This is a genomic window from Variovorax flavidus (assembly GCF_030317145.1).
In the GTDB taxonomy this organism is placed as follows: Bacteria; Pseudomonadota; Gammaproteobacteria; order Burkholderiales; family Burkholderiaceae_C; genus Variovorax; species Variovorax flavidus.
Genome location: NZ_JASZYE010000005.1, coordinates 167,625 through 278,262, shown reverse-complemented (window position 1 = coordinate 278,262; position 110,638 = coordinate 167,625). Strand labels below are relative to the sequence as shown.

115 protein-coding genes and 1 tRNA gene (2 of these 116 only partly in view) are annotated in these 110,638 nt (G+C 66.9%); 68 read left to right on the top strand and 48 right to left on the bottom strand.

Annotated features, from left to right (window positions below; translation table 11 throughout):
* A protein-coding gene (locus tag QTH90_RS23100) for an RNA polymerase sigma factor (protein ID WP_286666903.1) crosses the window boundary here: on the top strand, positions 1–103 show its 3' portion. It extends 1,694 nt beyond the left edge of the window; only the last 103 of its 1,797 coding nucleotides appear in the window; the start codon falls outside the window, past its left edge; the stop codon is at positions 101–103.
* Between the two features lie 21 nt (positions 104–124).
* Here the strand turns inward: QTH90_RS23100 and QTH90_RS23095 are convergent, their stop codons facing one another.
* The 4 genes from QTH90_RS23095 to QTH90_RS23080 are packed head-to-tail and all read right to left on the bottom strand — an operon-like array spanning position 125 to position 4,624.
* A complete protein-coding gene (locus tag QTH90_RS23095; RefSeq protein ID WP_286666902.1) occupies positions 125–904 on the bottom strand; it encodes an enoyl-CoA hydratase in 780 nt (259 codons plus the stop codon).
* Positions 905–945: 41 nt separating this feature from the next.
* Positions 946–2,739 (bottom strand): M61 family metallopeptidase, encoded by a 1,794-nt coding sequence (locus QTH90_RS23090; protein WP_286666901.1) that lies wholly within the window; start codon positions 2,737–2,739, stop codon positions 946–948.
* On the bottom strand, positions 2,739–3,461 hold the full coding sequence (locus QTH90_RS23085; protein WP_286666900.1) for a DsbC family protein: 723 nt from the start codon (positions 3,459–3,461) through the stop codon (positions 2,739–2,741). The genes QTH90_RS23090 and QTH90_RS23085 overlap by 1 nt, the downstream gene beginning before the upstream one ends.
* Before the next feature lie 17 nt (positions 3,462–3,478).
* On the bottom strand, positions 3,479–4,624 hold the full coding sequence (locus QTH90_RS23080; RefSeq protein WP_286666899.1) for an FAD-dependent monooxygenase: 1,146 nt from the start codon (positions 4,622–4,624) through the stop codon (positions 3,479–3,481).
* Positions 4,625–4,697: 73 nt separating this feature from the next.
* Between QTH90_RS23080 and QTH90_RS23075 the strand changes: the two genes are divergently transcribed.
* From QTH90_RS23075 to QTH90_RS23065, 3 genes are all read left to right on the top strand, one after another.
* Complete coding sequence (locus QTH90_RS23075; protein ID WP_286666898.1) at positions 4,698–5,579, top strand: MOSC domain-containing protein; 882 nt, start codon at positions 4,698–4,700, stop codon at positions 5,577–5,579.
* 81 nt (positions 5,580–5,660) lie between these two features.
* On the top strand, positions 5,661–6,752 hold the full coding sequence (gene ychF / locus QTH90_RS23070) for a redox-regulated ATPase YchF (protein WP_286666897.1): 1,092 nt from the start codon (positions 5,661–5,663) through the stop codon (positions 6,750–6,752).
* Between the two features lie 22 nt (positions 6,753–6,774).
* Positions 6,775–7,449, top strand: coding sequence for a glutathione S-transferase (locus tag QTH90_RS23065; protein ID WP_286666896.1), 675 nt, complete (start codon positions 6,775–6,777; stop codon positions 7,447–7,449).
* Positions 7,450–7,455: 6 nt separating this feature from the next.
* Here QTH90_RS23065 and QTH90_RS23060 read toward each other — a convergent pair whose 3' ends face one another.
* Positions 7,456–7,929 (bottom strand): YqaA family protein, encoded by a 474-nt coding sequence (locus QTH90_RS23060; RefSeq protein WP_286666895.1) that lies wholly within the window; start codon positions 7,927–7,929, stop codon positions 7,456–7,458.
* Positions 7,930–8,110: 181 nt separating this feature from the next.
* On the opposite strand from QTH90_RS23060, the gene dusB reads away from it, so the two are divergent.
* The 3 genes from dusB to purH are packed head-to-tail and all read left to right on the top strand — an operon-like array spanning position 8,111 to position 11,015.
* Positions 8,111–9,169: a tRNA dihydrouridine synthase DusB gene (dusB, locus tag QTH90_RS23055; RefSeq protein WP_286666894.1), complete on the top strand. Its 1,059-nt coding sequence runs from the start codon at positions 8,111–8,113 to the stop codon at positions 9,167–9,169.
* Positions 9,170–9,200: 31 nt separating this feature from the next.
* Positions 9,201–9,437 carry a Fis family transcriptional regulator gene (locus QTH90_RS23050; protein ID WP_028249493.1) on the top strand — a complete coding sequence of 79 codons (237 nt, stop codon included), beginning with the start codon at positions 9,201–9,203 and terminating at the stop codon, positions 9,435–9,437.
* Between the two features lie 6 nt (positions 9,438–9,443).
* Entirely contained in the window at positions 9,444–11,015 is a 1,572-nt protein-coding gene (purH, locus tag QTH90_RS23045; protein WP_286666893.1) for a bifunctional phosphoribosylaminoimidazolecarboxamide formyltransferase/IMP cyclohydrolase, read from the top strand.
* 114 nt (positions 11,016–11,129) lie between these two features.
* On the opposite strand, the gene QTH90_RS23040 is transcribed toward purH, so the two are convergent.
* The 3 genes from QTH90_RS23040 to thiD form a co-directional block, all read right to left on the bottom strand.
* On the bottom strand, positions 11,130–11,600 hold the full coding sequence (locus QTH90_RS23040; protein ID WP_286666892.1) for a hypothetical protein: 471 nt from the start codon (positions 11,598–11,600) through the stop codon (positions 11,130–11,132).
* A 5-nt stretch (positions 11,601–11,605) separates the two neighbouring features.
* Positions 11,606–12,895 carry a glutamate-1-semialdehyde 2,1-aminomutase gene (gene hemL, locus QTH90_RS23035; RefSeq protein WP_286666891.1) on the bottom strand — a complete coding sequence of 430 codons (1,290 nt, stop codon included), beginning with the start codon at positions 12,893–12,895 and terminating at the stop codon, positions 11,606–11,608.
* A gap of 122 nt (positions 12,896–13,017) precedes the next feature.
* Positions 13,018–13,980, bottom strand: coding sequence for a bifunctional hydroxymethylpyrimidine kinase/phosphomethylpyrimidine kinase (gene thiD, locus QTH90_RS23030; RefSeq protein ID WP_286666890.1), 963 nt, complete (start codon positions 13,978–13,980; stop codon positions 13,018–13,020).
* A gap of 110 nt (positions 13,981–14,090) precedes the next feature.
* Here thiD and QTH90_RS23025 point away from each other — a divergent pair, with 110 nt between their 5' ends.
* The 6 genes from QTH90_RS23025 to QTH90_RS23000 all read left to right on the top strand — a co-directional run bounded on the left by QTH90_RS23025 (position 14,091) and on the right by QTH90_RS23000 (position 24,145).
* Positions 14,091–14,261, top strand: a complete 171-nt coding sequence (locus QTH90_RS23025) for a rubredoxin (protein WP_081781356.1) — start codon at positions 14,091–14,093, stop codon at positions 14,259–14,261.
* A gap of 80 nt (positions 14,262–14,341) precedes the next feature.
* Positions 14,342–14,737, top strand: a complete 396-nt coding sequence (locus QTH90_RS23020; RefSeq protein ID WP_286567888.1) for a response regulator — start codon at positions 14,342–14,344, stop codon at positions 14,735–14,737.
* Positions 14,738–15,103, top strand: a complete 366-nt coding sequence (locus QTH90_RS23015; protein ID WP_286567887.1) for a response regulator transcription factor — start codon at positions 14,738–14,740, stop codon at positions 15,101–15,103.
* Positions 15,104–15,122: 19 nt separating this feature from the next.
* Positions 15,123–15,656: a chemotaxis protein CheW gene (locus QTH90_RS23010; protein WP_286666889.1), complete on the top strand. Its 534-nt coding sequence runs from the start codon at positions 15,123–15,125 to the stop codon at positions 15,654–15,656.
* Positions 15,657–15,696: 40 nt separating this feature from the next.
* Positions 15,697–18,030 carry a methyl-accepting chemotaxis protein gene (locus tag QTH90_RS23005; protein ID WP_286666888.1) on the top strand — a complete coding sequence of 778 codons (2,334 nt, stop codon included), beginning with the start codon at positions 15,697–15,699 and terminating at the stop codon, positions 18,028–18,030.
* A gap of 16 nt (positions 18,031–18,046) precedes the next feature.
* Positions 18,047–24,145 carry a hybrid sensor histidine kinase/response regulator gene (locus tag QTH90_RS23000; protein WP_286666887.1) on the top strand — a complete coding sequence of 2,033 codons (6,099 nt, stop codon included), beginning with the start codon at positions 18,047–18,049 and terminating at the stop codon, positions 24,143–24,145.
* A gap of 124 nt (positions 24,146–24,269) precedes the next feature.
* On the opposite strand, the gene QTH90_RS22995 is transcribed toward QTH90_RS23000, so the two are convergent.
* Complete coding sequence (locus tag QTH90_RS22995; RefSeq protein ID WP_286666886.1) at positions 24,270–25,754, bottom strand: cryptochrome/photolyase family protein; 1,485 nt, start codon at positions 25,752–25,754, stop codon at positions 24,270–24,272.
* Between QTH90_RS22995 and QTH90_RS22990 the strand changes: the two genes are divergently transcribed.
* From QTH90_RS22990 to QTH90_RS22965, 6 genes are read left to right on the top strand one after another with little or no spacing between them, the layout of a single operon-like run.
* A complete protein-coding gene (locus QTH90_RS22990; RefSeq protein ID WP_286666885.1) occupies positions 25,753–26,352 on the top strand; it encodes a YqgE/AlgH family protein in 600 nt (199 codons plus the stop codon). The two genes, QTH90_RS22995 and QTH90_RS22990, sit on opposite strands and share 2 nt — an antisense overlap.
* Complete coding sequence (gene ruvX / locus QTH90_RS22985; RefSeq protein ID WP_286666884.1) at positions 26,349–26,783, top strand: Holliday junction resolvase RuvX; 435 nt, start codon at positions 26,349–26,351, stop codon at positions 26,781–26,783. The genes QTH90_RS22990 and ruvX overlap by 4 nt, the downstream gene beginning before the upstream one ends.
* Positions 26,780–27,277: a bifunctional pyr operon transcriptional regulator/uracil phosphoribosyltransferase PyrR gene (gene pyrR, locus QTH90_RS22980; RefSeq protein WP_286666883.1), complete on the top strand. Its 498-nt coding sequence runs from the start codon at positions 26,780–26,782 to the stop codon at positions 27,275–27,277. Before ruvX ends, pyrR begins: the two co-directional genes overlap by 4 nt.
* Positions 27,277–28,239 (top strand): aspartate carbamoyltransferase catalytic subunit, encoded by a 963-nt coding sequence (locus tag QTH90_RS22975; RefSeq protein WP_286567879.1) that lies wholly within the window; start codon positions 27,277–27,279, stop codon positions 28,237–28,239. The genes pyrR and QTH90_RS22975 overlap by 1 nt, the downstream gene beginning before the upstream one ends.
* A complete protein-coding gene (locus tag QTH90_RS22970; protein WP_286666882.1) occupies positions 28,236–29,510 on the top strand; it encodes a dihydroorotase in 1,275 nt (424 codons plus the stop codon). Before QTH90_RS22975 ends, QTH90_RS22970 begins: the two co-directional genes overlap by 4 nt.
* Positions 29,511–29,541: 31 nt before the next feature.
* Positions 29,542–30,285, top strand: coding sequence for a lysophospholipid acyltransferase family protein (locus QTH90_RS22965; RefSeq protein ID WP_286666881.1), 744 nt, complete (start codon positions 29,542–29,544; stop codon positions 30,283–30,285).
* 78 nt (positions 30,286–30,363) lie between these two features.
* Here the strand turns inward: QTH90_RS22965 and QTH90_RS22960 are convergent, their stop codons facing one another.
* From QTH90_RS22960 to QTH90_RS22945, 4 genes are all read right to left on the bottom strand, one after another.
* A complete protein-coding gene (locus QTH90_RS22960; protein ID WP_353506627.1) occupies positions 30,364–31,611 on the bottom strand; it encodes an adenylyltransferase/cytidyltransferase family protein in 1,248 nt (415 codons plus the stop codon).
* Between the two features lie 71 nt (positions 31,612–31,682).
* The gene (locus tag QTH90_RS22955; RefSeq protein ID WP_286666880.1) at positions 31,683–32,219 is read right to left on the bottom strand and encodes an Rrf2 family transcriptional regulator; all 537 of its coding nucleotides are present in this window, start codon (positions 32,217–32,219) and stop codon (positions 31,683–31,685) included.
* 109 nt (positions 32,220–32,328) lie between these two features.
* Positions 32,329–32,679 (bottom strand): hypothetical protein, encoded by a 351-nt coding sequence (locus tag QTH90_RS22950; protein ID WP_286666879.1) that lies wholly within the window; start codon positions 32,677–32,679, stop codon positions 32,329–32,331.
* 79 nt (positions 32,680–32,758) lie between these two features.
* Complete coding sequence (locus QTH90_RS22945; protein ID WP_286666878.1) at positions 32,759–33,775, bottom strand: Bug family tripartite tricarboxylate transporter substrate binding protein; 1,017 nt, start codon at positions 33,773–33,775, stop codon at positions 32,759–32,761.
* A gap of 205 nt (positions 33,776–33,980) precedes the next feature.
* Between QTH90_RS22945 and QTH90_RS22940 the strand changes: the two genes are divergently transcribed.
* From QTH90_RS22940 to QTH90_RS22910, 7 genes are all read left to right on the top strand, one after another.
* Positions 33,981–34,739, top strand: a complete 759-nt coding sequence (locus QTH90_RS22940) for a LuxR C-terminal-related transcriptional regulator (protein WP_286666877.1) — start codon at positions 33,981–33,983, stop codon at positions 34,737–34,739.
* 262 nt (positions 34,740–35,001) lie between these two features.
* Positions 35,002–36,729: a M6 family metalloprotease domain-containing protein gene (locus QTH90_RS22935; protein ID WP_286666876.1), complete on the top strand. Its 1,728-nt coding sequence runs from the start codon at positions 35,002–35,004 to the stop codon at positions 36,727–36,729.
* Positions 36,730–36,779: 50 nt separating this feature from the next.
* The gene (locus tag QTH90_RS22930; protein ID WP_286666875.1) at positions 36,780–37,013 is read left to right on the top strand and encodes a hypothetical protein; all 234 of its coding nucleotides are present in this window, start codon (positions 36,780–36,782) and stop codon (positions 37,011–37,013) included.
* Positions 37,014–37,030: 17 nt separating this feature from the next.
* A complete protein-coding gene (locus tag QTH90_RS22925; RefSeq protein WP_286666874.1) occupies positions 37,031–37,480 on the top strand; it encodes a hypothetical protein in 450 nt (149 codons plus the stop codon).
* Positions 37,481–37,588: 108 nt separating this feature from the next.
* A complete protein-coding gene (locus QTH90_RS22920; RefSeq protein ID WP_286666872.1) occupies positions 37,589–38,125 on the top strand; it encodes a hypothetical protein in 537 nt (178 codons plus the stop codon).
* 268 nt (positions 38,126–38,393) lie between these two features.
* On the top strand, positions 38,394–38,666 hold the full coding sequence (locus QTH90_RS22915) for a BrnT family toxin (RefSeq protein ID WP_286666871.1): 273 nt from the start codon (positions 38,394–38,396) through the stop codon (positions 38,664–38,666).
* The gene (locus QTH90_RS22910) at positions 38,626–38,928 is read left to right on the top strand and encodes a BrnA antitoxin family protein (protein WP_286666870.1); all 303 of its coding nucleotides are present in this window, start codon (positions 38,626–38,628) and stop codon (positions 38,926–38,928) included. Before QTH90_RS22915 ends, QTH90_RS22910 begins: the two co-directional genes overlap by 41 nt.
* 35 nt (positions 38,929–38,963) lie before the next feature.
* Here QTH90_RS22910 and QTH90_RS22905 read toward each other — a convergent pair whose 3' ends face one another.
* From QTH90_RS22905 to QTH90_RS22865, 9 genes are all read right to left on the bottom strand, one after another.
* Positions 38,964–39,194: a hypothetical protein gene (locus QTH90_RS22905; protein ID WP_286666869.1), complete on the bottom strand. Its 231-nt coding sequence runs from the start codon at positions 39,192–39,194 to the stop codon at positions 38,964–38,966.
* A gap of 144 nt (positions 39,195–39,338) precedes the next feature.
* Positions 39,339–39,413, bottom strand: a tRNA-Arg gene (locus QTH90_RS22900).
* Between the two features lie 24 nt (positions 39,414–39,437).
* Positions 39,438–43,511 carry a translocation/assembly module TamB domain-containing protein gene (locus tag QTH90_RS22895; RefSeq protein ID WP_286666868.1) on the bottom strand — a complete coding sequence of 1,358 codons (4,074 nt, stop codon included), beginning with the start codon at positions 43,509–43,511 and terminating at the stop codon, positions 39,438–39,440.
* Positions 43,512–43,515: 4 nt separating this feature from the next.
* Positions 43,516–45,408, bottom strand: coding sequence for an autotransporter assembly complex protein TamA (locus tag QTH90_RS22890; RefSeq protein WP_286666867.1), 1,893 nt, complete (start codon positions 45,406–45,408; stop codon positions 43,516–43,518).
* Between the two features lie 58 nt (positions 45,409–45,466).
* Positions 45,467–46,384 (bottom strand): 2OG-Fe(II) oxygenase, encoded by a 918-nt coding sequence (locus tag QTH90_RS22885; RefSeq protein ID WP_286666866.1) that lies wholly within the window; start codon positions 46,382–46,384, stop codon positions 45,467–45,469.
* A gap of 161 nt (positions 46,385–46,545) precedes the next feature.
* On the bottom strand, positions 46,546–47,733 hold the full coding sequence (locus QTH90_RS22880) for a vWA domain-containing protein (protein WP_286666865.1): 1,188 nt from the start codon (positions 47,731–47,733) through the stop codon (positions 46,546–46,548).
* 6 nt (positions 47,734–47,739) lie between these two features.
* A complete protein-coding gene (locus QTH90_RS22875) occupies positions 47,740–48,354 on the bottom strand; it encodes a GNAT family N-acetyltransferase (protein ID WP_286666864.1) in 615 nt (204 codons plus the stop codon).
* A gap of 2 nt (positions 48,355–48,356) precedes the next feature.
* Entirely contained in the window at positions 48,357–48,602 is a 246-nt protein-coding gene (locus QTH90_RS22870; RefSeq protein WP_286567867.1) for a hypothetical protein, read from the bottom strand.
* Entirely contained in the window at positions 48,599–49,441 is an 843-nt protein-coding gene (locus QTH90_RS22865; RefSeq protein WP_286666863.1) for an AAA family ATPase, read from the bottom strand. Before QTH90_RS22865 ends, QTH90_RS22870 begins: the two co-directional genes overlap by 4 nt.
* Positions 49,442–49,591: 150 nt before the next feature.
* Between QTH90_RS22865 and QTH90_RS22860 the strand changes: the two genes are divergently transcribed.
* The gene (locus QTH90_RS22860) at positions 49,592–50,275 is read left to right on the top strand and encodes a c-type cytochrome (RefSeq protein ID WP_286666862.1); all 684 of its coding nucleotides are present in this window, start codon (positions 49,592–49,594) and stop codon (positions 50,273–50,275) included.
* A 92-nt stretch (positions 50,276–50,367) separates the two neighbouring features.
* On the opposite strand, the gene pcaG is transcribed toward QTH90_RS22860, so the two are convergent.
* A complete protein-coding gene (gene pcaG / locus QTH90_RS22855; RefSeq protein ID WP_286667011.1) occupies positions 50,368–50,976 on the bottom strand; it encodes a protocatechuate 3,4-dioxygenase subunit alpha in 609 nt (202 codons plus the stop codon).
* A gap of 11 nt (positions 50,977–50,987) precedes the next feature.
* Entirely contained in the window at positions 50,988–51,719 is a 732-nt protein-coding gene (pcaH, locus tag QTH90_RS22850) for a protocatechuate 3,4-dioxygenase subunit beta (protein WP_286666861.1), read from the bottom strand.
* A 102-nt stretch (positions 51,720–51,821) separates the two neighbouring features.
* Here pcaH and QTH90_RS22845 point away from each other — a divergent pair, with 102 nt between their 5' ends.
* Positions 51,822–52,781 carry a LysR substrate-binding domain-containing protein gene (locus tag QTH90_RS22845; RefSeq protein WP_286666860.1) on the top strand — a complete coding sequence of 320 codons (960 nt, stop codon included), beginning with the start codon at positions 51,822–51,824 and terminating at the stop codon, positions 52,779–52,781.
* Here the strand turns inward: QTH90_RS22845 and QTH90_RS22840 are convergent.
* Positions 52,757–53,191: a DUF1841 family protein gene (locus QTH90_RS22840; protein ID WP_286615192.1), complete on the bottom strand. Its 435-nt coding sequence runs from the start codon at positions 53,189–53,191 to the stop codon at positions 52,757–52,759. The two genes, QTH90_RS22845 and QTH90_RS22840, sit on opposite strands and share 25 nt — an antisense overlap.
* Before the next feature lie 61 nt (positions 53,192–53,252).
* On the opposite strand from QTH90_RS22840, the gene QTH90_RS22835 reads away from it, so the two are divergent.
* Both QTH90_RS22835 and QTH90_RS22830 read left to right on the top strand, forming a co-directional pair.
* Positions 53,253–54,203, top strand: a complete 951-nt coding sequence (locus QTH90_RS22835; protein ID WP_286666859.1) for a LysR family transcriptional regulator — start codon at positions 53,253–53,255, stop codon at positions 54,201–54,203.
* Positions 54,204–54,282: 79 nt separating this feature from the next.
* Positions 54,283–55,308 carry a DUF1254 domain-containing protein gene (locus QTH90_RS22830; RefSeq protein WP_286666858.1) on the top strand — a complete coding sequence of 342 codons (1,026 nt, stop codon included), beginning with the start codon at positions 54,283–54,285 and terminating at the stop codon, positions 55,306–55,308.
* A gap of 3 nt (positions 55,309–55,311) precedes the next feature.
* Here QTH90_RS22830 and QTH90_RS22825 read toward each other — a convergent pair whose 3' ends face one another.
* Genes QTH90_RS22825 through QTH90_RS22810 form a run of 4 tightly spaced genes read right to left on the bottom strand, consistent with a single transcriptional unit; the run spans position 55,312 to position 58,839 of the window.
* Positions 55,312–55,914 (bottom strand): glutathione S-transferase family protein, encoded by a 603-nt coding sequence (locus QTH90_RS22825; protein WP_286666857.1) that lies wholly within the window; start codon positions 55,912–55,914, stop codon positions 55,312–55,314.
* Positions 55,915–55,919: 5 nt separating this feature from the next.
* The gene (locus tag QTH90_RS22820; RefSeq protein WP_353506626.1) at positions 55,920–56,705 is read right to left on the bottom strand and encodes an SDR family oxidoreductase; all 786 of its coding nucleotides are present in this window, start codon (positions 56,703–56,705) and stop codon (positions 55,920–55,922) included.
* A 39-nt stretch (positions 56,706–56,744) separates the two neighbouring features.
* The gene (locus QTH90_RS22815; protein ID WP_286666856.1) at positions 56,745–58,160 is read right to left on the bottom strand and encodes an FAD-binding oxidoreductase; all 1,416 of its coding nucleotides are present in this window, start codon (positions 58,158–58,160) and stop codon (positions 56,745–56,747) included.
* A gap of 19 nt (positions 58,161–58,179) precedes the next feature.
* Positions 58,180–58,839: an aspartate/glutamate racemase family protein gene (locus QTH90_RS22810; protein WP_286666855.1), complete on the bottom strand. Its 660-nt coding sequence runs from the start codon at positions 58,837–58,839 to the stop codon at positions 58,180–58,182.
* Between the two features lie 121 nt (positions 58,840–58,960).
* Here QTH90_RS22810 and QTH90_RS22805 point away from each other — a divergent pair, with 121 nt between their 5' ends.
* The 20 genes from QTH90_RS22805 (at position 58,961) to QTH90_RS22710 (ending at position 77,601) form a co-directional block, all read left to right on the top strand.
* Positions 58,961–59,878: a LysR family transcriptional regulator gene (locus tag QTH90_RS22805; protein ID WP_286666854.1), complete on the top strand. Its 918-nt coding sequence runs from the start codon at positions 58,961–58,963 to the stop codon at positions 59,876–59,878.
* A gap of 175 nt (positions 59,879–60,053) precedes the next feature.
* Positions 60,054–60,833 (top strand): SDR family oxidoreductase, encoded by a 780-nt coding sequence (locus QTH90_RS22800; RefSeq protein ID WP_286666853.1) that lies wholly within the window; start codon positions 60,054–60,056, stop codon positions 60,831–60,833.
* A 2-nt stretch (positions 60,834–60,835) separates the two neighbouring features.
* Positions 60,836–62,311, top strand: coding sequence for a dihydropyrimidinase (gene hydA / locus QTH90_RS22795; RefSeq protein ID WP_286666852.1), 1,476 nt, complete (start codon positions 60,836–60,838; stop codon positions 62,309–62,311).
* A gap of 75 nt (positions 62,312–62,386) precedes the next feature.
* Complete coding sequence (locus tag QTH90_RS22790) at positions 62,387–63,241, top strand: transporter substrate-binding domain-containing protein (RefSeq protein WP_286666851.1); 855 nt, start codon at positions 62,387–62,389, stop codon at positions 63,239–63,241.
* On the top strand, positions 63,238–63,984 hold the full coding sequence (locus QTH90_RS22785; protein ID WP_286666850.1) for an amino acid ABC transporter ATP-binding protein: 747 nt from the start codon (positions 63,238–63,240) through the stop codon (positions 63,982–63,984). The genes QTH90_RS22790 and QTH90_RS22785 overlap by 4 nt, the downstream gene beginning before the upstream one ends.
* On the top strand, positions 63,981–64,661 hold the full coding sequence (locus QTH90_RS22780) for an amino acid ABC transporter permease (RefSeq protein ID WP_286666849.1): 681 nt from the start codon (positions 63,981–63,983) through the stop codon (positions 64,659–64,661). The genes QTH90_RS22785 and QTH90_RS22780 overlap by 4 nt, the downstream gene beginning before the upstream one ends.
* Before the next feature lie 4 nt (positions 64,662–64,665).
* Positions 64,666–65,346 (top strand): amino acid ABC transporter permease, encoded by a 681-nt coding sequence (locus QTH90_RS22775; protein ID WP_286666848.1) that lies wholly within the window; start codon positions 64,666–64,668, stop codon positions 65,344–65,346.
* A gap of 58 nt (positions 65,347–65,404) precedes the next feature.
* The gene (locus QTH90_RS22770) at positions 65,405–66,340 is read left to right on the top strand and encodes a dihydrodipicolinate synthase family protein (protein WP_286666847.1); all 936 of its coding nucleotides are present in this window, start codon (positions 65,405–65,407) and stop codon (positions 66,338–66,340) included.
* A 166-nt stretch (positions 66,341–66,506) separates the two neighbouring features.
* Positions 66,507–67,016, top strand: a complete 510-nt coding sequence (locus tag QTH90_RS22765; protein WP_286666846.1) for a cupin domain-containing protein — start codon at positions 66,507–66,509, stop codon at positions 67,014–67,016.
* Between the two features lie 18 nt (positions 67,017–67,034).
* Positions 67,035–68,042 carry a hydroxyquinol 1,2-dioxygenase gene (locus tag QTH90_RS22760; protein ID WP_286666845.1) on the top strand — a complete coding sequence of 336 codons (1,008 nt, stop codon included), beginning with the start codon at positions 67,035–67,037 and terminating at the stop codon, positions 68,040–68,042.
* Positions 68,043–68,188: 146 nt separating this feature from the next.
* Positions 68,189–68,653, top strand: coding sequence for a nuclear transport factor 2 family protein (locus QTH90_RS22755; protein WP_286666844.1), 465 nt, complete (start codon positions 68,189–68,191; stop codon positions 68,651–68,653).
* Between the two features lie 56 nt (positions 68,654–68,709).
* A complete protein-coding gene (locus QTH90_RS22750; RefSeq protein WP_286667009.1) occupies positions 68,710–70,173 on the top strand; it encodes an aldehyde dehydrogenase family protein in 1,464 nt (487 codons plus the stop codon).
* Between the two features lie 5 nt (positions 70,174–70,178).
* Positions 70,179–71,246: a maleylacetate reductase gene (locus QTH90_RS22745; RefSeq protein WP_286666843.1), complete on the top strand. Its 1,068-nt coding sequence runs from the start codon at positions 70,179–70,181 to the stop codon at positions 71,244–71,246.
* 55 nt (positions 71,247–71,301) lie between these two features.
* Entirely contained in the window at positions 71,302–72,561 is a 1,260-nt protein-coding gene (locus QTH90_RS22740) for an ABC transporter substrate-binding protein (protein WP_286666842.1), read from the top strand.
* A 5-nt stretch (positions 72,562–72,566) separates the two neighbouring features.
* Positions 72,567–73,286, top strand: coding sequence for an ABC transporter ATP-binding protein (locus QTH90_RS22735; protein ID WP_286666841.1), 720 nt, complete (start codon positions 72,567–72,569; stop codon positions 73,284–73,286).
* Positions 73,283–73,984: an ABC transporter ATP-binding protein gene (locus QTH90_RS22730; protein WP_286666840.1), complete on the top strand. Its 702-nt coding sequence runs from the start codon at positions 73,283–73,285 to the stop codon at positions 73,982–73,984. Before QTH90_RS22735 ends, QTH90_RS22730 begins: the two co-directional genes overlap by 4 nt.
* Positions 73,985–74,007: 23 nt before the next feature.
* Positions 74,008–74,868 carry a branched-chain amino acid ABC transporter permease gene (locus QTH90_RS22725; protein WP_286666839.1) on the top strand — a complete coding sequence of 287 codons (861 nt, stop codon included), beginning with the start codon at positions 74,008–74,010 and terminating at the stop codon, positions 74,866–74,868.
* 4 nt (positions 74,869–74,872) lie between these two features.
* Positions 74,873–75,949: a branched-chain amino acid ABC transporter permease gene (locus QTH90_RS22720; protein ID WP_286666838.1), complete on the top strand. Its 1,077-nt coding sequence runs from the start codon at positions 74,873–74,875 to the stop codon at positions 75,947–75,949.
* Positions 75,933–76,802 carry an intradiol ring-cleavage dioxygenase gene (locus tag QTH90_RS22715; RefSeq protein WP_286666837.1) on the top strand — a complete coding sequence of 290 codons (870 nt, stop codon included), beginning with the start codon at positions 75,933–75,935 and terminating at the stop codon, positions 76,800–76,802. Before QTH90_RS22720 ends, QTH90_RS22715 begins: the two co-directional genes overlap by 17 nt.
* 31 nt (positions 76,803–76,833) lie before the next feature.
* On the top strand, positions 76,834–77,601 hold the full coding sequence (locus QTH90_RS22710) for a class I SAM-dependent methyltransferase (protein WP_286666836.1): 768 nt from the start codon (positions 76,834–76,836) through the stop codon (positions 77,599–77,601).
* Positions 77,602–77,606: 5 nt separating this feature from the next.
* On the opposite strand, the gene QTH90_RS22705 is transcribed toward QTH90_RS22710, so the two are convergent.
* The 10 genes from QTH90_RS22705 to QTH90_RS22660 form a co-directional block, all read right to left on the bottom strand.
* On the bottom strand, positions 77,607–77,897 hold the full coding sequence (locus QTH90_RS22705; protein ID WP_286666835.1) for a GYD domain-containing protein: 291 nt from the start codon (positions 77,895–77,897) through the stop codon (positions 77,607–77,609).
* Between the two features lie 60 nt (positions 77,898–77,957).
* Entirely contained in the window at positions 77,958–78,896 is a 939-nt protein-coding gene (gene rbsK, locus QTH90_RS22700) for a ribokinase (RefSeq protein ID WP_286666834.1), read from the bottom strand.
* Positions 78,897–78,913: 17 nt separating this feature from the next.
* Entirely contained in the window at positions 78,914–79,363 is a 450-nt protein-coding gene (rpiB, locus tag QTH90_RS22695) for a ribose 5-phosphate isomerase B (protein WP_286567847.1), read from the bottom strand.
* A 26-nt stretch (positions 79,364–79,389) separates the two neighbouring features.
* Complete coding sequence (locus QTH90_RS22690) at positions 79,390–80,181, bottom strand: transporter substrate-binding domain-containing protein (protein ID WP_286666833.1); 792 nt, start codon at positions 80,179–80,181, stop codon at positions 79,390–79,392.
* Between the two features lie 37 nt (positions 80,182–80,218).
* Complete coding sequence (locus QTH90_RS22685) at positions 80,219–80,980, bottom strand: amino acid ABC transporter ATP-binding protein (RefSeq protein ID WP_286666832.1); 762 nt, start codon at positions 80,978–80,980, stop codon at positions 80,219–80,221.
* On the bottom strand, positions 80,955–81,656 hold the full coding sequence (locus QTH90_RS22680) for an amino acid ABC transporter permease (RefSeq protein WP_286666830.1): 702 nt from the start codon (positions 81,654–81,656) through the stop codon (positions 80,955–80,957). The genes QTH90_RS22685 and QTH90_RS22680 overlap by 26 nt, the downstream gene beginning before the upstream one ends.
* The gene (locus tag QTH90_RS22675; protein WP_286666829.1) at positions 81,656–82,336 is read right to left on the bottom strand and encodes an amino acid ABC transporter permease; all 681 of its coding nucleotides are present in this window, start codon (positions 82,334–82,336) and stop codon (positions 81,656–81,658) included. Before QTH90_RS22675 ends, QTH90_RS22680 begins: the two co-directional genes overlap by 1 nt.
* A complete protein-coding gene (locus tag QTH90_RS22670; protein ID WP_286666828.1) occupies positions 82,333–83,088 on the bottom strand; it encodes a FadR/GntR family transcriptional regulator in 756 nt (251 codons plus the stop codon). Before QTH90_RS22670 ends, QTH90_RS22675 begins: the two co-directional genes overlap by 4 nt.
* A gap of 98 nt (positions 83,089–83,186) precedes the next feature.
* A complete protein-coding gene (gene dhaK / locus QTH90_RS22665) occupies positions 83,187–84,173 on the bottom strand; it encodes a dihydroxyacetone kinase subunit DhaK (protein ID WP_286666827.1) in 987 nt (328 codons plus the stop codon).
* Positions 84,174–84,234: 61 nt separating this feature from the next.
* Positions 84,235–85,266, bottom strand: coding sequence for a LacI family DNA-binding transcriptional regulator (locus QTH90_RS22660; protein ID WP_286666826.1), 1,032 nt, complete (start codon positions 85,264–85,266; stop codon positions 84,235–84,237).
* Positions 85,267–85,544: 278 nt separating this feature from the next.
* Between QTH90_RS22660 and QTH90_RS22655 the strand changes: the two genes are divergently transcribed.
* The 10 genes from QTH90_RS22655 (at position 85,545) to QTH90_RS22610 (ending at position 94,342) form a co-directional block, all read left to right on the top strand.
* Positions 85,545–86,882, top strand: coding sequence for an ABC transporter substrate-binding protein (locus QTH90_RS22655; protein ID WP_286666825.1), 1,338 nt, complete (start codon positions 85,545–85,547; stop codon positions 86,880–86,882).
* A gap of 16 nt (positions 86,883–86,898) precedes the next feature.
* Positions 86,899–87,858, top strand: a complete 960-nt coding sequence (locus QTH90_RS22650; RefSeq protein WP_286666824.1) for a carbohydrate ABC transporter permease — start codon at positions 86,899–86,901, stop codon at positions 87,856–87,858.
* Entirely contained in the window at positions 87,855–88,802 is a 948-nt protein-coding gene (locus QTH90_RS22645; RefSeq protein WP_286666823.1) for a carbohydrate ABC transporter permease, read from the top strand. The genes QTH90_RS22650 and QTH90_RS22645 overlap by 4 nt, the downstream gene beginning before the upstream one ends.
* Positions 88,799–88,978 (top strand): hypothetical protein, encoded by a 180-nt coding sequence (locus tag QTH90_RS22640; RefSeq protein WP_286666822.1) that lies wholly within the window; start codon positions 88,799–88,801, stop codon positions 88,976–88,978. Before QTH90_RS22645 ends, QTH90_RS22640 begins: the two co-directional genes overlap by 4 nt.
* A gap of 9 nt (positions 88,979–88,987) precedes the next feature.
* Positions 88,988–90,100 (top strand): ABC transporter ATP-binding protein, encoded by a 1,113-nt coding sequence (locus tag QTH90_RS22635; RefSeq protein ID WP_286666821.1) that lies wholly within the window; start codon positions 88,988–88,990, stop codon positions 90,098–90,100.
* The gene (locus QTH90_RS22630) at positions 90,087–91,100 is read left to right on the top strand and encodes an ABC transporter ATP-binding protein (RefSeq protein WP_286666820.1); all 1,014 of its coding nucleotides are present in this window, start codon (positions 90,087–90,089) and stop codon (positions 91,098–91,100) included. The genes QTH90_RS22635 and QTH90_RS22630 overlap by 14 nt, the downstream gene beginning before the upstream one ends.
* Positions 91,097–91,729, top strand: coding sequence for a dihydroxyacetone kinase subunit DhaL (gene dhaL / locus QTH90_RS22625; protein ID WP_286666819.1), 633 nt, complete (start codon positions 91,097–91,099; stop codon positions 91,727–91,729). The genes QTH90_RS22630 and dhaL overlap by 4 nt, the downstream gene beginning before the upstream one ends.
* Positions 91,726–92,709 (top strand): dihydroxyacetone kinase subunit DhaK, encoded by a 984-nt coding sequence (gene dhaK / locus QTH90_RS22620; protein WP_286666818.1) that lies wholly within the window; start codon positions 91,726–91,728, stop codon positions 92,707–92,709. The genes dhaL and dhaK (QTH90_RS22620) overlap by 4 nt, the downstream gene beginning before the upstream one ends.
* Before the next feature lie 68 nt (positions 92,710–92,777).
* Positions 92,778–93,239: a DUF6790 family protein gene (locus QTH90_RS22615; RefSeq protein WP_286666817.1), complete on the top strand. Its 462-nt coding sequence runs from the start codon at positions 92,778–92,780 to the stop codon at positions 93,237–93,239.
* An 89-nt stretch (positions 93,240–93,328) separates the two neighbouring features.
* Complete coding sequence (locus QTH90_RS22610; RefSeq protein ID WP_286666816.1) at positions 93,329–94,342, top strand: Bug family tripartite tricarboxylate transporter substrate binding protein; 1,014 nt, start codon at positions 93,329–93,331, stop codon at positions 94,340–94,342.
* A gap of 109 nt (positions 94,343–94,451) precedes the next feature.
* On the opposite strand, the gene QTH90_RS22605 is transcribed toward QTH90_RS22610, so the two are convergent.
* Positions 94,452–95,237 (bottom strand): IclR family transcriptional regulator domain-containing protein, encoded by a 786-nt coding sequence (locus tag QTH90_RS22605; RefSeq protein WP_286666815.1) that lies wholly within the window; start codon positions 95,235–95,237, stop codon positions 94,452–94,454.
* A 136-nt stretch (positions 95,238–95,373) separates the two neighbouring features.
* On the opposite strand from QTH90_RS22605, the gene QTH90_RS22600 reads away from it, so the two are divergent.
* The 4 genes from QTH90_RS22600 to QTH90_RS22585 all read left to right on the top strand — a co-directional run bounded on the left by QTH90_RS22600 (position 95,374) and on the right by QTH90_RS22585 (position 99,092).
* Complete coding sequence (locus QTH90_RS22600) at positions 95,374–96,075, top strand: 3-oxoacid CoA-transferase subunit A (RefSeq protein ID WP_286666814.1); 702 nt, start codon at positions 95,374–95,376, stop codon at positions 96,073–96,075.
* Complete coding sequence (locus tag QTH90_RS22595) at positions 96,072–96,722, top strand: 3-oxoacid CoA-transferase subunit B (RefSeq protein ID WP_286666813.1); 651 nt, start codon at positions 96,072–96,074, stop codon at positions 96,720–96,722. Before QTH90_RS22600 ends, QTH90_RS22595 begins: the two co-directional genes overlap by 4 nt.
* 22 nt (positions 96,723–96,744) lie before the next feature.
* Positions 96,745–97,950, top strand: a complete 1,206-nt coding sequence (gene pcaF / locus QTH90_RS22590) for a 3-oxoadipyl-CoA thiolase (RefSeq protein WP_286666812.1) — start codon at positions 96,745–96,747, stop codon at positions 97,948–97,950.
* 143 nt (positions 97,951–98,093) lie between these two features.
* A complete protein-coding gene (locus QTH90_RS22585) occupies positions 98,094–99,092 on the top strand; it encodes a Bug family tripartite tricarboxylate transporter substrate binding protein (RefSeq protein ID WP_286666811.1) in 999 nt (332 codons plus the stop codon).
* Here QTH90_RS22585 and lhpI read toward each other — a convergent pair.
* On the bottom strand, positions 99,089–100,015 hold the full coding sequence (lhpI, locus tag QTH90_RS22580; RefSeq protein WP_286666810.1) for a bifunctional Delta(1)-pyrroline-2-carboxylate/Delta(1)-piperideine-2-carboxylate reductase: 927 nt from the start codon (positions 100,013–100,015) through the stop codon (positions 99,089–99,091). The two genes, QTH90_RS22585 and lhpI, sit on opposite strands and share 4 nt — an antisense overlap.
* A 43-nt stretch (positions 100,016–100,058) precedes the next feature.
* Between lhpI and QTH90_RS22575 the strand changes: the two genes are divergently transcribed.
* The 3 genes from QTH90_RS22575 (at position 100,059) to QTH90_RS22565 (ending at position 101,497) form a co-directional block, all read left to right on the top strand.
* Positions 100,059–100,817, top strand: coding sequence for a sulfite exporter TauE/SafE family protein (locus QTH90_RS22575; protein ID WP_286666809.1), 759 nt, complete (start codon positions 100,059–100,061; stop codon positions 100,815–100,817).
* A gap of 65 nt (positions 100,818–100,882) precedes the next feature.
* Positions 100,883–101,101 (top strand): hypothetical protein, encoded by a 219-nt coding sequence (locus QTH90_RS22570; protein ID WP_286666808.1) that lies wholly within the window; start codon positions 100,883–100,885, stop codon positions 101,099–101,101.
* An 18-nt stretch (positions 101,102–101,119) separates the two neighbouring features.
* Positions 101,120–101,497, top strand: a complete 378-nt coding sequence (locus QTH90_RS22565) for a hypothetical protein (RefSeq protein WP_286666807.1) — start codon at positions 101,120–101,122, stop codon at positions 101,495–101,497.
* Positions 101,498–101,517: 20 nt separating this feature from the next.
* Here the strand turns inward: QTH90_RS22565 and QTH90_RS22560 are convergent, their stop codons facing one another.
* From QTH90_RS22560 to QTH90_RS22535, 6 genes are read right to left on the bottom strand one after another with little or no spacing between them, the layout of a single operon-like run.
* A complete protein-coding gene (locus QTH90_RS22560) occupies positions 101,518–102,000 on the bottom strand; it encodes a MarR family winged helix-turn-helix transcriptional regulator (RefSeq protein ID WP_286666806.1) in 483 nt (160 codons plus the stop codon).
* Positions 102,001–102,039: 39 nt separating this feature from the next.
* Complete coding sequence (locus QTH90_RS22555) at positions 102,040–103,764, bottom strand: acyl-CoA dehydrogenase family protein (RefSeq protein ID WP_286666805.1); 1,725 nt, start codon at positions 103,762–103,764, stop codon at positions 102,040–102,042.
* A 12-nt stretch (positions 103,765–103,776) separates the two neighbouring features.
* Positions 103,777–104,766: a Bug family tripartite tricarboxylate transporter substrate binding protein gene (locus QTH90_RS22550; protein ID WP_286666804.1), complete on the bottom strand. Its 990-nt coding sequence runs from the start codon at positions 104,764–104,766 to the stop codon at positions 103,777–103,779.
* A 40-nt stretch (positions 104,767–104,806) separates the two neighbouring features.
* Positions 104,807–105,571, bottom strand: coding sequence for an SDR family NAD(P)-dependent oxidoreductase (locus QTH90_RS22545; protein ID WP_286666803.1), 765 nt, complete (start codon positions 105,569–105,571; stop codon positions 104,807–104,809).
* Positions 105,572–105,593: 22 nt separating this feature from the next.
* A complete protein-coding gene (locus tag QTH90_RS22540; protein WP_286666802.1) occupies positions 105,594–107,504 on the bottom strand; it encodes a feruloyl-CoA synthase in 1,911 nt (636 codons plus the stop codon).
* A 25-nt stretch (positions 107,505–107,529) separates the two neighbouring features.
* A complete protein-coding gene (locus QTH90_RS22535; RefSeq protein WP_286666801.1) occupies positions 107,530–108,303 on the bottom strand; it encodes a crotonase/enoyl-CoA hydratase family protein in 774 nt (257 codons plus the stop codon).
* Positions 108,304–108,420: 117 nt separating this feature from the next.
* Here QTH90_RS22535 and QTH90_RS22530 point away from each other — a divergent pair, with 117 nt between their 5' ends.
* On the top strand, positions 108,421–109,287 hold the full coding sequence (locus tag QTH90_RS22530) for an amidohydrolase family protein (RefSeq protein ID WP_286666800.1): 867 nt from the start codon (positions 108,421–108,423) through the stop codon (positions 109,285–109,287).
* Between the two features lie 18 nt (positions 109,288–109,305).
* On the opposite strand, the gene kefC is transcribed toward QTH90_RS22530, so the two are convergent.
* Positions 109,306–110,638, bottom strand: the 3' portion of a protein-coding gene (gene kefC / locus QTH90_RS22525) for a glutathione-regulated potassium-efflux system protein KefC (RefSeq protein ID WP_286666799.1). It continues 512 nt past the right edge of the window; only the last 1,333 of its 1,845 coding nucleotides appear in the window; its start codon lies off the right edge, out of view; its stop codon occupies positions 109,306–109,308.

Here is a 110,638-nt window from a genome sequence, read left to right as displayed (position 1 = left end):
CGCGCCGGCGCTCGCGGCACTGCGCGACGCGCTGCGGGACGCGGTACAGGAGCCGCCGGCGATCCCCGTCCCCGCGGTTGTCCCGCCGGCACGAAATCCCTAGCTGGCGCCCCCGGGCGCTGCGTCACTGGTGCTTGAAGTCGGCGGCGCGCTTGTTCAGGAAGGCGTCCATGCCTTCCTTCTGGTCCGCGGTTGCAAAGAGCGCGTGGAACAGCCGGCGCTCGAACATCACGCCGTCCGACAGGCCGCTCTCGAAGGCGCGATTGACGGACTCCTTGGCCGCCATCACCGCGATCTGCGAGAAGTTCGCGATTACGAGCGCCGCGCCCAGCGCCTCGTCGGCCAGCTTCTCGTAAGGAACGATGCGGCTCACCAGACCGGCGCGTTCGGCTTCGGCCGCGTCCATCATGCGACCGGTCAGGACCATGTCCATCGCCTTGGACTTGCCCACCGCGCGCGGCAGGCGCTGAGTGCCGCCGGCACCGGGGATCACGCCGATCTTGATCTCGGGCTGGCCGAACTTGGCGTTGTCCGCGGCAATGATGAAGTCGCACATCATCGCGAGCTCGCAACCGCCGCCCAGCGCGAAGCCGCTCACGGCCGCGATCACCGGCTTGCGGATCTGGCGGATGGTTTCCCAGTTGCGCGTGATGAAGTCGCCCTTGTAGGCGTCGAGAAAGCTGTACTTGGCCATCGCCGCGATGTCGGCGCCCGCCGCGAATGCGCGCTCGCTGCCGGTGACGATGATGCAGCCGATCGCCGGGTCGGCGTCGAAGGCCTTCAGCGCCTGGCCCAGTTCGGTCATCAGCGCGTCGTTGAGCGCGTTCAGCGCCTTGGGCCGGTTGAGCGTGACGATGCCGACCTTCTCGGCCTCGACGCGGACTTCGATGTTTTCGTAGCTCATGCGTGTCTCCTTGATACCAACAATCCGTGGCCCGGCGCGGGCTACGGCCGACTCAGCCATTTCGCGAGCTTGGCCGGGTCCTGCGCGAAGAGGCGCCACGTCGTGACGCCGCTGGGCAAGGTCAGCGCCAGGCGCAGCAGGCGGCGATCCCTCGCGACCAGCGCAGTGGCCTTCTTCAGCGGGCCCAGGTAGAGGGCGAGATCGTCCAGCCGTGCGAGCCGCCAGCCTTGGGCGGGCCGGCCTTTCGCCGCAGGCAGCTCGATGCCGATCCATTCGTCGTTCGCCGAGAAGCCCGCCTGCTCGGCGGCGCCGCCGCGCAGCACGACCTTGACCTGCACGCTGCCGCCGGTCTCGGCCACGCGAAGGCCGAGTTCCTGGGCGCGCTGGGCCGGATCGTCGAGCGCGGCAACGCCGTGCACGCGCAGCAGATCGGACAGGGGCAGTTCATCGGTCGAATGGACCCAGGCGGCGATTTCCCGTGCAAACGAACGTCCGGCAATGGCTTCCAGGGCGGCGGCGAAGTCCGCCTCGTCGATGGGCCCGCCTTCGCTTGTCTTCCAGAGCAGCCGCATCACGTCGTCGAGCGAACCCTTGCCTTCGGCGCGCAGGGTGAGGTCGAAGCACATCGCGACGAGAGCGCCCTTGGTGTAGTAGCTCACCGTGGTGTTCGGCGTCTGCTCGTCCTGGCGGTAGTACTTGATCCAGGCGTCGAAGCTGGCCTCGGCCACCGATTGCACGAGGCGGCCCGGTGTCTGCTGCACCTGGTTGATGGTCTTGTTGACGAGCTTCAGGTAGGTCGCATCGTCGATGCGGCCGGCGCGACGCAGCAGGAGGTCGTCGTAGTAGCTGGTGAAGCCCTCGAACAGCCAGAGCAGCTGCGTGTAGTTCTCACGCGCGTAGTCGTAGCGCGCGAACTCGGCGGGCCGCAGCCGCTTCACGTTCCAGGTGTGGAAATACTCGTGGCTGATCAGTCCGAGCAGCGTGACGTAGCCATCGGTCTGCTTCCGGGCGCCGATCTGGGGCAGGTCGCGGCGCGTGCAGATCAGCACGGTCGAATGGCGATGCTCCAGCCCGCCGTAGCCGTCGTCCACGGCATTGAGCATGAACACATAGCGGTCGTGCGGCGGCTTGGGGCCGTTGCGCTTGCCGACCTTGTCGCCGTGCCAGAAGCGCATCTGCTCCTCGCAGATCGCGCGGGTGTCGGCAATCAGGCGTTCGCCGTCGAAAGACGCGGTCGCGCCGGCGATCACGAAGCGGTGCGGCACGCCGCAGGCCTCGAACTCCGCGCTCCAGAAGGCGCCCATCTCGACCGGGCTGTCGGCCAGTTCGTCGTAGCTGTCGGCGATGTAGCTGCCGAAGCCGTGGCGATCGACCTTCGTGGGCTTCAGCGCCGTGGCGCAGGACCACCGCGCGCCGTCCGCCGAAGTCGGCGGCGCCAGCACCTCGATCGCGTGCGGCCCATCGAGCTGGCCTTCGACCTGGAGGCACAGGCTGGTGCCGTTGAAGAAGCCGCGATCGGCGTTCAGCCAGGCGGTACGCACGGAGTTGTCGTACGCGCAAACCTCGTAGCGCAGCACCAGCGGCTTGCCCGGCGTGCATTCGATCTGCCAGCTGCACTTGTCGAGTTGTGCCGCTTCCAGCTTGCGCCGGCCCTGCACAGCGCGCAGGTTCTGCAGGTTCTTCGAGAACTCGCGCACCAGGTAGCTGCCCGGAATCCACACCGGCAGCGTCACGCGCTGCAGCGCAGCCGGCTGGTCGATGGTCAGCGTGACGGCGAAGAGGTGTGCCTTGCGATCCGCGCACTCGACGCGGTAGTGAATGGCCGGCGCGGCCATCAACTGCGAGCGGCGAGTTGTTTTTCGACCTGCGCTGCCGGCAGCGCTCCCGGTGCGCGCGAGCCGTCGCTGAAGATCAGCGTGGGCGTGCCGGTGATGTTGTACTTCTGGCCGAATTCACGATTGCGGGTGAGCGCGGTGGTGTCGCACTCGCCGGCGTCGGGCGTGACGCCGCGCTGCATCCAGTCATTCCAGGCCTTGGCCTTGTCCTTGGCGCACCAGATGTTGCGCGCCTTGAGGACCGAGTCGGGGCCCAGCACCGGGTACAGGAAGAGATGGATGGTGACGTTGTCGACCTTCGTCATGTCGCGCTCGAACTGCTTGCAGTAGCCGCAGTTCGGATCGGCGAACACGGCCAGCTGGCGCTTGCCGTTGCCGCGCACGATCTTGAAGGCGTCCTTGACGGGTAGCTTGTTGAAGGCGACCTCGCTGAGCTTCTCGACCCGTTCCTCGGTGAGGTTCTTGCGCTCCTTCACGTCGATCAGGTTGCCTTGCAGCAGGTAGTTGCCCTGTTCGTCGGTATAGAAGATCTCGAAGCCGTTGATGCGCACTTCGTAGATGCCCGGCATCGGCGACTTGGTGATTTCGTCGATCTTCGCGAACTGCGGGATGCGCGCAGCCAGGTTCTTGCGGATCTCCGCTTCGCCGGCGCTCGCGTTCAGGGCGTAGCCCAGTGTCAGCGCGGCCATCGCCGCAAGGAGGGGGCGGGTGAGTTTCTTCATGGTGGTGTTCCCGGGATTCATTGCAGGCCCATCGCCTGCCGCGCGATCCAGTTCTTGACGAGCCGTGTGCGGTCGAATCCGCGCATGCCCCAGTTGCGCAGCGCCGGCAGGGGGTCGGCGCTGTGTGCGAAGAGTTGCTGCAGGCCGTCGGTGGCGAGGCTCATCGACAGCACGTCGGTGCGGCGCGCCCGTTCGTAGCGGCGCAGCAGCCGTGCATCGCCGACGCTGCGCCAGTAGTCGCGCGACTTGATGACATCGGCCAGGACTGCCGCGTCGGCCAGGCCCAGGTTCAGGCCCTGCCCCGCGAGCGGATGCACCGTGTGCGCCGCGTCCCCGGCGAGGGCCCAGGCGGAGCCGTCCGCGAACTGGCCGGTCCAGCGGTTGGCGATGGCGCGCTGCAGGGGCCAGGCGGCGCGTTCGCTGGTCAGCCTGAGGGTGCCGAGCGCATGGTGGGTCGCCTCGTTCAGGGCGATGTTGAAGTCGGCCGCGCCTTGTGCGAGGAGCGCGGGTGCACGCAGCTGGTCGACCGACCACACGAGCGCCAGCGCGCGGTCGAGCCCGGCAGGTGCATCTGCAGGACGATTCGCATCGCCGAGCGGCAACAGCGCCAGCACCTCGCCTCTGTCGTTGAACCACTGCCGGGCCGTGCCGTCGTGCGGCGTTTCGGCGTCGACGCGCGCGGCGATCGCATGCTGCGGGTAACGCGTGACCTCGTAGCTCACGCCCAGCGCTTCGCGGGTGGCGCTCATGCGGCCTTCGCAGACCACGGTGAGCGGAGCCGGAACCGGGGCGGTCACGACTTCGATGCGGGGCTGGAAGCGCACGGCGTCGCTCAATTGCTGTTCGAGCGCCGGGACGTCGACGATCCAGGCCAGTGCGTCGACCTTCTGCCGCGCGGCGTTGAATTGCACCCGCCCGCCTTCGTCGCCATGCACCAGCATCTCGCGCACCGGCGTGGCGTGCGCGGCGTCGGGCCAGGCGCGCAGGGATTCGAGCAGCGTCTTCGAGGCGGCATTGAGCGCGTAGGCGCGGACGTCCTGTCCGTTTGGCGTGCTGGCGGGCGCCACCAGCGCCACGCGCACGCGCTCGCGCGCCAGCAGCAGCGCCAGCGTGCGTCCGACGATGCCGGCGCCGCGAATGCAAACCTCGGGGGGAAGAGCCATCGCGGCATTGTAGGAGGAGCCTTTGCCCCGGCGGCGTGCTGGACAATCGCGGTTCTTGAAAAGGAACCGATCCGTGAATGCTCCCGATTTCGACCTCCAGGCCACGATCGCGCGCCTGTTCGTCTACCCGATCAAATCATGCGCTGGTGTCGAGGTGAAAGAGACGCTCCTGATCGAAACCGGCCTGGAATTCGACCGCGCCTGGATGGTGGTCGACAGCGCGGGCGAATTCGTCACCCAGCGCGAACTGCCCCGCATGGCGCTGATCCGGCCGCAGCTCAAGCATTCCGAGATGATTCTTCGCGCGCCGGGCATGCTGGCGCTGCACATCGCCTTCGATCGCGTCGAGGAGCCGGTGCGCGCGCGCGTCTGGAAGGACGAGGTCGCCGCCTACGACATGGGCGACATCGCGGCGCAGTGGTTCAGCGACTTCCTCTCGGAGCCCGGGAAGCCGCGCCAGCTCCGGCTGGTGCGCTTCGACCCCGAACAGCAGCGCCTGTCGAGCCTGAAGTGGACCGACGGCGTCGAGGCACCCAACCAGTTCGCCGACGGATTCCCGTTGCTGGTGGCCAGCGAGGGCTCGCTGGAGGAACTCAACGCCCGGCTGGCGGCGGCCGGCCATGAGCCCGTCGGCATCGAGCGTTTCAGGCCCAACGTCGTGCTCGCCGGCATCGAGGCGCACGACGAGGATCGCGTCGACACGCTGCACATCACGACCGCCGAGGGCGAGGTCAGCCTGCGGCCGGTCAAGCCCTGCGCGCGCTGTCCGATCCCCGACATCGACCCGGCGACCGGCACGAGCAGCCCGGAGGTCGGCGACATGCTGCGGACCTATCGGTCCGATCCGCGCGTCGATGGCGCCATCACCTTCGGCATGAACGCGATCGTGCTGCAGGGCGTCGAGCATGCGCTCAGGGTGGGGCAGCCGGTGGGCGCCAACCTGCGCTTCGAATGAGGCAGTAGCCTCGCAACCAGGGCGCGAAAGGCCGGGCGCCTAAAATGACCGGTTCCCCCAAGATTTCTGAAAGCACCCGCCATGAGCCTCCAGTGCGGCATCGTCGGCCTGCCCAACGTCGGCAAGTCCACCCTCTTCAACGCGTTGACCAAGGCAGGCATCGCGGCCGAGAACTATCCCTTCTGCACGATCGAGCCCAACGTCGGCGTGGTCGAGGTGCCCGACCCGCGCCTGGAGCAGCTGGCCGAGATCGTCAAGCCGGAGCGCGTGGTGCCGGCCATCGTCGAGTTCGTCGACATCGCCGGCCTGGTGGCCGGTGCCAGCCAGGGTGAAGGATTGGGCAACCAATTCCTCGCGCACATCCGCGAGACGGACGCCATCGTGAACGTGGTGCGCTGCTTCGAGGATGACAACGTCATCCACGTGGCCGGCAAGGTCGACCCGATCTCCGACATCGAGGTGATCCAGACCGAGCTGTGCCTGGCCGACCTGTCGACGGTCGAGAAGGCGTTGCATCGCCACACCAAGACGGCGCGTTCCGGCGACAAGGAAGCGATCAAGCTGGTCGCGTTGCTCGAGAAATGCCAGGCCGCGTTGAACGAGAACAAGCCGGTGCGTGCCATCGAGTTCAGCAAGGAAGACAAGCCGCTGATCAAGCAGTTCTCGCTGATCACCGCCAAGCCGGCCATGTTTGTCGGCAACGTCGCCGAAGATGGTTTCGAGAACAACCCCTTCCTCGATCGCCTGCGCGAATACGCCGCGGCGCAGAACGCGCCCGTCGTCGCCATCTGCGCCAAGATCGAAGCCGAACTCGCCGACATGGACGATGAAGACCGGAAGATGTTCCTGGCCGAGATCGGCCAGGAAGAGCCGGGCCTGAACCGCCTCATCCGTGCGGCCTATACGCTGCTGGGCCTGCAGACCTACTTCACGGCCGGCGTCAAGGAAGTGCGCGCCTGGACCATCCACATCGGCGACACCGGCCCGCAGGCCGCCGGCGTGATCCACACCGATTTCGAGAAGGGCTACATCCGCGCCCAGACCATCGCCTTCAACGACTTCATTGCGTACAAGGGCGAGCAAGGTGCCAAGGATGCCGGCAAGATGCGTGCGGAAGGCAAGGAATACGTCGTCAAGGATGGCGACGTGATGAACTTCCTGTTCAGCTCCTGAACCGCGGAACGCACAGGCCTTCATGATCACCGTCCACCACCTGAACAACTCGCGCTCGCAACGCGTGCTCTGGCTCCTCGAAGAACTCGACATACCTTACGAGATCGTGCATTACCAGCGCGATCCGAAGACGATGCTGGCGCCGCCTTCGTTGCGCGCAGTGCATCCGTTGGGCAAGTCGCCGGTGGTGACGACCGACGACGGGCTCACGCTCGCGGAATCGGGCGCAATCGTGGAGACGGTGATCGAGCGCTTTGGCAACGGCCGCCTTGCACCCGCAGCCGGATCGCCCGAGTCCTTGCGCTATCGCTACTGGCTTCACTATGCAGAAGGCTCGGCGATGCCGCCGCTGCTGATGAAGCTGGTGTTCGACCGGATCGAGAAATCGAAGATGCCTTTCTTCGCCAAGCCGATCGCCCGGTCGATCGCGGCGAAGGCCAAGGCCGGCTTTGTCACGCCGAACATCACGAGCCACCTCGACTTCATGGAAGGCGAACTCGGCAAGAGCGAATGGTTTGCAGGCGACGCGTTCACCGGCGCCGACATCCAGATGAGCTTTCCCGTCGAGGCTGCGGCAGTGCGCGGAGGGCTCGACGCTTCGCGGCCCAGGTTGATGGCTTATCTGGAGCGCATCCACGCCAGGCCGGCGTACCGGCGTGCGCTGGAGCGCGGTGGCCCCTACGGCCTGCTGAAGTGATCCGGCCTAGTTGTTAGGCCATATATATAAGAGCGCGACCGTCATCGTCACGTAGCGCGCGAACTTCCCGATCGACATGTAGAACAGGCAGCGCCAGAACGGCAGTTGAAGCCAGCCGGCGACTGCGCAGAGCGGATCGCCGACGATGGGCAGCCAGGCCAGCAGGCAGGCCTTGGGCCCGAGCCTCTCGAGCCAGGTCAGCACGCGCAGATGGTGCTTGGAGTGCGAATACTTGTCGGCCACCTTGTGCGCGCCATAGCCCATCCACCAGTCGACCGCGCCGCCCAAGGTGTTGCCGATTGTGGCGACGAGGATCGCGGGCCAGAACATTTCGGGGTTGAGCTTGAGCAGCCCGAACAGCACCGGTTCGGACCCGACCGGCAGCAAGGTCGCGGACACGAAGGCGGCGATGAACACCGTGCTCAGCCCGTATTGCGGCAGCGCCAGGAGCGCGAGAAGTGAGTCGAGCCAAGCTTGCATGTGCGCTGGAGTATAGGAAGGCACGTGCCCACTGGCGTGTAGGTGCAAGTACCGGCTCCAGGTATCTCGAACCTGCCTATCGTGTGTGGTCCCGGTGCAAATCGTTGCAGCCGGCACTTCGCGGCGCCGGTACAATCGTGCCTCATTTTTCAGCAGCCCAGCGCTCGCCACCTTTCTCTCCATGACCCTGCAAATCGGCAACATAGCGCTGGAAAACCGCCTGTTCGTCGCGCCCATGGCTGGCGTCACGGACCGGCCTTTTCGCATGCTCTGTCGTGAGCTCGGCGCGGGCTACGCGGTCAGCGAGATGGTCACCTCGCGCAAGGAGTTGTGGGGCACGCTCAAGACGTCGCGCCGCGCCAATCACGATGGCGAGCCCGGCCCCATTTCGGTGCAGATCGCCGGCACCGACGCGGACATGATGTCCGAGGCCGCGCAGTACAACATCGAGCGCGGCGCGCAGATCATCGACATCAACATGGGCTGCCCAGCCAAGAAGGTCTGCAACAAGTGGGCCGGATCGGCGTTGATGCGCGACGAGCCGCTGGCGCTCGAGATCGTCGAGGCCGTGGTGAAGGCGGCGGCGCCGCACGATGTGCCGGTGACGCTCAAGATGCGCACCGGCTGGAGCGAGGACCAGCGCAACGCCGTCACGCTGGCACGGCGCTTCGAGCAGGCCGGCGTGCAGATGCTCACGGTCCACGGCCGTACGCGCGAGCAGGGCTACAAGGGCTTTGCCGAATACGACACCATCGCCGCCGTGAAGGCCGCGGTGCGAATCCCGGTGGTCGCCAACGGCGACATCACCTCACCCGAGAAAGCACGCGATGTGTTGGCACTCACTGGCGCCGACGCGGTCATGGTGGGCCGCGCCGCCCAGGGAAGGCCATGGATCTTTCGGGAGATCGCGCACTTCCTCGCCACAGGCACGCACCTGGCCCCGCCGCTGGTGGTCGAGGTGCGGCGCCTGATGCTCGACCATCTGCAAGAGCACTACGCCCTTTATGGCGACTACAGCGGCGTCCGCACGGCGCGCAAGCACATCGGCTGGTACGTGCGCGCACTGCCAGGCGGCGAGGCGTTTCGTGGCGCCATGAACGCCATCGAAGACTGCGACAAGCAGCTGCGCGCAGTGGCCGGGTTCTTCGACACGCTGGCGACGCGGATGGACCGCATTCCGCACGCATCGGACGATGCGGTCGAGCCAACGGACGAGCAGGCCGCCGACGCGCTGGCATGAGAGCAGAACAAGAGGAGAAGAAGAGAAAGCCATGAGCAAGAAACACATAGAGGACTGCGTGCGCAGCAGTCTGGACAGTTATTTCCGCGACCTCCGCGGAACCGAACCCGACGGCATGTACGAGATGCTCGTGCGCGTCGTCGAGAAACCGCTGCTCGACGTCGTGATGACGCGCGCCGAGGGCAATCAATCCAAGGCCGCGCAATGGCTCGGCCTGAACCGCAACACGCTGCGCAAGAAGCTGGTCGAACACAAACTGCTGAAGTAACTCCTGATGAACGCACTGATCTCCGTTTCCGACAAGACCGGCATCCTCGAATTCGCACAGGCCCTGCATGCGCTGGGCATCAAGCTGCTCTCCACGGGCGGCACCGCCAAGCTGCTGGCCGACGCCGGCCTGCCGGTGACCGAGGTGGCCGAGCTCACGGGCTTCCCCGAGATGCTCGACGGTCGCGTCAAGACGCTGCATCCCAAGGTGCACGGCGGCCTGCTGGCGCGCCGTGACCTGCCGGCCCACATGGCCGCGCTGAAGGAGCACGGCATCGACACCATCGACCTGCTCGTGGTGAACCTCTATCCGTTCGAAGCCACGGTGGCCAAGCCCGGCTGCACGCTGGAAGACGCCATCGAGAACATCGACATCGGTGGCCCGGCCATGGTTCGCAGCGCAGCCAAGAACTGGAAGGACGTCGGCGTGCTGACCGATGCCGCGCAATACCCGCAGGCGCTCGCCGAACTGAAGGCAGACGGCAAGCTCAGCGACAAGTCCAAGTTCGCCTTCTCGGTGGCCGCGTTCAACCGCATCAGCCAGTACGACGGCGCGATCAGCGACTACCTCTCCCGCATCCAGGAAGACGGCGCGCACGCGCTGTTCCCGGCGCAGAGCAATGGCCGCTTCGTCAAGCTGCAGGACCTGCGCTACGGCGAGAACCCGCACCAGCAGGCCGCGTTCTATCGCGACCTGTATCCGGCGCCGGGGTCGCTGGTGACGGCGACGCAGCTGCAGGGCAAGGAACTCAGCTACAACAACATCGCCGATGCGGACGCGGCCTGGGAGTGCGTGAAGAGCTTCGACACGGCCGCCTGCGTGATCGTGAAGCATGCCAACCCCTGCGGCGTGGCGACCGGCAAGGACGCGCTGGAGGCCTACAGCAAGGCTTTCAAGACCGACCCCACCTCGGCCTTCGGCGGCATCATCGCCTTCAACCGGCCGCTGGACCGCGCCGCGGCGGAAGCGGTGAGCAAGCAGTTCGTCGAAGTGCTGATGGCGCCCGGCTATGCGCCTGAAGCGCTCGAAGTGTTCAAGAGCAAGGTCAACGTGCGCATCCTCCAGATCGCGCTGCCGCCCGGCGGCAAGACCGACTGGGACAACGGCCGCAATGCGGTGGACGTCAAGCGCATCGGCTCGGGCCTGCTCATGCAGACGGCGGACAACCGCGAGCTGTCGATCGACGAGCTCAAGATCGTCAGCAAGAAGCAGCCGACGCCGCAGCAACTGCAGGATCTCCTGTTCGCATGGAAGGTCGCGAAGTTCGTGAAGAGCAACGCGATCGTGTTCTGTGCGGACGGCATGACGATGGGTGTCGGCGCCGGGCAAATGAGCCGGCTCGATTCGGCGCGCATCGCGAGCATCAAGGCGCAGCACGCGGGCTTGTCGCTCTCGGGCACCGCAGTCGCGAGCGATGCGTTCTTCCCGTTCCGCGACGGGCTGGACGTGGTCGTCGATGCCGGCGCCACCTCGGTGATCCAGCCGGGCGGCTCGATGCGCGACCAGGAAGTGATCGACGCCGCCGATGAGCGCGGCGTGGTGATGGTCCTGTCAGGCGTGCGTCACTTCCGGCACTGATTGTTGCTCGCCCCCAGGCTTGCCCACTTCGTGTGGCCGCCTACCCCCTGCCGGGGGCAACACCGGCGGACCGGCTGAGCCGGTTCCGCGGTGTTTCTGGCGTAGGGGGAGGGGCTATTGGCCGTCCGAAAAGCGGTACTTCAGCTGGAAGCTGATGGCGCCGTAGAGGCGGTTCTTGATGCTGGGGATGATCGCGATGTTCAGTCCCCAGTTCTTGCCTTCGATGGCCGCGGTCGGGATCAGGGCCGGGAACCAGCCGCCGTTGTTGGTCATCTGGTAGCCGTCGAAGCCGCCCACCACGGCGCCGAGCTTCACGCCGTGGAACTCGAAGGGCATCACGTAGAGGCCGATGTAGTGCGAGCGGTCGCGGTCGCTGTTGCGGAACGCGCCGGCCGTGAGCGAGAAGGTCTTGTCGATCGGCCACTCGATGCCGATGCCGGGATTGAAGTCTTCCAGTCCCTTGTTGCGATCGAAGTGCAGCGAATAGAAGCCGGGGTTGATCCAGACCTGGCTGATGTCGACCTGCGCCGAGGCCAGGGCAGGCAGGAGCAGGCTCGCGCCTGCCAGGAGCGATGGCAGCTTCATGGCGGCTAGAGCGTCTTGAAGATCTGGCGGGCAGCTTCGATCGTGGCTGCGATGTCTTCGTCGGTGTGGGCTGCGCTCACGAAGCCGGCTTCATACAGCGCCGGTGCGATGTAGACACCGCGGTCCAGCAGGCCATGAAACAGGCTGTTGAACTTCGCGCCGTCGCTCTTCATCACGGCCGTGTAGTTCTGCGGCAGCGCGTCAAGCAGGAAGAAGCCGAACATGCCGCCTTCACTGTCGGAACAGAAGGGGACGCCTTCGGCAGCAGCCGCAGCCTTCAGTCCATCGGCGAGGGAGCGCGTCTTCTTCGACAGCGCTTCGTAGAAACCGGGCTTGGCGATCTCCTTCAAGGTCGCGAGGCCGCAGGCGGTCGCCACCGGATTGCCCGACAGGGTGCCGGCCTGGTACACCGGCCCTTGCGGCGCAAGCTGTTCCATGATCGCGCGGGGCCCGCCGAAGGCGGCAAGCGGCATGCCGCCGCCGATCACCTTGCCGAGCACCGTGAGGTCCGGCGTGATGCCCAGCACGCCCTGCGCGCCGCGCAGGCCGACGCGGAAGCCGGTCATGACCTCGTCGAACACCAGCAGCGCACCGTGCTGCGTGCAAAGCTCGCGGCAGCGCTTGGCGAAGGCAGCGCTCGCGCGCACGAAGTTCATGTTGCCCGCGATGGCCTCGATCATCAGACAGGCGATCTCGTGCCCATGCAGCGCGAACGCTTCCTCGAGCTGTGCCAGGTTGTTGTATTCGAGGACCAGCGTGTGCTGGACCACTTCCGGCGGCACGCCGGCCGACGTCGGATTGCCGAAGGTCGCAAGCCCCGAGCCCGCCTTGACCAGCAGCGCGTCGGCGTGGCCGTGATAGCAGCCTTCGAACTTGATGATGTACTTGCGGCCCGTCGCGCCACGCGCAAGGCGCAACGCGCTCATGGCGGCTTCGGTGCCGGAACTCACGAGCCGCACCATTTCCATCGATGGGACCAGCGCAAGGATGGCCTCGGCAAGCTCGATCTCGCGCTCCGTGGGCGCGCCGAACGAAAAGCCCTCGGTCACCGCACGCTGCACCGCCTCGACGACGGCGGGATGCCCGTGGCCCAGGATCATCGGCCCCCACGAGCCGATGTAGTCGATGAATCGCTTGTCCGCCGCATCCCAGAAATAGGCACCCTGCGCCCGCTTCACGAAGCGCGGCGTCCCCCCCACGGCCTTGAACGCGCGAACCGGCGAATTGACTCCCCCGGGAATCACAGCGCGTGCGCGTTCAAAAAGAATGTCGTTTGGGTCGATAGAGGTAGTCATTGCGTCGAGGTTGTCGGTATTCAGTTGGGAGGGCCGCCGCACCCGGCCGCCCGTAGCGGCCGGCCTGCCCCCGGTAGGGGGTAGGCGAAGCGACACGCAGTGCGCGCAGGCTGGGGGCGAGCCTAGTGCCTCGTGTCGTGCGGCGGCAAGGCAAAGTCGGTGGGAGAGGCGTCGCCATTGTCCTCGTCCTCGTCGTCCTCGGACTGCGCCCAGAACAGCCGATCGGGCAGCACATGGCCCATGCCGGGACGGAAGCCCGCATCGAGGCAACGGTCCATGTAACTCAGCGCCTCGCTGGTGGCGGCGACGAGATCGGTGCCGCTCGCGAGCAGCGCGGAGAGCGCTGCGGACAGCGTGTCGCCGGCGCCCGCGAACACCGCGTCCAGCCGTTCGTACTTCTCGCTGGCGAGCACCGACTGCGGCGATGCCAGCACGTTGTCGATGAACTGGTCGGGCAGCACGAGACCGGTGACCAGCGTGTAGGGCACGCCGAACTCGCCCGCGGCCTTCGCGATGTCGCGTGCGGTCGGAGGGCGCTCACCGCTCCAGTCGGGAAGCAGCCAGCGCCACAGCGTGCTGTGGTTGCCGACCAGGACGGTGGTCTGCGGCAGCACGAGTTCGCGGAACGCGTCGTGGTAGGCCTCGATCTGGCTGTCTTCCCACCACGAGAGGTTGGGCATGTAGGCGACGACGGGCACTTCGGGGTAGTCGGTCGCGGTCTCGGCCACGGTACTCAGGATTTCGGGGGAACCCACGAAGCCGATCTTGATGAGCTGGACTTCCACGTCTTCGAGGATGGAGCGCGCCTGCTCGGCGACGGCTTCCTCGTCGAACGCGAAGTGATCGAAAATTTCCGCGGTGTCGCGTGCGTAGGCGCCTGTCACGACAGCCAGCATGTGAGCCCCGACCGAGGCCATGGCCAGCGCGTCGCCGCCCAGTCCGCCAGCGCCGCTCGGGTCGCTGGCGTTGAAGACCAGCACGCAGGGCGGGTTCAAATCGCTTTCTGCAGTGTCTTCGTCGTTCGAGGGGTCGTTAAGATCGCTCACTTTGTGATCGTGCTCTGTTGGTAGTAAAGAAGTGTTCATACCCAATCAGGGCTCACCAGATGGTGGCATATCTGAGACGATTCTCACGGGATTTTGAGATACGTTTGGATACGATCGTTGCATTTGATGAACAGGGACTTTAAGCTGCGATGAATACGAAAACCTGGATGTGCCTGATTTGTGGGTGGATCTATGACGAGTCGGTGGGCGTGCCGGAAGATGGTATTGCTGCCGGTACGGCATGGGCCGATGTTCCGATGAACTGGACCTGCCCCGAGTGTGGAGCGCGCAAGGAAGACTTCGAAATGGTTGAGATCTGAAGCATGGCATAGGGCCGCGCTTCCTGCGCTCCTGAGAGGAGCGCAGCGGTCGTCAAGGTGTCACAAGAGGAGCGGTGCGAATGAGCGCGAATGGATCCGGTTACAAGGTGCTTGTCATTGACGACAGCAACACCATTCGGCGCAGCGCCGAGATCTTCCTCAAGCAGGGCGGTCATGAAGTCCTGCTGGCCGAGGACGGCTTCGATGCGCTGTCCAAGGTCAACGACCACAAGCCACACCTGATTTTTTGCGACATCCTGATGCCTCGTCTAGACGGCTATCAGACCTGCGCGATCATCAAGCGCAACTCTCATTTTTCCAATGTGCCGGTCGTGATGCTCTCGTCGAAGGACGGAGTATTCGACAAGGCGCGCGGCCGCATGGTCGGGTCGCAGGACTATCTCACCAAACCTTTCACCAAAGACCAGCTGCTCCACGCCGTCCAGCAGTTCGGCATCGTTCAGGAAGCGCAGTAAATGGCTATTCGCAAAGTGCTCGTGGTCGACGACTCGAAGACCGAACTGGTCTTCCTGACGGACCTCCTCCAGAAAAATGGCTTCTCGGTGAGGACCGCCGAGAACGCTGACGACGCCATGCGTCGTCTCGAGGAAGAGCAGCCCGACCTCATCCTGATGGACGTCGTGATGCCCGGCCAGAACGGCTTCCAGCTCACGCGGGCCATCGCCCGCCATCCGCAATATGCGGCGGTGCCGATCATCCTGTGCACGAGCAAGAACCAGGAAACCGATCGCGTCTGGGGCATGCGCCAAGGCGCCCGCGACTACATCGTCAAGCCCGTCAACACGGCCGAGCTGATGGCAAAGATCAGCGCCCTGGCCTGATCGCGCAAGTCCTTCATCCATGGCCAACCGCGACGCTCTCCGCGCTTTCCAGTCCCGGCTCGCCAGTCGCCTCCAGGCGGCGCGCACCACGGGCGTTTCCGCATCGTGGCTTGCCGTGGAGGCGGGCGAATCGAATTACCTGTTCCCGCTGGGGCACGCGGGCGAGATCTTTCCCTGGATGCCTCCGCAGCCCGTGCCCTACACCGAGCCCTGGTTTCTCGGCGTTGCCAATCTGCGCGGCGGACTGTACGGCGTCGTGCAGCTTTCGACCTTCGCCTCCGGCGCGGCGTCAGCGCCCGTGGTGAGCGAGACGGCGCGCGCGCAGTCCCGGCTGGTTGCGCTCAATGAAATGCTCGAAGTCAACTGCGCGTTGCTGATCGACCGGCTGGTCGGCTTGCGCGGCGTGGACGCCTTCGTTGCATCGCAGGCCCCGGCCAGCGATGCGCCCGCGTGGCACGGACATGCCTACACCGACGCGGCAGGAGGGCGCTGGCAGGAAATCAACCTGCAGGCGCTTTCGCAGCAACCCCAATTTTTGAGCATCGGCGCCTGAGCAGGCAGCCTTGCACCGACCACAACCTGAAGGACCGACCGTGAGCTCGATCGCCGACAAGTTCAAGAAATTCCTGCCCGTGAGCGGCAGCAGCGTGTCAGTGAGCGCCGATAGCGCCGCCGCCCTCACGCTGGACAATGTCGAAACCTTGCAGAATTCCGAGGAAAAGACCGTGCTTATACGTAGGGATGCCTCTCCCGAGCCGACAGGCCTGTCGGCCGGTACCGACGCAGTCGACGCTGCTGCGGATCAGGCTCCGGAGCAAGCCGCCCAGGCAGAGGCTTCCGGCGCGGCGCCGGGCTCGGCGCGCAGCTCCCGCACACGACGCTCGCAGCGCTCGAACCCCGCTCGACAGCAGCGGATTCTCGCGATGGCGTTGGCGGGCGTGGTGCTGTTGCTGCTGCTGGTCGCCGGCTCCGCCATCCTGCGCGCCGAACGGCTCGCGCAACAGGTGGCTGCCACCGGCCAGTCGCTCATGCAGTCGCAGCGCCTCGCCAAGTCGGTATCCCAGGCGCTGGTCGGCAACGTGGCGGCCTTCGCCGAAGTCAAGGACAGCTCGGACGACCTGACGCGCCGCGTGCAGGGTCTCTCGAACGGTGACGACGCGCTCAAGCTGGAGCGCGTGGGCAGCCAGTACGACTTGGAACTCGGCAAGATCACGCCGCTGGTCGAGCGTGCCGACAAGAGTGCCAAGGCCGTGCTGGCCCAGCAGCAAATCCTGACGCAGGTCGGCAACGCGCTGCGCGACATCAATCGCCAGTCGTCGGACCTGCTCGAAATGACCGAGACCGTGGCTTCGCTCAAGATGCAGCAGAACGCCACCCTGCCCGAGATTTCCGCCGCCGGCCAGCTGGTGATGCTGACGCAGCGCATCGGCAAGTCGGCCAACGAGTTCCTCACGGTCGAAGGCGTGAGCCCCGACGCGGTGTTCCTGCTCGGCAAGGACCTGAACACCTTCCAGGAAGTCACGCGCGGCCTGCTCGACGGCAGCGCCCAGCAGCGCCTGCCCGGCACGCGCGACGCCCAGACGCGTCAGCAGCTCGACGCCATCCTGAAGACCTACGAACAGACGCGCACGCAAGCCGGCGCCATCCTGGGCAACCTCCAGGGCCTGGTCGCAGCGCGTGAAGCGCAGGCCGCCATCCTGGCCGACAGCGAACCGCTGCGTACCTCGCTCGGCGACCTGCAGGAAAAGCTCTCCGCACGCACCGGCCTCGGTGCCGGCACGGTCGTGATGCTGTTCGTGCTGTCGCTGGCCGCCCTGGCACTCGCCGGCGCCATCGGTTTCGTGCAGGTGCGCGAAGGCCGCGAACGCGCCGCCGCCGCCGAACGTGACCGCATCGAAGCCGAGCGTGTCTCCGAGGACGCCAGCCGCGTCAACTCCGCCAACCAGGCCGCGATCTTGCGCCTGATGAACGAACTGCAGACCGTCGCTGAAGGCGACCTGACGCAGGAAGCCACCGTGACCGAGGACATCACGGGCGCCATCGCCGACTCGGTGAACTACACGGTGGAAGAACTTCGCCTGCTGGTGGGCAACGTGCAGAACACGGCAACCCGCGTGGCACAAACGACGTCGCAGGTGGAAAGCACCTCGACCGAACTGCTCGCCGCATCGACCGAACAGCTGCGCGAAATTCGCGAAACCGGCCAGTCGGTGCTGACGATGGCGGAGCGAATCAACGGCGTGTCCTCGCAAGCGCAGGAATCGGCCACGGTGGCGCGCCAGTCGCTGCAAGCCGCTTCGTCGGGCCTGCAGGCCGTGCAGAACGCGATCGGCGGCATGAACTCCATCCGCGACCAGATCCAGGAAACCTCCAAGCGGATCAAGCGCCTCGGCGAATCCTCGCAGGAGATCGGTGAAATCACCGAACTGATCTCGGACATTACCGAACAGACCAACGTGCTGGCGCTCAACGCTGCCATCCAGGCGGCATCCGCTGGCGAAGCCGGTCGCGGCTTCTCGGTGGTGGCGGAAGAAGTGCAGCGACTGGCCGAGCGTTCCGCAGACGCCACGCGCCAGATCTCGGCACTCGTGAAGGCGATTCAGACCGACACGCAGGATGCGGTCGGCGCCATGGAACGCTCCACGCAGGGTGTGGTCGAGGGGGCCAAGCTCTCCGACAACGCCGGTACCGCGCTCTCCGAGATCGACCGCGTGTCGCGCCGACTCGCCGAGCTGATCGAGCAGATCTCGCAGTCCGCCTCCCGCGAAGCCGATTCGGCCAACGTCGTGGCGGCCAACATCCAGCACATCTTTGCCGTGACCGAGCAGACCGGCGAAGGTACGCGTACCACCGCGCAACAGGTCCGCGAGCTCTCGCACATGGCCGAGGAACTGCGTCAGTCCGTGTCTCGTTTCAAGATTGCCTGAACGCCGAGCGCCCAACGTGTCGACCCAAAGCCCTGCCACCGCCCATACCGCCGGCAACGCGCCGGCGACCGAGGATCTTGGGCCGTTGGCCTGGGTGCTCGGAGAAATCCAGAAATCGCTCGACGGTGTGGGCAAGACGTTGCGGCGCTTTGCCCGCGACGCGGCCGCCGCCGCACCGGGCTCAGAGATCGACACCCAGCCGCTGCGCCTCGCGCGGCAGCAACTGCATCAGGCCGTCGGCGCGCTGCAGATGGTGGGCCATGCGGCACCGGCACTCGTGCTGGGCGCCATGGAATTCGCGGTCCAGAGCTTCGTCACGGAACCGCTGCGCTGCACCGACTCCGCGGTCCAGAAGATCGACCGCGCGGGTTTTGCCGTCGCTGACTTCCTGAATGCGCTGATCTCGGGCAAGACGGTCTCGTCGGTCGCGCTCTTCCCGCAGTACCGCGAAGTGCTCGAACTGGTCGGCAATGAACGGGTCCACCCCGCCGACCTGTGGAGCATGACCTGGCGCTGGGTCGAGATCAAACCCGCGCCTACCCAGACCGCGCTGGTGTATGACCCGGCCGTCCGCTCGAAGCTCGACCGCGAAGTGCTCAAGGTCGTCAAGAGCGGCGACGACCATGCTGCCCGCCGTCTGCAGGCACTGTGCCTGGGGCTCGGCCGTGGCGCATCGGTTCCTCGGGTCGCCAGTTTCTGGACGCTCGCTGCAGGCTTCTTCGAGGCACTGGCGCTGGCGCTGATTCCGACCGACTCGCACGTGAAGCGCGCCGCATCTCGCGTGCTGCTGCAGTACGCGACCCTGGCGCGCGGCGACAACACCGTCTCCGACCGCCTGGGCCAGGATCTGTTGTTCTTCTGCGCGCAGGCCGTCCCCGGCTCGCGCGACGAGGCTGCCACGCTGCGCGCCGTTCGCGTCGCCTGGGGCGTCGCGAACGAGCAGACCGTCGACTACACGATCGAGCAGTTCGGCCGCTTCGACCCGGTGGTGCTCGCGCAGGCGCGCAAGCGCATCGAGGCCGCGAAGGAAATGTGGTCGGCGCTCTCGGGCGGCGACGTGAACCGCACGCGGCAGGTGGCCGATACCTTCGCGCAGCTGGGTGAATCGCTGCAGAAGCTGCATCCGCCGAGCATGCCGATGGTGCAGGCGCTGAACAACGCGGTCGACGCGTCGCTGCGCTCCGGCAAGCCGCCTGCGACCGAACTCGCGATGGAAGTCGCGACCTCCGTCCTGTATCTGGAAGCGGCTTTCGAAGATCTGGACCCGCACGATCGCCAGCTGACGGCTCGCACCGTTCAACTCGCCGGCCGGATCGAGCGCGCACGCGAAGGCGGCCGCTCGGAGCCGCTCGAGCCGTGGATGGAGGAGCTCTACCGCCGCGTGAGCGATCGCCAGACGATGGGCACCGTGGTCGGCGAACTGCGCAGCCACCTGAGCGAACTCGAAAAGTCGCTCGACCAGTTTTTCCGCCGGCCTGCCGAAAAGGGCTTGCTGCGTACCGTGCCGAGCCAGCTGCTGCAGATGCGCGGCGTGTTCTCGGTCCTCGGACTGGACCAGGCGGCCCAGACCGTGCAGCGCATGCGCGAGAACGTCGACCAGTTGCTGGCGGAGGAGTCTCCCGCCAATCAGATCCAGGCCTTCGATTCGCTCGGCAACAACCTGGGCGCGCTCGGCTTCCTGATCGACATGCTCAGCTACCAGCCTGCGCTCGCCAAGCGGCTGTTCGTATTCGATGAAGAGCTCGGCGAGCTCAAGCCCCTCATGGGTCGCCAGGCCAGCGATGCCAGCCTGCCCGAGGCCGTTGCGCCGGTGTCGTTCGCGTCGGCTTCCGGGCCGGTGGCCGTCACCGACACGGTGCTGAGCGTCGAGGAAGTCGATGCGCAGATCGCGGCCAAGCTCGCCGCGCTGGCAGGGCCGGGCACGCGCAAGACGCCGCCGTCGCCGATCGAGGAATTCAGCCGCGCCACGGCCAGCTGGACCGCCAAGATCACCGGCCCGGCGCCGCTGGAAGCATTGCCCGACACCGAGGTGACGGAACTCGAGGAAGACGACCTCCAGAACATCTTCCTGGACGAAGCGCGCGAAGTGCTGCACAACGGCCTCGCTGCCGTGTCCGCGCTCGGTTCGCGTCCGGACGACAGCGGCGAACTCACCGTGCTGCGCCGTGCGTTCCACACGCTCAAGGGCAGTGCCCGCATGGTCGGGCTCATGGACTTCGGCGAAGCCGCCTGGTCTTTCGAGCAGGTGCTGAATACCTGGCTCGCCGACCAGCGCCCCGCCACACCCGAATTGCTCGCCGGCACGCGCACGTCGCTGCAGGACTTCGCGAAATGGGTCGAAGCCATTGCCGCCGGTGAACCGCACACCTGGCAATCGGCGCCGTTCCGCGCCATCGCCGAGGCCCTGCGCACCGGTGAACCGCTGGCGCCAGCCCCCGTCGCCGACGCCAGCACCCTGGTGGCCGCCGCCCGTCACATCGCAGCGGAATCCGCCATCGAAGCGCCACCGGCGCCGGTCGAACCGCTGCCGCTTCCGGAGATGCCGGATCTTCCCGATCTGGATCTGGATTCCGAGCCCGTCGCTTTCGAAGCGCCGGTCGAGGAGGCGCAACCCGACGCACCGAAGACCGAGGTGACCACCGTCTGGTCGGGTCTCCACGAGCCCGAGAAGCATCAGGAAGCCGAGCCGGAACTCCGGCGCGAAGACGAGCCCGCTGGTGACGACGGTTTCGCATCGACGGACTTCCTCGATTTCGATGCCAAGCCGCCGGCGCCGCAAGATCCGGAGGTGATGGTCGAACTCGAGGACGTCGATTTCCTGGAGACCGCACACACCTCGCTCGAGCCTTCGCTCGCGGCGCGTGCCGTGCAGCCGCAGGTGCCGGAAGCCATTCCAGCGCAGACACCCGCAACGGATGCCGAAATCGAAGCCATGTTCGAGGTGCCCGCACCCGCGCCGGCCGAGCTTCCTGCGCCTGCGGAAGAACTCGCTTTCGAACTGACGCTGGCGCCGGAAAGCCCGGTCGAGCCGGAAGCGCCGGCCGAAGCCGCCGTCGCGATCGAGCCCGAGCCCGAAGCCGTCGAGCCCGTCGCGGAAGCGATCGAGGAAGCGCCGGCCGAACCCGTCGCCGAAGCCGCCGAGCCGCCCGCTCCGGCCGCACCGATCGAAGTCGAAGCCGATGCCGAGGCCGAGCGCCCCGCAGCGGCAGCACCGAGCGCCGAAGAGCAGGTCAAGGTGATCGGCCCGCTGCGCATCGGCATCGCGCTCTACAACGTCTACCTGAACGAAGCCGACGAGTGGTCGAGGCAGCTCGCCACCGAAGTCGGCGAATGGGCGCTCGAATCGCACGAGCGGGTCTCCGACTCGATGATCGGCCTGGCCCATTCGCTGGCCGGCAGCTCGGCGACAGTCGGCTTCCAGAGCCTGTCGAGCATGGCGCGCCTGTTCGAGGCCGCGCTGCAGCATCTGCAGATGCAGGGCCGCGGAACGCCGGAGCAGGGCGTCGTGCTGGTCGTGGCAGCCGAGGAATTGCGGCGCCTGCTGCATCAGTTCGCTGCCGGCTTCCTGCGCGAGCCCGCCGACGAAACGCTGCAGGCACTGCGCGAAGTCGCTGCCTCGCAGTTGCCCGTCGAGCCGGTCGAAGGCCGGCTGGTGACCTTCCATGTGCCGCGCGACGCCATGGCCGACGTGGCGCTCGACGACTCCGAGGACGCGGTCGACGTGACCGACGCCGTCGACGTCGACCTGTTCCCGATCTTCGAGGAAGAGGCCGCCGAACTGCTGCCGCAACTCGGCGCCGCACTGCGCGAGTGGTCGCAGCATCCGGAAGGCACGGGCGCACGCGCCTCCACCTTGCGCACGCTGCACACGCTCAAGGGCAGCGCACGGCTGGCCGGCGCGATGCGCCTCGGCGAACGCGCGCACCGCATGGAGTCCGACATCGAAGCGCTCGGCTCCGAGGGCGCCGACCGGCAATCGATCGAACAACTGCTCACACGCTTCGACTCACTGCAGGCCACCTTTGACGCGCTGCGCGCCGCGGATGACGCGGTCCAGACCGAACTGGTGCAGCGTGCCGCCGCCGCAACGGCCGCATCCACGCCGGTGGAACTGCCCGTTGCCGCTGTCGAAACGCCAGCCGGCGAGACGGAAGAAGCTGCTCCTGCCGACGAGGCAATCGTCGAACGCAGCGCGGTCGCCATGCCTTCGCCGTCGGCGCTCACGCCACTGCGCGCCATCTCGAACCAGGCGGTGCGCATCCGCACCCATCTGCTCGACCGCCTGGTCGCGCAGGCCGGCGAGGTGATCATCACGCGCTCGCGGCTCGAAGCCGAACTGGGCCAGCTGCGCAGCTCGCTCGGCGACCTGACCGGCAACCTGGATCGCCTGCGCCAGCAGTTGCGCGACATCGAGGTCCAGGCCGAAAGCCAGATGCAGTCGCGCCTGGCACAGGCGAAGGATTCGCAGCAGGGCTTCGATCCGCTCGAGTTCGACCGCTTCACGCGCGTGCAGGAACTCACCCGCATGATGGCCGAGTCGGTCAACGACGTGGCGACCGTGCAGCGCACGCTCCAGAAGACGGTGCAGGCGACGGAAGACGATCTGAGCGCCCAGGCGCGCCAGACTCGCGAACTGCAGCGCGGCTTGCTGCGCACGCGCATGGTGGAGTTCGAAGGCATTTCGGATCGCCTCTACCGCGTCGTGCGCCAGGCCTCGAAGGACACCGGCAAGCAGGTCCGCCTGGACATCACCGGCGGCTCCATCGAGATGGACCGCGGCGTGCTGGACCGCATGACGCCCGCCTTCGAGCACTTGCTGCGCAACTGCGTGGCGCACGGCATCGAGGATGTGGCGGTGCGTGAGAAGGCCGGCAAGGATTCGAGCGGCCTGATCGTCATCGAGCTGCATCACGAAGGCAACGACGTCTCGGTCAGCTTCCGTGACGACGGCGCCGGGCTCAACTTCGAGCGCATTGCCGCGCGGGCGGTGACGCTCGGGCTGATCCCCGAAGGCAAGCAGCTCAGCCCCGCCGAAGCTGCCGAACTGATCTTCCAACCCGGCTTCTCCACGGCGGAGCAGGTTTCCGAACTGGCCGGCCGCGGCATCGGCATGGACGTGGTGCGCGCGGAAGTCGCGGCGCTCGGCGGCCGAATCGAAACGAGCAGCCAGCCCGGACAAGGCACCGTCTTCAAGCTGGTGCTGCCGCTGACGACCGCCGTGACGCACGTGGTCATGCTGCGTGCGGGCGCCACGTCGATCGGCGTGCCCTCCAGCCTGGTCGAACTGGTGTTGCGCGCGGGCGCCTCCGATCTCGAATCGGCCTACCTCAACCAGCGCTACGCCTTCGGCGGCGAGCAGGTTCCGTTCTACTGGGCCGGCGCGTTGCTCCAGTCCTCCTCGGGCAGCGAGCGCGCACCCGGCAAGGCCAACACGATCGTCATCGTGCGAAGCGCTGCACAGCGCGTCGCGCTGCACGTCGACGAAGTCCTGGGCAACCAGGAAGTCGTGGTGAAGAACCTCGGGCCGCAGCTGTCGCGCCTGCCCGGCATGGCCGCCATCTCGGTGCTGGCCTCCGGCGCGGTCGCGCTCATCTACAACCCGGTGGCGCTGGCCGCCGTGCATGGCGAAAAGGCGCGCGAGCTGCAGGCGACGCGGACCCGCCAGACGACCAGGGATGTCGGCGGCGCAGAGCCGGCCAAGCAGGTGCCGCAATCGGTGCCGCAGGTCCCGCTGGTGCTGGTGGTGGACGACTCGATCACGGTGCGGCGCGTCACGCAGCGCCTGCTGCAACGCGAAGGCTACCGTGTGTCGCTGGCCGCCGACGGCCTGCAGGCGCTCGAACGGCTCCAGCAGGAGCGTCCGGCCGTCGTGCTGTCGGACATCGAGATGCCGCGCATGGACGGCTTCGACCTTGCCCGCAACATCCGTGCGGACGAGTCGCTGGCTGACCTGCCGATCATCATGATCACCTCGCGCATCGCCGAGAAGCACCACGACCATGCGCGTGCGCTGGGCGTGAACCACTACCTTGGCAAGCCGTACTCGGAAGAGGAACTGCTGCGGCTGGTGCGGAGCTACACGGGCGTCGAGGTGCCCGTGGCGCTGGTGGCTTGACCAGCACACCCCCACGCTTGCTCACTTCGTGTAGCCGCCCACCCCCTTGCAGGGGGCGCAGCCCGCGGCCCGGCGAAGCCGGTTCCGCGGCTGCTTGCGAATCGCGCCGCCGTGCAGGCTGCGGCTATCTTTTCACCACCGCGTAGCGCTGCAAGGTCCGGTCGCGCGCCTCGGCGTGATCGACGATCGGCTTGGGATAGGTCTCCCCCAGCGTCACGCCGGCCGCCACGAGTTCCAGCGGCCTGGCTGTCCATGGCGCGTGGATCTCGGCATTGGACAGCTTGGCCAGCTGCGGCAGGTAACGGCGGATGAACTTGCCCTCCGGGTCGAAGCGCTCGCTCTGCGTCACCGGATTGAAGATCCGGAAATAGGGCTGCGCATCGCAGCCGCTCGAACTCGCCCACTGCCAGCCGCCGTTGTTCGACGACAGTTCGAAGTCGTTGAGGTGCTCCGCGAAGTACCGTTCGCCGCGACGCCAGTCGATCCCCAGGTCCTTGCAGAGAAAGCTCGCGACCACCATGCGCAGGCGGTTGTGCATGTAGCCGGTCTGGTTGATTTGCGCCATGGCCGCGTCGACGAGCGGGTAGCCGGTCTGGCCTTTGCACCAGGCGTCGAAGAGCATGTCGGCGTGCTTGCCGTGATGCCACTGGATCTTGTCGTATTCGGGCCTGAAGCTTTTCGATTCACCGCCCGCCGCCACGTGCGGATGGTGCGCCAGGATCTGAAAATAGAAATCGCGCCAGATCAGCTCGCTGAGCCAGGTCGCCGCGCCCTGGTCCCCCTGCAGCGTCAACTGGTGCGCGATGCCCGCCAGCTGCCGGATCGAGACGGTGCCGAAGCGCAGGTGCACGCCGAGGTAGCTGGGCCCGCGCACGGACGGAAAGTCGCGCGTCTGGTGATAGCGGTCGATGCGCTGGAAGAAGTCGTCGAAAAGCGCGGCGCCGCCCTGGCTGCCGGTGGGGATTTCCAGTTGATCGAGGTTGCTCTTCTCGAAGCCGATGTCCGCCAGCGGCGGCACTGGCGCCTTGAACTTCTCCGGCACGGGCGCCAGCGCGTCGGCATAGCTGCGCACGGGGTAGGGTTTCAGGTAGAAGGCATCCACCTTGGAAAGCCAGGCTCGCTTGTAGGGTGTGAAGACGGTGTAGGGCTGCCCCGCCTGGGTCAGGACCTCTTCGCGCTCGAAGACGGAATGGTCCTTGTAGGTATGGAAAGCGACGCCCGCGTTCGCCAGGGCGCCGAGCACCTTGGCGTCGCGCGCCAGCGCGTCGGGCTCGTCGTCGCGATTGGCAAAGACGGCCTGCACGTCCAGCGCGCGTGCGAGTTGCCCGATTTCGTCTTCCGCCACGGCATGGCGGATGATCAGCCCGCCGCCCAGCGACCGCAGCTCGGCGTCCAGCTCCACCAGCGATTCCCGGATGAACTCGACGCGCCGGTCCGCGCGGGGAAGGGAATCGAGGATCGCGCGGTCGAAGACGAACACGCACAGCACCTGCCGGCACGCGCGCAGGGCCTGGTAGAGCGCCGCGTTGTCGTCGACGCGCAGGTCGCGCCGAAACCACATCAGGCCCTTGGGATAGGTTTTGTCGACGGCCAGTAAAATCGGCGGCATGGCCTCCGATTCTGCCCCGATGAACCTCACGCATCATTTCCTGATTGCGATGCCGGGTCTGGAAGACAAGGCCTTCAGCCGCAGCGTGGTCTACCTCTGCGAGCACAGCGAGCGCGGCGCGCTCGGCCTCGTCATCAACAAACCCAGCGACATCAATCTCAAGGTGCTGTTCGAGAAGATCGAACTGCACCTCTCCAGCCCCGAACTGGGCGCGGCGCCCGTGTTCCAGGGCGGCCCGGTCCAGACCGAGCGCGGCTTCGTCCTGCATGAGCCGGTTTTCGCGCAGGCGGACAAGCCGAACGAGTCGGTCTACGCGTCGACCATGACGATTCCCGGCGGCCTCGAAATGACGACCTCCAAGGACGTGCTGGAGGCGCTCGCCACCGGTGCCGGCCCGCGCAAGGTGCTGGTTTCGCTGGGCTACGCCGCCTGGGGCGAAGGCCAGCTCGAATCCGAACTGGCCGAAAACAGCTGGCTGACGGTCGGCGCCGATCCCGCGGTGATCTTCGACACGCCGATCGAGCAGCGCTACGACAAGGCGTTGTCGCTGCTGGGCCTGGAGGCGTGGACCCTGTCGCCCGACGCGGGGCACGCATGAGCGTTACGGCAATGCCCGACGCCACCCCTCCGGTTTCCGTTCCCTCCCATTTCCAAAGCTTCCTGGCCTTCGATTTCGGCCAGAAGCGCACCGGCGTCGCGAGCGGCAATCGTTTGCTCAGGACGGCGACGCCGCAAGCCACCATCAAGGCCGAGGGCGACGCGCGCTTTGCGCAGGTGGAGGCCCGCATCCGCGAGTGGCAGCCCGACGCGCTGGTCGTCGGCGTGCCCTATCACCCCGACGGCGCGCCGCACGACAACACCCGCGCCGCACAACGCTTTGCCCGGCAACTGCACGGCCGCTTCAAGCTGCCGGTGTACGAGGTCGACGAGCGCTACAGCACGACCGAGGCGCTCGCCTCGGGCGCGCGCGATGCCGACGCCGCGTCGGCATGCATCATCCTTGAACAGTTCCTGAGGAGCCTTCCGTGAATTCCATCCCTGACGCCGAAGCGCTCTACGTCGAGCTGCTGCGCGGCGTGAAATCCCTGATGCGCGACGACACGCGCCTTGTCGGCATCACCTCCGGCGGCGCGTGGCTGGTCGAGCGGCTGCAGAAAGACCTGGGCCTGCCCGGCGCGCCCGGCATCATTTCCTCGGCCATGCACCGCGACGATTTCGCGCGCCGCGGCCTGTCAGCAAGCGCACAGACGACGCTGCCTTTCGACGTCAACGGCGCCGACGTGCTCCTGCTCGACGACGTGCTCTACACGGGCCGCACCATCCGTGCGGTGCTCAACGAGCTGTTCGACTTCGGCCGGCCGGCGCGCGTGCGGCTGGCGGTGCTGATCGACCGCGGCGGCCGCGAATTGCCGGTGGCGGCGGACTTTGCAGCCCAGCACCTCGAACTGCCGTCAACGCAATTGCTCGCCCTGGCGCGCAGTGACAAAGGCGCGTTCAGCTTCAAGGTAGAGGAAACCACCTGATGCTCTACAAACGAAACCCCCAACTCAACAAGCACGGCGAGCTGATCCACCTGCTCTCGATCGAGGGCCTGCCGAAGGACATCGTCACCCACATCCTCGACACCGCCGCCAACTTCACCAGCGTGAGCGACCGCGAAGTGAAGAAGGTGCCGCTGCTGCGCGGCAAGAGCGTGTTCAACCTGTTCTTCGAGAACTCGACGCGCACGCGCACCACCTTCGAGATCGCGGCCAAGCGACTGTCGGCCGACGTGATCAACCTCGACATCGCGCGCTCGTCGGCGACGAAGGGCGAGTCGCTGCTCGACACCATCGCCAACCTGAGCGCGATGGCTGCCGACCTGTTCGTCGTGCGCCACAGCGAATCGGGCGCGCCCTACCTGATCGCGCAGCACGTTGCGCCGCACGTGCACGTGGTGAACGCGGGCGACGGTCGCCACGCGCACCCGACGCAGGGGCTGCTCGACATGTACACGATCCGCCACTACAAGAAGGACTTCGCGAACCTCACGGTCGCGATCGTCGGCGATGTGCTGCACTCGCGCGTGGCGCGCTCCGACATCCATGCGCTCACCACGCTCGGCTGCGCCGAAGTGCGCGTGGTCGGCCCCAAGACGCTGGTGCCCACCGACATGGCGCAGATGGGCGTGCGGGTGTGCCACACGCTGGAAGAAGGCATCAAGGACTGCGACGTCATCATCATGCTGCGGCTGCAGAACGAGCGCATGAGCGGCGCGCTGCTGCCGTCGTCGCAGGAATTCTTCAAGACCTTCGGCCTCACGCCCGAGAAGCTGCAACTGGCCAAGTCGGATGCCATCGTGATGCATCCGGGGCCGATCAACCGCGGCGTGGAAATCGACTCGGCCGTGGTGGACGGCCGGCAGAGCGTGATCCTGCCGCAGGTCACTTTCGGCATCGCCGTGCGAATGGCGGTCATGAGCATCGTCGCGGGTAACGAAGCATGAGCAACATCCTGATCACCAACGGTCGCGTCGTCGACCCTTCATCCGGCTTCGACCGAAAGGCCGACGTGGCGGTCGCCGACGGCAAGGTTCTCGCCATCGGCGACGTTTCCAGTGAATTCCGCGCGGAGCGAACGCTCGACGCCCAAGACTGCCTCGTCGTGCCCGGACTGGTCGACCTCGCCGCCAGGCTGCGCGAGCCCGGCTACGAGCACGAAGGCATGCTCGAAAGCGAGATGGGCGCGGCGGTCGCCGGCGGCGTCACCAGCCTGGTCTGCCCGCCGGACACCGACCCGGTGCTCGACGAGCCGGGCCTCGTCGAAATGCTCAAGTTCCGCGCCGAAAAGATGCAGCGCGCACGGCTGTTCCCGCTCGGCGCGCTCACGCGCAGCCTCGCGGGCGAGGTGCTGACCGAAATGGCCGAACTCACGGAGGCCGGCTGCATCGGCTTCGGCCAGGCCGACGTTCCGCTGGGCAACACGCAGGTGTTGCAGCGCGCGCTGCTGTACGCCAGCACCTTCGGCTACACCGTGTGGCTGCGCCCGCAGGAGCGCGACCTGGGAAATGGCGTCGCCGCCAGCGGCCCGCTGGCCACGCGCCTGGGTCTCGCGGGTGTGCCGGCCGCGGCCGAGACGATCGCGATCTTCACCATCATCGAACTCATGCGCAGCACCGGCGCGCGCGTGCACCTGTGCCGCCTGTCGAGCGCGGCCGGCGTGGCGCAAGTGCGCGCAGCCAAGGCCGAGGGCCTGCCGCTGACCTGCGACGTCAGCATCAACTCGCTGCACCTCGTGGACACCGACATCGGTTATTTCGACAGCCGTGCGCGGCTGAACCCGCCGCTGCGCCAGCAGCGCGACCGCGATGCGCTGTCGGCCGGACTGGCGGACGGCACCATCGATGCGCTGGTGTCCGACCACACGCCGGTGGAGGCCGACGCCAAGACCTTGCCCTTTGCCGAAGCAGAAGCCGGCGCCACCGGACTCGAACTCCTGCTGCCGCTCGCATTGCAGTGGGGCGAGCAGAGCGGCGCGGGCGTGGCACGCGCCATCGAGGTCGTGAGCGCGGCCCCTGCCAAGCTGCTGGGCGCCCAAGGCGTGGGCAGGCTGGCGAAGGGCGGCGCGGCGGACCTCTGCGTGGTCGATCCCGCGCTCGAATGGCAAGTGCAGCCCGATGCGCTCCGGAGCCAGGGCAAGCACACGCCCTTCAGCGGCTACGCGATGCACGGCCGTGCGCGCTTCACGCTGGTGGGCGGACGCATCGTCCACGGCTAGCGCTCACAGGCAGACCGAGGAAGCCGTCCGCATGCACGTCGTGTCAGTGAGTCTCAAGTTGTTGCGCGCGCTCGGGCACGTGGTTGCGGGGTGGTGGACCATCCGCACCAAGTTCCCGCACCTGTCGCCGGTGGAGCGCGAACAGCGCGTGCAGCAATGGTCGGAGCGCATGCTCAACCTGATGGGAATCAGCCTGACGGTGCAAGGCACGCCGCCGGCGCACGGACCCCTGCTGCTGGTGTGCAACCACCTGTCATGGCTGGACATCCTCACGATCCATGCCGCGCGGCATGTGCGCTTCGTCTCCAAATCGGTGGTGCGGGAGTGGCCGGTGATCGGCACCCTGTCGACCGGCGCCGGCTCCCTCTATATAGAGCGTGAACGGCGGCGCGACGCGGTGCGCGTGGTGCATCACATGACCGAGGCGCTGCGTGAAGGCGACATCATGGCGGTCTTTCCCGAAGGCACGACCAGCGACGGCCACGGACTCCTGCCTTTCCATGCCAACCTGCTGCAGGCGGCCATCTCGTCGGGCGCACCCGTGCAGCCGGCCGCGCTTCGCTTCGCCGATGCGGCGACGGGTGAAACCAGCTATGCGCCGCGTTACATCGACGACGACAGCTTGCTGACCTCGGTTTGGAACACGTTGAAGGCGCCGCCACTGCTGGCGATCGTGCGCTTCGGCGAGCCGCAGCCCTCGCAGGGACGCGATCGCCGTGCCTGGGCGAAGAGCCTGCACGACGACGTCCAGACCTTGCGCCGCGAACTCAAGTAACGGGTTCTTCCAAAAAAACAGCGCCCCGAAAGGCGCTGTGTAACGGCGCCGGGTAGCGCCGGGAGGAGGAATCGTTGCTCAGCTCAAAGGACGCCGAAGACCTTCAGGCCGATGATCACCACGAGCGGTACGCCGCAGAGCCAAAGGATGATGCTTTTCATGGAGGTCTCCGGTTGGTGTGTGTGAACTCACCTTAGTCAAGCGCCGTGGCGCCCGATGCCGGAAAAGACAATGGGACGGCGTGGTCCCCTGCCTACAGGCTGTCTCAGCGATGGAGCAGTCCGAGGTATTGATCGAGCATCTGGAAGTGGTCGTCCAGGAAGCGGTCCTCGCGCGCGCACAGGTCGGCGATGGGCGTCCATTCGGCATCGGCGGCATCATCGTCGGCCCGCAGACCGGGGAGTTCCCGGTCGCCCAGGTCGAAGAAATGGCCGTGCGTGATGGTGCGTCCGCGCGCGCTGCGGTCGGGTTGGTCGAACACGCCGTGGCCTTCAGGCAGGCGCGCAGCGTGTCGGGCGGCAGAGCGAGGTGCGTTTCCTCATCGAGTTCGCGAAGCGCAGCCTGCAGTGTGGTCTCGCGCTGTTCGAGGAAGCCTCCCGGCACCGCGAACAGGCCCTTGCCCGGCGCCTGTCCGCGCCGGATCAGCAACACCTTGTCCTGGCACTTCACGACGCAGTCGACCGTGACCAGCACCGGCGGATAGGGCGCCACGGCCCATGACGCCTCGTACTGCCTGAGCAGTTCGGCCTCCTGCGCGAGCGCCTCGAAGGGGGCGCGCGTGCTCCACGCGCGGAGAAAGTCGACCGCGCCGGCCGGCAATTCGTCGGCGAGCGCCGTCAATGCTGCTTCCGGCGCGGCGAAAAGCGCGTCGCGCATCGCGCTGGCGCGCCGCACCGGCACGCCGCCGGCGGTGCGCAGTGTCCATTCCGGGAAGGCTCGGAGGTATTCGCGGGTCGCATCCCTGAAATGCCCGACCAGTGCGATCGAAGGCGAGGGCCCGGCATGGCCGGCAGTCAACGCATGCGCGACCTCGCGCCTGACGGCGTCGATCCACCGTGTCTCGTCGAAATAGTCACGGACCGGAACGAACTGCAGGCGCGGGCGATCGGCCTCCGGCACCGCATGGCGGATCATCTCCGCGCGATCCTGCCAACTGAAGGGATGCTTGGGCGAAAGCGCCTGGAAGGCCGAGCCGATCACCACCACTACGCGCGGCGCCGTGTCGAGCGCCAGCTTCAAAAGCGACAGATGCCCGTTGTGGAAGGGCTGGAAACGGCCGATGAGAACCGCGACGTCGTGCGGCGGCTCGGAATGGGGGGCATTCATGCGGGGGCGTGTGTGGATAGTCAAGTCCACACGATACGCCCCGGTTGGCCGGAGAACCCGCCGGGGGCTGCTCAGGAACGCTTGGCCAGCATCGCTCCCAGTGCAAAGACGGAGTTCGGCGCATTGATCCGCATCGGCGGGCGGGTGGCAGGCGTGACGGCGTGCGCGCGCAGCGGCCGTTCGCGCTCGATCAGCACGCCGCGTGCTATCTGCTCGTCGACCAGGCTCTGGAGCGTGACCGATTCCAGGAACTCGATCGCCCGGCGATTGACGGAGGCCCAGAGCTCGTCCGTGGTGCAGCGCTTCACGGCACCCGGGACTTCGTCCTGCGGCCTCGATGCCTGATCGGCGTCGCCGTCGATGGCCAGGACGATGTGCGCCACGGTGATCTCGGTCGCCTTGCGGCCCAGCGAGTAGCCGCCGCCCGGACCGCGCGTGGATTCGACCAGTTTGTCCCGCCGCAGCTTGGCGAAGAGCTGCTCCAGGTGCGACAGCGAAATCCGCTGGCGCTGGCTGATGGAGGACAGGTTGACCGGGCCCATACGGCCCCGGAGTGCCACGTCGATCATGGCAGTGACGGCGAAGCGGCCCTTGGTGGTTAGACGCATCGGTGATTCTTTCAATAGGAACGGGGGCGCATCGGGGCGCGCGGACGCGGCGATGCAGAGCGCTCGCATCGAGAAGCGGGGAGCCCGGGAGCTCTCGAGGCGGCGAGCCTTAGAGGAGGAAGGCGTGCTCGCGTGGTGGCCGCTTGGGCTGCGCGAGAAAAGGCGAAGGCGTGGCGCTCATGGCCGGCTGAGGCACCGGCTGGGAAGCCGACACGGCGAGAAAGGCCCGAAGGGCACCCGCTGCGGCTTCGGTGCAGCCGGAGTTGACCTCGTCCTGGAGGGCCGATGCCTCCTCGGTGTCGTCCACCGGCGCGTCGCTGCTGGCTGACAGGTCGTGCTGCACATGCGTCACGCTGGCGGCGCCGTGATCGATCGCATGCGTCGAACTGTGCGCAACGGCCGCGAAACCGAAGCAAGACAGGACGAAAGCGATGAAAGAGGCAGCGAGCCAGCGGGGCATGTGTCGAAGATTTTAAGGCATGGGTTGGCCCTGGAAGGCTGAGGAACGCTCAGGGGCTTCCCGGACATGCGAAGCCTCTTCAGTCCGGCTTGATGTTGGCCCGTGCGATCACTTTCTTCCAGCGCGCCTGTTCCAAGGCGATGAACTGGGCAAACTGTTCCGGCGTGCCGCCGATGGCTTCGGCAGCGTCTCCGCGAAGGCGCTCCGTCGCCGCGGGCGACCGGACGGCCTTCATGGTTTCGGCGGACAGCTTTGCCACGTTGGCTGGCGCCATGCTCGCCGGGGCGAGCATCCCGTACCACTGGGTCATCTCGAAGCCGGGGAAGCCCTGTTCCGCCACCGTCGCGACGTCGGGCAACTGCGGCAGGCGCTTGGCGGACCCGGTCGCGATGCAGCGCACCTTGCCGGACTTGATGAAGGGAATGATGGCCGCTGCGCCGATCGCCGAGGCGTCCAGCCGGCCGGACAGCAGGTCGGTCAGCATCGGGCCCGTGCCGCGGTAGGGCACGTGCAGCATGAAGACGCCCGAGGTCATCTTCAGGTACTCGAATGCGAGATGGCCGGCGCTGCCGTTGCCCGCGGAGCCGTAGCTCAGCTTGCCGGGCTTGGACTTGGCATAGGCGATGAACTCGGTGAGATTTCTGGCCGGCACGTCGGGATGCACCACATACAGGCTGGGCACCTTCGCCAGCAGGCTGACGGGCTTGAAGTCCTTGTTGGGGTCGTACGGCAGCTTGTCGAAGATGTACGGATTGACCGCCAGCGTGCCGATGTGCCCGAGGATGATGGTGTGCTGGTCATCGCTGCGCGCGACTTCCGCCATCGCGATGTTGCCCGCGGCGCCCGGCTTGTTGTCGACGAAGACGCTCTGGCCGAGCGTGTTGGAAAGCTCCGCGGCCGTGGAGCGGGCGACGATCTCCGAGCTTCCACCGGGGGCGAAGGGGACCACGAATCGAACGGATTTCGTGGGCCAGGCCGCCTGGGCCGATGCCAGCGAAGGGAGGAGTCCGCCGAGCCCAAGCCCGCTGGCGGCCTGGAAGAGCCGGCGCCGCGTGAGCAGGGCACCGGTCGGCGAATCATCAAAATCTGCATGCATCTTCGTGTCTCCATGACTTTGTTCAAGGCTCGCATATTGCACCGAGTCCGGCATCGCCAAGCAGGCGGGGGACGCACGGCGGAGGCCAGCCGCATCGCTTGGCATCCCCTTCACTGAGGGTGAACCACAGATTCGGTCTTCCTATACTGGTCGTCATGCGTCGGGGCCTGGCCTCCGCGCACACCGCAACGCGCAGGAGGGGGGCATGGCAGACACACAGTGGCATCCGTCTGGCGTGGCAAGCGGCAATGGTCGAGCTGCGTTGCACGCCGTTTCAGGCGAACCCTCGGGGCGCGCAACCGACATGAGCAGCGTAGTGATCGCGGTGAGGGCGCGCATCTATCGCGAAGGGCTGGTGCGCGAGATCAGTTCGCGCCAGCACCTTTCCATCGTGGCCGTAGCGGCGGACGGTGCGGGCGCGATGGTCGCCATGCAGCGTTTCCAGCCGGATATCGTGCTGGCCGACACGACTCTCGATGGTGCGTTCGACCTGGTGCCCCTGGCCCGCGCCTTGTCACCGGCGATCAAGGTGATCGCCATGGCGGTGAGCGCCAACGAGAACGACAGGGACTTGCTGAAGTGGGCCGAAGCGGGCGCCGCGGGTCTCGTCACCTGCGACAACTCCCTGGACGAGCTGCTGGCGTGCATCGACGCGGTTCTGCGTGGCGAACTCGCGTGTTCGCCGCGTGTGTCGGCCACGTTGCTGCGACGTGTCGCCGAACTGGCCGCCGAGCGGGCGCCGTCCGCGGCCTCGCGCGTGCTGACGCCACGGCAGACACGCATCCTCCAGATGCTGCGCTCGGGCCTGAGCAACAAGCAGATCGCCCGCGAGCTCGACATCGAGCTCGCCACTGTCAAGAACCATGTGCACCAGGTGCTGCAGCGGCTTCATGTACGCCATCGGCAAGAAGCCGCGGCGGCGGATCCGCTGTCTCTGCAAGCGGCGCAAGTCCGCATGCGTTGAGCCGGTTTCCCGACTTCTCTTGCGCGTGACCCCGTCGAGGCTGTGAGGCCGCTGTGCGCATGCGCCGCATGCCAGCGCCTGAGCGTGGCCGCGAGCCGGCAATGGATGCACACCTCATGGCCTACGCATAGATCCGAAATGGACCCTCGAAGTCGCGGCCTGGGCCTTACTTCCGGGAAGGCGCGAGCGTAGCCTGAGGGCTCTTCGATTCGCGGTTGTGATGTCGCATCGCAGCCATCCTCAGTTCAGAGGGAGACGTTTCATGAGCATGCCTTTTGAGGGAGAAGTCTTCACCTTCACCAACCCTGACGGCAGCACGCTGCAGGTGAGGGGATACGGCGACCAGTACTACGCCGTGTTCGAAACGATCGACGGCTATACCGTCGTGAAGAACCCCGACACCGGGTTCTACACCTACGCAACGCTCTCCGACGACAAGAACCGGCTGGTGCCGAGTTCCGCTGTCGCCGGCAAGGCGGAACCCCAGGACGTGGGCGTGCCGCGTCACGTCCGCGCCCGCCGGGAAGGCGCGCAGATGGCGGCTCTCCGGTCGCCGTTGCAGGGAGGGCAGACGTCGCGCTGGCGGCAGCGGCACGCACAAAAGAAAGCGCTCCTCCAATCGGTGATGGCAACGGCAGGCCCAGAGGGCTTGCCGCAATCGACCGTGACCGTCGGCAACTACGTCGGGCTCTGCATCCTGATCCGTTTTCCCGATGTCGCCGACACGATCTCGCAGGCGCAGGTCGCCGATTTCTGCAACAAGCCCGGCTACAGCGACTTCGGGAACAACGGTTCGGTGCGCGACTACTTCTTCGACAACTCGCGCGGAAAACTCACCTACACGAATGCCGTGACCCAGTACTACACGGCGGCGAACAATCGGTCCTACTACACCGACCCGGCCATCGCCTTCGGCACCCGGGCGCGTGAACTCATCATCGAGGCGCTGAACTGGCTGAAGGCGCAGGGCTTCAACTTCGGCCAGCTCACGAGCGACAGCGGCGGGTTCGTCTATGCGCTGAACGTCTTCTACGCCGGCCCCAGGGTCAACAACTGGTCCGAGGGACTGTGGCCGCATTCCTGGAGCCTGAGCGCTGCATACGACGCAGGCGGAGGCAAGAAGCTCTTCGACTATCAGATCACGAACATCGGCAGTGAGCTGACCCTGCGGACCTTCTGCCACGAGAACGGCCACATGATCTGTGACTATCCCGATCTCTACGACTACCAGAGCGACTCCTACGGCATCGGCAACTACTGCCTCATGTGCTACGGGGGCAACGACAAGAACCCGGTCCAGATCAACGCGTACCTGAAGAACCAGTCCGGATGGGCGACCAAGGCCGTTCCGCTGACGCCGGGCACCAGCGCGACGCTGTCCGCAGCCAACAACGACTTCTACGTCTTCTCGAAGAGCGCGACCGAATATTTCATCGTCGAGAACCGCCAGAAGGCCGGACGGGACGTCTTCCTGCCGGACGACGGGCTGGCGATCTGGAAGGTCGACGAGGCAGGCAGCAACAGCAACCAGCAGATGACGTCGGCCTTGCACTACGAGTGCTCGCTGATCCAGGCGGATGCTCGCTTCGACATGGAGAAACAGGCGAACGCCGGCGACAGCGACGATCTCTATGCATCGCCGACCAAGACCCAGTTCTCGGACAGCACGAGTCCCAGCAGCAAGTGGTGGGACGGCAGCAACTCCGGGTTGAACATCACCGCGGTGTCCGCCTCGGGGCCGACCATGACATTCACGGTGCCGGCCGCGATCACATGGGAGAGCAACAAGGCGGTGCTGTCGACCTTTACCAGCCCGCATTCCAAGAACGCGTGGGCCTACATCCAGGATCTTGGTTGGCGCAAGGTCGACGAACTGACGCCGGACGGCGTGTCGAACATGTTCGCGCTGCTCGTCGATGCGCAGGCCTACGGCAGGAGGGTGACCGTCTACGTCGACGCATCGAAGGTCCACCAGGCTTACTGCAACTGACCGAAGCCACCAGCCCAGTCCACATCCACATCCACCAAGGAGCTTGAACCATGGCCTACGTGAATTTTTCCAGCCTGGCGGTCGTCCAGACCTTTACCAGCCCCCACACGATGAACGCCTGGGGCCTGATCTCGACCCAGCCGTATCGCAAGGTGCAGCCGATCAGCACCGACGGGACCACCAACATGTTCATGATCCTCTGCGCCGCCAGGGCCAGCGGGCGTACGGTGTCGGGCAGTTATGACGACGGGACGGGGCAGCTCTACACGCTGTACCTGAATTGACGGGGGCTAGATCCACCATGGCTCAGACAATCACTATCAGGATCGACAACGACGCGGCGGGCGGCGACGGCGGAGGTGTCACGAGCGTCGCATCCGGCGGCGGTCTGCCGACTCCCGTTTTCTCCGGCACTGCATCCGGCGCGGACCAGTCCTCGACCGCCGCCCCGACGCCGCTGGATGCCGGCGGCCAGGCCGCTCGGGCCGACACGGCCACTCTGGCGCCATCACCCGAACTCTTCTCCGGTGGTAGCGCTGTTTCGGCGGATGTTCCGACGCCGTTCTCGGGCGGAGCGGTCGGGATGGCGTCGCTGTCCGGAGGCGCTGCGAGTGTGCCGATGCCCACGGACTCGATGATCTCGGGGGCTGCGGGGGATCAGCCGCCGGCGCCTTCCGCGGACATGCAGCCCGAGGTTTCGGCCAGCGGGTCATCGTCGGAAGAAGGAACTGGAAAGAAGGCCAGGAAGTAGCGGTCGGCCTTCAGTCTTCTTCAGGGGGCCCCTCTGTCGAGGGCTATGTCAAGACGCTCAAGCTGCAGGTGTGAGCTCCGGCGAGCCTCACCGACTGGAGGCCCCCGCATGGAACGCAAGATCTCGTTGGATATCCTCAAGCCCGACGGTTTCGATGTGCTGTCGGCGGTTTGGGTATTCGCGTGCAATGACGAAAACCCGCTCATCACCTACGAGGGGCTGCGCTACAGGCTGAACCTTGAGTCCACGACAGACGTGAAGAAGCTCGTGCAAAGCCGAGTGGATCTCTTTCGACTCGGAGCAACCGTCATTCGACTGGAACGCTGGAAAAAGGATATGTGCGGAGGAACGAGGTTGCCGCGGTGGATCAGCGACATCGAGGACGAAACAAAACGGAAAGAGGCCATTTCGGCCATCACCGTCGACGACGTGTTCAGATCCCAGTTCCGTATCGAGGAAGGGGCGCCGAAGTCGTCTCTGGATCAACTCGACTGGGGCCTGAAGTACATCGAGCGCTTGCGCAAAGCACACGTCGAAGAACGCGAGACAACAGCAAAAAGCTGGCAGATGTACCTGCTTCTGGGCGCGAGCTTGTTGAACATCATTGCCACCCTGATCGTCGGCATCCTCAAGGTTGCGAAGTAGCTCGAGCCGGATGAAGAAAACCCGCCACGGCAGGGGAGCGTGCTTCGACAGGAATCGAAAAGTGGCTTGCGAGGATTGCTGCACCTCATCGTCGCGACGTGCCCAACAGAAGCTACCAACGGAAGTACCAACAGTTTTTGAAGTGTCCCCATTGCCGCTGGAAGCGTAGCCCGCCGGGGTGCTCCACATCGATAGTGGAAGGCCCCGCGCTTTGCTGTAGTAACGTTAATTCCTTGCCCCTCGGCATTGTTGTTACTACAATAAATCCATGCTGATCCAGTTCGACACCGCCAAGCGAGACAAGACACTGGCGGAGCGCGGCCTGGACTTCGCCCGCTGCGGGGAGGTCTTTGCCGGCCCGGTGCTGACCCAGCAGGATGACCGGGCGGAATACGGGGAAGCCCGCTTCATGAGCTTCGGTCTGCTGGACGGCCGCCATGTGGTTGTCGTCTGGACCCCTCGCGGCGAGGCCCGCCGCGTTATCTCGATGAGGAATGCCAATGACCGCGAAATTGCCAAGCACGCCCAGCGGCTGGGTTGACCCGGACGATGCTCCGGAACTGACGGATGAGTTTTTCCGGGACGCCAAGCCCACCGTGAGCGGGCGGGAAGTGACTCGGGAGGAATATGCGGCGGCGGTGAAGACTGCGCGCCGTGGCCGGCCGCCATTGGTGCGCACGAAGGTATCCACCACGATCCGCTTTGATGCAGAAGTACTGGCCGCTTTGAAGGCCACGGGCCCTGGCTGGCAGACGCGCGCCAATGACGCGCTGCGCGCCGATCTGGAGGCCGGGCGGCTGTAGGGCCACCTGATGGGCGGCTAGGGTGCTGCTATCGGCTACCAGCCCAGCATCTTCAACTCGGCGGCGGCCATGCTGATTGCCGCGTCTGCTGTTCGATAGCCGGTATCAGCATCGCGCCTCACGTCGGTCAGGTCGCGCGCTCCAACGATGAACCTTGTCGATCCATTCCACAGGCAGTACTCATGCAGGTACAACTCCGGGTCGGTGTCGGTAAGGCGCACTCCGAGAGCGCGGAAGATGGATTTTGATAGTGGATAGGTTTTCATCCGCCCACCGTAATCCGCACATCAGGCCCCACCGACCTCGATTTTCCCGATCCGTAAAGTCAGCTTCATTGCCAGGGCGGATCGCTACGCCGGGGAAACGTGCGGGCCTTGGGGCTTTATGAGGGCTACCTGATGCGCCGTCTTTGGTGCCCTCGACAGGAATCGAACCTGTATCTGAGTCTTAGGAGGACCCCGTTCTATCCATTGAACTACGAGGACGAGAGCGGCCGCAACTTTACCAGTTCAGTTGAACTGGATCGTGTAGATCAGGTCGATGCCGCTGGGCTGGCCGGCCTGGGCGCGCAGCGTGAGGCGGCGGGTCAGGTCGTAGAAGATGAACAACGTGCCCAATGTGCCCGCCAGGCTGCGCTCATACGTGATGTAGAAATCCCTCGCGACGCGCTTGCCGACGGTTACCGCGGAGTCGCGCACCTCGCCGCTGCCACCCGGGCCCCTGAAGCCGATTTCGTCGAGCCCGAAGCGGCTCGCAAGCCCGCCGCCCGTGCTGCCGCTGCCGAGGCCTCCGAGCAGGGCCAGTGCGGCCTGCTGCAGGATCACCGATTCGCCGCCGCTGGTGGCCGATGCCCGGCCCAGCATGAGCCACGAGAGTGTTTCCTGGTCGGAGAGCTGCGGCGACGAATACAGGCGCACGCGTGGCGATTGCGCGGTGCCGGTGATGGCGACGCCGGCCCGCTGCGTGATGTTGGGTCGGATCGCCAGGATGTCGAGCTGCGGGTTGTCGAAGGGACCGTTGAACCGTGCAACGCCGGTCTCGATGACTAGCTGCTGCCCGAAGGAGCGGTACTGGCCGGCGACGGTGCGCACCTCGCCGGTGATGCGCGGCGGCGCATTCAGCGCGGTGCTGCGGATGTCGAGCTTGCCCGCGAGCCGCGTGGTGACGCCGCGTCCCTGCACGGCGAAGTCGTTGCCGAGGTCGAAGTTGACGGCGATGTCGGGCGGTTTCGCGGTCTGCGCCTTGGCCACCTCCGCCTGGTTGGCGGCCGCCCGGCGCTCTGCCTCTTCCGCGGCCTCGCGGTCGATGGCGGCCGAACGCACCACCACGTCGCTGCCGAGGCTGGGGGCGGTCTGCTCGGGCAGGATGATGACGGCGCGATCGGTCTTGAGGTCGCCGCGCACGGTGAACTGGCCGCTTTCGAGCCGCGCCTGCACGTCGCCCGAGAGGGTGACCTGGCGGTCGGCCCGCACCAGCACGCGCAATGCGCGAAGCTGGGCCTGCAGGGACATGCGGATGCCGCTGCCGCTGCCGGCGCCGGCGGCCGGCGCCGGGCCCCAGGAAAGATCGCCGCGCGCCGACAGCGTGCCGCCGTCGCGCGATGCCTCGCTGGCGGCGGTGCTCAGGTTGCCGCTCTGGCCCGCAATGCGGGTCTGGCTGCCGGCCCCGCCCTTGAGGGTGAATTCGGTGATCTCGACGTGGTTGCCTTCGAGCTTCGCTCGCAGGCGCCCGTCGCGAAGGTCCAGCCCTTCGACCAGCGCGCGCACTGCGAGCTGGTCGGCCTCCAGCGTGCCGCTCCAGCGCGGATCGGTGCGGCTGCCCGACAGCGTGGCGTCGGTCTGCAGCGTGCCGCCGACTCGCCAGCCGGGCGGCGCGAGCATGGACCAGACGCCCAGGTTGGGCATGCGGGCGGTGACGCGGCCTGCCAGCGGCGCATCGGCCGCCCATTGCCAGCCGCCCTGGCGCTGTTGCATGCGCGTGCTGGCCTCGATGCGGATTTGGCCGGCGCGTTCGCTGTCCCAGGCGAGGTTGGCGCGCACCGTGTCGCCTTCGGCGCCGACCGTCAGCTCGGCCTGGCGCAAGCCCGCGGGCGTGCTCGCGCCGGGGCCGGCCGCGTCCATGGTGATTTCGCTCGCGGTACCGGTGCCGTGGCTGGTGATGCGCGTGACCAGCGCGGCCTCGCCCGCCTGCACGCGGAGGTCGCCGCTCTTGCGGATGAGCCGGGCGCGGGCGCGCAGGGTGTCGCCGGCGTCGATGTCCCAGTCGCCGTCGAACACGAGGTCGCCGCTGAAGCCGACCTGGGCGAGCGCGTTGCCTTCGCCCATGGCTTCGGCCCATGCCATGGGCAGACCCTGCATCCGTCCCTTGGACTGGAGGCGGAAGGCGAGGTTGGGCGCCGTGCCGCTGCGGCTGAAGCGCAGCGGGTCCCAGTCGATCTGCACCGTGCCGGGCAGGGGGCCGCGCAGCGTGGCGGCCGCGGCGGAAGCTTCGACTTCGAGCCGCGGATGGGCGCCCGGGACGTTGCGGATCTTCGCGCTGACGGCGCGGCTCAGCTCCACGGTCCATGGGCCGGGTCGCGTGCTGTCTTGTGCCTGCAGATGCAAGCTGGCGAGCGCGGCGCGCCACTGGTTCTCGCGCTCGATGCCGCCGCTGGCGCGGGTGTCGAGCGTGATCTTTTGGGTGCCGCTCGTCGCTTCGCCCTTCAGCGCCAGCGTGGCCTGCGCCAGGCCGCCCGACAGCTCCGCGCGGACGCCGTTGAAGGCGATGGCGGTGGCGCTCTCGGCGGCGGTGGCTGGCGCCAGCCGCAGGTCCAGTTTCGGCACCGTCAACGTCGCTTGCAGCGTCGGCTCGGCGGCGCCGCGCGCGGGCGGCTCGTTCGCGTTCTGGAGGCGGCGCTGCACGGCCTGCCATCCGCCTTGCCACGTCGCGTCGAGCCGGGCATTGCCCTTCACGGTGGCGCCTCCGAAGGGGTTGTTCAGTTCGGGCAGCGCCTCGATCCATGCCTGCATCGCACCGGCGTCATCGACCTGGGCCCTGATCTGCCCGTTGCCGGTGGCGGGCGCGATGCGCCCCTGGACCTGCACGGTGCCGCCCGGCACGACGAGGTTCAGGTTGCCGTTGCCGGCCTGCTCGTCCACGAGCACTTGCAGCCGTCCGTCGAGGCTGGCGCGCTGGGCTTCGATGCGCAGGGTGCGCAGGTCCAGCACCTTGTCCTTCCACTGGCCCTGGGCCTGGGCGCGTTCGAGCCGCAGGCCGTGCGAATCCCGGCTGCCTGCGCCGCCCTCGGCCCGGAGCGCGACATCGAAGCGCAGCGCCTCGCCTTGCTGGTCGGCCTTGACGGTGCCCGTCACCGGAGCGCCCGCAAGCTGCGTATGCAGCGCGCCGAGCTGCACGCTGCGCACGGTGGCGCGCGCCTGCCAGGGGGCCGGAGCGGGGCTCCAGTTGCCTTCGGCCTCGATGCGTCCGCCGCCGAGGTGCACGGTGGCCCCGGGCAGCGTCCAGTTCGTGCCGTCGAAAGTGGCGTTCGCCTCGACCTGTTCGACCGGCAGCTTGCCGGTGTCCCAGGGGCCGGGCAGCGCATTGCGGATGTCGGCGCTGGCCTTCCAGCCCTGCGTGCCGACCGTGGCGTCGGGGCCGGCCTCGATCTCGCCGGTGAGCTGGGTGGCCGGCGCCTCGGGCCAGAGGCGGGCCAGGTCGACGTTTTCGAGTTCGGCCTTGGCGTCGATCACCGGCTGCGGTTGCCAGGGCGCGATGTTTCCCTGCAATTGCGCACGCATCGGCGGTTCCGCGCTTTGCTCGACGGGCTGCAGGTGTGCGTCGACGGCGATGCGGGCGTCGGCGCCGGCCAGGTTGCCCTTCACGCTGGCTTCGGCCAGCACGTGGATGTTGCGATCCTTCGCGAGCGTGGCGCGCACACGGCCGTTCATCGACGCCTCGATCGCCATCGGCGCCGGGCCCTGCAGCTTGAGCTTCGCGCCGTAATGGCCGTCGGCGATGTCCACGCCCTCGATGTCGAGCAGATGGTGCGAGTCGGCATAGCGATAGCTGCCGGCGAGCATCGTGGCCTGGAGCGCCGGCGGACCGGCCCAGCGCAGGTCGTCGATGCGAAACGGGATCTCGATCTCCACCGGCAGCACGATCTGCTGCAGCGGCTCGACCGGCTTCGCCTCGCGCTGGCCGCGCTGTTCGATCAGCACCTGGCCCGCATGCACTTCGCCGAGTTCGACCCTTCGCCGCAGCAGCGGCGCCAGCCGCCAGCCGATCCGCGCGTCCGTCACCTCGACCGCGAGGCTTTCGCTTTCCCATCGCAGCCAGCCGATGCGTCCGCCTGCGCGCAGCGAGCCGGTGACGTCGCGGCTTTCCAGCGTCTGGCTGGCCGGCAGGTAGCGCGCGGTGCGCGCGAGGGCGAAGGCCAGCGATTCGTTCGTGCCCAGCCACCACCAGGCGCCCGCCGCGAGCGCAAGCACCAGCACCACCAGCCCTGTCACTCCCCACGCGAACGCCCGCAACGCCCGACGGCCGAACGATCGGCGCACCGGTGGTGCGGGGGCGGGCGTGGGCTCGGTGGCGGTGTCGGTCGTCATGGGTTCAGAAGGTGAAGCCCAGCCGCAGGTGCAGCCTGAACTTCTGTACGTCGATGCCGTAGGCGACATCGATCTGCACCGGCCCGATGGGGCTGCGCCAGCGCGCACCGACGCCCACGCCCACCTTGGTTTCGAGTTCGTTGGGATGGTCCGCTACCGCGCCCGCGTCGATGAAGACCGTGCTTTCCCAGTCGGTCATCTTTCCCTGGTAGACGAAGGGGCGCTGCCATTCGATGCTGGCGACGCCGAGGTAGCGGCCGGCGATGACCGTGCCGTCGGGCCGGACCGCGCCGATGGACCGATAGCCGTAGCCGCGAACCGTGGTGTCGCCGCCCGTGAGGAAGCCCAGCGTGGTCGGGATCTGCGCGGTGTCGCTCGCGACCACCGCACCGAGTTCGCTGCGCAGCTGGATACGGCCGCTGCGCGCCTGCGACCGGTCTGCGCTTTCCACCGTGCCGAAGGGAACGAAGCCGACCCAGCGTATGTAGGTGCGAGTGAATGGGGCGCGCTCGCCGGTCAGCGTGTACCCCGCGCCGAGTTCCAGCGAGACGCCCTGGCCGCGGGTCGGCGCTGCGGCGTTGTCGAAGTAGCGCCCGGTCCAGCCCCAGTTGAGGCTCAGCGCCGACGCGGAGGGCGGCGGATCGAAACCGTGGTTCTGCGCATAGTCGTACTGCAGGAAGTAGCTGCGGTCGATGTGGTCGCTGGCCTGGCTGCGTCCGCCGCGCAGGCGTCCGCTGTCGACCGTGTAGCTGCCCGAGACCTCGCTCTTGAGCTGCGCCGACCCGAACGAACGCCAGCCGTTGTCGCCGGGGATCGCGCTCCACTCCGTGCCGATCGTTTGCTTGTCCCGGTCGAAGTAGAGGCCGGACACCGCGCGCCAGCCCAGGATTGGCATGCTGTTGTGGATGTGGTCCAGCGAAAAGCGCACGCCGCTGTCGGTGGTGAAGCCCACGCCGGCCACGACCTTCTGGAGCGGGGCCTCGCGCACCTGGGCGATGACGGGCGCCGCCAGCGGGTCGGTGCCGTGCGTGTCGAGCGTGAGGAACACCGACTCGAAGTAGCCGCTGCCCGCCAGCCGCTGCTGGGCATCGAGCAGCTGCTGCCGGTCGTAGTCGGAGCCGAAGGGAACGCGCGCGAGCCGGCGCACGCTGTCCGCGTCGAAGCGCTCGTTGCCTTGCACCACCAGCGGGCCGAAGCGGTAGGCCGGGCCGGAATCGAGCGTGATGCCGAGCTTCGCCTCGCTGCGATCGGCGTCGATCTCGGCGCGGCTGGTGAGAATGCTGCCGGTGGCGTAGCGCCGGGCGGTCAGGTTGCGCTGGGCGGCGGTCTTGGCGTTGTCCCAGGCCTGCTGGTTGAAGGGCTGGCCGGCACGCATCGGCCAATCGACGCGGATTGCGTCGCGCCGCGGCTCGGACTCCTTGTCCTCCGCGATGGGCCCGCTGAAGTCGATCTGCACGTTGCTCACGCGCGTGAGCTCGCCGGGCACGACGGTGATCCTCACTTCACGCGGGGCCTTCGCGCCGGGCGTTTCCCGCAGTTCGAGCGTGAGGGTGGGTGTGAAGTAGCCGACGGTGTTGAGCAGTTCGCGTGCGTTGGCCTCGGCCGCGACCATGAGTCGCGACAACTCGATGGCGCCGAGGTCGTCGAGCTGGCGGTAGCGCTGGATTTCGAGATTGCGCTCGAGGTACTCGCGTACCGAATCGGGCGCCTGCACGTCGACGGTGAACGCTTCGCCGCCCTTGGACTCGCGGGTCTCCCCGGACACCGGGCTCGTGGTGGTGTCCGTCTCGGCGCTTTCCTTCGAAGGCAGCAGACTGCAACCCTGCAGAAGAAGGATGCCTGCAAATAACAACGCCGGCATCCAAGCCGGCGTGAGAAGAGGGACCAACCCAAGCATGCGGGCATTTTGACAGACCCGCCTCCATCCTCCGACCGCGTGAGCGGTCCCGGCGCTCTCAGCGCCCGGTGATCCTTCGGCCCAGTGCCCAGATCACCGGCGGCACGATCATGCGGGCGAAGGTCTTGACCTGATCGACCCGCGCAGGCCGCATGAACACCGACGCCGACTCGTCGCCATGCTGCTTTCCGGCGAGCGGGCTGGTGTAGTAGTACGCCGCCACCGAGCGGCGAGGGCGGCCGTCAGGCGTTTGCAGCGGCTTGGTGTGTCCGTGATAGCTGGCGGGGCCGTGCGGCATCAGGATGGTCCGGCCGAACTCCGGCTGGATGCTGGTCACGCAATGGTTGACCTTCTTGTCCCACAGTTCGAGCGCCGAACCCCATTCCGGATCCCACCCCTTGTTCAGGTAGGTGATGAAGACCATTTCGTTCTTCAGCCCCAGGTGACGGTGCCGGTTGAAGTCGCGATGTACCGCGAAGGTCGCTCCGTTGCGGCTCTCGTGCAGCCCGCCGCCGAAGAGCTTGGGGTCCGGCAGCAGGTAGGGCACGTCCGTGACGCAGGACAGCCACTCGGTGAACCAGCCCGAATTGACGATGTTGAAGTAAAGCTGGGTTGCCGGGCCCAGCGACACGCCGAGGACCGAGCGGCGCGTGGATTCGTACTTGCTCCTGACCTCCGCCCAGCCGGAAGCGGGAAGCATGTCGAATTCCTCGGCGACCAGTTCCAGCAGCGCCGGATGAAAGATGCCTTCGAGCACCAGATGGGGAAACGGACTGGCATCGAGCAGCCGGTGCCGCAGGCGCTGGCGGTATTCGGGAACGAAGAGCGACTTGTCGACCAGTTCGTCAATGGGCAGCCGCACGCCACGGATGCTGAGGAAGTCTGGGGGGGTCTTGAAGGGCGAGCGGCTCGAATCCGCCGGGACCGGTTGCTCGCGAACCGGGGGCTCTATCGGGAAGGACAGCAGGGCAGACACGGCGACACCTCCTCGGGGATTCAGGTTGAACGTACTTCTTATGAATCCTTAAGTGTTAACTGTAATGGGAAAAAAGCGCCGTGTGACAAACTTTTGTGGATTACATCGATTTGTAAGGAATATTCCCCACTCTTGTGATGAGAAAGGCCTACGCGGCCCTGCTACTTGGAGAGCAAGCGCATCGCATCCTCCAGCCCCCGGAGCGTGAGCGGATACATGCGGTGCGACACGAGTTGCTGCATCACGGCAATGCTCTGGCGGTACTGCCAGACGCCCTGGGGCTCGGGGTTGATCCAGGCGAACTTCGGGAAGGCGTGCGTGAGGCGCTGGATCCACTCGGCGCCGGCTTCCTCGTTGTTGTATTCGACGCTGCCGCCCGGCTGCAGGATCTCGTAGGGGCTCATCGTCGCGTCGCCGACGAAGATCAGCTTGTAGTCCTTGTTGTACTTGCGAATGATGTCCCAGGTCGCGAACTTCTCGGAGTAGCGCCGGCGGTTGTTCTTCCACATGAAGTCGTAGACGCAGTTGTGGAAGTAATAGAACTCCAGGTGCTTGAACTCCGTCTTGACGGCCGAGAACAGCTCCTCGACGCGCTGGATGTGCTCGTCCATCGTGCCGCCGACGTCCATCAGCAGCAGCACCTTCACGTTGTTGTGCCGCTCCGGCACCATCTTGATGTCGAGGTAGCCGGCGTTGGCCGCAGTCGACCGGATGGTGTCGTCGAGGTCCAGCTCTTCCTCGTGCCCTTCGCGCGCGAACTTGCGCAGGCGCCGCAGCGCGATCTTGATGTTGCGGGTGCCGAGTTCCTGGCTGTCGTCGTAGTCCTTGTAGGCCCGCTGGTCCCAGACCTTGACCGCGCTCTTGTTCTTGCCGGCGCCGCCGATGCGCACGCCCTGCGGGTTGTAGCCGCCATGGCCGAAGGGCGAGGTGCCGCCCGTGCCGATCCACTTGTTGCCGCCCTCGTGCCGCTCCTTCTGCTCCTCGAAGCGCTTCTTCAGCGTTTCCATGAGCTCGTCCCAGCCCATCTTCTCGATCTTGGCCTTTTCCTCGGCGGTGAACTCACGCTCCAGGGTCTTGCGCAGCCAGTCGAGCGGCACTTCCTTGGTGAAGTCGGCCAGCATCTCGACGCCCTTGAAGTAGGCGGCAAAGGCGCGGTCGAACTTGTCGTAGTGCTTCTCGTCCTTCACCAGCGCGGTGCGCGACAGGTAATAGAAGTCGTCGAGTCCGAAGGCGCCGTCGGAGTTGGGGCCGACGACGTCGGCCTGCAAGGCTTCGAGCAGGGTCAGGTATTCCTTGACCGATACCGGCAGCTTCGCGGAACGCAGGGTGTAGAAGAAGTCGATCAGCATGGCGAATCACTCCCGGGGCGAAGGGTTCGTGCGGGGTTTGTCCAGCAGGTACATCAATTGGGCGCGCACCTCGGGCCACTCGCCCGAGCGCAGGCTGTACATCACGGTGTCGCGGATGGTGCCGTCGCGGCGCAGCGCATGGCCGCGGATCACGCCGTCCTTGCGGGCGCCGAGGCGCTCGATGGCGCGCTGCGACGCGTGATTGAAGTTGTCGGTGCGCCAGCCCACCACGTGGCAGTCCAGCGTATCGAAGGCGTGCGTGAGCATCAGCAGCTTGCAGGTGGTGTTGACGTGCGTGCGCTGGCAGCGCTGGGCGTACCAGGTGTAGCCGATCTCGACGCGCTTCACTGCGGGCAGGATGTCGTGGAAGCTCGTGGTGCCGAGCACCTCGCCGCTGGCCTCGTCGGTCACCGCGAAGGCGAAGCGGTTGCCGGCCTCGCGCATCTGGAGCGCGCTCTCGATGTAGCCACGCGTCTGCTGCGGCTCGGGCACCGAGGTCACGCGAATGTTCCACAACTCGCCATCGGCTGCGGCGTCGCGCAGCCCTTCCTCGTGATCCAGCGTCAGCGGGACCAGCGAGATGCCGCGCGACCTGAGCGTGACAGGCTCGACGAATGCCATCCTCAACTCCTCGGAGAACCGTACTTGCGTGTGTACCAGGCGCGTGCGAACTGCACGCCGCCACCGCCGCCCAAGCCGATCAGCAGGATGCCGGCGATGGCACCGTTGCTGTAGCCGCCGGGCCCGAAAGCGTCGAAGCCGAGCGCGAGGCCGAGCCAGCGGCCCAGCAACGCGCCGGCGACGAACAGCACCGCCTGTGCCACGCCAAGCAGCAGCAACTGGCGGGGGGGATGGCGGCCTTCGCTCATCGGTTGTTGCGTTGCATGAAGACGAGCTTTTCGAACAAGGTCACGTCCTGCTCGTTCTTGAGCAGCGCGCCGACCAGCGGCGGCACCGCGACCTTGTCGTCCTTGCTCTGCAGTGCTTCGAGCGGAATGTCCTCGGCGACCAGCAGCTTGAGCCAGTCGAGCAGCTCGGAGGTCGACGGCTTCTTCTTCAGGCCGGGCAGGTTGCGCACGTCGTAGAAGGTCTTCATCGCCGACGTCAGCAGTTCCTGCTTCAGGCCGGGGAAGTGCACCGCCACGATGCTCTTCATCGTTTCCGCATCGGGGAACTTGATGTAGTGGAAGAAGCAGCGGCGCAGGAAGGCGTCGGGCAGTTCCTTCTCGTTGTTGGAGGTGATGAACACCACCGGCCGGTGCTTGGCGCGGATCAGCTCGCGCGTCTCGTAGCAGTAGAACTCCATGCGGTCGATCTCGCGCAAGAGATCGTTCGGGAATTCGATGTCGGCCTTGTCGATCTCGTCGATGAGCAGCGCCACCGGCTCGTCGGCGGTGAAGGCCTGCCACAGCACGCCCTTCACGATGTAGTTGTGGATGTCCTTCACGCGCTCGTCGCCGAGCTGCGAGTCGCGCAGGCGGCTCACCGCGTCATATTCATAGAGACCCTGCTGGGCCTTCGTGGTCGACTTGATGTGCCACTGCAGCAGCGGCAACTCGAGCGCCTGAGCCACTTCTTCCGCGAGCATCGTCTTGCCGGTGCCGGGCTCGCCCTTGACGAGCAGCGGTCGTTTGAGCGTGATGGCGGCATTGACCGCGAGCATCAGATCCTGAGTGGCGACGTAGTTGTCTGAACCCTTGAATTTCATGGATGGCGTAGTGCAGGGTGGTTGAAAGAACACAACATTGATCAGCGTTGCTGAGCGTTCCGACTGCCTCGCCCATGGAGGCTGCGGGGAGCCCCCATATAATCAAATGTCGATTTGAAACCTGTTTCTCCACGAGATTGTGCGCGCAAAATGAACAAGTTGTTGACCACGATGTTTGCCCTTGCTGTCGCTTGCGTGACGGTCTCGGCACAGGCCCAGAAGATCACGGGCAATGCTGAAGCCGGAGCGAAGAAGACGGCGATGTGCGTGGGTTGCCACGGCATCATCGGCTACCAGGCCAGCTTCCCCGAGATCCACAAGGTCCCGATGATCGCGGGCCAGAGCGCGACATACATCTCCTCGGCCCTCACGCAGTACAAGGGCGGCGAGCGCAAGCATCCGACGATGCGCGCCATCGCCGACACGCTGAGCGAGCAGGACATCGCCGACCTCGCCGCCTACTACAGCCAGCTCGGCGTGAAGGAAGGCGGCGCGCCGCCGCTGACCGTCGCCAGCCACCCGAGCGAACGTGTGCAGGCCCTCATTGCACGCGACAAGGACAACGCCTGCACCAAGTGCCACGGCGCCAACTTCAATACGCCGAACGACGGCACGGTGCCGAAGCTCGCGGGCCAGCATGCCGACTACCTCTACGTCGCGCTCAAGTCGTACAAGGTGCAGAACCAGCACCAGCTCGGCCGCTCCAACGGCGTGATGAGCGGACAGGCCAAGAAGTACACCAACCCCGAAATCAAGGAACTCGCCAGCTACATCAGCTCGTTGCCCGGCGAACTGAAGACGGTGCCGGAATCGCTCATCCACGATCCCAAGTAATCCGAGCCCCTGAGGCCCACAACGACAAAGCCCGCTGCAAGCGGGCTTTGTCGTTTCTGGCCGGCCGCTGGGGACGGCCTTTTGCGATGTGCTCAGACGTCGAAGAACACCGTCTCTGCAGGACCTTGCATGTGGATGTCGAAGCGGTAGGTCACCGCGCCGCCGGATTCGCTGCGCTTGGCGATCAGCGTGTTGCGGCGCTCGGACGGCACGCTGTTCAGCACCGCGTCCTTGCCGTTCGCCTCAGCCTCGTCGCTGAAGTAGATGCGCGTGAAGGCGTGCAACAGCATGCCGCGCATCAGCACGATCACGTTGATGTGCGGCGCTTCGCCGGATGTCTCCGCACCGGGCTTGACGGTGTGGAACACGAAGCGGTTCTGTGCATCGGTGCCCGTGCCTACGCGGCCGAAGGCGCGAAAGCCGATCTCGCGGGCAACGTCGACCGATTGCGGGTATTCGCCGGTGCCGTCGGGCTGGCTGATCTCGACCAGCGCGTCGTTGATCGGATTGCCGTCGCCGTCGATCACGCGGCCTTCGAGCCGGATGCGCTCGCCGCGCGCGCCGTCGAGCGCGACGTGCGCATCGAAGGGCTGGTCGAAGTCATAGCCGTACTGGGTGGCGGTGAGGCCGTAGGCGAAGTAGGGGCCGACCGTTTGCGAAGGGGTCTGGCCAAAGTTGGTTTCGAGTGCGCTCATCATGATTCGGTGTCTCCTCAGCGGGTTTCGAAAGGCGTCTCGTCGGCGCCGCGCAGCACGATGTCGAACACGTAGCCGAGCGCGTAGCCGTCTTCCGTCACGTCCATGCTGAAGTCCGAGATCAGGCGGTTGCGCGTCTTCTCGGGGGTGCCGGTGACCATCGGGTCGTATTGCAGGAGCGGGTCGCCCGGGAAGTACATCTGCGTCACCAACCGGCTGCCGAAATGCTCGCCGAACAGCGAAAGATGGATGTGCTGCGGACGCCAGGCGTTGGGGTGGTTGCCCCACGGGTACGCGCCCGGCTTGATGGTCAGGAAGCGGTAGCGGCCTTCGTTGTCGGTCAGGCAGCGGCCGGCGCCGAGGAAGTTGGGGTCGAGCGGTGCGTCGTGCTGGTCGACCTTGTGCACGTAGCGGCCCGCGGCATTGGCCTGCCAGATCTCGACCAGCGTGTTGCGCACGGGGCGGCGGCGCTCGTCCAGCACCTGGCCGGTCAGGATCATGCGTTCGCCCAGCGGCTCGCCGTTGCGGCGCGCGTTGCGCGTGAGGTCATGGTCGAACTCGCCGATGCTGCTGTGGCCATAGACCGGCTGGCGCAGTTCGCCCAGCGAGGCCTTGAGCGGAATCAGAGGCTGCGTCGGGCCGCGCTTGGCCGTCGAGCGGTAGCCCGTATAGATATATGAGGGATGGCTGGGCCAGTCGCGCGGCGAAAGCTGGGGCAGCGCGCCGGTCTTGGGGGTGGAAGAAGGCATTTCGACTTGTCTCCGGGATCGTGAGGGTGCCGGAACTGTATTCATGCGAAATGCTGATGTAAATTGACGGATTGACGTTTTTTCATAACCGGCAGTAATTCAATGGCCTCCAGCTCCGAAGCCTTTGTCCGCGGCGTCCAGTTGCGGCATCTGCGCTGCCTTGTGGCGGTCGCGCAGGAGCGCCATCTGGCGCGCGCTGCCGAGCGGCTGGCCTTGAGCCAACCGGCGATTTCGAAGACCCTGGCCGAGCTGGAGGATCTGGCGGGCGCGCGACTGGTGGAGCGCGGCACCGCGGGCCGCCGCGGTATCCAGGGCTTTACCGCGGCAGGCGAGCATTTGCTGGCGCATGCATTGCGCGTGCTGGAGGCGGTGGATGCCAGCGCCGAGGCGGTCATGCCGGCATCGGGTGCCCGGCCCCAGCGGCTTCGCATCGGCGCCCTGCCCAGCGTTGCGCCTTCGTTGCTGCCGCCAGCGCTGGTCGGCCTCCGCGAGCGGATGCCAACGCTCCAAGTGATCGTGCAGACAGGCGCCAATGCGCCACTGCTCGATGCCTTGCGCGCCGGGGACCTGGACCTGGTCGCTGGCCGCATGAGCGATCCGCAGTTGATGACCGGCCTGACATTCGAGTTGCTCTACACGGAGCCGCTCGCGATCGTCGCCCGGCCGGGTCACCCCCTGGCCGGCGGCTCGCCGTCGGTGCAGGACGTGCTGCACCATCCGCTCGTCGTCTACGGCGAAGGGACGATTCCGCGCCATCACACGGAGAGCTTTCTGTCCGGTCTGGGGCTGCGGTTGCCCGCGCACGCCACGCAGACGCTGGACCTGTCGGTCGCCCGCGCGCTGGCGGTGCGTTCGGATGCCGTCTGGTTCACGCCGATCGGTGCGGCCTGGGACGACCTCGCATCGGGCCATCTCGTGCGGCTGGCGATCGACACCGCCGGCACCGATGAACCGGTGGGCCTGCTGCTGCGTAGTGACGCCGAGCCGTCGCTGGCACGGCAGACGCTGATCGCGCTGCTGCGCGAGGCCGGCGCGGCTCAGTCGCGCGTCGCGCGCCGCTGAACGCAGGCTACGTAGGCCTCGCCATCGGGCGGTCGGCCGGCGCGCTGGCTTTCCCACATCATCTGGCCGAGGCATTCCATCGCCTCGTGGTGCGCGTCGAGCAGCGAGTCGCGGCGCGCTGCCAGCAGTTCGACCGCCTGGCGGATGCCGCGCGGCTGGTCGATGGAGCACTGCTCGCTGATCGACAGATGCATGGACAGGTGCAGGAAGGGGTTCTCGCGGCCGTCCTTGCCGTCGTAGACGCGCGCCACCGCCGCATCGGCGTCAGACAGGTCGGCGTGGTATTCGGGGTGCTCGTCGATCCAGCGGCTGGCGATGACTTCGAGCGCTTCCATCGGCTCGCCGCGGCGACTCTTGGCGAAGACGTCGCAGAAGAAACGACGCACTTCCTCTTGGGAGGGATTGAACATCCACCGAGGTTAGCACCGACCCTCAGAACGGTTTGGGCAGCCCGCCGTACATTGCCAAGCCATGGACCGCCTCGAAAACATTGAGACATTCGTTCGCGTCGCGCAAACGCAGAGCTTCGCGGAGGCTGCCCGGCAGATGCGCGTGGCCAAGTCGGTGGTCACCAGCCGCGTGAAGCAGCTCGAAGACCACGTCGGCGCGCCGCTCTTTCATCGCAGCACGCGCGTCGTTCGGCTCAGCGACGTGGGGCAGGCCTTCCTGCGCGATTGCACGGAACTCGTCGGACGGGCCAACGACATCATGGACCAGATGCGCGACGCGCGAGCCGGGCCGACGGGCACGCTGCGCATCCATGCATTGACCGGCTTCGTGCTCGGGCACTTCGCGACGCTGCTGCGCGCGTTCCAGGTCAGCTTTCCGGACATCCACCTGGAACTGATCGTGAGCGACTCCGTGGTGGACCCGGTCAAGGCCGGCGTCGACTGTGCACTGCAGATCTTCCCGGCGGCATCGACCGAGCTGGTGTCGCGCTCGCTCTTCCCCGTGCGCCGCGTGTTCTGCGCCACGCCCGAATACCTGCGCACGCACGGCACGCCGGAAAGCCCGCGCGACCTGCACAAGCACACGCTCGGCCTCTATTCGGGCTACCCGACGCGCGACCGCTGGACCTTTCATCACGCGGGCGAGCAGGTGACGATGTACATGAGCGCCGCCTTGCTGACCAACAGCGTCCACCTGCTGCGCGAATACGCAATGGAGCATGCCGGCATCGTCTGCCTGCCGACCCTGGTCGCGGGCGATTCGATCCTGCGCGGGGACCTGCAGGTGGTGCTGCCGGAGCATCAGCTGTCTTCGTTCTCGTTGAGCGCGGTCTATGCGGGCACCTCGCGCAACGCGTTCAAGCTCAGGCTCTTCATCGAGCACCTCACCGCCGCATTCACGCGCGTGCCGCCGTGGGACGCCGCCATGATCGATCGGGGGCTTCTGCCGGAGGGGCTCATCGCGGACGCCTGACGCCCGTGGCACCAAAGTGCAATTCCGGGCAGGAGGGATCGTGACTAGGATCGGTCAACTCCACCCCAGGAACCCCGGCATGAGACTTCGCCCGACCACTTGCGCCTTGAGCGCCTCCCTGCTGGCCGTCAGCCTCTGCCACGCGGCCGCCGGCGCTGCAGTGCCCGTCACGGTCGACAACTTCGTCCGCGCGGAGTCCGACCTGTACATCACGGGCCTCTTCAAGGACGGCGGCATCGGCAAGTTCCTTCATCGCCGCGAGCCTGCCTCGATCGACAAGCAGACCGTCATCCGCCTCAATCGCGACACGCTGTACTCGTCGGGCGTGTTCGACCTCGATGCCGGGCCGGTGACGATCACGATGCCCGACCCGGGCCAGCGCTTCATGTCGATGCAGGTCATCAACGAGGACCACTACGTGCCGAACGTCTTCTACGGCGCTGGAACGCACACGTTGAGCAAGGAGCACGTCGGCACGCGCTACGTCGTCGTCGGCGTGCGCACGCTGGTCGACCCGAACAGTCCGGACGACATCAGGCAGGTGCATGCCCTGCAGGATGCGATCAAGGTCAGCCAGCAGGGGCCCGGCCGGCTCGAGATGCCGAACTGGGACCCGGCGAGCCAGAAGAAGGTGCGCGACGCGCTGATCGTGCTGTCCACGACCCTTCCGGATTTCAGGAAGGCCTTCGGGACCAAGGAGGAGGTCGATCCGGTGCGGCGCCTGGTCGGCGCGGCGGCGGCCTGGGGCGGCAATCCGGACAAGGATGCGACCTACCTCAACGTCGCGCCGGCGAAGAACGACGGCAAGACCGTGTATCGCCTCCGGGTCAAGGATGTGCCGGTGGACGCCTTCTGGTCGGTCAGCGTCTACAACAAGGCAGGCTACTTCCAGAAGAACCCCGCCAATGCCTACACGCTGAACAACCTGACCGCGAAGAAGGACGCCGACGGTTCGATCGCGATGCAGTTCGGCGGCTGCGACGGCAAGACGCCGAACTGCCTGCCCACGACGGCCGGCTGGAACTACACCGTGCGCCTCTACCGCCCACGTGCCGAGATCCTCAGCGGCACATGGACTTTTCCGGAGCCGCAGCCCGTCAATTGAAGCTCAGGGCGCGGTTTCGGCGAAGGCGGGCACGCGGCCTGCGAATTCGTCGAGCCAGCTTTCCAGTGCCGGGTGCGTGGCGCGCCATTTGCCATGGAACCTGAAATCCAGGTAGCCCAGCGCGGCGGCCAGCGTGATCTCTCCGATGTGCGGCCCTGCCGGCCGGCGCACGGGCAATCGGGTCGCCGCGAAATCGAGCGCGCGCTCCACCTTGCCGCGCTGGTGCGCAAGCCACGACTCGACGTGATGCGTCGGCGGCCGGAAGCGGATCTCGTACATCTGCAGGATGGCCGCGTCCATCAGCCCGTCGGCGAGGGCCTGCTCCCGCAGCACCCCGATGCGCTCCACGCCTGCGGGGATCAGGATGTCGCGCCCATCCATCGCGTTGAGATGCTCGACGATCACACGCGAATCGAAGAGCGCCTCGCCGTCCTCCAGGATCAGCGTCGGGATCTTGCCCAGCGGGTTCTGCTGGCGCAGGCTGTCGTGCGGATCGCTGGTGTCGGCGTTCACGACCTCCACCTGCGATGTCAGCCCGAGCGTGCCGATGGCCATCCGGACCTTGCGGCCGAAAGGGGAGGCGGTGGACGTGCGAAGAATGAGCATGGTGCTCAGATGTTAGCGAGCAGGCCGCCGTCCACGCGAATGACCGAGCCCGTCACGTACGAGGCGCCCCGGCTCGCCAGGAAGGCAACCACATCTGCGTATTCCTGCGGTTCGCCGTAGCGTCCCAGCGGAATGCTCGCGGTGCTTTCGGCAGACACCTCTTCGACGGTGCGGCCTTCCCGCTTGGCCTTCTGTTCGTCGAGGAAGCGGATGCGGCCGGTGGCCACGCGCCCGGGCAGGACCACGTTGCAGGTCACGCCTTCGCGGCCGACTTCGCGCGCCAGGGTCTTGGACCAGCCCACGAGCGACAGCCGCAGCGCGTTGGAAAGACCGAGATTGGCGATCGGCGCCACCACGCCCGACGAGGTGCTGGTGATGACCCGCCCGAACCGGCGCTCGCGCATGCCCGGCAGCACGCGATCGGTGATGGCGATGACCGACATCACCATGCTCTGGAAGTGGCGGGACCACGTCTCGCTGCTCTGTCCCGACACGGGCGTCGGCGGCGGGCCGCCGGTGTTGTTGACGAGGATGTCGACCGGGCCCAGCTCGCGCTCGATGCGCGCGATGTTGGCGTCGATGACCGACAGGTCGCCGAGGTCCCACGGCAGCGCGATGGCCTGTGCGCCGTCCGTGCGGATCTGTTCGGCGACGGCGTTCACGGCCGCCGGGTCGATGTCGGCGAGAGCGACGCGCGCGCCCTCGCTGGCCAGCGTGCGCGCGATGGCGCTGCCGAGTCCGCCGCCCGCGCCAAGCACGAGCGCTGTCTTCCCTGAAAGTCCAAGGTCCATGGTGTGTTCGATCCTTTGATTGAGATGGGAGGCGCGCTGCTAGATCAGCTTGCCCGGATTCATGATCTGGTTCGGGTCCAGCGACTGCTTGATGCGCATCATCAGATCGAACTCGATGTCCGACTTGTAGTGCCGCAGTTCGTCGCGCCGCAGCTGGCCGACGCCGTGCTCGGCGCTGATGCTGCCGTTGGCAGCCGCCACGAGGTCGTGGACGATGCGGTTCAGCCGCTCGGTGGTCCCGGCGAGTTCTTCGCCTGGCGTGCCGAGCGGCAGCAGCACGTTGTAGTGCAGGTTGCCGTCGCCCAGGTGCCCGAAGTTGATGATCCGCACGTCCGGCAGTTCGGCGCGCAGGGCGGCATCGGCCTGGCTGGCGAACGCGGCGATGGCCGAGATCGGGAGGGCGATGTCGTGCTTCACGGCCTTGCCCGCGCGGACCTGCGCCTGCGAGATGCCTTCGCGGATCTTCCAGAAAGCCTGTGTCTGCGCGCCGGTCACGCTGACCACGACATCCTGGATCAGCCCTTGCTCCAGAGCATCGCCCAGGCCGCGCTCCAGCAAATCGGCCAGGCCTTCGCCTTGCGTGTCGGCCAGCTCGATCAGGGCGTGGAACGCATGCGAAGCGCCGAGGGGCGCCCGCACGTCCGCCACATGCTGCAGGATGAGTTCGAGAGATTCGTTCGACATCATCTCGAACGCGACCAGTCGCTCGCCACACACCGCGCGCATCTGCGCCAGAAGCTGCACCAGGGCATCGATGCTCTCGGCGCCGACCCATGCGGTCGAGCGCGCGACAGGCCGCGGGTAGAGCTTCAGCACCGCGGCGGTGATGACGCCCAGCGTGCCTTCCGATCCGATGAAGAGATCGCGCAGGTCGTAGCCCGTGTTGTCCTTGCGCAATCCGCGCATGCCGTTCCAGACGCGGCCATCGGGCAGCACCACTTCGAGGCCGAGCGCGAGTTCGCGCGCGTTGCCGTAGCGCAGCACGGCAATGCCGCCGGCATTGGTGGCGAGGTTGCCGCCGATCGTGCAACTGCCTTCCGACCCCAGGCTCAGCGGAAAGAAGCGGCCCGCTTCCTGCGCCGCTTCCTGGATATGGGCCAGCAGCACGCCGGCTTCGGCGGTCAGCGTGTTGTTGAGCGGATCGACCTCGCGTATCGCATTCATTCGCACCGTGCTGAGCACGACCTGCGCGCCGCTGCCGTCGGGCGTGGCGCCGCCGCTCATGCCGGTATTGCCGCCCTGCGTGACGACCGGCGTGTGCGTCTCGTGGCAGATGCGCATGACTTCGGCGGTCTGGGCCGTGTTCGCGGGGCGGACGACGACGCAGCTGCGGCCGTGCCACTTCTTCAGCCAGTCGACCTCGAAAGGCTCCTTGCCCTCCGCGTCGGTGATCAGGCCCGCGTCGCCGACGGCGGCATGCAGGCGCTGGAACAGTTGGGGGTGGGTGATGCTCATGGGTGCAGTCATGACGGCCTCACCATCCAAGCTGGATACGGCCAAGGGCCATGGAAACCGCAGCCTGCGTCGGCTCGACCACTGGCAGGCCGGTCGCTTCCTGCAGCGGCGCGCGAAAGGGCGCCATGCCGGCGCAGCCCATCACCAGCACGTTGGCGCCGTTCTCGTCGCGCAGCCGCCGGCCTGCGGCGATCATGGCCTCCAGCGTGGCGGTCTGGTCGGACAACTCGGACACCGTGCGGCCGATGGCCACTTCGCCCGCCACGCGCTGCTGGATGCCCATCGCGCCCCACGTGCGCCAGTGGCGCGGTATGGAGGCGGGCAGGATCGCGATCACGCCGAAGCTCTGTCCCAGCGTGAGCGCCGTCAGCGCGGCGCACTCGCTGATGCCGAAGGCCAAGGGCCCGCGCATCTCGCGCAGCATGTGCAGGCCCGGGTCGCTGAAGCAGGCAGTGACGAAGGCGGCAGTGCCTTCGAGATGCGCCTCGGCGAAGCGCCGCACCGACAGTGCGGCGCGGTCGACGTCGTGCTGCGTCTGCACGCCCGGCGGGCCGTCGGCCAGCGTGACGCACCGGATCGCGGGGCCTTCGGGCCGGCGCAGCGGGGCCATGGCGGCGTCGATGCCGGCCGTGACGGCCTCGCTGCTGTTGGGGTTGATGACGTAGAGGGTCTGGCTCATGGGGTCCTGCGGTGGCGCGGCGGGGTGCCGGCGACGGGCCGCAGTTTAGGAGCGGGTCGCCCGTTCCACACTTGCCAATTCATGCGTCATCATTAACACCTTGTTATTTGGTCCAATCGCCATGTCATTCAATCTCAGGCAGATCGAGGTCTTTCGCGCCGTCATGATCACCGGCTCGATCCGCGGCGCCTCGGAACTTCTGTTCGTGTCGCAGCCGGCCGTCAGCCGGCTGCTGTCCCACACCGAAAGCCGCGTTGGGTTCCCGCTGTTCGAGCGCATCCGGGGCCGGCTGTACGCAACGCCCGAAGCCAAGAAGCTGTTCCACGAGGTGGAGCAGGTCTATGCGGGCGTCAAGCGCGTCAACGAACTGGCCCGCGAGCTCAGCGACAACCAGGAAGGCATCCTGAACCTGGTCGCGAGCCCGAGCGTGGGGCAGATGGTGATACCGATGGCGATGGCCGAATACCGGCACAACCATCCGCAGGTCAAGCTCACCTTCCACTACCTGGGGCACGCGCCGCTGATGGAGCGCCTGCTCAACCGCCAGGCCGACCTGGCCGTCACCATCCTGCCGGTCAACCACCCGAACCTCGAGATGGAGGAACTGGGCAGCGGGCGCCTGGTCTGCATCTGCCCCTACAACCATCCCCTGGCGCGCCGCTCGACCCTGGCCGTGGCCGACCTGCTGCCGTTCCCCTTCATCTCGTACGACCGCAATTCGCCCTTCGGGGCCATGGTGGCGGCCCTTTTCGAGGCGAACGGCGAAACCGTGCGTGCCGCCATCGAGGCCGGCTCCCCGCAGAACGCCTGCGCGCTCGTGCAGGCCGGGGCCGGCATCGCGCTGGTGGACGAGTTCTCCGCCCGGAGCTGGTCGGCGAGCAAGTTCGTCGTGCGGCCGGTGGTCAATGCGCCGGTGATGAAGGCGACACTGGTGCGGCTGCGGACCGAGCCGATGTCGCATCTGGCGCAGTCCTTCGTCGAGGTTCTGCAGCAGGTGATGCTGCGCGAGGGCTTCCGGGTTTCCACCGAAGGCACTTAACACGATGTTAAGCATGTCAGCCAAACTGTCACACGACATCGCGAAACGGCGTCGGAATAATGGCCCCATCGAAACGCCATTCCGAGTTGTCCGACATGCCTTGCCCGCCGACCCGCACCCTTTGTGTTCCCCCCGCTGAATCGCGGGTGCCCTCTTTCAACGGCGCGGGATCGAAGTGAAGCTGGGGCTCGAGGGGCGCCATGCGCTGGTGTGCGCTTCCAGCCGCGGGCTGGGCCGTGCATGTGCCCTGTCGCTGGCCGGCGAGGGCGTCAGCCTGACGTTGGTGGCGCGCGGCCGGGAGGCGCTCGAAGCCACGGCGCAGGACATCCGCCGCGCCACCGGCGTCGAGGTGCATGCCGTGGTCGCCGACATCACGACCCCCGAGGGGCGCGAAGCAGCGCTGGCCGTGCATCCGGCGCCTGACATCCTTGTGACCAATGCCGGCGGCCCGAAGCCGGGCGACTTTCGCGACTGGGACCGCGAAGCCTGGATCGAGGCCCTCGACGCCAACATGCTGGCGCCCATCGCCCTGATCCGCGCCACGGTCGACGGCATGATCGAGCGGCGCTTCGGGCGCATCATCAACGTCACTTCGGCGGCCGTCCGGTCGCCGATCGACATCCTCGGCCTGTCCAACGGCGCGCGATCCGGCTTGACCGGCTTCGTGGCCGGGCTGGCCCGCAAGACCGTCGCGCACAACGTGACCATCAACAACCTCCTGCCCGGCCCCTTCGAGACCGATCGCCTGCGCGAGACCGCGCGCCAGTGGGCGCAAGACCACGGCGTGCCCGAAGACGAGGTGCTCGCACGCCGCCGCGCCGCGAACCCGGCCGGTCGCTTCGGCGAACCGCACGAGTTCGGCGACGCCTGCGCCTACCTGTGCAGTGCCCAGGCGGGCTTCATCACCGGACAGAACTTGCTGCTCGACGGCGGCTCGTACCCTGGAACCTTCTAGCCATGACTTCCCAGAGCTTCGACCTGACGATTCGCAACGGCCGCATCAGCAATGCCGACGCGACCTTCCACGCCGATATCGGCATCGTCGACGGCGTGATCGCGGCGATCGCGCCCAATCTGCCGGCGGGCACCCGCGACGTCGATGCGACCGGCCGCTGGGTGCTGCCCGGCGGCATCGACAGCCACTGCCACATCGAGCAACTCTCGGGCATGGGCGTGATGTGCGCCGACGATTTCTACTCGGGCACTGTCTCGGCCGCGTTCGGCGGCACGACCACCATCCTGTCCTTCGCCGCCCAGCACCGTGCCGACAGCATCCCCCAGGTGGTGGCCGACTATGGCCGCCTGGCGCGCGAGAAGGCGGTGATCGACTACGGCTTCCACCTGATCCTCACCAACCCGGACGAAACGGCGCTGCGCGAGCACCTGCCGCAAGTCATCCGCGACGGCATCACTTCGCTCAAGGTCTACATGACCTACGACAAGCTCAAGCTCGACGACTACCAGTTGCTCGACGTGCTGTCGGTCGCCGGCGAGGAGGGCGCGCTGGTGATGATGCACGCCGAGAACCACGACATGATCCGCTGGATCGCGCACCGCTTGCTGGAGCGCGGCCACAAGGCGCCGAAGTTCCACGCCGTCGCGCACGACGCGCTGGCGGAGTCCGAGGCGACGCACCGCGCGATCGCGCTGTCGCGCCTGGTCGACGTGCCGGTGCTGATCGTCCATGTGGCGGGCCGCGAGACGGTGGATGTCATCCGCAATGCGCGCAGCCTCGGCGCGTCGGTGTATGCGGAGAGCTGCCCGCAATACCTCTTTCTCACGGCCGACGACAGCGACAAGCCCGACATGGAAGGGGCCAAGTTCTGCTGCAGCCCGCCGCCGCGCGACGCCGACTCGCAGGAAGCGGTCTGGGCAGGCCTGAAGGACGGCACGCTGGGCGTCTACTCGTCCGACCATGCGCCGTACCGCTTCGATGCCTCGGGCAAGCTGCCGAAAGGTGACGCCACGACCTTCAAGGAAATGGCCAATGGCGTGCCCGGCATCGAGCTGCGGCTGCCGCTGCTGTTCTCCGAGGGCGTCATGAAGGGCCGGATCAGCATCGAGGAGTTCGTCGCGCTCACGTCGACCAACCATGCCCGCATGTACGGCCTGGCGCCGCGCAAGGGCAGCCTGAGCGTGGGCGCGGATGCCGACGTCGTGCTGTGGAACCCCGAGCGCACGGTGGAGGTCAGCGCCAGCATGCTGCACGACCGCGTCGGCTACACGCCGTACGAGGGCTACACCCTGCGCGGCTGGCCCGAGCAGGTCTTCAGCCGTGGCCGCTGCGTGGTGCGCGACAACGCCTTGCAGGTGGAGCGCGGCACGGGCGAGTACATCCCGCGCGGGCGTCCCGATCCACTCGTGAACCGTCCGCCCGCAGCGGGCGATCGCGGCCGATTCAGCGCCCTCGTCGGGCTCGATCGCGCCGGCTGAGTTTCATCCTTTCTGTCGGTCGCCCCGTCGGCCGATCTCCAGCGATACCCAACGACATCACCCAGGAGTTGATCCATGAAGAGTTTCTCGTTGCGCCTGCGCGCCGTTCCGTTTCTCCTTCTGTGCTGGGGCGCCACCGCGGCCCAGGCCCAGGCGCCGCTGCGCTCTGCGGTCGACGCCACCTTCGCGCCGCACGCCATGGCCAAGCTGGGCGGTGGCGTGCAGGGCTTCAACATCGACCTGGGCGAGGAACTGGCCAAGCGGCTGGGCCGCAAGATCGAGATCGAAGGCGCGGAGTTCTCCGGCCTCGTGCCCGGCCTCAACAGCCGTCGCTATGACTTTCTCGTGGCGCCGGTCACCGTGACGCCCGAGCGCGCCAAGTCGCTGCTGTTCACCGAGGGCTACCTCGACACCGACTACACCTTCCTCGGCGCGAAGACGACGCCGCCCGTCGTGAAGCTGGAAGACCTGAAGGGCAAGACCGTCGCCGTCAACAAGGGCTCCAACTACGAAGGCTGGGCCCGCGAGAACGCCGAGAAGTACGGATTCAAGTTCGACGTCTACGGCGCCAATGCGGACGCGGTGCAGGCCGTGCAGTCCGGCCGCGCGGACTACAACCTCGCCGGCACCACCGTCGTGGCCTGGGCCGCCAAGCAGAACCCGACGCTCAAGACCAGCTACACGATCAAGACGGGCCTGGTCTGGGCGCTGCCCTTCCGGCTCGACGACAAGGCCGGCCGCGATGCGGCATCCAACGCGCTCAAGTGCATGAAGAAGGATGGCACGCTCTCCAAGCTCGCAGTGAAGTGGTTCGGCTTCCAGCCCGGCCCCGATGATGCCGCCGTGAAGATCGCACCCGGCACCGGCGTGCCCGGCACCGATGGCTACGACCCGACGCCCGTGACGCCCAAGTGCTCCCTGGCTTCATGAGTGCGCCCATCCTGGAAATCAGCGGCCTGAGAAAGTCCTACGGCAGCACGGAGGTGCTGCGCGGCGTGGACCTGCAGGTGAATGCGGGCGAGCTGGTCTGCGTGATCGGGCCCTCCGGTTCCGGCAAGAGCACGATGCTGCGCTGCTGCAACCTGCTGGAGGAACCGACCGGCGGACGCATCATGGCCAACGGCCATGAGGTCACCTCGCCCCGCGTCGACATCAACCGCCTGCGGCAGAACGTGGGCATGGTGTTCCAGCAGTTCAATCTCTACCCGCACCTGACCGCGCTCGACAACGTCGCGCTCGCACTGCGCAAGGTGCAGCGCCGGAGCAAGGCCGAGGCCGAGTCTCTCGCGCAGGCTGCGCTGGAGCAGGTGGGCCTTGGGGCCAAGGCGCGGTCGTTGCCTTCCGAGCTTTCGGGCGGGCAGCAGCAACGTGTCGGCATCGCGCGCGCCGTCGCCCTGAAGCCGCACGTGATCCTGTTCGACGAGCCGACGAGCGCGCTCGACCCGGAGCTGGTCGAGGACGTGCTCAACGTCATGCGCGACCTGCGCCAGCGGGGCATGACCATGCTGGTCGTCACGCACGAAATGGCCTTCGCCCATGCGGCCGCCGACAAGGTGGTCTTCATGGATGGCGGCGTCGTGGTCGAGCAGGGCACGGCCGCGGACGTCTTCGAGCGTCCGCGCGAGGCGCGCACCCAGAGTTTTCTGGCCCGCTACGGAAGCAGGCGGTCATGACGGGCGCCGAGAGCGGCTTCGCTTTCACCTTCTTCAACCTCGCCGTCGCGAAGCAGTACTGGCCGAACATCGCGGCCGGTGCGCTGGTGACGGTGTCGGTTGGCGTCGCGGTGGTCTTGACCGGCACCTTGCTGGGCCTGCTGCTGGCCATCGTGCGCTCGCTGGGCCGCCGCAGCCTGACATGGGCGGTCGTCGCCTTCGCGGACGTGATGCGCTCGTTGCCGGCGCTGGTGGTGCTGATCGTCCTGTACTTCGGCCTGCCCGCCGTCGGATTGCCGATGTCCGCCTTCGCCGTGACATGGCTGGCCCTGTCGCTGGTGCTGGCCGCCTACGCCGAGGAGAGCATCTGGGCCGGCATCTCCGCGCTGCCCGCGGGCCAGATGGAAGCCGCGCGTTCCACCGGCATGCGCTGGTGGCAGGCGATGCGCTGGGTCGTGCTGCCGCAGGCGCTGCGCCGCGCGGTGCCGCCGCTGACCAACCGCGTGATCTCGATCACCAAGAACACGGCGCTGGGCTCGGTCGTCGCGCTCAACGAAATCCTGAACAACGCGCAAGGCGCGAGCAGCTACGCCGGCAATCCCACGCCGCTGATGATGGGCGCGCTGGCCTACCTCGTGGTCTTCGTGCCGCTGGTGGTGTTCTCCCGATGGCTCGAACAACGCTGGCAGCGGAGGTAGGTGCATGGAAAGCCTGATCCAGAACTTCTTCAACCTCGAGGTCTATGCGGCCGTCTTTCCCTACCTGCTTCGCGGGCTGTGGGCGACGGTGTGGCTGTCGGCCCTGGTGATTCCGCTCGGCGCCGCCGCCGGTCTGGCGCTGGCCCTGGGCCTGACGCAATCGCGCAGCCGCGCGGTTCGCTGGAGCATCGTCGCGTACATCGACTTCTTCCGCGCCTTCCCGCCGCTGGTGCTGCTCATCCTCATCTACTTCGGCGGTCCCTTCCTTGGCGTCGAACTGGGCAAGGTCTCAGCCGTCGCGCTGGCCTTCGTGCTGAACAACGCCAGCTACTTCGCTGAAGTCTTCCGGGCCGGCCTGCAAGGGGTGGCGGCGGGCCAGATGGAAGCGGCGCGCTCGACCGGACTCGATCGCCGGCAGGCGCTGCAGTTCGTCGTCATCCCGCAGGCGGTGAAGAACGTCATGCCCGACCTGGTCGGCAACAGCATCGAAGTGGTGAAGCTCACCAGCATCGCCAGCGTGGTCGCCCTGCCGGAACTGCTGCGCGCGGCGCGCGACGCGCAATCGCTGGTCTACAACCCTTCGCCCGTGGTCCTGGCGGCGCTGATGTACCTGGCGCTGCTGTGGCCGCTCACGCGCTGGCTCGCCCGGCTCGAAAACCGGCGCGCCCGCCGCAAGGCCGCCTGACCCCGTCCGCCCCGCGCATCCGCGCGAACACAACCCATTTTTGATCCGAAGGAATCCGATGACCGAGAAGCTCAGCGAAACGTCGAAAGGCGTCTACATCATTGCGGCCACGCCGTTCACCGACGAAGGCGAACTCGACCTCGCAAGCACCGACAGCCTCACCGACTTCTACCTGGAGAAGGGCGTGACGGGCTTCACCATCCTTGGAATGATGGGCGAAGCGCCGAAGCTCACCGAGGAGGAGACGCTGACGGTGATGAACCGCGTCCTCCAGCGCGTCGACGGGCGGGTGCCGGTGGTGGTGGGCGTGAGCCATGCATCCAACCGGCATGTGGAGCGGCTGTCGAAGACGGCGATGGACAAGGGCGCGGCCGGCATCATGCTGGCGCCGGTCGCCAACCTCAAGACCGACGACCAGGTCTACAACTACTACGCGACCGTCGCCCGCCTGATGGGCGACCAGATCCCGATCTGCCTGCAGGACTTTCCGCAGGTGACGGGCGTGCACATGTCGGTATCGGTCATCCATCGGCTCGTCGACGATTTCGCACAGGTGGTGATGCTCAAGCACGAGGACTTCCCCGGCATGCGCAAGCTGAGCGATGTGCGCGAACAGAGCGCGTCGGCCGGCCGGCGCCGCATCAGCATCCTCGTTGGCAATGGCGGCCTGTTCCTGCCGCAGGAAATGCTGCGCGGCGCCGACGGCGCCATGACCGGCTTCGCCTATCCGGAAATGCTGGTGCAGGTCTGCAAGCTGTTCGACGAAGGCCGCGCGGAAGAGGCGGAAGACCTCTTCAACGTGTACCTGCCGCTCCTGCGCCACGAGTTCCAATACGGCCTCGGCCTGGCGCTGCGAAAGGAAACGCTCAAGCGCCGCGGCGCCATCCGCTCCGCCTACGTGCGCCGGCCGGGCCCGTTGCTCAATGGCACCGACATGGCCGAACTGGGCCGGCTGATCCAGCGGCTGGAAAGCCGGCTCGCCGAACGCGCCTGAGGCGCTCGCGCCGTCGATGACGGCAGTCCCGGGTAAACCCTGCGGATTGACCGTATTTCGCGAACAATGCGGCCCGGATTTGAGGCCTACCGGAGCCGCCCCCTGTTTCCTAAAGTGCACACATCGCAGCCCCCGCTGCCTTGTTGGCACCCAGAGGAGACACACCATGACTGCCGCCTACCAGACCCGCTTCGGGTCCCTGAAGCACTACGAGAAGGGCCACGTCGAGCCCATTGCCGATGACGTGCGCCACTACGCGTTCTCGAACTGTTTCGACATCGCGAGCAAGAGCAAGCCTTACGAGAAGGTCGTGTTCGGCCAGAACCAGATCTATGTGCTGGAGACGCTGCGCGCCGAAGGCACATCGCCCTGGTACACCAGCGCCCACGACGAATTCGCGCTGGTGATGGACGGCGAGGTCGAGGTGCACCTCGTCAAGCTCGATGCCAGCCAGACCGTCTCTGACGAAGAGAAGAACGGCGCCGTGCTCGTGAAGGGCGAACCCAAGGGCTCCAAGATGGGCTGGATGAAGCTCACGCGCGGCCACCAGGGCCTGCTGCCGAAGAACACCGCCTATCAGTTCCGCACCGCGGGCGCCCCCGGCGTGATCGTCCTGCAGACCTGCAAGGGCGACCTCTCCGTCGAAAAGTGGGCAGACATCTGCCAGACGCACTGAGCCACGAGGAGCATCACCATGAACGCACCCGCTGAACTCGCCAAGGTCATCGCGTCGCAGCCAGACGCCACGCTCGGCTACAAGGACTTCTCGCTCGGCAGCTTCGGTTTCCGCCGCGACGAGTATTTCGCCCACATCACCTGGAAGACCCGCGACGGCCGCCCGATGAGCCACACGATGGACATCGGCAACTACCTGCGTGCGCTGATGCGCGACGTGGCCTGGGGCTTCTTCTATGGATGGGTCAACTTCGACGACGTGGTCGGCACGGTCAACCACTACCAGTCGGTCGACCTCTATGCGGGCAGCTTCAACGGCACGATGAAGGAAGCCGACATCGACATGCTGGAGAACTTCCCGACCGCGCAGATCCGCGCCACTTTCGAGGCCATGCTCGACGACTGGACCAACGAGAGCTTCGACCCCTTCTCGGCACCGCAGGAAACCGGCTCGCCCTACGGCCGCAAGAAGGGCAACAACACGGCCAAGATCACCCGCGCGCGTGAACTCGCCAAGCGCTGCGTCGGCCTGAAGGGCGACCTGGACCTGCGCAGCGACGAGCGCGGCGCGCCCGTCAACCGCGCCTTCGCCGACGTGCCGCAGGGCCAGCCCGAACTGCACCCCGAGCCGGGATTCGAGAACGAGGTGCACGCCTTCAATCTCTTCGGCTTCCTGAGCCGCTCGCAGGTCACGTGGAACCCGAGCTTCACCTCGGTCGTCAAGCACAGCTACATGTGCCCGACCACGGAAGAGCACATCCTGCCGATCATCCACGGCAACGATCGGGTCGAGTGGTTCTTCCAGATGACCGACGAGATCCACTGGGACTGCGGCGACAAGAACACCGGCAAGCCGATGGCGCGCGTGATCATGAAAGCCGGCGACATGGCCGCCATGCCCGCCTACTGCCGCCATCAGGGCTACAGCCCCAAGCGCTCGATGCTGCTGGTCTGGGAGAACGGCTCGCCGAGCCTTGTCTACGAGATCCAGAAGGGCGAGAGCCCGGAAATCCCCGTCGAGTTCTAGGACGTACCCATCGAGCGCAGCCGACCGCGCAGCGCTCGTCGCGAGGAGACAGATTCCAGGCAGGTCGCGGCCGGTTCCGTGCCGGCGCGGCGTCGTGCCGTCGATGACCCGTCCGTACCGGGTCCCAGCGAAGAAGGAGACACACCATGGCCCTCACCCGTCAATCCATGACCGACGAGCAACGCAAGTCGGTGGCGCTCGAATACCTCAAGGCCTACGACAACGGCGGCGTGACGTCCACCGGCGGCTCGATCCTGGACCTGTTCGCGGACGACGCGCAGGTGTACTTCCCCAAGTGGGGCCTGGCCAACGGCAAGGAGCAGATCGGCAAGCTGTTCGGCGAAGTCGGCAGCCGGGGCAAATCGATCCGGCACGACTACGCGGGCTTCAACTGGATCTTCTCGGGCACCGATCTATTCGCGTGCGAAGGCACGAGCTACGGCGAGCATGCGGACGGTCCGTGGCGCGCCGGCGTGCCGGAATGGGGCGCCGGCCGGTGGTGCGACGTGTTCGAGGTCCGCGACTGGCTGATCCAGCGCTGCTTCATCTATCTGGACCCGGACTACGCCGGCAAGGACACCGCCCGCTATCCATGGATCGCCCCCAACTGACATCGAACGACATGAACCTCGCAGACATCCAGCAGGCCGCCGGCCTCAAGACGCCCATCCGGCGCCAGCTCTTCATCGACGGGCGTTTCGTCGAAGCCGAATCGGGCGAGACGCTCGCGACGCTGAACCCGCACGACAACTCCACCATCGCGGACGTGGCGCTCGCGGGCAAGGCCGATGTGGACAAGGCCGTGGCCGCGGCCAAGCGCGCCTTTCCGGCGTGGAGCCGCATGGCGGCGGCCGACCGCGGGCGCATCCTGCTCAGGCTTGCGGATCTGATCGAAGCCAACACCGAGGAACTCGCGCGCCTCGAATCGCTGGACACGGGCCATCCGGTGCGCGATTCGCGCAAGCTCGACGTGCCGCGCACGGCGGCCTGCTTCCGCTACTTCGGCGGCATGGCCGACAAGTTCCAGGGCGAGACCATTCCGGTCGAAGCGGGCTTCCTCAACTACACCTTGCGCGAGCCGGTCGGCATCGTCGGGCAGGTGGTGCCGTGGAACTTCCCGCTCATGTTCACGAGCTGGAAGATGGCGCCCGCGTTGGCGGCCGGCAACTGCATCGTGATGAAGCCGGCCGAGATCACGCCGCTCAGCTCGCTCAAGATCGTCGAGCTGATGGCCGAGGCCGGCATGCCCGACGGCGTGGTCAACATGGTGCCGGGGCTGGGCCACGTCGTGGGCCAGTACATCGCGGAGCATCCGGAAATCTCGAAGATCGCCTTCACCGGCAGCACGGCGACGGGCCGCCGCGTGGTGCAGGCGAGCGCGGGCAACCTGAAGAAGGTGCAGCTCGAACTCGGCGGCAAGGGGCCGAACATCGTATTCGAGGATGCCTTCCTGCCTGCGGCGGTCAACGGCAGCGCCTGGGCCATCTTCCACAACCAGGGGCAGGCCTGCATCGCGGGCTCGCGGCTGATGCTGCACGAGAAGATCGCCGATGCCTTCCTCGACCAATTCATTCCGCTGGCGCAGTCCATCCGGCTCGGCAACCCGCTCGACGACGCGACCGAGATGGGCCCGCTCACCAGCGCGCAGCATCGCGAGCGTGTGCTGAGTTACGTCGAGGTGGCCAGGGGCGAGGGCGGCGAGGTGCTCGCGGGCGGCAAATCGCCCGGCGGCGAGCTGGCGCGCGGCTGCTACGTCGAGCCCACCATCGTGCGCGCCAGGTCGTACCGCGACCGCGTGGCGCAGGAGGAGGTGTTCGGCCCCTTCGTCACCGTGCTCACCTTCAAGACCGACGAGGAGGCGATGGAAATCGCCAACGGCACCGACTACGGGCTCGGCAGCGGCCTGTGGACCAGCAACCTGCAGCGCGCCCACCGGGTGGCACGCGACCTGCACGCAGGCATGGTCTGGATCAACAGCTACAAGCGCGTGAACCCGGGCTCGCCCTTCGGCGGCGTCGGCCAGAGCGGCTACGGCCGCGAGATGGGATTCGACGCGATGCGCGAGTACACGCAGGTGAAGAGCGTCTGGGTCAATATCGACGCCCAGATCCCTCCTCACTTCCAACGCTGAACACCATGCGCGACTTCATCTACACCAGCCACCCCCAGCGCGTCGTCTTCGGCGCCGGGTCACTCCGCCATCTCGCCCGCGAAATCGACGCGCTGGGAGCGCGGCGCGCGCTGGTGCTGTCCACGCCCGAGCAGCGCGGCCAGGCCGAGCGCGTGGCCGACATGCTCGGCGCGCACGCAGCCGGCATCTTCGACCGGGCGGTGATGCACGTGCCGATCGAGACGGCCCGCGAGGCCCGAGAAGTCGCGCGCAGGCTCGATGCCGACTGCGCCGTGGCCATCGGCGGCGGCTCGACGACAGGACTGGGCAAGGCCATCGCGCTCGACTCCGGCCTGCCGATCCTCGCGATCCCGACCACCTACGCCGGCAGCGAGATGACGCCGATCTACGGCCTGACCGAAGCCGGGCTCAAGAAGACGGGCAAGGATGCGCGCGTGCTGCCTCGCACGGTGATCTACGACCCGGAACTGTCGCGCACCCTTCCGGTGGGCCTCAGCGTGACCAGCGGCATCAACGCGATCGCGCACGCGGCCGAAGGGCTTTACGCGCAGGACAGCAATCCGGTGATGGACCTGATGGCGCGCGAAGGCATCGCCGCGATCGCGCGCGCCCTGCCGGTGATCCGGCTGCGGCCCGACGACATCGAAGCGCGAGGCGATGCGCTGTATGGCGCCTGGCTTTGCGGCAGCGTGCTCGGCAGTGTCGGCATGGCGCTGCACCACAAGCTGTGCCACACGCTGGGCGGCAGCTTCAACCTGCCGCATGCGGAAGTGCACACGGTGGTGCTACCCCATGCGATCGCCTTCAACGCGGACGCGGCGCCACGGGCCATGGACCGCATCGCGCAGTCGCTCGGCACCGAGTCGGCGGCCGCGGGGCTCTTTGCGCTCGCCCGTGACAACGGCGCGCCCGTCGCGCTCAAGGACATCGGCATGCGCGCCGAGGACCTCGACCGCGCAGCCGACCTCGCGGTGAGCAATCCCTACTGGAACCCGCGGCCCTTCGGGCCCGCCGAGCGCGACGCGATCCGAGCGCTGCTCCAGAGGGCCTTCGACGGCGACCCGCCGCTCTGAAGCCGTCAGCGATTTGTGCAGGAAGAGAACGAACGAAAGAAAGAAGGAGACAACCATGTCATGGAATCGCAGACAGTTCACCCAGGCTGCCGCGGCGCTGGCGGCCACGGGCGCGACACCGCTGGTCTTCGCGGCGGACACGCTCAAGATCGGCTACGTGTCGCCGCAGACCGGCCCGCTCGCGCCCTTCGGTGAGGCGGACAAGTGGGTCATCGACCAGATGAAGACCGCCTTCAAGGACGGCATCAGCGTCGGCGGCAAGAAGTACGACGTGCAGATCGTGCTGAAGGACAGCCAGTCCAACCCCAACCGTGCGGGCGAGGTCGCCAACGACCTGATCCTCAAGGACAAGGTCGCGCTCGTGCTCACCGCGGGTACGCCCGAGACCGCCAACCCGGTCAGCGATGCCTGCGAACTCAACGAGGTGCCCTGCGTCTCCAGCGTGGTGCCGTGGCAGCCATGGTTCTTCGGACGCAAGGGCGATCCGGCGAAGGGCTTCAACTGGACGTACCACCTGTTCTGGGGGCTGGAGGACGTCATTGCCAATTTCACGAACGGCTGGAAGACCGTGCCGACCAACAAGAAGGTCGGGGGGCTCTTTCCGAACGACGGTGACGGCAACGCGTGGGGCGACAAGGAGCTCGGCTTCCCGAAGCCGTTGTCGCAGATGGGCTTCACGCTGGTCGACCCGGGGCGCTTCCAGAACGGCACGCAGGATTTCAGCGCGCAGATCGCGGCCTTCAAGAAGGATGGCGTCGAGATCGTCACGGGCGTGGTGATCCCGCCCGACGCCAAGACCTTCCTCACGCAGGCGCGGCAGCAGGGTTTCCGGCCGAAGATCATCACGCTCGGCAAGGCGCTGCTGTTCCCTGGCGCGATCGAGGCGCTCGGGGACCTGGGCGACGGGCTGTCGACCGAGGTGTGGTGGAGCCCTTCGCATCCCTTCACCTCCAGCCTGACGAAGCAGAGCGCCAAGTCGCTGGCCGAAGCCTACGAGGCGGGCGCGAAGAAGCAGTGGACGCAGCCGATCGGCTTTGCGCATGCTTTGTTCGAGGTGGCGTCCGATGCGCTGTCGCGTTCCAAGTCGGTAAAGGCTTCGGACGTCCGCGATGCGGTGGCCGCGACCTCGCTCGCGACGGTGGTCGGCCCGGTGAAGTGGGGCGGGCAGGGGCCGTTCAAGAACGTCAGCAAGACGCCACTGGTGCTCGGCCAATGGGGCAAGGGCCAGAAGTACAAGTACGAGCTGACGATCGTGAGCAACGAGGCCGCAACCAACATTCCCGTCGGCGGCAAGCTTCGGCCGATGCCTGCTTGAGCACCATGACGTTGCTCGCACTCCACGCCGTCAGCAAGTCCTACGGGGCGCTCAAGGTCACCGACGACATCACGCTCGCGGTGACCGAGGGCGAGACGCTGGGCATCCTCGGGCCGAACGGCGCGGGCAAGACCACGCTGTTCAACCTGATCTCGGGCGACGTGCGCGTGGATGCGGGCCGTGTCGAGTACGAGGGCAGGGACGTGACCACGCTCAAGCCGCACCAGCGCTGCCACGCCGGCATCGGCCGCAGCTACCAGGTGCCGCAGCCCTTCGGCAACATGAGCGTGTTCGAGAACCTGGTAACCGCCGCGTGCTTCGGCGCGCAGGAGCGCGAGCAGGACGCTTGGCAGACGGCGCACGAGGTGCTGGTGCAGACGGGCCTGATGCCGCACGCGAACAAGCCAGCCGGTGGGCTCACGCTGCTGGACCGCAAGCGCCTGGAACTCGCTCGCGCGCTCGCGACGCGCCCGAAGCTGCTGCTGCTCGACGAGATCGCGGGCGGGCTGACCGAGCCTGAGGCGCGCCAACTGGTCGAGGAGCTTCAGGAGATCAAGGCGCGCGGCGTGACCATGATCTGGATCGAGCATGTGGTGCATGCGCTGCTGTCGCTGGCCGACCGGCTGTTCGTCATCAACTTCGGGCAGAAGCTGGCGGAAGGCGAGCCACGGGCGGTCATGAACGATCCCGAGGTGCGGCGCGTGTACATGGGGATGGAAGCATGACCGCCTTGCTGGAAGCCCGCGGCCTCAAGGCCTTCTACGGCGACGCGCAGGCGCTGTTCGGTGTCGACTTCTCGCTTTCGCAAGGCGAACTGGTCGCCGTCATCGGATCGAATGGCGCAGGCAAGTCGACCTTGCTCAAGTGCCTCACGGGCCTGGTCCGCGCGCCACGCGACGCCGTTCACTTCAAGGGCGAGGCGATCGGCGGCCTGCCGCCCGGCGAGATCGTGAAGCGCGGGCTTGCGATGGTGCCGGAGGGGCGCCGCCTGTTCCCCAGCCTCAGCGTCGAAGAGAACCTGCAGATCGGCGGCCACACAGGACGCAAGGGGCCGTGGAACCTGGATCGCCTCTACGCGCTGTTCCCCATCCTGTCCGAGAAGCGCCACAACCCCGGCACGGCGCTCTCCGGTGGCCAGCAGCAGATGGTGGCGCTGGGCCGTGCGCTGATGAGCAATCCCGAAGTCCTGCTGTGCGACGAACTCTCGCTGGGCCTTGCGCCGATCGTGATCCGCGAGATCTATGCCGCGATGCCCGACATCACGCGCGAAGGTATGACGGTGGTGATCGTGGAGCAGGACGTGACCATGGCACAGCGCGTGTCGCAACGCATCTATTGCCTGCAGGAAGGGCGCGTGTCGCTGCAGGGGCGCTCGAACGCCCTCACGCGCGAGCAGATCTCCCAAGCCTACTTCGGCCTTTGAGCGACGAGACAAGGACACCCAACGTGCTTGAAACTGTTCTCCAGGGCATCCTGCTCGGCGGCCTCTACACGCTGTTCGCGCTCGGGCAGTCGCTGATGTTCGGCGTCATGCGCCTCACCAATACCGCGCAGGGCGACTTCATCATCCTCGGCGCCTTCGCGGTGATCGCGGGTACCACGCTGTTCGGCGACGCGCCGCTGCTCATCACGCTCGCGGTGCTGCCGGTCGCCTTCGGCTTCGGCTACGCGCTGCAGCGCTATGTGCTCAACGGGACGCTGGGCAAGGACCCGCTGCCGTCGCTGGTCGTGACCTTCGGCCTCTCGATCGTGATCCAGAACCTGCTGCTCGAAGTGTTCTCGGCCGATCCGCGGTCGATCGAGACCGGTGGGCTCAACACCCAGGGGCTGCGCATCGGCGAGTACTTGTCGCTCGGCGTGCTGCCGCTCATCGTGCTGGCGATTGCGCTGGTGGCGACCGGCGCGCTGCAATGGCTGTTCGCGAACACGGCGCTCGGTCGCTCCTTCCGCGCCGTGTCGGACGACCGCGAGATCGCCGAACTGATGGGGCTCAACGCGAAGAAGGTCTACGCGCTGGCGACCGCCATCGCCTTCGTGTTGATCGCGGTGGCCGGTGCGTTGCAGGGCATGCGCACGACGGTGTCGCCATCGGACGGGCCGCTGCTGCTGCTCTTCGCCTTCGAGGCCGTGATCATCGGCGGCATGGGCTCGTTCTGGGGCACGCTGGCCGGCGCGATGATCCTGGGCATCACGCAGCAGATCGGCTTCCGGCTCGATCCCGGATGGGGCATCTGGATGGGCCACCTGGTGTTCCTGCTCGTGCTGGTCCTGCGGCCGCAGGGCCTCTTTCCCAAGACACGTGGATGACGAGATGACGAGTTCTCCAACCTTCGACGTCGTGCGCAGCACGGCCACGAGCCGCTCCGCGCTGTGGATGGCGATCGCGCTCGTCGTGCTCGCTGCGAGCCTGCCCTTCTGGGGCGAATCGAGCTGGATGCGCGAGTTCGTCGAGATCGCCTGCTACTTCATCTTCGCGATGATGTGGAACCTGCTCGCGGGCTACGGCGGCATGGTGAGCATCGGGCAGCAGGCCTTCTTCGGCTTTGGCGGCTACGTGATGCTGATGCTCGGCAACTTCGCCGGGGTCAACCCCTTCATCGCGATTCCGCTGGGTGCGCTGGCGGCCGGCGCGATCGCGGTGCCGGTGTCCTTCGTGGCCTTCCGGCTGTCGGGGGGCTACTTCGCGATCGGCACCTGGGTGATCGCCGAGGTGTTCCGCCTGAGCTTTGCCAATGTGTCTGCCGTGGGCGGCGGCTCGGGCACCACGCTGACCGCCTTGCGCGGCATCGAGAAGGCGACCCGCGAAAGCGTCACCTACTGGATGGCGCTGGCCTGCGTGGTGGCGGCGATTGCGCTGGTCTACCTGTTCCTGCGCAGCAAGCGCGGCCTGGCGCTGCTCGCGATCCGCGACAACGAGGTCGCGGCCGAATCACAGGGCATTCCCGTTGCACGCATGAAGCTCGCGGTGTACGTCGTCGCGGCCTTCGGTGCCGGCTTGGCGGGTGCGCTCTACTTCGTCGGCAACCTGCGCATCAGCCCGGATGCGGCCTTCAGCGTCAACTGGACCGCGTTCGCGATCTTCATGGTAGTCATCGGCGGCATCGGCCGGATCGAGGGGCCGTTGGTGGGTGCGCTCATCTTCTGGGCGCTCAACAAGTTCCTGAGCGACTACGGCACCTGGTACTTGCTCGGATTGGGCTTGCTGGCGATCGTGGTCACCATCTTCTTCAAGCAAGGCCTGTGGGGCTTTGCACAACAGCGCTGGGGCTGGTCGCTGTTTCCGACGCAGCGGCGCCTGGTGACGGGCAGCCCGGCCAGCCTCAAGAGAAGCGCACCTTCGGCCCATCCTTCCGACCTGGAGTTCCATCCCCATGCGAAACATCAATGAACACACCATCACCGCCGCCGTGCTCGACCGCATGGCGCAGTGCGAGGACCCGCGGCTGAAGGAGATCATGTCGGCGCTCGTTCGCCACATGCACGACTTCGCGCGCGAGGTGAAGCTGACCGAGGCCGAATGGGCAGCGGGCATCGAGTTCCTGACCGCGACGGGGCAGAAGTGCAGCGACAAGCGGCAGGAGTTCATCCTGCTGTCGGACACGCTGGGCCTTTCGATGCTCACGGTGGCACTCAATCACGCGAAGAGCGCGCAGGCAACCGAGGCGACCGTGTTCGGCCCCTTCCACGTGCCGGGTGCGCCGAAGCTCCCGCTCGGCGGCGACATCTCGGGCGGCGCCAAGGGCGAGCCGCTGTTCGTCAACACGACCGTGCGCGGTCGCGATGGCGAGCCCGTGGCGGATGCGGAGGTGGACGTGTGGGAGGCGGATGCGGAAGGCTTCTATGACGTGCAGCGGGCGAGCCTCGATCACCCGCAGGGCCGCGCTGTGTTCCGTACCGATGCCGAGGGCAGGCTGTGGTTTCGCGGTGTGATGCCTGTCGCGTACCCGATCCCGACGGACGGGCCGGTGGGCGTGATGCTGCGGGCCACCAAGCGCCATCCTTGGCGGCCTGCGCACGTGCACTTCATGATCAAGGCACCGGGCTACGAGACGCTCATCACGCACGTGTTCCGCGATGGCGACGAGTACCTCGACAGCGATGCGGTCTTCGGCGTGCGCAATTCGCTGATCGGCGACTTCGTCTCGCACCGCGATGGCATTGCGCCGGACGGCAGCGTGCAGGCCAAGCCGTTCCACACGCTGAAGTTCGACTTTGTGCTGGAGCCTGAGGCGGCTGGCTGAATTGCCGGGGGAGACCGTCATAATCGCTGCGATGCAGGACACCCGCTCGCCTATCACGCCGCCCGAGGTACTGGCCCCTCACACGCCGCTGCCCGACTACTACGGCAACGAAGCGGAGCATGAGAGCTTCCTGCGCCGGATCTTCGACGAGACGGCACCCGACTACAACCGCATCGAACGCGTGCTCGCGCTGGGCTCCGGCCCGTGGTACCGGCGCTCGGCGCTGCGGCGCGCAGGCCTTGCGACCGGCGCGCGAGTGGTCGATGTGGGCATCGGCACCGGGCTGGTCGCGCGCGAGGCGCTGACGCTCATCGGTCCGTCCGGCCGTCTGGTCGGCGTCGACCCGAGCCCCGGAATGATGGGCGAGGTCGCGTTGCCCGACGTCGAACTCGTCCGCGGGCGGGCCGAAGCGCTGCCGCGGCCCGACGCCAGCAGCGACTTCGTGAGCATGGGCTATGCGTTGCGCCATATTGCCGACGTGCATGCGGCCTTCGCGGAGTTCCACCGCGTGCTGCGTCCGGGCGGTCGCCTGGTGGTACTCGAGATCACCAAGCCGGCCGGACGCGTGGGCACCGCCGTGCTCAAGGCCTACATGCGCAGCGTCGTGCCGTTGATCGCCAAGGCCGTGGCGCGGCGCCACGACACTTCCGAGCTGTGGCGCTACTACTGGGACACGATCGAGGCCTGCATTCCGCCGGAATCGGTCATGAGCGCGCTGCGCGCCGCCGGTTTCGAGGACGTCAAGCGGCACGTCGAACTCGGCATCTTCTCCGAGTACACGGCCGTCAAGCCGGCCTGAGCCGTTCAGGGCATCAGGGTGATGATCTTCCTGATCTCGTCGGCGGAGTAGGCCCGCAGCGTCTGCGAGCGGACGTTGCCGAGCGAGCCGACGCTGAGCAGCGCGGCCATCGTCGCCTCGTCGCCGCCTTCGGTGATGACCACCATGTCATAGGCGCCGGATGTCCAGTGAATGCTCTTGACGGCCAGGCCCAGCTTGCTCGCGAGTCCCTTGAATGCCTCTGCCCGGTTGGGCGACTCCTTCACGTTGCGGATGCCCTGGTCAGTGAAGTTGAGGAGAGAAATGAAGGTGGACATGCTGTACCCCTCGTTGCGGCCTGGAAAGCCGGGGGCAAAAGTCTAGTCCTCCGCATCGATTCAGGCGAACGTCACAACGGTGGGACACCCCACGGCCGGCAGCGCCGACAGGTCTTCGAGACGGGGGATCGACGCCTGCGCGCCTGCGCGCGTGACGCACACCGCTGCGGCCTGGATGCCCAGCGCGATGCCGTCGTCGATCGCTACGCCTCTGGCGAGCGCGGCGCACAAGGCGCCGATGAAGGTGTCGCCGGCCGCGGTGGTGTCGATGGCCTTCACCTTCAATGCATCGAAGTGGCGACAGCCGACTGCGTCGCAGGCCATCACGCCGTCGCTGCCCATCGTCAGGATCACGTGGGCCGGTCCCCGGCCGCGCAATGCGTCGGCTGCGCGGGCGGCACCGTCCCGGTCGTGAACCGCGATGCCGCTCAGCATCGACGCCTCTGTTTCGTTCAGGACGAGGATGTCCACGAGCTTCCACAGCGGGTCCGGGAGCGCTTCGGCCGGCGCGGGGTTCATCACGACCGTGCAGCCGCGCGAATGCGCAAGCTCCGCCGCATCCACGACGGCCTGCATGGGAACTTCGAGCTGCAACAGCAGCAGACGCGCCGTTGCCAGATCGCTCTGCAGGCGCTGCGTGTCCTCGGCGCCCACGAAGGCATTGGCGCCGGGGATCAGAGCGATGCGGTTCTGGGCGCTGTCGTCGACCATGATCAACGCCACGCCGGTCGACGCTTCAGCCAGCGCAACGTGTTCGACCTCGACGCCATCGCCAACCAGCGATGCCTTCAGCGAGAGCCCGAAGGCATCGTCGCCGACCCGGCCGACCATCGCCACCCGGGCGCCCTGGCGCGCACAGGCCACCGCCTGGTTCGCGCCCTTGCCGCCCGGGTTGTTCATGAACGAGTGGGCCTGCAGGGTCTCGCCCGCGCCCGGCACGCGCGGCACACGGACCACGAGGTCCATGTTGAGGCTGCCGAACACGACGATCTCGGGCATGGGCGCTGCTCCCCGACTCAAGCCTCGGCGTCCATCGCGTGGAGCTTTTCCACGCGGCGGCGGAAGTCCTCGTCCTCGATGGCGAAGCGCGCCTGCAGGTAGGAGGTGATCAGGTCCGCTGCCAGCCACGGGCCGACGATCTGCGCGCCGATGCACATCACGTTGACGTCGTCGTGCTCCACCGACTGGTGGGCCGAGTGCACGTCATGGCAGACGGCGGCGCGGATGCCCTTCATCTTGTTGGCCGCGATCGACGCGCCGACACCGGTGCCGCACACCATGATGCCGCGCTCGACTTCGCCGGCGACGATCTTCGCCGCCACGGCGCGCGCCACATCCGGGAAGTCGACCGGCTGGTCGTCATGGCTGCCGACGTCGACGACCTCGTGGCCGAGCTTCTGGATGTGGTCGACGATGGCGCCCTTGAGCGCCCAGCCGGCGTGGTCCGATCCGATGACGAGACGCATGGAATTCTTTCTTCAGTAGTGGTGGGTCAGTTGATCATGGCCGCCGGCAGGTCGCTGCCGTGGAACTTCTTGTAGATGGCGTTGAGCTTGCCGTTCTTCAGGTTGGCTGCCACCCATTCGTTGAGCTTGGCGACCATGCGGTCTTCGCCCTTCTTCACGCCGACGGCGAGGTCGAGGTTGCGCAGGACGATCTTCTGCTCGAAGGGGCGTTGCGGGTTCTTCGCGGTGATCTGGTTCATGATCGTCACCGAAGTGGAGACGATGTCGGCCTGGCCGCTGACGCCGGCGGTGACCATCGTCGCGTCGTCGTCATAGCGCACGACCTTGAAGTCCTTGTCCTTCGCCATGGCGGTGAGCTCGGTGTCCTGCGTGGTGCCGCGCGTCACGGTGACGGACTTGCCCTTCATGTCCGCCCAGTCCTTGATCGGGAGATCCTTACGGGCGCCGATCATCGATACCAGCGCGGCGTAGGGCTTCGAGAAGTCGATGACCTTCTGGCGTTCCGGCGTCACGGAGAGCGTCGAGATCACGATGTCGGCCTTGCCGGTCTGCAGGTTCGGGATGCGCGTCGCGCCGGTGGTCTGCACGAACTCCAGCTCCAGGCCCCAGTCCTTCGCCAGGAGCTGCGCGGTCTCGACATCGGAGCCGGTCGGCTTGAGGTCCTTGTCGAGCATGCCCGACGGCGGGATCGAGAAGTCGGTGGCGATGCGGATCTTCTTGGCCTTCATGACGTCGTCGAGCAGGTCCGCGTGGGCGGCGCCGGCGAAGGTCAGGCAGGCTGCAGCGAGCAGTGTGAGCAGGGAACGGGGGGTCTTCATCGGTTTGTCTCCAGGGTCTTGGGTGGGGTGCGAGCCTTCAGAGCTCGCTGGCTACGAACTGCCGAAGCTCGGCGGTTTGGGGTGATGACAGGATCTCCGGGCCGCCACGCTCCCAGACCCTGCCGCGATTCATGAAGAGGATCTGGTCCGCGACCTTGCGCGCGAAGGCCATCTCATGGGTGACCATGACCATGGTCATGCCGCCGGCCGCGAGGTCCTCGATGACGCGCAGGACTTCGCCGGTGAGTTCGGGGTCGAGGGCGGAGGTCACTTCGTCGAACAGCATCACCTTGGGCTGCATCGCCAGCGAGCGGGCGATCGCGACGCGCTGCTGCTGGCCGCCCGACAACTGCTCGGGATAGCTGGCCGCCTTGTCCGCGAGGCCGACCTTGGCGAGCACCTCGTGCGCGATGGCGCGCGCCTCGCTCTTGGAGATGCCCTTGGCCGAGCGGGGCGCGAGCGTGATGTTCTGTTCGATCGTCAGGTGCGGAAAGAGGTTGTAGCTCTGGAAGACGATGCCGACGTCGAGCCGCAGCGCCTTGAGGTCGATGTCCGGCGCGTCGACGCGGTGGCCGCAGACGACGATCTCGCCGCTGTCGATGCGTTCGAGCCGGTCGATGCAGCGCAGCGCCGTGCTCTTGCCCGAGCCGCTGCGGCCGATGATGGCCGTGACCTGCCCGCGGTCGACCTCGAAGCCGACGCCTTCGAGCACCTTGAGTGCGCCGAAGCTCTTGTGGACGTCGCGCAGGCGAACGACCGGCGCCGAGGCGCCATCAGGGTTGCGTGAGGATGGGTTCATGGGAAGACAGTGAAGTCGGCGCGGCCGAAGCGGGGCCGGCGCGGCGTTCGAGCCGGCGGCTCCAGACCGACAGCGGATAGCACAGCGCGAAGTAGAGCGCCGCGATCACGAGGTACACGATGAAGGGCTCGAAGATCGAGTTGTTGATGATCTGCCCCGAGCGGGCGAGTTCGACGAATCCCACCACCGAGGCGAGCGAGGTGTTCTTGATGATCTGCACCATGAAGCCGACCGTGGGCGGCGTTGCCAGCCGCACGGCCTGCGGCAGCACGACCTTGACCATGCGCTGGGTCCGGCTCAGGGCGAGGCACTCGGCGGCTTCCCACTGCGGACGCGGCACCGCCTGAATCGCGGCACGCCAGATCTCGCCGAGGTAGGCCGACACGTAGATCGTGAGCGATGCGCCGGCTGCGGCCAGTGCCGACACCTTGATGCCCAGGGTCGGCAGGCCGAAGTAGGCGAGGAACATGATCACCAGCAGCGGCGAGCCCTGCACGAGCTGCACCCACAGGCCCATCCCCACGCGCACCGACCGGCGCGGCGAAACCCGCGCCAGCGCGACGACGAAGGCGCAGATGCCGCCGCCGACGAAGGCGATGAGGGAGAGGACCAGCGTCCACATGGCGCCCTGCAGCAGGAACCCGAGGTGATTGGCGTTGAAGGCGGTGGCGGTCATCACAGCGCGGTGCCCAGCCTGCGACGGCGCGGAAACAGCAGGGCGCCCACGCCCCAGAAGCCGAGCCGCATGAGCAGCGACAGCAGGATGTAGCCCGCGCCGATGATGACGAAGGTCTCCAGCGGCCGGTAGGTGTCGGACTGCACGTGGTTGGCGACGGCGGTGAGTTCCTCGACCGAGATCTGCGAGCAGATGGAGGAGGCGAGCATCAGCAGCACGAACTGGCTGGTCAGTGCCGGGTAGACGCGCTCCATGGCCGGCAGCAGCACGACATGCCAGTAGACCTGGATGCGCGACAGGGCGAGGCACTCGGCGGCCTCGATCTGGCTGCGGTTCACCGAGTCGAAGCCGGCCCGCATGATCTCCGTCGCGTAGGCGCCGGCATTGACGGCCAGCGCGATGACCGCCACCGTGAAAGCGGACAGCGACAGGCCCAGGCTCGACAGACCGAAGTAGACGAGGAAGATCTGCACCAGCAGCGGGGTGTTGCGGATCAGTTCCACGTAGGCGCCGCAGATGCGTGCCACCGTGGCGTTGCGGCCCCTGCGGCCGACGGCGCAGAGTGTGCCGATGGCGAAGCCGGCGAGCGTTGCGACCAGCGCCAGTTGAACGGTGAGCCAGGCGCCTTCGACGAACAGGGGCCAGCGCTCGAGGACGACCCCGAAGTCCAGGTTGCTCACGCCGGTTCCTTGCGTGCAGGCGGGCGGCCGCGGGTTGCGGGTTCGGCCGCGGCATTGCGGCGGTATTCGTCGCCGATGCTGAAGTGCTTGCGCAGCACCTGGTCGGCACGGTCCTCGTCGCGCGAGACCAGTGCCTGGAAGATGCGCGCGTGGTCCTCGACCAGGTATTGCTTGACCGCGGGGTCGCCTCCGACCACGTCACGGCGTTCATGGTGGGAGCGCATCAGCAATGTCGACATCGCGGCGTAGAGCTGCATCAGCGTCTCGGACCGGCTGGCGCGCACCAGGGCCGTGTGGAACTCGTAGTCGGCGCGGCTGCCTTCGTCGGAGTCGTGGACGGTGGCCTCGATGTGGTCGACCGCCGCGGCGATGCGTTCGAGGTCCGACGTCGTCGCGTGCCGGCATGCCAGGCGGATGGCCTGCACCTCGATCGCGATGCGGGCCTGCATGACGTCGTCGACGATGTCCGCCTGCTGCGCCATCGAGAAGGCGAAGAAGTCGCCGAGTACCGACACGTCGGGCTTGCGCACGACAGTGCCCACGCGCTCGCGGATCTCGACCACGCCCAGCATCGCGAGCGCCCGCAGCGCCTCGCGCACGATGGGGCGGCTCACGCCCAGTTGCAGCGCCAGTTCGCGCTCGGGGATCAGGCGGTCTCCCGAGCGGATGCTCCCTTCGAGAAGCCGGTCGCGCAGGAAGGCGAACACCTTGGAGAAGCCGGTTCCTTCGGCTTCGGGCGTTCGCGTGATCAAGGGTTGTGGAGGCCTTGTTGTCATGCCGTGGTTTTACCAGTGGGCAAACCAGAAGGCATCGGGGAATGTCCTCTAGGTGACAACCCTTAGCCGGGGGCCTACCAGCGCAAGGCGGTGGTGTGCACGGGTGCATCCCACAGGCGCTTGGCTTCGTCGTCCATCGCGGTCACGGTGAGCGAAGCACCGGCCATTTCCAGTGAGGTCGTGTAGTTGCCGACCAGCGTGCGCACCACGTCCAGCCCTTCTTCCGCGAGCCGCTGGCGCGCGTGGTGGTGCAGCAGGTAAAGCTCCATCAGGGGCGTGCCGCCGAGTCCGTTGACCAGCAGCAGCACCTCGCGGCCGCGCGCGAGCGACAAGTCCTTGAGGATCGGGTCGAGCAGCAGGTCGACGATGCCCGCCGCAGGCGCGAAAGGCATGCGCTGCCGGCCGGGCTCGCCGTGGATGCCCACGCCCAGCTCCATTTCCTGCTCGCCGATCTCGAAGGTCGCCACGCCCGAGGCCGGCACGATGCAGCTGTTGAACGCCACGCCCATCGATGCCGTGCCGCTGTTGATGCGGTCGCCGAGCGCCTTGCAGTCGAACAGGTCCGCGCCGGCCTCGGCGGCGGCGCCGACGATCTTCTCGACGATCATCGTGCCGGCCACGCCGCGGCGGCCGCTGGCATGCATCGAATGCTCGATGGCGACGTCGTCGTCGACCACCACCATCAGGTGGTCGAGGTCGACCAGCATGTCGCTCGCCATCTGGAAGTTGAGGCGGTCGCCCGCGTAGTTCTTGACGATGAAGAGCACGCCACGGCCAGCGTTCACGCGGTGCGCCGCGGCCAGCCACTGGTCGGGCGTGGGCGAGGTGAACACCTGGCCCGGACAGGCGGCATCGAGCATGCCGAGACCCACGTAGCCGGTGTGCAGCGGCTCATGGCCGGAGCCGCCGCCGGACACGACGGCGACCGCGTCGCGCTTGGGCACGCGCCGCGACACGAAGGTCGGGTCGAACTCGACGCGCAGCAGGTCCGCATGCGCCGAAGCCAGGCCCGACAGGCTTTCGACGATGGCGTCGTCGACATAGTTGATGAATTTCTTCATCGTGTGTCCTCGAAGGAAGCTCGTCCAGGGTGAGGCATCGTGAGGCCGTGGCGCACGGCTGTCATGCGAGGTTCTCCGCAGTCAGGATGTCGACCCTCGGGTTGCTGACCGCCAGCGCGCCGCGCACGCCTTCGCACAGGGCGCGCAGCACGCGCGCCGCGGTGGTGACCGCGTAGTGCACGTCCTGGTGCAGCACGAAGCTCAGTGCGCCGGAGATCAGCATCGACCGGTGCACATCCAGCAAGTCGTGCGCCACCATGCCGAGCGATGCGTCGTAGCCGTGTTCGGCCAGCGCGCGGTGCACGCCGTGGCTGCCGGGGCCGACGTTGTAGACCGCCGTGAGGCGGCCGCCCGTCGCCAGCGGATCGAGCGCCTCGCGGGCACGCCGGTAGGCCTCGTCTTCCGACTCGGGCATGTCGTCCACGCGCAGCAGCTTCGCGCCGGCGAAACGCTCCTCCAGCACCTGTGCGAAGCCGATGCCGCGATCGATCTCTGCCGCATAGCGCGTGGCGGGCGAGAGCAGGGCGCAATGGCCCTGGCCGGCCGGTGCCTCGCGCCCGAGCAGCAGGCCGGCGGTGCGGCCGGCGGCGCGGTTGTCCGCACCGATGAAGGTCTCGCGCATGGAGCCCGCGACGTCCGAGAACAGGGTGACGACGTGCACGCCGGAGCGCACCAGTTCGTTGACGGCAAGCTTCACCGCGGGGGTGTCGGGCGCGAGCAGCGCGATGCCGTCCATGTCCGAGAGGCGTGCCAGTTCATCGGCGAAAGCCGTCGGCTCGGTGGCCGGCAGGCGGCGCGTGACTTCGGTGATGTGCTGATGGCGGAAATCGCCGGCCGCCTGGGCGATGACGCGGTCCACCAGATCGAAGAAGCCGCGTCGCGTGGACGGCAGCACGAAGGCGAAGCGGTAGCTGTCGGTGGAGCGCGGGCGTCCGCGCATCGGCGCGGTGGCGCCGAGGCCCTTCATCGCCTCGCGCACGCGCTGCACGGTGGCGGGATTGACGCCGGGACGGTTGTTCAGCACGCGGTCGACGGTGGCGGTGCTGACGCCGGCCGTCTCGGCGATCTGGGTGATGGTGACGGAAGTAGCCAAACCTGGAAAGAGCCTCAATAAATCAATCAGCAGTGTCGCCGAAGTCCGTGACGCCTCCTCCTCGGGCTATCCCGCACCAGCGGTGTGCCAATGGCTCGATGCCTGATGCATAGGGTTTGCATTGATTGATTTATTTATTGCGCTTTTTATTCTTCCATCAAGCCGAACCGCTGTCGCCGAGGGGTGAGCGGGCGCAGGCCGGTAGGCGCCGCACCGACGAATGGCGCATCCCTCTTCGCGGCGCGAGCCGTCTGTCCTCACACACAGGAGATGAGCAAATGAAGTGGTTGAACAAGCGATCGACTGTCGGCACTGCGCTCGTCGCGGCGCTGGCCCTGGCTTCGGGTGCGGCGCAGGCCCAGGCCAAGCAGCTCACGCTGTGCTGGGCCGCGTGGGACCCGGCCAACGCGCTGGTCGAACTATCCAAGGACTTCACCGCGCAGACCGGCGTGCAGATGAAATACGAGTTCGTGCCCTGGCCCAACTTCGCGCAGCGCATGCTCAATGAGCTCAACTCCAAGGGCAAGCTGTGCGACCTGCTGATCGGCGACAGCCAGTGGATCGGCTCCGCCGCCACCGAAGGCCACTACATCCAGCTCAACGAGTTCTTCGACAAGAACGGCATCAAGATGAGCGACTTCATGCCAGCCACCGTCGAGGGCTATTCGACCTGGCCCAAGGGCACGAAGAACTACTGGGCGTTGCCCGCGATGGGCGACGCGGTGGCCTTCACCTACCGCAAGGACTGGTTCGCCAAGCCCGAGCTGCAGGCCGAGTTCAAGGCCAAGTACAACCGCGAACTCGCGCCGCCCACGACCTGGGACGAGCTGAAGCAGATCGGCCAGTTCTTCCAGAACCGCACCATCGACGGCAAGAAGGTCTACGGCGCCGCGATCTACACCGAGCGCGGCTCCGAAGGCATCACCATGGGCGTCACGAACACCATGTACGCCTACGGCATGCAGTACGACAACCCCAAGAAGCCGTACGACATGAAGGGCTACATCAACGGGCCGGAGGCCGTGGCCGGACTCAAGTTCTACAAGGAACTCTTCGACTGCTGTACGCCGCCCGGGCATTCCAACGCCTACATGACCGAAGACCTCGACTCCTACAAGTCGGGCCAGGTCGCGATGCAGATGAACTTCATCGCCTTCTTCCCAGGCATCGCCAAGGACCCGAACGTGGGCGGCGACAAGACCGGCTTCTTCACCATGCCCAAGGCCAAGATCGCCGCTGCGCAACTGGGCGGGCAGGGCATCTCGGTCGTGAAGTACTCGGACAAGAAGGACCTGGCGCTCGACTACATCAAGTGGTTCGCGCAGCCTGCAGTGCAGCAGAAGTGGTGGGACGCCGGGGGCTTCTCGTGCCACAACGCGGTGCTCTCCAAGCCGGGCTTCGACAAGAGCACTTCGTACGCGCCGGTGTTCCTCGACTCGATGAAGATCGTCAAGGACTTCTGGCAGGAACCGAGCTACGCGCAACTGCTGCTAGCGATGCAGAAGCGAACGCATGACTACGTGGTCGCCGGCAAGGGCACGCCGCAGGAAGCGCTCGACGGCCTGCTCAAGGACTGGACCGAAGTGTTCAGGGAAGACGGAAAGATCAAGCCTTGATCCGCGGCGCCGTCCCATGTCATTCGTCCACGTCGACAACACCGTGATGCGCGGTGCGGAGAGCGAGAGCCGCCGGCTCCCCGGCCAGGGCCTCTCCGACCGCGCGCTGGCATGGCTCTTCGTCGGCCCGACGATCCTGCTGCTGCTGGCGTTCAACATCTTTCCGCTGATCTGGACGATCTGGCTGTCCTTCACCAACTTCCGCGCCAACCGGCCGGGCGCGGACGTGCTGTGGGTCGGCATCAGCAACTACTCGCGGGTGCTCAACGACGAATCGATCTGGGAGAACATGCGCGCCACCGCGCATTTCCTGACCTGGTCGATCACGCTGCAGCTCCTGCTGGGCTTCGGGCTCGCGCTGATGCTGAACCGGCGCTTTCGCACGCACAGCTTCTGGAGCACCGCGATCCTGCTGCCGATGATGCTGGCGCCGGCCGTGGTCGGAACCTTCTGGAAGTACTTCTTCGAGCCGCAGTACGGCATCTTCAACTACATCGTCAACTTCTTCCGCGCGCCCTTCGGGCTGGCGGGGAGCTTCACGATGCTGGGCGATACGACGCTTTCGCCCTGGGCCATCGTGCTGGTCGATACCTGGATGTGGACGCCCTACGTGATGCTGTTGCTGCTGGCCGGGTTGCGCTCCATTCCGCCCTTTCTCTACGAGGCCGCCGAGATCGACCGCGCGAGCGAATGGACCAAGTTCTGGCGCATCACGCTGCCGATGGTGATGCCCTTCATCATCCTGGCCGTGCTGTTTCGCGTGATCGAGAACTTCAAGATGTTCGACCTCGTGGACCAGCTCACCAACGGCGGGCCGGGCTCGGTCACCGAACTCGCGTCGATCAAGCTCAAGCGCGAGGCCTTCGAGAAATGGCGCACGGGCTACAGCTCGGCGCTGGCCATCATCCTCTTCGTGTCGATCTACGGGCTCTCGCTCGTGACGGTGCGATTCCTCGACCGGGTGAAGCAGAGATGAAGAACACCGTTCACTCGCCGCTGGACCCGACGCCGCGTGCGAAGACCTTTGCGGGTTTTGTCGTCGTCGCCTACGCGCTGATTTCGCTGATCCCGCTGGTGTGGATCCTCATGACGAGCTTCCGCACGCCGCAGGATTCGATCGCCTATCCGCCCCGGGTCATCACGCAGCCTTCGCTGATCGGCTACGTCAACCTCTTCACCACGCGTTCGCGCGTCAGTTCGCAGGAGCTTGCGGCCCTTCCACCGCCCGCGACCTGGTACGAAGGGCTGGTGCGCGAGCAGCAGATGATTCTTGCAGGACCGTCGCGCTTCTCGGATCGCTACCTGAACTCGGTGCTGATCGGCTTCGGCTCGACCCTGCTCTCGGTCGTGCTGGGCACGCTGGCCGCCTATGCCTTCTCGCGCTTCAGGGTGCCGGGCAAGGACGACCTGCTGTTCTTCATCCTCTCGACTCGGATGATGCCGCCCATCGCGGTGGCGATACCGATCTACCTGATGTACCGCGCGGTCGGGTTCTCCGACACGCACCTCGGCTTGATCCTGCTCTACACGGTCGTGAATCTCTCGCTCGCGGTGTGGCTGCTCAAGGGCTTCATGGACGAGATCCCGCGCGAGTACGAGGAGGCCGCGATGGTCGATGGCTACACGCGCTTCCAGGCCTTCATCAAGGTGGTGCTGCCGCAGGCGGCCACGGGCATCGCGACGACCGCCATCTTCTGCCTGATCTTCGCGTGGAACGAATACGCCTTCGCGCTGCTGCTCACCAGCGGCACGGCGCAGACCTCGCCGCCCTTCATCCCGACCATCATCGGCGAGGGCGGGCTCGACTGGCCGGCGATGGCGGCGGGCACCACGCTGTTCCTGCTGCCGGTGCTGGTCTTCACCATCCTGCTGCGCAAGCACCTGCTGCGCGGCATCACCTTCGGAGCGATCCGCAAATGAAGCCGTCGACAAGGAACTGGCTGCGCCGCTCGCGCTGGGAGCCGGCCAGCATGGTGCTCATCGGCCTCGGGCTGCTCATGCTGATGCAGCCCTGGTCGCTGGATATCTACAGCTACTCCTTCGCCGTGCTGCTCGCGGGGGTGGCGGGCTACACCGTCGCGGGCAAGCTGCCCTGAGAGAACAGCATGGCCGAGATCCGCATCGAGAAACTGCACAAGCGCTTCAGCGACTTCGTCGCGGTGCGCGATTCGACGCTGACGCTGGAGGACGGCAAGTTCGTCGTGCTGCTCGGCCCTTCGGGCTGCGGCAAGACGACCACGCTGCGCATGCTGGCGGGCCTCGAATTCCCGACCTCGGGCTCGATCACGCTCGCGGGACAAGACGTGACCTACCTGCGACCGCGCGAGCGCGACATCGCGATGGTGTTCCAGCTCTTCGCGCTCTACCCGCACCTGGGCGTGCGCGGCAACCTGGAATTTCCGCTGCGCAACGAGGGCCTGAAGCGCGCCGAGATCGATCGGCGCGTGGCGGACGCGGCGTCGATCCTGCGCATCGAGCATTTGCTCGGCTCGCGCGTCGGTGGGCTCTCGGGTGGGGACCGGCAGCGCGTTGCGCTCGGCCGCGCCATCGTGCGCCAGCCGCAGGCTTTCCTGATGGACGAGCCGCTGGGCACGCTCGATGCCGAGTTCCGCGAGCTGATGTGCGTGGAATTGCGCAAGCTGCATGAACGCCTGAAGACCACCACCGTCTTCGTCACGCACGACCAGAACGAGGCGATGGCGCTGGCCGATCACATCGTGGTGATGAACCAGGGCGAGATCCTCCAGGCCGACGAGCCCGGCGCGATTTACAACTTTCCGAGTTGCATGTTCGTGGCGCGCTTCATCGGCCGGCCGCCGATGAACTTCGTGCCGGTTGCGGGCGCGGTGCGCAGGGGCGATGCGTCGGTGTCGCTGGCAGGCGCCGCCGTCGACGTGCCGCGTATCGAAGCCGACTCTGCCGCTGCGGTGCTCGGCGTGCGGCCTGAGCATGTCAGCGTGGGCGTGGAAGGCGGAGGGCTGCCTGCCGAGGTGCGGCACGTGGAGTACTTCGGATCGCACTGGGTCGCCGATCTCGCGACCGCTGCCGGCGTGCTCAAGGCGGTGATCGACAAGGCGCAGCGCCCGGTGCCCGGCGACCGCGTCGCCATCGGTTTCAACGCCGACCGGCTGGTGCTCTTCGACGTCGCCAGCGAACAACTGCTCCCCAGCGCGACGACGCGCCTGCACCTGGAGGCGAAGCGCCATGGCCAGCATTGAACTCGCGGGCATCAGCCGTTCCTTCGGCGAGGTCAAGGCGGTCTCGGACCTCAACGTCGCCGTCGCCGATGGCGAATTCCTCGTGCTGCTCGGGCCGAGCGGCGCGGGCAAGACCACCACGCTGCGGCTCATCGCCGGGCTGGAACGGCCCGATGCGGGGCGCATCCGCATGGACGGCCGCGACATCACCGACAGCCTGCCGGCGAGCCGCGACTGTGCCTTCGTGTTCCAGCAGTACTCCCTGTATCCGCACCTTTCGGTGTTCGACAACCTGGCGTTCCCGTTGCGCTCGCCGCTGCGGCGCAGCGAGCCGGCCGAGGTGAAGCGCCGCGTGGAGGAAGTGGCGGCGATGCTGCACATCGAGGGCAAGCTCGCACGCCGTGCCACCGAACTCTCCGGTGGCGAGATGCAGCGGGTGGCGATCGGCCGCGCGCTGGTGCGGCGTCCCCGGGTCTTCCTGATGGACGAGCCGCTGTCTTCCCTCGATGCCCAGCTGCGCGAAGAGCTTCGCGTCGAGCTGCGGCGCCTGCAGCGCAGCACCGGCGCGACCGTGATCTACGTGACGCACGACCACGTGGAAGCCACCACCATGGCGGACCGCATCGGCATCCTGGAGCGCGGCGTGCTGCAGCAGGTGGGGACGCCGCTGGAGGTCTACGGCGATCCGCGCACGCTGCCGGTGGCGCAGCGCCTGGGTTCGCCGGCCATCAACGTGCTGCCCGCGCAGTGGTTCGACGGGCGTGCGCCCGTCGGCACGGCGCATGTCGCGATCCGCCCGGAGGACGTGCGCCTGTCGCCCGACGGTGAGGCGCCGGGCTTCCAGGTCATCGAGTGCTCGCTCGTCAAGCACCAGCTCGTGGCCGAGCGGCAGGGCGTGGAGGTGCATGCGCGCGTGATGCTCGACGAGCCGCTCGCACCGGGTTCGCAAGCGCGCTTCGGCTTTCCGGCCGAGCACTGTCTCTTCTTCGACGCGGCCGGTCGCCGCATTGGAATGCCATGAACACGCAACACATCATCGGGGCGCTGGAGGCGGTTCAAGCGTCGATCCTCGCCAATGAAAGCCAGATCGAATCGCTGGACCGCGCCATCGGCGACGGAGACCACTTCATCAACGTGCGCCGAGGCTGCGACGTTGTGATGGCGATACGCGACGAGCTGGCGCCGCTGCCGCCCGCAGCGGCCTTCGGCAAGATCGGCATCAAGCTGCTGTCGACCATCGGCGGCGCGTCCGGCCCGCTGATATCGAGCTTCTTCATCGCGATGGGCAAGAGCCTGAACGGTGACGCGGAGCCCGATCGCCGGCAGTTCGCGACTGCCTTCGTGGCGGGCGTGGAAGCCATCAAGAGCCGCGGCAAGGCCGACCTGGGCGAGAAGACGATGCTCGATGTGCTGATCCCCGTGTCGCGGATGCTGCAGAGGCTGGCCGACGAGGGCGCGCCGCTGCCTGAGATCTGCGAGCAGGTCACGGCCGAGGCGCACCGCAACATGCTCGCCACGCGCGACATGACGGCCACCAAGGGGCGCGCGTCCTTCCTCGGCGAACGCGCGCTGGGCCACATCGACCCCGGCTCGAAAACCTGCGAAGTCGCCATCACCGCCGTGTGCGAAACGCTCAAGGAGACCGCATGAAGAAATTCGTCAACGACGTGGACACCATGCTGCGCGAGTCGCTCGGCGGCATGGTGGAGGCGCACCCGCAGTTGCTGCGCGTCGAGTTCGAACCGACCTTCGTCGCGCGGCGCGAAGCCGCGACGAACAAGGTCGCATTGATCTCGGGTGGAGGCTCGGGCCACGAGCCGCTGCATGCCGGCTTCGTCGGCCGGGGCATGCTCGACGCGGCCTGTCCTGGCCAGGTCTTCACCAGCCCGACGCCCGACCAGATGCTGGCCGCAGCGGCCGCCACCGATGCGGGCAAGGGCGTGCTGTTCATCGTGAAGAACTACGCCGGCGACGGCATGAACTTCCAGATGGCGAGCGAGATGCTGGAGATCGACAACGCGACCGTGCTCGTCAACGACGACGTCGCGGTGGAAAACTCCACCCACACCACCGGGCGGCGCGGCGTGGCCGGCACGCTGGTGGTCGAGAAGGCTGTCGGCGCCGCAGCGGAGCAGGGCGCGACGTTGGCCGAATGCAAGTCGCTCGGCGATCGCGTGAACGCGGCGACCGCCTCGATGGGCGTCGCCTTCACGAGCTGCACGGTGCCTGCGGCGGGACGGCCGACCTTCGACATCGGGCCGGACGAGATCGAGATCGGTGTCGGCATCCACGGCGAGCCGGGCCGGCGGCGCGCGGTGCACATGCCGGCCAACGAGATCGTGCGGCTGCTGATGGATGCGATCCTCGGCGACCTGAAGCCCAAGGCAGGGTGTGAAGTGCTGCTGCACGTCAACGGCTTCGGCGGCACGCCGCTGATGGAGCTCTACCTGCTGCACCACGCAGCCAGCACGCGCCTGAAGGCCGATGGGCTCGTGCCGGTGCGCTCGCTGGTCGGCAACTACACGACCTCGCTCGACATGGCGGGCGCATCGCTGACCGTGACGCTGCTCGATGACGAGCTCAAGGCCCTGTGGGACGCGCCGGTGCACACGGCGGCCTTGCGCTGGTAGCGACCCGGCTATGTGGAGAATCGCTCCCCAATCCGCACGGCCGAAGCGCCGCTGGAGCAAGGACGACCATGTACTACGCCATCGTTGCCGCACTGATGCTTGTCTTTCCGCTGGCATCGATCCTTGTCGATGTTTCCATCCATCAGGTGCAGCCCGGCTGGTTCCTGGTCGGCAAGTGGTTCGTCTTCTGGGCCGTGGGCGTACGTCTGTTCGTCGCAGGGCTGCGGCAGATGCTGCAGCCGCGCTACACGGCCGAACAGATTCTCGGCATCCGGGGCGACGACGTCCTGCTCGTGGTCCGGGAGCTGGGCTTCGCGAACGCGTCCATCGGCATCGTCGGGATTCTCAGCATCGTTGCCACGGGATGGGTCGTCGCGGCTGCCCTTGCGGGCGGCATCTTCTATGGACTGGCTGGCATCAACCACGCCTTGCAGGGCCATCGCAACAGGCTTGAAAACGTGGCGATGGCGTCCGATCTCTTCGCGGCGGTGGTCCTGCTCGGTTATTGCATCTGGGTGGCGACGCGGTAGCCGATGAGGCATTTGGGCTGACTTGCGCGGCATGGGCGGGTCACGTAACGTCCTGTAACTTCACGTTCGCTCATCGACCGCTCGTTTTCATGCTCACCACACGCCGCTTCATCCAGACCCTTGCCGCCACTCTCTGCACGTCCGGCGCCTGGGCCCAGGATGCATCGCGCAGCCGGGCGCCGCGTCCTTCGGCGGCGCCGGGCACCTGGCCGACCAAACCGGTTCGCCTGCTCGTCGGCTTCCCGGCTGGCGCTTCGCCGGATCTCGCTGCGCGTGCGATCGCGGCGCCGCTCTCCAAGCTGCTGGGGCAGCCCGTCGTCGTCGAGAACCGTCCCGGCGCCAGTGGCAACTTCGCGGCCGACCAGGTGGCCAAGGCACAGGACGACCACACGATCGGCGCGCTGATCAACGGCAATCTCACGATCGCCAAGCTGCTCAATCCCCACACGCCCTTCGATCCGGAGAAGGACTTCGCGCCGGTCAGCCTGATCGGCACGGCGCCGCTGGTGCTGGCGGTGTCGAGCGATGCCGTCGGCGCCAATCCGACCGAACTGCTGCTGTGGGCGCGCAACCTCAACGATTCGGGCAAGTACGGCACGCCGGGCATTGGAACGGTCGGCCACCTGGGCATGGAGCTGCTGAAGAGCCGTACCAACATCACCGCGAAGCACGTGCCGTTCACGGGCAATCCGCAGGTCATCAACGCGATGTTGGCCGGCCAGATCCAGTTGGCGCTGTTGCCGCCGGGGCTTGCGAAGCCTCATGTGAAGTCGGGCAAGCTGAAGGCCGTGGGCGTGACCTCGCCGATGCGCAGCCCGTTGTTCGATGAACTGCCCACGCTGCGCGAGGCCAACGTGCGGGGCGCCGACCTGGAGATCTGGACGGCGCTGGCCGCGCCTTCGAGCCTGCCCGCGGCGGCAGTCGCGAAGCTCAATGCGGCCTTGGTGGAAGTGGTTCGCTCTGCCGAAGTCCAGCAGACGCTGCTCGCCGCTGGTTGGCAGGCGCAGGCTGGAACGCCGCAGGCACTGGGCTACCGCATGCGCAACGACACGTCGCAACTCGGCGGCGTGATCATCATGCGCGGAATTCGATCCGAGGCCTGAGCCCCCCGGCTTTGCACTGCGCTTCGCTGCGTGTCATTCGCCACCCCCCGAGGGGGAGGCGCGGCTCGCCTTGGGGCGGCCCGGCGGCGGCCGCAATGGAACTTGCCCGTTAGAGCAATCGGGAGATCTCGCTCGCCGAGGCGAGCAGCGCGGGCAGCATCGTCTCCTGCATCACCTTCGCGCTGGTGCGGTTGGCCTGCCCGCTGATATTGAGCGCGGCCACCGCCCGGCCGGCGCGGTCCACGATCGGCGCGGCGATCGAGACCAGGCCTTCTTCCAGTTCCTGGTTGACGAGGCACCAGCCCTGCCGCCGCGCCTGCACTACCTTCGCGAAGAGCGCGTCGACGTCAGTCACCGTGTGCTTGGTGAGGGCTTCGCGGTTCGATGCCGCAAGCCGCGCGTGGATCTCCTCGTCCTTGAGTTCGGCCAGCAGCAGACGCCCCATCGACGTGCAGTACGCCGGAAGACGCGAGCCCACGCCGAGGCTGATGCTCATGATCTTGTGCGTCGGCACGCGCATCACGTAGACGATGTCGGTCGCTTCGAGCACGGCCGCCGAGCACGACTCCTGCACCTGCCGTACCAGCGCTTCCATCACCGGCTCGGCGCGGTTCCAGATCGGCATCGACGAGAGGTACGCGAAGCCCAGGTCGAGGATGCGCGCCGTGAGACTGAAGAGCCTGCCGTCGCTCTCCACGTAACCCAGCGTCTGCAGCGTCAGCAGGATGCGGCGCGCACCGGCGCGCGTGAGTCCGCTCGCGGCGGCGACCTCGCTGAGCGTCTGGCGCGGGGCGCTGGCGCTGAACGAACGGATGACCTGGAGCCCCCGCGCGAAGGACTGCACATAGCTGTCGCCGGGCGAGGGTGAAACGGGGTGTGTCTCGTGGGTTGCCATGGGAAGTGATCTTCTCTAGAATTCATTATACGAACAACTGTTCGGTATGCGAACAAATCGCAGCGGGCATTTCCAGTCGGACAATCTGCAAGCCAAGGCGTTCGGCTTTCCCTCTTCCTTCCCGGAGACAGATTTCATGATCAACAAGATCGCGCGCTCGGTCGCTGATGCCATGGCCGGCATCCAGGACGGCTCCACGGTGCTGATCGGCGGCTTCGGCACCGCCGGCATTCCCAACGAACTCATCGACGGACTGATCGAACAGGGCGCCAAGGACCTCACCGTCGTCAACAACAACGCCGGCAATGCCGAGACCGGCCTCGCCGCGCTGCTCAAGGCTGGCCGCGTGCGCAAGATCATCTGCAGCTTCCCGCGTCAGGCGGACAGCCAGGTGTTCGACGGTCTCTACCGCTCCGGCAAGCTCGAACTCGAACTGGTGCCCCAGGGCAACCTCGCCGAGCGCATCCGCGCGGCCGGTGCCGGCATCGGCGCCTTCTTCTGCCCGACCGGCTTCGGCACGCAACTGGCGGGCGACCGCGAAACACGCGAGATCGACGGCAAGCAGTACGTGCTGGAGTACCCGATCCGTGGCGACGTCGCACTGATCAAGGCCGAGCAAGGCGACCGCTGGGGCAACCTGACCTACCGAAAGGCCGCGCGCAACTTCGGTCCGGTGATGGCGATGGCTGCCGATCGCACGATCGCCACCGTGCACGAGATCGTCGAGTTGGGCGAGATGGACCCCGAGACCATCGTGACGCCCGGCATCTTCGTCAACAAGATCGTCAAGATCGACCGCGTCGCCACGCAGGCCGGCGGCTTCAAGAAGGCAGCATGACCATGAGCAACTACACCCGCCGCACCAAGGACCAGCTCGCAGCGCGCGTCGCGCAGGACATCTTCGACGGCGCCGTCGTCAATCTCGGCATCGGACAACCCACGCTGGTGGCCAACCACCTGCCGGCCGGCCGCGAAGTCATCCTGCACAGCGAGAACGGCATTCTCGGCATGGGCGCCGCGCCCGCCGAAGGCCAGGAGGACTACGACCTCATCAACGCCGGCAAGCAGCCGGTGACGCTGCTGCCGGGCGGCGCGTTCTTCCACCATGCCGACAGCTTCGCGATGATGCGCGGCGGCCACCTCGACATCTGCGTGCTCGGCGCCTTCCAGGTCTCCGCCACCGGCGACCTCGCGAACTGGAGCACGGGCGAGGAAGGCGCCATCCCCGCCGTCGGCGGTGCGATGGACCTGGCCATCGGCGCCAAGCAGACCTGGGTCATGATGGACCTGCTCACCAAGAAGGGCGAGAGCAAGATCGTCGCCGAATGCACCTACCCGCTGACCGGCATCGGCTGCGTGAAGCGCGTGTATTCCGACCTCGCGACCATCGAATGCACGCTGTCGGGGCTGAAGCTGATCGACAAGGTCGAAGGCCTGGAGCATGCCGAACTCGAAAAACTGGTCGGCCTGCCGATCGCCATCTGACAACGGAACCGAGAGACACACCATGACGAATCAAGCCTTCATCTGCGACGCCGTTCGCACCCCCTTCGGCCGCTACGGCGGTTCGCTCTCCAGCGTGCGCGCCGACGACCTGGGCGCCGTGCCGCTCAAGGCGCTGATGGAACGCAACAAGAACGTCGACTGGCAAGCCGTGAGCGACGTGCTCTTCGGCTGCGCCAACCAGGCGGGCGAGGACAACCGCAACGTCGCGCGCATGTCCGCGCTGCTCGCGGGCCTGCCGCTCGAAGTCGGCGGCGGCACGATCAACCGCCTGTGCGGTTCGGGGCTGGATGCGGTCGGCACCGCGGCCCGCGCCATCAAGGCCGGCGAGACGGGCCTGATGATCGCCGGCGGCGTCGAGAGCATGAGCCGCGCGCCCTTCGTCATGCCCAAGGCCGAAAGCGCCTTCAGCCGCGCGAACGCCGTGTACGACACCACCATCGGCTGGCGCTTCGTCAACAAGCTGATGAAGGCGCAATACGGCGTCGACTCGATGCCGGAGACGGCCGAGAACGTCGCGACCGACTACAAGATCGAGCGCGAGGCGCAGGACCGCATGGCGCTCGCATCGCAGCAGCGCGCCGTGGCCGCGCAGAAGTCGGGCTTCTTCGATGCGGAGATCGTGCCGGTCACCGTGGCGCAGAAGAAGGGCGATCCGATCGTGGTCTCCAAGGACGAGCATCCCCGCGACACCAGCCTGGAAGCGCTCGCGAAGCTCAAGGGCGTGGTCCGTCCTGACGGCAGCGTGACGGCCGGCAATGCCAGCGGCGTGAACGACGGCGCCGCGGCGCTGCTGCTCGCCGACGAGGCGAGTGCCGCCAAGTACGGCCTCACGCCGCGCGCCCGCGTGGTGGGCATGGCGACGGCCGGCGTGCCGCCGCGTGTCATGGGCATCGGCCCGGCGCCAGCGACCGAGAAGGTGCTCAAGCTCACGGGCCTGAAGCTCGACCAGATCGACGTGATCGAACTCAACGAAGCATTTGCCGCCCAAGGCCTGGCTGTGCTGCGCTTGCTCGGCCTGAAGGACGACGACGCGCGCGTCAACATCAATGGCGGCGCGATCGCACTGGGCCACCCGCTGGGCGCCAGCGGTGCGCGCCTTGCGACCACCGCCATCAACCAGTTGCACAAGGGCGGCGGCCGCTACGCGCTGTGCACGATGTGCATCGGCGTGGGGCAGGGCATCGCGGTCATTCTCGAGCGCGTCTGATCGCCTGATCCCCATCCATCAAGGGCCTGGGCTGCGCATCGCGTGTGTCCGGGCCTTGCCGCGTGTGCGTGCCGGCAGGCCGCTTCGCGGCACCGTTTTCATCACTCGTAGTTCACCGGGCATCCAAGCCCCAAGGAAATCTCATGTTCTTCAGATTGCCATCCCAGCGTCGCCAACTCGGTATCGCCGCGCTCGCGCTCGCGGCTGCCGCCCTGCTGCCCGTCACGGCCAGCGCGCAGCAGTTTCCGACCAAGCCGGTGCGCATCATCACGCCGTTCCCGGTCGGGGGCGGACCGGACGGCGTTGCACGCCTTGTCGCGGACAAGCTGTCGCGCGCCTGGGGTCAGCCGGTGGTGGTCGAGAACCGGCCGGGCGGCAACGGCTTCATCGCGATCGACGCCTTCAAGCGCGGCGCCAAGGACGGGCATGACCTGATCGTGCTCGACAACGTGCACCTGGCCGCCTATCCGGCGCTGTTCAAGAAGCTGCCGTACGACGCCGCCAAGGACTTCGACACGCTGCTGCCGTTGTTCAAGACCTACTTCTTCTTCACGGTGCCGACGAACAGCAAGTACAAGACGGTCGGTGACCTGATTGCCGACGCCAAGGCGAATCCGGGCAAGCTGAACTACGGTTCGTGGTCGGTCGGCAATCCCGTGCACCTGGGGTCGGAGCTGTTCGAATCGGCCACCGGCACGCAGATGGAGCACGTGATCTACAAGGAAACGACGCAGCTCTACACCTCGGTCGCCACCGGTGAACTGGCCTTCGCGCTCGGCAGCAGCGCCACGGCCGGGCCGCTGCAGCGCGCGGGCAAGGTGCGCTTCCTGGCGGTGGCTGCACCCCAGCGCGTGTCCGCGTTCCCGGACGTGCCGACGGTGGCTGAATCGGGCGGTCCGAAGGGCTTCGAAGTCACCGGCTGGAACGCCATCGCAGCGCCCAAGGGCCTGCCGGCGGCCGTCACAGACAAGATCAAGCGCGACATCGAGAAGGCACTCGCGGAGCCGGACGTGCTGGAAAAGTTCAAGAGCTTCGGCTACGAGCCTTTCCCGCAGACGCGCGAGCAGTTCAACCAGTTCGTGCAGACCGAAACCCAGCGCTTCGGCGACGTGATCCGCAAGGCCAACGTCTCGCTGGACTAAGCGCCTTCCCAGACCAGTGTGGCGGCGGTCAGGTCTTCGAGCGCGCTGCCCACTGCCTTGAACACGGTGCGTTCGTGCTCGTTCGCGCGCCCTGGATGGGAGCCGCGACACAGGGCGGCGAAACTCACCACGCTGTCGGCGCGCAGCGTGCCGGCGGCCATCGCATCGAGCAGGTCGCCGGCTTTCCCCAAGGCCTCTTCGGTATCGACAAAAGTCCGCGCACCGGCAAAGCAGGCCGGGTCGGCTTCCCGCATCTGCGGCGTGAAGCTGCCGATCAGGTCGAGGTGTGAGCCCGGTGCGAGCCATTCGCCCTTGACCAGCGGTGAGGTGGCGAGGGTGGCGCAGGTCACGATATCTGCACTACGAACGGCCGCTTCGAGATCCGTGGCCGCTTGCGCATTCCAGCCTTCCGCGCGCCACTGGGCTGCCAGCGCTTGCGCGCCCTCGGGCCGGTGGTTCCACACCACCACCTCGTCGATTGCGCGCACGCTTGCGTGCGCGGCCGGCAGCAGGCGCGCGATGCGCCCTGTTCCCAGCACCAGCAGCCGTCTCGCGTTCGAGCGCGCCAGGAACGAGGCGCCCAGCGCGGATGCCGCCGCAGTGCGCCAAGCGGTGATCTCGTTGCCATCGGGTTGCGCCAGCGGCACGCCCGTGTGCGCGTCGTAGAGCACATAGGTCGCGTGCAGCCCGGGCAGGCCACGCGCGCTGTTGCCGGGGAAGATGTTGATGGTCTTGATGCCGAGATAGCCCGCGTCGCTCCATGCCGGCATGATCAGCACGGTGCCCCGGTCGCTGCCGGCTTCCACGGCATGCACATGGCGTTGCGGCACTGTGGCTTCGTTCGCAAAAGCTTCGCGCAGCGCCGGAACGAGGCGTTCAAAGTTCAGATGCGCGCGGGTCTGGTCGGCGTCGAGGATCTTCATGCGTGGACAATGTAGCTTTCCCGCAGCCGCGTCCCGCTTCGTTTTGAATCTCCCCATCATCACCGACCTGCATTTCTATGCGGTCGCCGTTCCCGCCGTGCTGATGCTCGGCGTCAGCAAGAGCGGCTTCGGCGCCGGCTTCGGCTCTCTTGCCGTTCCTCTCATGGCGCTCGCCGTCACGGTGCCGGAGGCGGCAGCGATCCTGATGCCGGTGCTGTTGCTGATGGATCTGCTGGGCATCGCCGCCTTTCGCCGCGACTTCGATCGCCGGCTGTTGTGGTTTCTCATTCCCTGCGGTCTTGTCGGCACGGTGATCGGTGCGCTCCTGTTCAAGGCGCTGCCGGCGCACACGGTCGCGGGCATCGTCGGCGTCTTCACGCTGTTGTTTCTTGCGCAGCGGGTGCTGTTCCCACCGCGGCCGAGCGACCCCTTGCCGTCGAAGACGGCCGGCGCCGTGCTGACGACCATCAGCGGCTTCACCAGCTTCATCGCGCATGCGGGCGGGCCGCCGGTCACGGCGTACGTCGTGCCGCTGCGGCTCTCGCCGGTGGCCTACACGGCGACGATGGCCTACTTCTTCTTCGTGGTGAACCTCAGCAAGTGGGTGCCCTATGCGTGGCTCGGCCTGCTCGACTGGCGCAATATGGCGACCTCCCTCGTGCTGCTGCCAATCGCGCCGCTGGGTGTCTGGGTGGGGATTCGCATCGCGCGCCGCATCGATCCCGCCTGGTTCTACCGCTTCGTCTACCTCGGCATGCTGCTGACGGGGCTCAAGCTGACCTGGGACGGATTCATCGCCTGATCCAGACGATGTAAGGCAAATATCTACGATTGCCGCGATTCCTGGGCATGTGCAGAATTTCGGCCATGACCGCACCGTCAACGACGCCCGCCGCTCTCCAGGACGACGAACTCCAGAACCTGGCTTCGGAGTGGCGCATCCGCGCCATGCAGGGCGACCAGCTCGCCCATCGCCTGGCCCAGGCACTCGAGGCGGAGCAGCGCCGCCGCATCCGCGACACGGGGCTGCAGACGCTGCCGCCGGCGGCTTCGCCGAATCCGGCGCCCTGGTGGAAGTTCTGGTGACCTCCTGCACGTGCACGCATGATTTCCATTGACTTCGGAATCGGCCTCGCGCTCCTGAGCCTCTTCGGCGCGACCTTTCTTTCCAACCTCCTGGCGCGTCGGCGCGACAAGGCACGGGAATTCGATCCGGTCACGCGCGAGGCGCGAGAGCTTCTTCTGCGCGAGCGCGCCGCGCCGGTCCCGCTGTGCCCCACGCTCGGCCCCGAGCACTGGGCCCGCCTGCACGCCGCGCAGCCGGGCTGGCGTCGCAAGGGCTTCGAGGCCGCAAAGGCGCGCTACGTGGAAGCGCGGAACTCCTTTTCGCGCCACGACTTCAATGGCGAGCTCTACTACCCCGATCCGAAGCTGATCGTCGGCGCCGTGCACGAAGTGCTGGTGCTCACCGAGCGCTTCTAGCCGCCCGCGCGGCGGCCCGGCTAGTGGTAGATCTTCTGCAGCAGGCGGATCAGCGTCTCGCGCTCGCGTGAGGTGAGCCGCGCGCTGGCATCCGCTTCGAGTTGCACGACCGTTCGTTCGGCTTCGCGCACCAGATCCTCGCCGGCCGGCGTCAGGTAGAGACCGATGGCACGGCCGTCATGCGGATGGGGCCGGCGCTCGATCAGGCCGCGGCTGTCCATGCCGGCGATCAGGCTCACCAGGTTGGGCGGGAGGATGTCCAGCGTGGAGCACAGTTGCCGCGACGTGGCGCCGGGGTTGTGCGCCAGCAGCGACAGCACCGAGAAGTCGACCTGCTTGAGCCCGTAGGCGGCCATTCGCTCCGCGAACACCTGGCTGACGATCAGCCACGCGCGGCGGGCGTTGTAGCCGACGAGCGCTTCGAGCACGCGGGTGTCGAGCCGGTCGGATCGCGGCGCCTGCGTAGGGGCCGCGGGAATGGATTTCTTGCGGGAGACTGCCATGCCCCGAGCGTAACTGCCTTCGGGGCCGCCGGGAGCCCCTCAGGCGACGGTCTGTGCGGTGACCGCCTCGCAGGCGCGCTTGACGATGCCGAGCCGCATCTCGAACTCCGGCAGCGCCCAGCGGCGGAAGGCGGCAGCAGGCGCCGACCACCGGGCGTCGTCCGGTGCTGCCTGTTCTATGCGCGCCCAGGCCCAGGCGAGCAGGGTGAGCATCACCACGCGCAGGTAGTCGTCGGCCACTTCGAAGGGCAGCGCCGCATCGGCGTGCGCGGCCATGGCGATCGTGGTGGTGAGGTAGCGAAGCTGCGCCAAGCGGCGCTGCACGTCGGCGTCGATCTCGCGCGAGGCGTCGAGCTCGTCGCGCAATTCGATGAGCACGGCCGACATGCCCGTGCCGCCATCGGCCAGCACCTTGCGCACCAGCAGGTCGATGGCCTGGATCTCGTTCGTGCCCTCGTAGATCATCGTCACGCGCGAATCCCGCACGACCTGTTCGATGCCCCACTCGCGCACGTAGCCGTGGCCGCCGAAGACCTGCAGGCATTCGCTCGCGCCCTGGAAGGCCTGCTGCGTGCAGGCGGCCTTCAGCACGGGTGTGACGAGCGCACACCAGCGCTGGGCGCGCTCGCGCACCTTGGGGTCGGCGTCATGCCGTGCGACGTCGAGCTGGATGGCGGTGCGATAGGCGATCACGCGGGCACCGTCGATCCAGGCGCGCTGGGTGTCGAGGATGCGGCGGATGGCCGGATGCTCGGCTACGAGATCCGCCGCCTCGCCGCCTCGGCTGGCAGGCGTCGGGCCGGGGGCGCGCATCTGGCGCCGCTCGTGCGCATAGGCGTGGGCTTTTTGCCAGGCTGCGTCGAGCAGGCCGATGCCTTGCAGCGCGACGTGCAGGCGTGCCGCGTTCATCATCACGAACATCGCGGCGAGACCGCGATTCGGTTCGCCGATCAGCCAGCCGGTGGCGTCGTCGAAGCGCATCACGCAGGTCGAGCTGCCGTGCAGGCCCATCTTTTCCTCGATGCGTTCGCAATGCACCGCGTTGCGCGAGCCATTGGGCAACACCTTCGGCACCAGCACCAGCGAGAGGCCCTTGGGGCCGGCGGGCGCGTCGGGCAGGCGGCAAAGCACCAGATGAACGATGTTCTCGGTGAGGTCGTGCTCCCCGCCCGAGATGAAGATCTTGCCGCCGGCCACGCGATGGCTGCCGTCGGCTTGCGCGATGGCGCGCGTGCGCACCTGGCCGAGGTCGCTGCCGGCGTGGGCCTCGGTCAGGCACATGGTCGCCAGCCATTCGCCGGTGGCGATCTTCGAGAGATAGCGTTGCTTCAGTTCTTCGCTGCCGTGGTGCTTCAGGCATTCGTAGGCGCCATGGAGCAAGCCCGGCGCCATGGTGAGGCCGTGGTTGGCCGCACTGAGCCATTCGAAGAGGATGGCTTCGAGAACGGCGGGCAGGCCCTGGCCGCCGTCTTCGGTCGCTGCCGAAAGGGCTGGCCAGCCGCCTTGCACGAAGGCGCCATAGGCTTCGCGAAATCCCGGCGGCGTGATGACCTGGCCATCGACGAAGCGGCAGCCGACCTCGTCGCCGGTCCGGTTCACGGGTGCGATGACTTCGGCGACGAACTTGCCCGCCTCGTCGAGGACCTGTGCCTGCAGCGCGTCGTCGACCTCCGCGAAAGGCGGCAAGGCACGCAGGCGCGTAGCGGCACCGAGCACCGTGTTCAACACGAAGCTCACGTCATCGGGGCGGGGCTGGTAGTTCATGGCAAGTCAGCGTCAGGACTCGGCCGTGAAGCCGATCTTCTTGACCAGCGGGCCCCAGCGTTCGTACTCGCTCTGGATGGACTTCTTCATTTCCTCGGGCGTCGAGCCTTGCGCGACCAGGCCGACGGCGAAGAGGCCTTCGATGATGGCCGGGTCCTTCAGCGCGGTGGTGATCGCCGCGTTGGCGGCGCTGATCACGCTGGCGGGTGTCTTCGCCGGTGCGATGAAGCCGAACCACTCCTCGGCAACGATTTCGGGAAAGCCCTGCTCCGCGAACGTGGGCACGTCGGGGAAGTAGGGCGCCCGCTTGTTGCCCGAGGTGGCGAGCACGCGCAGCTTGCCGGCCTTGGCGAAGGGGAGGTAGTCGCCCGCCGGTGTCATGCTGGAAGCGATCTGACCGCCGACCACGTCGTTCACCGCAGGCAGCGAGCCGCGATAGGGGACGTGCTTGAGTTCCGTGCCGCTGTTGAGGCCGAGCAGAGCGCCCAGGAAGTGAGGCGTCGATCCCGCACCGGGCGAACCGTAGCTGGCGTCCTTGGGATTGGCCTTGGCCCACGCGATGTAGTCCTTCAGGGTCTTGACCTCCGCCGGCACCATCGGGCCCACGGCCAGCCCGTGCGTCATGACGGCGCCGATCGAGATCGGCGCGAAGTCGCTGATCGTGTAGTTGAGCTTGCTGTAGATGTGCGGATAGGTCGACAGCGCCGAAGCCTGGGACACGGCCAGCACCGAGCCGTCGGCCGGTGAGGTCTTGAGCGCTTCGAGCGCGATGCGGCCGCCAGCGCCGGGGCGGTTGTCGACCACGGCCGCGTTCTTGGTGAAGGCGGTGTTGCCGAGCTTGTCGCCCACGCGCCGCGCGACGCTGTCGCCAGCGCTGCCGGCCGGGAAGCCGTAGAGGATCTTCACCTGGTTGAGCGCTTCCGCGAGCGCGGCGAACGGATGCAGCGCGCCGAAGGCGGTGGCTGCGCCGAGGGTCTGGACGAAATGGCGTCGGGTGGTCATGTCTTGTCTCCTGGGGTCTTCGTTGAATTCGTTGAGCGACTCAGCGCGGCGCCATGCGCAGTGCGCCGTCCAGCCGGATCACTTCGCCGTTGAGGTGGCCGTTGGTCACGATGTGGCAGGCCAGCTCGGCGAACTCCGAAGGCTTGCCCAGACGTGGCGGGAAGGGGATCGATGCGGCCAGCGATTGCTGGATGGGTTCCGGCAGTTCCTTGAGCAGCGGCGTCGCGAACAAGCCCGGTGCGATGGTGCAGACGCGGATGCCGTGCTGCGCGAGATCGCGCGCCATCGGCAAGGTCATGCCGACCAGGCCGCCCTTCGATGCGCTGTAGGCCTGCTGCCCCACCTGGCCGTCGAAGGCCGCGACCGAGGCGGTGAACATCATCACGCCACGTTCGCCGCCGTCGACCGGTTCGAGCTTGGCGCAGCGGGCTGCATAGAGGCGACTGATGTTGTAGGCGCCGACGAGGTTGACGTTGACGACGCGCACGAAGTCCTCGAGCGGTGCGGGGTTGCCGTCCTTGCCGACGATGCGCTTGGCGCTGCCGATGCCGGCCACGTTCATGAGGATGCGCGCGGGGCCGTGCGCGGCTTCGGCCTTGTCGAGCGCGGCTGTCACGCTGTCGGCTTGCGTGATGTCGCAGACGCAGGCGATGCCGCCGATTTCCGCGGCGACCTTTTCGGCCAGCGCGGCATTGACGTCGAGCACGGCGACCTTGGCGCCGAGCCGTGCGAGTTCGCGCGCCGTGGCTTCGCCGAGGCCGGATGCGCCCCCGGTGACGAGTGCGGCTTGTCCTTGGATGTTCATGGCTTGTGTCTCCTGGGTGGTTTTATCGGGGCTTCAGCGTGAAGGGCAGCGTATCGGCATGGAGGGCGTCGGCCAGCGTGGCGCGGTGCTTGAGCACGGCGCGCTGGTTGATGGAGCCCTTGTCGGTGAGTTCGCCCCTGTCGATCGAAGGCGGCTCGGACACGACGTGCCCGCGCGCGATACGGTTGGCGCTGCCGGTGCCCGATGCGGCGAGCGTGTCGAGCAAACCCTGGAACTGCGCCTGCACGGGTGTGCTTTCAACCACGTCCTTCATCGGCGCATCGGGCGCCAGGCCGGCGAGCTCGCGCACGGCTTGCGTCGGGAAGATCAGTGCGCCGACTTCCTTGAGGTTGATGCCGGTCAGCACCACGTCCTGCACGTAGGGCGCGCCGGCCGCGATGATCCTGGCCCTCAGCGGCCCGACGCTCACGAAGGTGCCGGTCGCCAGCTTGAAGTCTTCCGCGATGCGGCCGTCGAAACGCAGGCCGCGGTGAATGTCGGCTTCGTCGATCCACTGCACGGCATCGCCGGTGCAGAGAAATCCTTCCTCGTCGAAGGCTTCCCGCGTGGCTTCCGCCGAGCGCCAGTAGCCCGGCGTGACGTTGGGGCCGCGATAGCGTACTTCGGTCTTTCCGTCGACCTCGATCAGCTTGAGCGTCATGCCCGGGGTCGGCACGCCGACGTCGCCGGCCTTCACGTTCGGGCTGTTGATGAACATGGCGGAGGGACCCGATTCGGTCATGCCGAGGCCGGTCGCCATCACGATGCGCTCGCCGATCTCGGCTTCCTGGATGGAATGCAGCAGATCCCACACGGGCTGGGCCAGACCGGCGCCCGAGTAGAAGAACATGCGAACGCGCGAGAGCAGGGTCTTGCGCAGTTGCGCATCGGTCTGCATGGCTTGCGCGATGGCTTCGAAGCCGGTCGGCACGTTGAAATAGACGGTGGGCGCGATCTCGCGCAGGTTGCGCAGCGTCTCGGCCATGCCCGCCGGCGTGGGCTTGCCGTCGTCGATGTAGAGCGTGCCGCCGTGATAGATCGTGATGCCGACGTTGTGGTTGCTGCCGAAGGTGTGGTTCCAGGGCAGCCAGTCGATGAGCACCGGCGGCTCTTCGGCCAGCGCCGGCAGCGACTGGGCGATCTGGACCTGGTTGGCGCACCACATGCGCTGCGTGTTGATGACCGCCTTGGGCATCTTGGTCGAGCCCGAGGTGAACAGGAACTTGGTGATGGTGTCAGGGCCCGTCGCCGCCATGGCGGCATCGACGGCCGGGGTCGCCGGCGTGGCGAGCAGGCCGTCGAAAGAGGTGAGCGGCCGGCCAGCAAGCTCCAGGGACGGCTTGCCCGTGTCGCCCTCGCCACCGTGGCCCCGGTGCATGACGACCTCGACGTCCTTCGGCACGACCGCGGCAATGGCGCGTCCGAAGCGCGAGGCGTCGCTGGCGAACACCAGCCCCGGCGTCAGCGTGTCGAAGGCGTGGCGCAACTTGTCGTAGTCCTGGCTGACCGTGGAATAGGCGGGCGACGCAGGGCAGTAGGGAATGCCGGCGTAGATGCAGCCGAGCGACAGCAGCGCGTGTTCGAGGCTGTTCTCGCTCAAGATCATCACCGGCCGTTCGGCGCTCAGGCCGCGGTCGAGCAGGGCCTGGCCGATGCGGCGTGCGCCCTGCAGCGCCTCCGAATAGCTGAGGTGCTGCCAATCGCCGGTGCTGCCGTCGGGCAACTGCTCGCGGCGTGCCATGAAGCTGCGGTCCGGCGCGACCTGCGCCCAATGCATCAGGCGGTCGGTGATGCGCTCGGCGTAGCTGCCGAGCGGATCGGTGGCCTGCAGATACCGCACGCCGGATGCGCCTTCGCGCAGGCTGACATGACGCACGCCGAAGTTCAGGGGGCGATAGCGGGGCAGGGCTATGCCGGGGCGGGTGGCTTGCATGGGGTCCTCGGATCTTTGGGGGAGGTCAGGACTTCTGGACCTTGGCGGCCTTGCCTTCCAGGAAGGCTCGCACGCGTTCCTTGGCGTCAGGGGCGCTTTGCGCAATCCCAGCCATCAGCGCTTCGGTGAAGAACCCATGGTCCGCCGGCTGTTCGGCGATGCGCGGCAGGGCGTGCATGAGCGCGTAGTTGGTGAGCGGCGCGTTGGTCGCCACGCGCCTGGCGAGTTCGACCGCCTTCTCGAAGGCCGAGCCTTCGGGCACGAGGTATTGCGCGAAACCGGCGCGTTCGCCTTCCTCGGCGTTGTAGACGCGGCCGGTCATCATCATGTCGGTCATGCGGGCGGCGCCGATCAGCTTCGGGATTCGCACCGAGCCGCCGCCGCCGACGAAGATGCCGCGCGAGCCTTCCGGCAGCGCGTAGAAGGTGGTCGCATCGGCCACCCGGATATGGCAGGCGCTGGCGAGTTCCAGGCCGCCGCCGACGACCGCGCCGTGGAGGGCGGCAATCACCGGAACCGGGCCGAACTGCACGAGATCGAGTGCCGCGTGCCACATGCGCGAATGCTGCAGGCCCTGGCCGGCATCGCGCTCCTGCAGCTCGGAAAGATCGAGCCCGGCGCAGAAGTGCGGGCCCTCGCCATCGATCACTGCTGCACGCACCGTGGAAGGCAGGTTCTCGAAGGTGTTGCGCAAAGCGAGGATCAGCGCATCCGACAGCGCGTTGCGCTTGGCGCCGCGCGTGAGGCGGATGATGGCGATGTCGCCCTGGAGTTCGAGCTGGAGGTCGGTGTGGTTCATGATTGCATTCCGGAGTACGATCGATTATGGTTATAGAAAATAATCAATTCAAGCCGCGCGACAGGGTGCGGCATGAGGACTTACCCTAAGCCGCAAACCGCCTGGAGACAACTGCCCATGGACCACCAGAACCTGATCGCGATCGACACTCACACGCACGCCGAAGTGAGCTGCTGGAACCCCTTCGACAACTACGGCGAAGAATACGACCGGGCGGCCGACAAGTACTTCCGTTCGAGCCGCCGTCCGACCATCCAGGAAAGCATCGACTACTACCGCGAGCGCAAGATCGGCCTGGTGATGTTCATGGTCGATGCCGAGTCGAACATGGGCCGCCGCCGCATCCCGAACGAGGAAATCGCCGAGGCGGCGCAGAAGAACCCGGACATCATGATCGCCTTTGCCAGCATCGACCCGCACAAGGGGAAGATGGGTGCGCGCGAAGCCCGCCGGCTGATCGAGGAGCACGGCGTCAAGGGCTTCAAGTTCCATCCGACGGTGCAGGGCTTCCACCCCTACGACAAGATGGCGTGGCCGATCTACGAGGTCATCAATGAATACGGCCTGCCGGCGGTGTTCCACACCGGCCACAGCGGCATCGGCTCGGGCATGCGCTGCGGCGGCGGGCTCCGGCTCGAATACAGCAACCCGATGCACCTGGACGATGTCGCGATCGATTTCCCCGACATGCAGATCGTCATGGCACATCCGAGCTTCCCGTGGCAGGACGAGGCGCTGAGCGTGGCCACGCACAAGCCCAATGTCTGGATCGACCTGTCCGGCTGGAGCCCCAAGTACTTTCCGAAGCAGCTGGTGCAATACGCCAACACCCTGCTGAAGGACCGCGTGCTGTTCGCCAGCGACTACCCGCTGATCACGCCGGACCGCTGGCTCAAGGATTTCGAGGATGCCGGCTTCAAGCCCGAGGTGGTGCCCGGCATCCTGAAGGGCAATGCGGTTCGCCTGCTCAAGCTCGACCAGTAGGTTCGGGCGATCCGGGCGCTACGGCGTCCTTTCTTCCTCGACGCGATCCCAGTCCAGGCCGGTGCGCTGGCGCCGCTCCTCGCGTTCGCGCGCCATCTGTTCCTGAAACTGCTGGCGGCCTTCCTTGGCGACCGCGATCAGTTTGGTCCGGTCCTTGTAGTGCGGATAGGTTTCGTGCATCAACTCGATGTTGCGACGTCGAAAGCGCATGGCGGTTTCGCGCGCTTCGTGCGCAGGCCAGCCGAGCCCTTCGAGCACTGACCGGGCGCTGCGCAGCGATGACTCGAACACCTCGCGCTCGACGAATTCGACCTTGCGGTCGAGCAACTGGTAGAGGTGCGCCACGTTGCGTGCGCGCGCGACGATCCGGGCATTCGGAAAGTGCTTTTGTGCCAGGTCCACGATTTCGAGCGATTGCTCCGTGTCATCGACCGCTACCACCAGCACCTTGGCCGTGCCGGCGCCGGCCGTGCGCAGGAGATCGAGGCGCGTCGCATCGCCGTAGAAGACGCGGAAGCCGAATTCGCGCAGGCTCTCGATGGTGTCCGGATCATGATCCAGCACCGTGATCTTGAGGCCCTGCGCGCTCAGCATGCGACCGACGATCTGCCCATAGCGGCCGAAGCCGCAGATGACGACCTTGGCGTCCTGCTGCTCGGAGATCTCCTCCATCGACGTCGGCGCATGCGCGCTGTAGCGCGGCAGCACCCACTTGTCGATCGCGACCAGCAGGAGAGGCGATATCAGCATCGACAGCGCGACGGCGCCGATCAGGAATGAAGCGATGCCGTGCGGCAGCACATTCGGCCCGGCGGCCTGGAACACGACGAAGGCGAACTCGCCGCCCTGCGCCAGCAGCAGCGTGAACACCGGTCGCTGCTGGTAGGGGATGTCCATCAGCTTGCCCAGCGCGTAGATCACGCCGAACTTGAGCAGCATGAAGCCGACCACGACCACCGCCATGAGTCCTGGCTGGGCCAGGAGCACGCCGAAGTCGATGCTCATGCCGACGGCGATGAAGAAGAGGCCGAGCAGCAGGCCCTTGAAAGGTTCGATGTCGGTCTCGAGCTCGCGTCGGTATTCGCTCTCCGCCAGCAGCACGCCGGCGAGGAAGGCACCCAGCGCCATCGAGAGGCCGATGAACTGCATGAGCGCGGCAATGGCGACCACCAGCAGGAGCGCGGCAGCGGTGAAGATCTCGGGCGTGTTGCTGCGCGCGATCCAGCGCAGGAGAGGGCGCAGGGCCAGCCGCCCGCCGAGCACGATGCCGCCGATGACGGCGACGATCTTCAGGCCTTCCAGCGTCCGTTCGAGGCCGGTCATGCCTTCGCCGGCATCGGCGCCGACCGCC

Coding starts and splice junctions, on each gene's coding strand:
- QTH90_RS23095 (WP_286666902.1), bottom strand. CDS start 904: ATGAGCTACGAAAACATCGAAGTCCGCGTCGAGGCCGAGAAGGTCGGC.
- QTH90_RS23090 (WP_286666901.1), bottom strand. CDS start 2,739: ATGGCCGCGCCGGCCATTCACTACCGCGTCGAGTGCGCGGATCGCAAG.
- QTH90_RS23085 (WP_286666900.1), bottom strand. CDS start 3,461: ATGAAGAAACTCACCCGCCCCCTCCTTGCGGCGATGGCCGCGCTGACA.
- QTH90_RS23080 (WP_286666899.1), bottom strand. CDS start 4,624: ATGGCTCTTCCCCCCGAGGTTTGCATTCGCGGCGCCGGCATCGTCGGA.
- ychF (WP_286666897.1), top strand. CDS start 5,661: ATGAGCCTCCAGTGCGGCATCGTCGGCCTGCCCAACGTCGGCAAGTCC.
- QTH90_RS23065 (WP_286666896.1), top strand. CDS start 6,775: ATGATCACCGTCCACCACCTGAACAACTCGCGCTCGCAACGCGTGCTC.
- QTH90_RS23060 (WP_286666895.1), bottom strand. CDS start 7,929: ATGCAAGCTTGGCTCGACTCACTTCTCGCGCTCCTGGCGCTGCCGCAA.
- dusB (WP_286666894.1), top strand. CDS start 8,111: ATGACCCTGCAAATCGGCAACATAGCGCTGGAAAACCGCCTGTTCGTC.
- QTH90_RS23050 (WP_028249493.1), top strand. CDS start 9,201: ATGAGCAAGAAACACATAGAGGACTGCGTGCGCAGCAGTCTGGACAGT.
- purH (WP_286666893.1), top strand. CDS start 9,444: ATGAACGCACTGATCTCCGTTTCCGACAAGACCGGCATCCTCGAATTC.
- QTH90_RS23040 (WP_286666892.1), bottom strand. CDS start 11,600: ATGAAGCTGCCATCGCTCCTGGCAGGCGCGAGCCTGCTCCTGCCTGCC.
- hemL (WP_286666891.1), bottom strand. CDS start 12,895: ATGACTACCTCTATCGACCCAAACGACATTCTTTTTGAACGCGCACGC.
- thiD (WP_286666890.1), bottom strand. CDS start 13,980: ATGAACACTTCTTTACTACCAACAGAGCACGATCACAAAGTGAGCGAT.
- QTH90_RS23025 (WP_081781356.1), top strand. CDS start 14,091: ATGAATACGAAAACCTGGATGTGCCTGATTTGTGGGTGGATCTATGAC.
- QTH90_RS23020 (WP_286567888.1), top strand. CDS start 14,342: ATGAGCGCGAATGGATCCGGTTACAAGGTGCTTGTCATTGACGACAGC.
- QTH90_RS23015 (WP_286567887.1), top strand. CDS start 14,738: ATGGCTATTCGCAAAGTGCTCGTGGTCGACGACTCGAAGACCGAACTG.
- QTH90_RS23010 (WP_286666889.1), top strand. CDS start 15,123: ATGGCCAACCGCGACGCTCTCCGCGCTTTCCAGTCCCGGCTCGCCAGT.
- QTH90_RS22990 (WP_286666885.1), top strand. CDS start 25,753: ATGGCCTCCGATTCTGCCCCGATGAACCTCACGCATCATTTCCTGATT.
- QTH90_RS22995 (WP_286666886.1), bottom strand. CDS start 25,754: ATGCCGCCGATTTTACTGGCCGTCGACAAAACCTATCCCAAGGGCCTG.
- ruvX (WP_286666884.1), top strand. CDS start 26,349: ATGAGCGTTACGGCAATGCCCGACGCCACCCCTCCGGTTTCCGTTCCC.
- QTH90_RS22975 (WP_286567879.1), top strand. CDS start 27,277: ATGCTCTACAAACGAAACCCCCAACTCAACAAGCACGGCGAGCTGATC.
- QTH90_RS22970 (WP_286666882.1), top strand. CDS start 28,236: ATGAGCAACATCCTGATCACCAACGGTCGCGTCGTCGACCCTTCATCC.
- QTH90_RS22965 (WP_286666881.1), top strand. CDS start 29,542: ATGCACGTCGTGTCAGTGAGTCTCAAGTTGTTGCGCGCGCTCGGGCAC.
- QTH90_RS22960 (WP_353506627.1), bottom strand. CDS start 31,611: ATGAATGCCCCCCATTCCGAGCCGCCGCACGACGTCGCGGTTCTCATC.
- QTH90_RS22955 (WP_286666880.1), bottom strand. CDS start 32,219: ATGCGTCTAACCACCAAGGGCCGCTTCGCCGTCACTGCCATGATCGAC.
- QTH90_RS22950 (WP_286666879.1), bottom strand. CDS start 32,679: ATGCCCCGCTGGCTCGCTGCCTCTTTCATCGCTTTCGTCCTGTCTTGC.
- QTH90_RS22945 (WP_286666878.1), bottom strand. CDS start 33,775: ATGCATGCAGATTTTGATGATTCGCCGACCGGTGCCCTGCTCACGCGG.
- QTH90_RS22940 (WP_286666877.1), top strand. CDS start 33,981: ATGGCAGACACACAGTGGCATCCGTCTGGCGTGGCAAGCGGCAATGGT.
- QTH90_RS22935 (WP_286666876.1), top strand. CDS start 35,002: ATGAGCATGCCTTTTGAGGGAGAAGTCTTCACCTTCACCAACCCTGAC.
- QTH90_RS22930 (WP_286666875.1), top strand. CDS start 36,780: ATGGCCTACGTGAATTTTTCCAGCCTGGCGGTCGTCCAGACCTTTACC.
- QTH90_RS22925 (WP_286666874.1), top strand. CDS start 37,031: ATGGCTCAGACAATCACTATCAGGATCGACAACGACGCGGCGGGCGGC.
- QTH90_RS22920 (WP_286666872.1), top strand. CDS start 37,589: ATGGAACGCAAGATCTCGTTGGATATCCTCAAGCCCGACGGTTTCGAT.
- QTH90_RS22915 (WP_286666871.1), top strand. CDS start 38,394: ATGCTGATCCAGTTCGACACCGCCAAGCGAGACAAGACACTGGCGGAG.
- QTH90_RS22910 (WP_286666870.1), top strand. CDS start 38,626: ATGACCGCGAAATTGCCAAGCACGCCCAGCGGCTGGGTTGACCCGGAC.
- QTH90_RS22905 (WP_286666869.1), bottom strand. CDS start 39,194: ATGAAAACCTATCCACTATCAAAATCCATCTTCCGCGCTCTCGGAGTG.
- QTH90_RS22895 (WP_286666868.1), bottom strand. CDS start 43,511: ATGACGACCGACACCGCCACCGAGCCCACGCCCGCCCCCGCACCACCG.
- QTH90_RS22890 (WP_286666867.1), bottom strand. CDS start 45,408: ATGCTTGGGTTGGTCCCTCTTCTCACGCCGGCTTGGATGCCGGCGTTG.
- QTH90_RS22880 (WP_286666865.1), bottom strand. CDS start 47,733: ATGCTGATCGACTTCTTCTACACCCTGCGTTCCGCGAAGCTGCCGGTA.
- QTH90_RS22875 (WP_286666864.1), bottom strand. CDS start 48,354: ATGGCATTCGTCGAGCCTGTCACGCTCAGGTCGCGCGGCATCTCGCTG.
- QTH90_RS22870 (WP_286567867.1), bottom strand. CDS start 48,602: ATGAGCGAAGGCCGCCATCCCCCCCGCCAGTTGCTGCTGCTTGGCGTG.
- QTH90_RS22865 (WP_286666863.1), bottom strand. CDS start 49,441: ATGAAATTCAAGGGTTCAGACAACTACGTCGCCACTCAGGATCTGATG.
- QTH90_RS22860 (WP_286666862.1), top strand. CDS start 49,592: ATGAACAAGTTGTTGACCACGATGTTTGCCCTTGCTGTCGCTTGCGTG.
- pcaH (WP_286666861.1), bottom strand. CDS start 51,719: ATGCCTTCTTCCACCCCCAAGACCGGCGCGCTGCCCCAGCTTTCGCCG.
- QTH90_RS22845 (WP_286666860.1), top strand. CDS start 51,822: ATGGCCTCCAGCTCCGAAGCCTTTGTCCGCGGCGTCCAGTTGCGGCAT.
- QTH90_RS22840 (WP_286615192.1), bottom strand. CDS start 53,191: ATGTTCAATCCCTCCCAAGAGGAAGTGCGTCGTTTCTTCTGCGACGTC.
- QTH90_RS22835 (WP_286666859.1), top strand. CDS start 53,253: ATGGACCGCCTCGAAAACATTGAGACATTCGTTCGCGTCGCGCAAACG.
- QTH90_RS22830 (WP_286666858.1), top strand. CDS start 54,283: ATGAGACTTCGCCCGACCACTTGCGCCTTGAGCGCCTCCCTGCTGGCC.
- QTH90_RS22825 (WP_286666857.1), bottom strand. CDS start 55,914: ATGCTCATTCTTCGCACGTCCACCGCCTCCCCTTTCGGCCGCAAGGTC.
- QTH90_RS22820 (WP_353506626.1), bottom strand. CDS start 56,705: ATGGACCTTGGACTTTCAGGGAAGACAGCGCTCGTGCTTGGCGCGGGC.
- QTH90_RS22815 (WP_286666856.1), bottom strand. CDS start 58,160: ATGAGCATCACCCACCCCCAACTGTTCCAGCGCCTGCATGCCGCCGTC.
- QTH90_RS22810 (WP_286666855.1), bottom strand. CDS start 58,839: ATGAGCCAGACCCTCTACGTCATCAACCCCAACAGCAGCGAGGCCGTC.
- QTH90_RS22805 (WP_286666854.1), top strand. CDS start 58,961: ATGTCATTCAATCTCAGGCAGATCGAGGTCTTTCGCGCCGTCATGATC.
- hydA (WP_286666852.1), top strand. CDS start 60,836: ATGACTTCCCAGAGCTTCGACCTGACGATTCGCAACGGCCGCATCAGC.
- QTH90_RS22790 (WP_286666851.1), top strand. CDS start 62,387: ATGAAGAGTTTCTCGTTGCGCCTGCGCGCCGTTCCGTTTCTCCTTCTG.
- QTH90_RS22785 (WP_286666850.1), top strand. CDS start 63,238: ATGAGTGCGCCCATCCTGGAAATCAGCGGCCTGAGAAAGTCCTACGGC.
- QTH90_RS22780 (WP_286666849.1), top strand. CDS start 63,981: ATGACGGGCGCCGAGAGCGGCTTCGCTTTCACCTTCTTCAACCTCGCC.
- QTH90_RS22775 (WP_286666848.1), top strand. CDS start 64,666: ATGGAAAGCCTGATCCAGAACTTCTTCAACCTCGAGGTCTATGCGGCC.
- QTH90_RS22770 (WP_286666847.1), top strand. CDS start 65,405: ATGACCGAGAAGCTCAGCGAAACGTCGAAAGGCGTCTACATCATTGCG.
- QTH90_RS22765 (WP_286666846.1), top strand. CDS start 66,507: ATGACTGCCGCCTACCAGACCCGCTTCGGGTCCCTGAAGCACTACGAG.
- QTH90_RS22760 (WP_286666845.1), top strand. CDS start 67,035: ATGAACGCACCCGCTGAACTCGCCAAGGTCATCGCGTCGCAGCCAGAC.
- QTH90_RS22755 (WP_286666844.1), top strand. CDS start 68,189: ATGGCCCTCACCCGTCAATCCATGACCGACGAGCAACGCAAGTCGGTG.
- QTH90_RS22745 (WP_286666843.1), top strand. CDS start 70,179: ATGCGCGACTTCATCTACACCAGCCACCCCCAGCGCGTCGTCTTCGGC.
- QTH90_RS22740 (WP_286666842.1), top strand. CDS start 71,302: ATGTCATGGAATCGCAGACAGTTCACCCAGGCTGCCGCGGCGCTGGCG.
- QTH90_RS22735 (WP_286666841.1), top strand. CDS start 72,567: ATGACGTTGCTCGCACTCCACGCCGTCAGCAAGTCCTACGGGGCGCTC.
- QTH90_RS22730 (WP_286666840.1), top strand. CDS start 73,283: ATGACCGCCTTGCTGGAAGCCCGCGGCCTCAAGGCCTTCTACGGCGAC.
- QTH90_RS22720 (WP_286666838.1), top strand. CDS start 74,873: ATGACGAGTTCTCCAACCTTCGACGTCGTGCGCAGCACGGCCACGAGC.
- QTH90_RS22715 (WP_286666837.1), top strand. CDS start 75,933: ATGCGAAACATCAATGAACACACCATCACCGCCGCCGTGCTCGACCGC.
- QTH90_RS22710 (WP_286666836.1), top strand. CDS start 76,834: ATGCAGGACACCCGCTCGCCTATCACGCCGCCCGAGGTACTGGCCCCT.
- QTH90_RS22705 (WP_286666835.1), bottom strand. CDS start 77,897: ATGTCCACCTTCATTTCTCTCCTCAACTTCACTGACCAGGGCATCCGC.
- rbsK (WP_286666834.1), bottom strand. CDS start 78,896: ATGCCCGAGATCGTCGTGTTCGGCAGCCTCAACATGGACCTCGTGGTC.
- rpiB (WP_286567847.1), bottom strand. CDS start 79,363: ATGCGTCTCGTCATCGGATCGGACCACGCCGGCTGGGCGCTCAAGGGC.
- QTH90_RS22690 (WP_286666833.1), bottom strand. CDS start 80,181: ATGAAGACCCCCCGTTCCCTGCTCACACTGCTCGCTGCAGCCTGCCTG.
- QTH90_RS22685 (WP_286666832.1), bottom strand. CDS start 80,980: ATGAACCCATCCTCACGCAACCCTGATGGCGCCTCGGCGCCGGTCGTT.
- QTH90_RS22680 (WP_286666830.1), bottom strand. CDS start 81,656: ATGACCGCCACCGCCTTCAACGCCAATCACCTCGGGTTCCTGCTGCAG.
- dhaK (WP_286666827.1), bottom strand. CDS start 84,173: ATGAAGAAATTCATCAACTATGTCGACGACGCCATCGTCGAAAGCCTG.
- QTH90_RS22655 (WP_286666825.1), top strand. CDS start 85,545: ATGAAGTGGTTGAACAAGCGATCGACTGTCGGCACTGCGCTCGTCGCG.
- QTH90_RS22650 (WP_286666824.1), top strand. CDS start 86,899: ATGTCATTCGTCCACGTCGACAACACCGTGATGCGCGGTGCGGAGAGC.
- QTH90_RS22645 (WP_286666823.1), top strand. CDS start 87,855: ATGAAGAACACCGTTCACTCGCCGCTGGACCCGACGCCGCGTGCGAAG.
- QTH90_RS22640 (WP_286666822.1), top strand. CDS start 88,799: ATGAAGCCGTCGACAAGGAACTGGCTGCGCCGCTCGCGCTGGGAGCCG.
- QTH90_RS22635 (WP_286666821.1), top strand. CDS start 88,988: ATGGCCGAGATCCGCATCGAGAAACTGCACAAGCGCTTCAGCGACTTC.
- QTH90_RS22630 (WP_286666820.1), top strand. CDS start 90,087: ATGGCCAGCATTGAACTCGCGGGCATCAGCCGTTCCTTCGGCGAGGTC.
- dhaL (WP_286666819.1), top strand. CDS start 91,097: ATGAACACGCAACACATCATCGGGGCGCTGGAGGCGGTTCAAGCGTCG.
- dhaK (WP_286666818.1), top strand. CDS start 91,726: ATGAAGAAATTCGTCAACGACGTGGACACCATGCTGCGCGAGTCGCTC.
- QTH90_RS22615 (WP_286666817.1), top strand. CDS start 92,778: ATGTACTACGCCATCGTTGCCGCACTGATGCTTGTCTTTCCGCTGGCA.
- QTH90_RS22610 (WP_286666816.1), top strand. CDS start 93,329: ATGCTCACCACACGCCGCTTCATCCAGACCCTTGCCGCCACTCTCTGC.
- QTH90_RS22605 (WP_286666815.1), bottom strand. CDS start 95,237: ATGGCAACCCACGAGACACACCCCGTTTCACCCTCGCCCGGCGACAGC.
- QTH90_RS22600 (WP_286666814.1), top strand. CDS start 95,374: ATGATCAACAAGATCGCGCGCTCGGTCGCTGATGCCATGGCCGGCATC.
- QTH90_RS22595 (WP_286666813.1), top strand. CDS start 96,072: ATGACCATGAGCAACTACACCCGCCGCACCAAGGACCAGCTCGCAGCG.
- pcaF (WP_286666812.1), top strand. CDS start 96,745: ATGACGAATCAAGCCTTCATCTGCGACGCCGTTCGCACCCCCTTCGGC.
- QTH90_RS22585 (WP_286666811.1), top strand. CDS start 98,094: ATGTTCTTCAGATTGCCATCCCAGCGTCGCCAACTCGGTATCGCCGCG.
- lhpI (WP_286666810.1), bottom strand. CDS start 100,015: ATGAAGATCCTCGACGCCGACCAGACCCGCGCGCATCTGAACTTTGAA.
- QTH90_RS22570 (WP_286666808.1), top strand. CDS start 100,883: ATGACCGCACCGTCAACGACGCCCGCCGCTCTCCAGGACGACGAACTC.
- QTH90_RS22565 (WP_286666807.1), top strand. CDS start 101,120: ATGATTTCCATTGACTTCGGAATCGGCCTCGCGCTCCTGAGCCTCTTC.
- QTH90_RS22560 (WP_286666806.1), bottom strand. CDS start 102,000: ATGGCAGTCTCCCGCAAGAAATCCATTCCCGCGGCCCCTACGCAGGCG.
- QTH90_RS22555 (WP_286666805.1), bottom strand. CDS start 103,764: ATGAACTACCAGCCCCGCCCCGATGACGTGAGCTTCGTGTTGAACACG.
- QTH90_RS22550 (WP_286666804.1), bottom strand. CDS start 104,766: ATGACCACCCGACGCCATTTCGTCCAGACCCTCGGCGCAGCCACCGCC.
- QTH90_RS22545 (WP_286666803.1), bottom strand. CDS start 105,571: ATGAACATCCAAGGACAAGCCGCACTCGTCACCGGGGGCGCATCCGGC.
- QTH90_RS22540 (WP_286666802.1), bottom strand. CDS start 107,504: ATGCAAGCCACCCGCCCCGGCATAGCCCTGCCCCGCTATCGCCCCCTG.
- QTH90_RS22535 (WP_286666801.1), bottom strand. CDS start 108,303: ATGAACCACACCGACCTCCAGCTCGAACTCCAGGGCGACATCGCCATC.
- QTH90_RS22530 (WP_286666800.1), top strand. CDS start 108,421: ATGGACCACCAGAACCTGATCGCGATCGACACTCACACGCACGCCGAA.